Origin of the sequence: Paenibacillus sp. MMS18-CY102, assembly GCF_009789195.1 — a bacterium.
Classification (GTDB): Bacteria; Bacillota; Bacilli; order Paenibacillales; family Paenibacillaceae; genus Paenibacillus_T.
On the sequence record NZ_WSTC01000020.1, the window covers coordinates 1 to 107,609 of the forward strand.

The 107,609-nt window shown below is 50.4% G+C and carries 62 protein-coding genes; 9 read left to right on the forward strand and 53 right to left on the reverse strand.

Going from position 1 to position 107,609, the window contains the following annotated elements:
* Positions 1-373: 373 nt before the first annotated feature.
* Positions 374-1,342 (reverse strand): serine/threonine protein kinase, encoded by a 969-nt coding sequence (locus GON22_RS15845; protein WP_160397076.1) that lies wholly within the window; start codon positions 1,340-1,342, stop codon positions 374-376.
* A gap of 74 nt (positions 1,343-1,416) precedes the next feature.
* On the reverse strand, positions 1,417-2,328 hold the full coding sequence (locus GON22_RS15850; RefSeq protein ID WP_160397077.1) for a LysR family transcriptional regulator: 912 nt from the start codon (positions 2,326-2,328) through the stop codon (positions 1,417-1,419).
* 154 nt (positions 2,329-2,482) lie between these two features.
* Here GON22_RS15850 and GON22_RS15855 point away from each other — a divergent pair, with 154 nt between their 5' ends.
* Positions 2,483-3,826: a uracil/xanthine transporter gene (locus tag GON22_RS15855; protein WP_160397078.1), complete on the forward strand. Its 1,344-nt coding sequence runs from the start codon at positions 2,483-2,485 to the stop codon at positions 3,824-3,826.
* On the opposite strand, the gene GON22_RS15860 is transcribed toward GON22_RS15855, so the two are convergent.
* Positions 3,798-5,102, reverse strand: coding sequence for a helix-turn-helix domain-containing protein (locus GON22_RS15860; RefSeq protein ID WP_160397079.1), 1,305 nt, complete (start codon positions 5,100-5,102; stop codon positions 3,798-3,800). The genes GON22_RS15855 and GON22_RS15860 overlap by 29 nt on opposite strands.
* Before the next feature lie 210 nt (positions 5,103-5,312).
* Between GON22_RS15860 and GON22_RS15865 the strand changes: the two genes are divergently transcribed.
* Together GON22_RS15865 and GON22_RS15870 are read left to right on the forward strand one after the other, a co-directional pair.
* Positions 5,313-7,697: a sensor histidine kinase gene (locus tag GON22_RS15865; protein ID WP_160397080.1), complete on the forward strand. Its 2,385-nt coding sequence runs from the start codon at positions 5,313-5,315 to the stop codon at positions 7,695-7,697.
* 21 nt (positions 7,698-7,718) lie between these two features.
* Positions 7,719-8,378 carry a response regulator gene (locus GON22_RS15870; protein ID WP_160397134.1) on the forward strand — a complete coding sequence of 220 codons (660 nt, stop codon included), beginning with the start codon at positions 7,719-7,721 and terminating at the stop codon, positions 8,376-8,378.
* A 69-nt stretch (positions 8,379-8,447) separates the two neighbouring features.
* On the opposite strand, the gene GON22_RS15875 is transcribed toward GON22_RS15870, so the two are convergent.
* The 8 genes from GON22_RS15875 to GON22_RS15910 all read right to left on the reverse strand — a co-directional run bounded on the left by GON22_RS15875 (position 8,448) and on the right by GON22_RS15910 (position 22,183).
* On the reverse strand, positions 8,448-10,697 hold the full coding sequence (locus GON22_RS15875; RefSeq protein ID WP_160397081.1) for a heavy metal translocating P-type ATPase: 2,250 nt from the start codon (positions 10,695-10,697) through the stop codon (positions 8,448-8,450).
* 7 nt (positions 10,698-10,704) lie between these two features.
* Positions 10,705-12,060 (reverse strand): MFS transporter, encoded by a 1,356-nt coding sequence (locus tag GON22_RS15880; protein ID WP_160397082.1) that lies wholly within the window; start codon positions 12,058-12,060, stop codon positions 10,705-10,707.
* A 185-nt stretch (positions 12,061-12,245) separates the two neighbouring features.
* Complete coding sequence (locus GON22_RS15885) at positions 12,246-13,205, reverse strand: ETX/MTX2 family pore-forming toxin (protein WP_160397083.1); 960 nt, start codon at positions 13,203-13,205, stop codon at positions 12,246-12,248.
* Between the two features lie 129 nt (positions 13,206-13,334).
* Positions 13,335-14,777, reverse strand: coding sequence for a HAMP domain-containing sensor histidine kinase (locus tag GON22_RS15890; protein WP_160397084.1), 1,443 nt, complete (start codon positions 14,775-14,777; stop codon positions 13,335-13,337).
* Positions 14,758-15,447, reverse strand: coding sequence for a response regulator transcription factor (locus tag GON22_RS15895; protein ID WP_160397085.1), 690 nt, complete (start codon positions 15,445-15,447; stop codon positions 14,758-14,760). The genes GON22_RS15890 and GON22_RS15895 overlap by 20 nt, the downstream gene beginning before the upstream one ends.
* Before the next feature lie 443 nt (positions 15,448-15,890).
* Positions 15,891-20,210, reverse strand: a complete 4,320-nt coding sequence (locus GON22_RS15900) for a carbohydrate binding domain-containing protein (RefSeq protein ID WP_160397086.1) — start codon at positions 20,208-20,210, stop codon at positions 15,891-15,893.
* 102 nt (positions 20,211-20,312) lie between these two features.
* Positions 20,313-21,191, reverse strand: coding sequence for a carbohydrate ABC transporter permease (locus tag GON22_RS15905; protein ID WP_160397087.1), 879 nt, complete (start codon positions 21,189-21,191; stop codon positions 20,313-20,315).
* 38 nt (positions 21,192-21,229) lie between these two features.
* A complete protein-coding gene (locus tag GON22_RS15910; RefSeq protein ID WP_160397088.1) occupies positions 21,230-22,183 on the reverse strand; it encodes an ABC transporter permease in 954 nt (317 codons plus the stop codon).
* Positions 22,184-22,331: 148 nt separating this feature from the next.
* Here GON22_RS15910 and GON22_RS15915 point away from each other — a divergent pair, with 148 nt between their 5' ends.
* Both GON22_RS15915 and GON22_RS15920 read left to right on the forward strand, forming a co-directional pair.
* Positions 22,332-24,083: a cache domain-containing sensor histidine kinase gene (locus GON22_RS15915; RefSeq protein WP_160397089.1), complete on the forward strand. Its 1,752-nt coding sequence runs from the start codon at positions 22,332-22,334 to the stop codon at positions 24,081-24,083.
* Positions 24,058-25,698: a response regulator gene (locus GON22_RS15920; RefSeq protein ID WP_160397090.1), complete on the forward strand. Its 1,641-nt coding sequence runs from the start codon at positions 24,058-24,060 to the stop codon at positions 25,696-25,698. Before GON22_RS15915 ends, GON22_RS15920 begins: the two co-directional genes overlap by 26 nt.
* Before the next feature lie 660 nt (positions 25,699-26,358).
* Here GON22_RS15920 and GON22_RS15925 read toward each other — a convergent pair.
* The 10 genes from GON22_RS15925 to GON22_RS15970 all read right to left on the reverse strand — a co-directional run bounded on the left by GON22_RS15925 (position 26,359) and on the right by GON22_RS15970 (position 48,042).
* Complete coding sequence (locus GON22_RS15925; protein WP_160397091.1) at positions 26,359-28,068, reverse strand: extracellular solute-binding protein; 1,710 nt, start codon at positions 28,066-28,068, stop codon at positions 26,359-26,361.
* A gap of 298 nt (positions 28,069-28,366) precedes the next feature.
* Positions 28,367-29,080, reverse strand: coding sequence for a beta-glucanase (gene bglS / locus GON22_RS15930; protein ID WP_160397092.1), 714 nt, complete (start codon positions 29,078-29,080; stop codon positions 28,367-28,369).
* A gap of 270 nt (positions 29,081-29,350) precedes the next feature.
* The gene (locus GON22_RS15935) at positions 29,351-30,328 is read right to left on the reverse strand and encodes a glycosyltransferase family 2 protein (RefSeq protein WP_160397093.1); all 978 of its coding nucleotides are present in this window, start codon (positions 30,326-30,328) and stop codon (positions 29,351-29,353) included.
* 44 nt (positions 30,329-30,372) lie between these two features.
* Positions 30,373-31,374, reverse strand: a complete 1,002-nt coding sequence (locus tag GON22_RS15940) for a hypothetical protein (RefSeq protein WP_160397094.1) — start codon at positions 31,372-31,374, stop codon at positions 30,373-30,375.
* Positions 31,375-31,391: 17 nt separating this feature from the next.
* Complete coding sequence (locus GON22_RS15945; protein WP_160397095.1) at positions 31,392-31,766, reverse strand: hypothetical protein; 375 nt, start codon at positions 31,764-31,766, stop codon at positions 31,392-31,394.
* A 435-nt stretch (positions 31,767-32,201) separates the two neighbouring features.
* Positions 32,202-37,775 (reverse strand): non-ribosomal peptide synthetase/MFS transporter, encoded by a 5,574-nt coding sequence (locus tag GON22_RS15950; RefSeq protein ID WP_160397096.1) that lies wholly within the window; start codon positions 37,773-37,775, stop codon positions 32,202-32,204.
* 7 nt (positions 37,776-37,782) lie between these two features.
* A complete protein-coding gene (locus tag GON22_RS15955) occupies positions 37,783-39,093 on the reverse strand; it encodes a glycosyltransferase family 4 protein (protein ID WP_160397097.1) in 1,311 nt (436 codons plus the stop codon).
* A gap of 49 nt (positions 39,094-39,142) precedes the next feature.
* Entirely contained in the window at positions 39,143-40,993 is a 1,851-nt protein-coding gene (locus GON22_RS15960; RefSeq protein WP_160397098.1) for a non-ribosomal peptide synthetase, read from the reverse strand.
* A 973-nt stretch (positions 40,994-41,966) separates the two neighbouring features.
* The gene (locus GON22_RS15965) at positions 41,967-44,777 is read right to left on the reverse strand and encodes a hypothetical protein (protein WP_160397099.1); all 2,811 of its coding nucleotides are present in this window, start codon (positions 44,775-44,777) and stop codon (positions 41,967-41,969) included.
* Positions 44,778-44,787: 10 nt separating this feature from the next.
* Positions 44,788-48,042 carry a hypothetical protein gene (locus tag GON22_RS15970; RefSeq protein ID WP_160397100.1) on the reverse strand — a complete coding sequence of 1,085 codons (3,255 nt, stop codon included), beginning with the start codon at positions 48,040-48,042 and terminating at the stop codon, positions 44,788-44,790.
* A gap of 167 nt (positions 48,043-48,209) precedes the next feature.
* Between GON22_RS15970 and GON22_RS15975 the strand changes: the two genes are divergently transcribed.
* Positions 48,210-49,331 carry an NAD(P)/FAD-dependent oxidoreductase gene (locus tag GON22_RS15975; protein WP_160397101.1) on the forward strand — a complete coding sequence of 374 codons (1,122 nt, stop codon included), beginning with the start codon at positions 48,210-48,212 and terminating at the stop codon, positions 49,329-49,331.
* A 109-nt stretch (positions 49,332-49,440) separates the two neighbouring features.
* Here the strand turns inward: GON22_RS15975 and GON22_RS15980 are convergent, their stop codons facing one another.
* The 3 genes from GON22_RS15980 to GON22_RS15990 form a co-directional block, all read right to left on the reverse strand.
* Positions 49,441-49,668, reverse strand: coding sequence for an MbtH family protein (locus GON22_RS15980; protein ID WP_160397102.1), 228 nt, complete (start codon positions 49,666-49,668; stop codon positions 49,441-49,443).
* Between the two features lie 173 nt (positions 49,669-49,841).
* Entirely contained in the window at positions 49,842-50,525 is a 684-nt protein-coding gene (locus GON22_RS15985; protein ID WP_160397103.1) for a 50S ribosomal protein L25, read from the reverse strand.
* A gap of 161 nt (positions 50,526-50,686) precedes the next feature.
* Positions 50,687-51,253 (reverse strand): hypothetical protein, encoded by a 567-nt coding sequence (locus GON22_RS15990; protein ID WP_160397104.1) that lies wholly within the window; start codon positions 51,251-51,253, stop codon positions 50,687-50,689.
* Between the two features lie 338 nt (positions 51,254-51,591).
* On the opposite strand from GON22_RS15990, the gene asnA reads away from it, so the two are divergent.
* Positions 51,592-52,617, forward strand: coding sequence for an aspartate--ammonia ligase (gene asnA, locus GON22_RS15995; protein ID WP_160397105.1), 1,026 nt, complete (start codon positions 51,592-51,594; stop codon positions 52,615-52,617).
* A gap of 84 nt (positions 52,618-52,701) precedes the next feature.
* Here the strand turns inward: asnA and GON22_RS16000 are convergent, their stop codons facing one another.
* Positions 52,702-53,448 (reverse strand): serine hydrolase domain-containing protein, encoded by a 747-nt coding sequence (locus GON22_RS16000; RefSeq protein WP_442954381.1) that lies wholly within the window; start codon positions 53,446-53,448, stop codon positions 52,702-52,704.
* 685 nt (positions 53,449-54,133) lie between these two features.
* On the opposite strand from GON22_RS16000, the gene GON22_RS16005 reads away from it, so the two are divergent.
* Both GON22_RS16005 and glgP read left to right on the forward strand, forming a co-directional pair.
* Complete coding sequence (locus GON22_RS16005) at positions 54,134-56,221, forward strand: fibronectin type III domain-containing protein (protein WP_160397106.1); 2,088 nt, start codon at positions 54,134-54,136, stop codon at positions 56,219-56,221.
* A gap of 195 nt (positions 56,222-56,416) precedes the next feature.
* Positions 56,417-58,591, forward strand: coding sequence for an alpha-glucan family phosphorylase (glgP, locus tag GON22_RS16010; RefSeq protein ID WP_160397107.1), 2,175 nt, complete (start codon positions 56,417-56,419; stop codon positions 58,589-58,591).
* A gap of 411 nt (positions 58,592-59,002) precedes the next feature.
* Here glgP and GON22_RS16015 read toward each other — a convergent pair whose 3' ends face one another.
* The 28 genes from GON22_RS16015 to GON22_RS16150 all read right to left on the reverse strand — a co-directional run bounded on the left by GON22_RS16015 (position 59,003) and on the right by GON22_RS16150 (position 106,921).
* Positions 59,003-59,620, reverse strand: a complete 618-nt coding sequence (locus GON22_RS16015; RefSeq protein WP_160397108.1) for a CDP-alcohol phosphatidyltransferase family protein — start codon at positions 59,618-59,620, stop codon at positions 59,003-59,005.
* 44 nt (positions 59,621-59,664) lie between these two features.
* A complete protein-coding gene (locus GON22_RS16020) occupies positions 59,665-60,534 on the reverse strand; it encodes a phosphatidate cytidylyltransferase (protein ID WP_160397109.1) in 870 nt (289 codons plus the stop codon).
* Positions 60,535-60,549: 15 nt separating this feature from the next.
* The gene (locus GON22_RS16025) at positions 60,550-62,163 is read right to left on the reverse strand and encodes a PfaD family polyunsaturated fatty acid/polyketide biosynthesis protein (protein WP_160397110.1); all 1,614 of its coding nucleotides are present in this window, start codon (positions 62,161-62,163) and stop codon (positions 60,550-60,552) included.
* On the reverse strand, positions 62,147-71,068 hold the full coding sequence (locus GON22_RS16030) for a beta-ketoacyl synthase N-terminal-like domain-containing protein (RefSeq protein ID WP_160397111.1): 8,922 nt from the start codon (positions 71,066-71,068) through the stop codon (positions 62,147-62,149). Before GON22_RS16030 ends, GON22_RS16025 begins: the two co-directional genes overlap by 17 nt.
* A gap of 36 nt (positions 71,069-71,104) precedes the next feature.
* Entirely contained in the window at positions 71,105-73,366 is a 2,262-nt protein-coding gene (locus tag GON22_RS16035; protein ID WP_160397112.1) for an SDR family oxidoreductase, read from the reverse strand.
* A gap of 77 nt (positions 73,367-73,443) precedes the next feature.
* Complete coding sequence (locus GON22_RS16040; protein WP_160397113.1) at positions 73,444-77,511, reverse strand: type I polyketide synthase; 4,068 nt, start codon at positions 77,509-77,511, stop codon at positions 73,444-73,446.
* 1,004 nt (positions 77,512-78,515) lie between these two features.
* Complete coding sequence (locus tag GON22_RS16045; protein WP_237179188.1) at positions 78,516-82,844, reverse strand: AAA domain-containing protein; 4,329 nt, start codon at positions 82,842-82,844, stop codon at positions 78,516-78,518.
* Positions 82,845-83,638: 794 nt separating this feature from the next.
* Positions 83,639-84,184 carry a flavodoxin family protein gene (locus GON22_RS16050; protein WP_160397115.1) on the reverse strand — a complete coding sequence of 182 codons (546 nt, stop codon included), beginning with the start codon at positions 84,182-84,184 and terminating at the stop codon, positions 83,639-83,641.
* Between the two features lie 48 nt (positions 84,185-84,232).
* Positions 84,233-85,489 (reverse strand): ATP-grasp domain-containing protein, encoded by a 1,257-nt coding sequence (locus GON22_RS16055; RefSeq protein ID WP_160397116.1) that lies wholly within the window; start codon positions 85,487-85,489, stop codon positions 84,233-84,235.
* A 105-nt stretch (positions 85,490-85,594) separates the two neighbouring features.
* A complete protein-coding gene (locus tag GON22_RS16060) occupies positions 85,595-86,821 on the reverse strand; it encodes an MFS transporter (RefSeq protein WP_160397117.1) in 1,227 nt (408 codons plus the stop codon).
* Positions 86,811-87,752, reverse strand: a complete 942-nt coding sequence (locus GON22_RS16065; protein ID WP_237179189.1) for a transketolase — start codon at positions 87,750-87,752, stop codon at positions 86,811-86,813. Before GON22_RS16065 ends, GON22_RS16060 begins: the two co-directional genes overlap by 11 nt.
* Positions 87,749-88,558, reverse strand: coding sequence for a 1-deoxy-D-xylulose-5-phosphate synthase N-terminal domain-containing protein (locus tag GON22_RS16070; protein ID WP_160397118.1), 810 nt, complete (start codon positions 88,556-88,558; stop codon positions 87,749-87,751). The genes GON22_RS16065 and GON22_RS16070 overlap by 4 nt, the downstream gene beginning before the upstream one ends.
* Positions 88,497-90,404, reverse strand: coding sequence for a M20/M25/M40 family metallo-hydrolase (locus tag GON22_RS16075; RefSeq protein ID WP_160397119.1), 1,908 nt, complete (start codon positions 90,402-90,404; stop codon positions 88,497-88,499). Before GON22_RS16075 ends, GON22_RS16070 begins: the two co-directional genes overlap by 62 nt.
* Positions 90,404-91,453, reverse strand: coding sequence for an N-acetyl-gamma-glutamyl-phosphate reductase (gene argC, locus GON22_RS16080; RefSeq protein ID WP_160397120.1), 1,050 nt, complete (start codon positions 91,451-91,453; stop codon positions 90,404-90,406). Before argC ends, GON22_RS16075 begins: the two co-directional genes overlap by 1 nt.
* A complete protein-coding gene (locus tag GON22_RS16085) occupies positions 91,450-92,772 on the reverse strand; it encodes a DegT/DnrJ/EryC1/StrS aminotransferase family protein (RefSeq protein ID WP_160397121.1) in 1,323 nt (440 codons plus the stop codon). The genes argC and GON22_RS16085 overlap by 4 nt, the downstream gene beginning before the upstream one ends.
* A complete protein-coding gene (locus GON22_RS16090; RefSeq protein WP_160397122.1) occupies positions 92,769-93,434 on the reverse strand; it encodes a degT/DnrJ/EryC1/StrS aminotransferase in 666 nt (221 codons plus the stop codon). Before GON22_RS16090 ends, GON22_RS16085 begins: the two co-directional genes overlap by 4 nt.
* Positions 93,435-93,455: 21 nt before the next feature.
* Positions 93,456-94,352, reverse strand: a complete 897-nt coding sequence (locus GON22_RS16095) for a RimK family alpha-L-glutamate ligase (protein ID WP_160397123.1) — start codon at positions 94,350-94,352, stop codon at positions 93,456-93,458.
* 12 nt (positions 94,353-94,364) lie between these two features.
* Positions 94,365-94,538: a lysine biosynthesis protein LysW gene (locus GON22_RS16100; RefSeq protein WP_160397124.1), complete on the reverse strand. Its 174-nt coding sequence runs from the start codon at positions 94,536-94,538 to the stop codon at positions 94,365-94,367.
* 65 nt (positions 94,539-94,603) lie between these two features.
* Positions 94,604-96,256: an ABC transporter substrate-binding protein gene (locus GON22_RS16105; RefSeq protein WP_160397125.1), complete on the reverse strand. Its 1,653-nt coding sequence runs from the start codon at positions 96,254-96,256 to the stop codon at positions 94,604-94,606.
* 58 nt (positions 96,257-96,314) lie between these two features.
* Positions 96,315-97,196: an oligopeptide ABC transporter permease gene (gene opp4C, locus GON22_RS16110; protein WP_160397126.1), complete on the reverse strand. Its 882-nt coding sequence runs from the start codon at positions 97,194-97,196 to the stop codon at positions 96,315-96,317.
* A gap of 15 nt (positions 97,197-97,211) precedes the next feature.
* Positions 97,212-98,162, reverse strand: a complete 951-nt coding sequence (locus tag GON22_RS16115) for an ABC transporter permease (protein WP_336604323.1) — start codon at positions 98,160-98,162, stop codon at positions 97,212-97,214.
* Positions 98,163-98,188: 26 nt separating this feature from the next.
* A complete protein-coding gene (locus GON22_RS16120) occupies positions 98,189-99,175 on the reverse strand; it encodes an ABC transporter ATP-binding protein (protein WP_160397127.1) in 987 nt (328 codons plus the stop codon).
* Positions 99,172-100,191 (reverse strand): ABC transporter ATP-binding protein, encoded by a 1,020-nt coding sequence (locus tag GON22_RS16125; RefSeq protein WP_160397128.1) that lies wholly within the window; start codon positions 100,189-100,191, stop codon positions 99,172-99,174. Before GON22_RS16125 ends, GON22_RS16120 begins: the two co-directional genes overlap by 4 nt.
* Before the next feature lie 168 nt (positions 100,192-100,359).
* On the reverse strand, positions 100,360-101,070 hold the full coding sequence (locus GON22_RS16130) for an amino acid ABC transporter permease (protein WP_160397129.1): 711 nt from the start codon (positions 101,068-101,070) through the stop codon (positions 100,360-100,362).
* Entirely contained in the window at positions 101,067-101,852 is a 786-nt protein-coding gene (locus tag GON22_RS16135; protein ID WP_160397130.1) for an amino acid ABC transporter permease, read from the reverse strand. Before GON22_RS16135 ends, GON22_RS16130 begins: the two co-directional genes overlap by 4 nt.
* A 41-nt stretch (positions 101,853-101,893) precedes the next feature.
* A complete protein-coding gene (locus tag GON22_RS16140; protein ID WP_160397131.1) occupies positions 101,894-102,709 on the reverse strand; it encodes a transporter substrate-binding domain-containing protein in 816 nt (271 codons plus the stop codon).
* 1,004 nt (positions 102,710-103,713) lie between these two features.
* The gene (locus GON22_RS16145; protein ID WP_160397132.1) at positions 103,714-104,340 is read right to left on the reverse strand and encodes a hypothetical protein; all 627 of its coding nucleotides are present in this window, start codon (positions 104,338-104,340) and stop codon (positions 103,714-103,716) included.
* Positions 104,341-105,274: 934 nt separating this feature from the next.
* Positions 105,275-106,921 (reverse strand): glycoside hydrolase family 13 protein, encoded by a 1,647-nt coding sequence (locus tag GON22_RS16150; protein ID WP_160397133.1) that lies wholly within the window; start codon positions 106,919-106,921, stop codon positions 105,275-105,277.
* Between the last annotated feature and the right edge of the window lie 688 nt (positions 106,922-107,609).

Genomic DNA, 107,609 nt, shown 5'->3' on the forward strand with positions numbered 1-107,609 from the left:
TACGGAGGATGATGTGAAAAGCCTCCTGCGCCTTTGTTTGAACGATGCCCCCTAGTGGGGCAACAACAACTAACAGGCTTCGCCTTCCTGATGGATAAATCTACTACACAAACTTTTTGACGCTACCACACTAGCTCGCCATCCGGCTCTTTAGGGCAGATTTTTCTGCCCTATTCGCACACTAGCTCGCCATCCGCCTCTTTAGGGTAGATTTTTCTACCCTATTCGCACGCTAGCTCGCATTCCAGCTCTTTAGGGCAGATTTTTCTGCCCTATTCGCGCTCCAGCTCGCCTTCCAGCTCTTTAGGGCAGATTTTCCTGCCCATTTCGCGCTCCAGCGCGCCATCCGCCTCTTTACGGCTGATTCCCCCTCCTACCCTCTTCGAGGGGAAAGGAGATTTACCGCTTGTTCGACCCGGAGCGCTGCACGGAACCATCGGAGCGACCGGAATCTTTTATGGCTTTCAACGGCTAGCCCCCAACGAATGACCCGATCCAGCAAAATGCCTACACGGCGGGAATGGGCACGGACGGATTGCCGCTTGTCATCGAATAGCCGGTTCGTCACATCATATGGCGCATGGCCGCCCGACATCACATAGAATAACGTTGCTGCAAGGCTGTAGATATCAGCTTCTGGTCCTTGCTTGGAACGCTCGGAGTATAACTCCAGCGGCGAATAGCCCGGCGTGGTTACGATAGGATGCGGGCCTGGTTCATTGTAACGAATCGCCGAGCCGAGATCGAGCAAGATCGGCTGCCCTTCTTGATCAAGCCATATATTGGCCGGCTTTATATCGCGATGAACAACCTGCTTCGCATGCATATGCGACAATGCATCTAATAATGGATTGAATATTTGCACCATTTCCTTGGTCGTAAAGCTCATCTCACGCTCATCTTGCGCAGCCTTCATTTGTTGAATCTTATGGCTAAGCGTCATGCCATAATGAAACGAAGTAACCAAGTACATCGTGCCATTCGCTTCAAAATGGTCCCCATACCGCACGATGTTAGGGTGATCCAGCTCCTTGAGCAGCATCGCTTCGCGTTCGAATTGTTCCAGCAGCTTATAATACGTAGGCGACAAATCAGTTTTCAAGCAGCCAATCGAAACGTGATCTGGTTTCCGGCAAGCTATCGCTTTCGGATAAAATTCCTTGATGGCGCGCATTTCGCTGCTATCTACGTCAATAGCTGCATACACGATCGACAGCTCACTTTGGTGCAGCACTTTTCTAATTTTATACTTCCCCTGAAGAATCGTATTTCTTGCTAACGCGTCTTTATTCGAATGTGAATGTGAATTTAAATTTAAATTCAGGCTATCCTTCATCTCCATCGGTCAATCGGCCCCCGGGTCCCATTATGTCCAATTTCCTTAAATCTTCTAATAATGGAATCGGCCAACAAGGCTTAATTGTTTAGAGGTTTGATCAAATCAATCAGCTTCTGTGCTGCTTTGCTGATGTAATGCTGCTTCAGCCAGATCATCGCGGAGCTAGATGAGGCATGCGGGCCATCAATGCGATACGCTTGAAGCTGATGGCAGCGATAACGGTTAAGTGATGCCCGTGGCAAAATAGTCGCTCCGAACCCGGATGACACCAATTCGATTAGCATGCCAATATCCGAGCATTCCCCTACGATCGTTGGCGACAAGCCTTTCGCATGGAATTGATCCAACAATAAGTGGTACAGGCCAAGGCCTTCCGTGCTTGGAAGCACTAATGGATGCAACGCAATTTGCTCGTACGCAATTAATGGCTGCGCCGATTGGCCTCCCGCTTCTGCCTGTACAATACCTTCTTGCAGCTTGCCCGCTGTTACGAAAAATAAAGGCTCTGCCCCCAGATTCACATAGTCAAATTCATCAAGCGCGATAGGCAGCCGCACGATCGCAAGGTCTAGTGCCCGGTCCTTAACCAGCTTCATTAACTGATTCGTTTCATTCTGCTGAATCTTAAAGGTGACATTCGGATATAACGCCCGAAACGCACTAAGCGCCTCTGGCAGCCGCTCATCCGATAGCGTATTGATGCCGATGGACAGCTTCCCTCTCAGCCCTTGCCCCGATTCCTGAATTTCCGCTTTTGCTTCTTCCATGAGGCGCGTTATCGTCAGCGCATGCTCATATAAGGTTTTGCCCGGAGCCGTTAGCTCCAGGTTACGGCCATTGCGATTAAAAAGCGGTACGCCTAGCTCTGTCTCCATTAGCTTGAGCTGCTGGCTAAGGGGGGGCTGGGACATATGCAGCTTTTGCGCAGCGGAAGTCACCTGAAGCTCCTCGGCTAGTGCAATGAAATAACGCAGTTGTTTCAAGTCCATATATGTCGTCGCTCCTGCCAGGTATACGATTATCATATGCGAAAGCAATATTTTTGATATTATTCATATAGTTATGCCCATGATACCATAGTTGAAGCAATTCGGCGGATTTACTCCCCAAATGCAAACAACATGTGGAAAGCTGGGAAGGCTCATGGCAAGCAAGATTGAAACCAAACATTCGTTAAGCGTGCTGCTCGCCGGCGTGCAGTGGCTTTTCTTTTTGTTCACGAACACGGTCATGGTGCCGCTCTCGGTTGGGCATGCGCTCGGGCTTGATGCCGATGGCATCGCAGCCTCGATGCAACGCTCTTTTATTTTGACCGGGCTATTATGTATCGTACAGCTTATATGGGGGCATCGCTATTCGCTGATGGATGGGCCAGCTGGCGTATGGTGGGGGCTCGTTCTAAGCATTACCGCTTCCGCTCCTGCGATGGGCATGGATGTGGGCACTGTTGCAGCTAGCTTAATGAGCGGCTTTCTGTTATCGAGCGCACTCGTTATCATCTTGGCTTTATGCGGCTTTATTCAAGTCTTAAAACGAATATTCTCACCGGTCGTGATGGGCGTGTTTCTGCTGTTGCTAACGTTCCAGCTTGCAAATACGTTCTTCAAGGGGATGATCGGATATGACCAGAATGGCAAATGGGATTTGCAGACAGCGGGGTTATCCCTCTTCATCATGGCAGTTGTCGCCTTCGTCCATCTGAAAGGAAAAGGGAAAATAGGACAGTTCTCGCTGTTAATTGGGATCATGGCCGGCTGGGCCGCTTACGTATTGTTATTCGGGCAAGACAGCAGAATGGAAACGGTGAATGCGGGGAGCACGGGGATTTGGGACTGGCTGCCTTGGGGAACGCCCGGCTGGGAGCCTGGCATTCTATTAGTCGGCTTGCTCGCTGGCCTCGTGAACATGACGAATACGATTACGAGCCTAACGGCGGCCAGCAAGCTTTTCCAACGGGACGCATCGAAGAATGAGTATATACGCTCGATCTTGTTTACCAACGGCTTCTCCATTCTGGGGGCTTGCTTTGGCCTCATTCCATTCGGGACGTACGCTTCATCGATCGGTTTTCTTGAAAATACGAAAGTATTGCGGCGTGCGGCGTTATTCGTAGGCGCTGCGCTGTTCATGCTGATCGGGATATTCCCAATTCTAAGCAGTTGGCTCGTGAAGCTTCCGATGTCCGTGGGGAGCGCCGCCCTATTTATTGCTTACCTCCAGATGTTCGGCACGGCCTTCCGCACCATTCAAGGCACCACATTTAATGCCAAAACGATCTATCGCTTGGCCCTTCCCGTCCTGACGGGCATTAGCATTATGAACATCCCAAGCTCTGCGTTTACCGAGTTTCCTCCATTGCTTATGCCCATTTTGTCGAACGGGTTAGTGATCGGGGTCATCATGGTCATCGTGCTGGAGAACGTTGTGCGGTGGGAGAAGTATGAGACAACGCCCGTTATCACGCAATCGGAACGGACAATTGCGTAACTTGGGCGACTTTGCGATCGTATGCGAGGGCAACTGTACAATAATCAGCCGCCTTCTTGTACGCTCGCTTGTCATAATAGTGGGCTCCAAGCTCGCTCGCCAACGGCTTGACATGGCTGAGTTGATTATCCACGATACACATCGCCACCAGCCTCTGCATCTCCTTCTCGTACTTTGCCTCGTCTGCACGAAGCTTGTACGCCCCAGCCTTCATGGCGCATAACTCAATATAGTCATAATGCAACTGATGCTCTTCTGCGATGAGAAGCGCTTCATCGAGATAATCGTCTGCCGCACTCCATGCTTTGAGCTCCCTATAAATCTCAACCAGGCTTTTGTAAACATAAACGTTGCCAGCGGCGAACGAAATGCTCTCATTGAGCACGGCCGCCTTCTCAAAATGGCAAATCGCATCGTCATCATTCCGCATGCTTTGATGAACACAGCCAAATGCGTACTCGAGCATAGCAAGCAGCTGTGAATCGCCAATTGCATTCACAATGTCCTGCGCCTCTATTAAGTAGCCCATTGCACTGTCATGCCGATGCAGCAGATGGGATTGAAAACCTAACGTGATCAGCGCCCTCGCCAACTGGCCATGATCATCCAACGCTTTGAAGCCGTCATGCGCCTTCTGTGCATAGTGAAAACAAACACGCTTATCCTCCACAATCCGTTGCTTGACCAAGCTTATATGAAGAAAGAGCAGTGCCGCTTCACAGCTGCCAACACAAGGCAAATAAGGCTCTGCCTTCGCGTAATAGTGATTCGCTTGAAAAAAATTTTGCTTATATAAAAACAAGTTGCCTGCAGCTAAATAATAGAAAAAATAATGTTCTCCTTGCCCCTCGCCATACGCGTCTGGGATAAATGTTTTCGACATGCCATATAGCCTGCAAGCTTCCTTTACATCCCTTAGCTCGGCATAATGCGAGACTAACGTTGCATAAATCTGCAAATGAATTTGTTCGTCATGCAGCTCTAACGCATGCATGTTCAAAAACAGCACATCCTCGTCAGGCAATTCCCCCGATTTGCGATAGCACTGGACGATACCATTGATTTTGTCCCTATATTTGTTGCGGTCCAACGTGACGAGATACTCCAATTCAACCCCTAGCTTGCTGGATATTAGATGTAGAAATTGTGATGAGGGCCGAATTTGGCCATTCTCAATTCTGCTCAAATAAGCAACCGACGCAATGCCTTCGACCAGCTCGCCCTGCGTCATTTTTTTATGAACCCTCAGTTGCCTGATCCGTTCGCTGATTTTCATTCATTGCCACCCCAACACACGAAAAATAGGCATCATCCGGCTTTATGCGACTCCAGACACAACAGCCTATTAGAATCGTAATACAGTTTCTCCCAACTTTCACCGAAATCTATGCTTCGTTTCTTCGAAATTGTATTGCGGTATGTGTAAACCATGGTATCATTGTCGATATTCGATTATAAATTTACAGTTTTGCCAGAGGAGCAAATTATGGGCCTAGGATTGCTGCGCAAAAAAGAATTATACGGACTGCTTCTTATTGTCGTCCTAATGATTTATTTCGTACTTATTAGCATGAAGTATACCTATATCGGCATTGAAGCCCATCATATAAACGATCAAGATCAATGGGTGATTACCTACATTTCGCATAACTCTTGGGCGAGTGAAGAAGGGCTGGCGCTTGGCGATGCCATCGTCGAAATTGATCACCATCCTCCCTCCGACAACTTTACGTTAAGCACCTATTTGAAAGTCGAACGAATACATCAACTGGCCATACTTCATGGGGATGTAACAACTAGCTACTCGATTGCTGACTTCCAGATTTCGTACGCATGGCTCATGCAAAGCTTATTGCCGCTCATCCTGCTGCTTGTGACGCTTGCCATTGGCTTAGCCTTCTATCGAAAACAAAATGGCAAAATGGAACGCGATGTGGCCGTACTTATTATTTTTTCCTTGCTCGTCGCCCTTAGCTATGTCATCGCTGGCGCTTCGGCAAGATATGATCGCCTTGCCTTGCTGCTTATCGCGGGCACGTTCCCATCGATTCCGCTCGTGCTGCTTCACTTTATCTATCTTCATGCAAAGAAAAACGGCCAAAAGTTGCGTATGGCGAAGCTGTTTATTCTATTCGGATATGCCATCATCGGCTTGTTTACTGCCATTAATGCAATCTACATCTATTCAGGCATGCTGATGCCAATACCGTACGCGCAAGTTAGAAGCCTTACTCTCGCTTTTTTCTGCATTTCAATTGCCGCTCTGCTCATCGTTAGCTTTCGCCAATATGCAGCTAGCAGTTCAAACGAACGGCCCGTTTATACGATTCTGCTAACCGGCCAAGTGATCGCTTTCTTCCCATTCGTTGGACTCGTTGCACTGCCTAAATTAATTGCGAAAGTTCAACTAATCTCGCCCGAGCTTGCTTCTGCATGTGTCTTCTTCATGCCGATTATGTATCTCAGGCTGCTGACTGCCAAGCAACTGCTCGACATCGACCACATGTTAAAACGGTTACGATACTTCGCTTGCATGGCGGTCGTTCCGGCTATTGTTGCAGTTGGGCTGCTGCTCCTCCTCAATCAGGACGACTCTCCGTGGGAGGGAAAATGGCATGAGCTCGTTATTGTTATCTATGCGGCGATGATGCTGCTGTTGTACCTCAAAGAGCAGGTTGACATGCGGCTTCGCTCCGGCTGGCTCGACGGCTACGGTCCATTCCAATTAAGCATTGACCGTTTCACAAGCCAGATTTCCCGGATCATGAAGCCTGCCGACCTGGAGAACATGCTCATTAAGGAGATTCAAGCTGTGCTTCGGGTAAAGTCAGTCATTCTATTGGAGCTGCATATGCATTCGGAAGCTTGCAAAATCAAATCGGCATTCGGCTCCCCGCCGGATGAGGCGACGCTCGCAAAGATGAAGCAGGCAGCCATCCGCGGCGCCGCCGGCAGCTTTTTGCCTATTGAACAAGGGCTATGCTATTGGTTTGCCAGCAACAACGAAACATATCAGCTCTTATGGATCCATAACAAATCCAATCGTACAAGGTTTAATCAAGACGAGCTTGCATGGCTGAGAACGCTGTTGAATTACGGAACGCTTGTCTATGAGAACTTGCTGCTCGTAGATGACTTCATCGGCGAGCTGGAGCAGAGCATGGCCAAGGACCAGCAAACGCCGACTTGGCTGCTCCGCCTTCTATTCTCGATTTCCGAAAACGAGCGGCGGCGGCTTAGTACGGATCTTCATGATGCGGCGCTACAGGATCAAATTTTATTGTATCAACAGCTAGAAGACTTAAGCTCTCGCCACGAACTGTCCAGCGAAGCCAAACATGACGTCAGCCGGATTTGCGATGGGCTGCTAGACGTTATCGACCAAATTCGCGAGACTTGTAACGAGCTTCGCCCGCCTTTTCTCAACGAAATGGGGATCATCGAAGCTATCCGCAATCTGCTGGCCAAGGTTCGATTGCGCGCCAATTATTCCATTACATTAAACACCGATGAATGCCAAGCGCAGGTAAAGCTGGATAACCATCAGGCGCTAACGCTTTACAGAATCGTGCAGGAAATGCTGCATAACGCCGGCAAACATGCCAAAGCATCGCATATCGACCTCATTCTATCCAGCTCGGATGAACAATTCCACATTCGCTATGCCGATAACGGTGTGGGGATGAATCTAACCCAGCTCCGATCATCGTTCTCGCACATGGGGCTGTGGAGCATTCAAGAGAGGGTCGCAAGCTTGGAAGGAACCGTCGTTTTCCGCTCAGAGCCCGGACAAGGCTTCCAGGTCGATATTGCCGTTCCTGCAGTATCCTCGTCACATATTCGTGCATTCGATGCGCGTACAACCGGCTAATACTATAATGAGGTGATTCTTATCGTAACCATTCTGCTTGTCGACGATCATCCTTCGGTAGGCGAAGGAACCAAACAACGGCTGGAACGTGAAGCCGATTTTCAAGTAACCGTGGTAGAGTCTGGCACCGAAGCGCTTTCGTTGCTAGCCCAGGGCTATCTGTTCGATCTCATGCTATTCGATCTGAATATGCCGGTCATTAACGGGCTAGAGCTTACAAGGCGAATCATCGAGTCCAATCCTGATGCGCTCATTCTTATCTATACGGGTTTTGACATCGCTCCGAACTTCAATATATTAATCGAAGCTGGCGTCAGCGGGTTTGTGAACAAAGCAACCTCCTGGGCGAGGCTCATCAATATTATTCGATGTGCGCTTGAAGGCGAGACCGTACTGCCGACGGCTCTCGTTAAAGAGCTGCGCCGCACCGATATTAAAGTGCCCGTTGGGAGCAATGGCTCACTTGAGCATATTTCAATCAATCAGCGGGAGCAGGTTATTTTGCAAGAGATCGCACAAGGCAAAAGCAACAAAGAGATTGCAGCCATGATGTTTATGAGCCAGCGGATGATCGAATACAATCTGACGAAAATTTTCGAGAAGCTAAACGTCAGCTCTCGCTCTGAAGCGATTACAGAAGCGAAGAAGCACGGCCTCGTGCAGGAAGCGAAATTCGAATGAACGAAGGGAGTGTCCCAAAAGCCGTTACGCTTCTGGGAGCACTCCCTTTATTGTGATGCAGCGGTTCGATTATAAGCGGACACGCTGCAACCGTAATGCATTCAAAACGACGGATACGGAGCTTAGTGCCATTGCTGCGCCAGCAAGCCATGGGGCAAGAAAACCGCATGCAGCAATTGGAATGCCGATAATATTATAGGCTAGCGCCCAGAACAGGTTCTGCTTAATGTTCGCCATCGTTTTGCGGCTCAATTGGATCGCATCAGGGATGCTAGCCAGGTCACCGCGCATGAGCGTCACGTCTGCCGTTTCCATCGCGACATCTGTTCCGGTTCCGACCGCCATGCCGATGTCTGCCATCGCGAGTGCTGGCGCATCGTTAATGCCGTCCCCTACCATCGCAACCTTGCGCCCAGCTTCCTGCAGCTGCTTCACCGCTAATGCCTTGCCTTCTGGCAATACTTCTGCCATTACGCGTCTGATGCCCGCTTCAGCTGCGATTGCACTAGCTGTTGCTGCATTGTCCCCGGTAATCATGATGACATCGATTCCCATGCCATGCATACGGTCCACTGCCGCCTTGGACGTTGATTTGATCGTATCCGCCACGGCAATAATTCCCGCATATTGCCCGTTTACCGCAATGAGCATAGCCGTCTTCCCTTGTTTCTCCAACCCGGCCATCTGTTCAAAGGCATGCTCAGCAGCAATGTTATGCCGCTTCATCAACTTGCTCGTCCCGATCAACAGCGCATAGCCCTCTACCTTTGCGCGAACGCCGTAACCAGGAATCGCTTCGAACCGCTCAGCGGCTGGCAGCTCAATCCCCATTTCACGAATGCCACGAACGATCGCCACCGCTAGCGGATGCTCCGAATTTCGTTCCACAGCGCCAACCCAGCGCAGCAATTGCTGATCGGCGTATGTACCGCCGGCCAACACGTCTGTAAGCTCTGGTTTGCCATTGGTTACGGTGCCTGTCTTATCAAGCAATACGGTATCCACGCGATGCGCCGCTTCTAGGCATTCGCCTCCTTTGAACAGGATGCCAAGCTCTGCAGCACGCCCAGTACCTGCCATGATCGAAGTCGGCGTAGCTAGTCCGAGTGCACAAGGGCAAGCGATAACGAGCACCGCAATCGCTTTCTCTAACGCATTGGCGAATGCAGCTGTTCCATCCACGAATAGCCATATTGCGAAAGTCGCTGCAGCAATGCCGATCACGATTGGCACGAAGATGCCTGAGATTCGATCAGCCACCCGCTGGATCGGCGCTTTGGACCCTTGTGCTTCTTCCACCACCCGAATGATTTGCGCTAACGCCGTATCCGCACCGACCTTTGTTGCCCGAATCTTTAACATGCCATTTCGGTTAATTGTCGCTCCGAACAGATCGTTGCCCGCCCGCTTCTTCACGGGCATGCTCTCGCCTGTTAACATCGACTCATCGACGGCTGAGTTGCCCTCTAGCACAATGCCGTCTACTGGTATCTTCTCGCCCGGCTTAACGATGATGATGTCACCTGCGACAACTTCCTCAATCGGGATCCGATATTCAAGTTCTCCGCGTATGACGGTTGCAGTCTTCGCCCCGAGCCCCATCAGTGTCTTAATCGCCTCAGACGACTTGCCTTTTGCGAGTGCCTCGAACAGCTTCCCTAGCAAAATTAGTGTAATAAGCACACTGCTCGTCTCGTAATACAACTGCGGTGAATGCATATGGCCATGAGCCCCAAGCGTTCGGAGCGACTCGTATAGGCTATAGAAGAACGCTGCCGATGTGCCCAAAGATACGAGCACATCCATATTTGCACTCCCGTTGCGAAGCGCCTTGAACGCCCCTTTATAGAATGGCGCACCAATTATGAACTGTACGGGAGCGGCAAGCGCGAGCTGAAACCATTGGTTCATAAACAACTCTGGCAGCCAAATGGCTGAAGCGAACGAGAAGTGGCTCACCATCGTCCACAACAGCGGCAATGACAGAGCCGCAGACACGGCTGTCCGCCAACGCTGCCTGCGAATTTCCTGTTGGCGCGGGTCTGCAGTTGCCAGCGCTGCGTCCCCATTCGGCTTGGGCTTACGAATCAGCCCATAGCCGAGTGATTCCACCTTGCCCGCGAGCTTTTCTGGATCAACAAGTGCTGGATCGTAGGTGACTGACGCTCTCTCCAAAGCGAAGTTAACCGTCGCCTCCGAGACGCCAGGCATCTTCTTAAGCCCTTTCTCAATGCGGACCGCACATGTCGCGCAAGTCATGCCCGTAATATGAAGCATTGCCTGGTCTTGTTCTGCAACTAGCGGTTGCTCTGCTTCCATATAAGGCTCACCCCACTTTCCCATCAGCCAGCTTCGTTCGGCTGCTCCACATACTAATTAGAACGATGCTTAGAATAGATGCAGCAGCGCTAGTCACATACAAGTACGCGAAGCCATTATCATTAGACAGAATCAACTGTCCCGCTAGCGTCGGCCCAAGCGTTGATCCAACGGACCGCAGCAAGCTCAAATATCCGACAGCCGCCCCCATTTCCTGCATGCCGACCGCCTGCAAAATCATGACGTTTAGTGGGGCGCCAATAACAATGCCGACGCCGAAACCCATGGCTAGAATCGTTAGCTCGAACAACGGCAACGACTCCGTGCCAGTCGCGAGTGCTGCTGCACCAGCCAGCGTGATGATAAACCCGAGGAGCAGCACTCGCTTCGGTCCCATACGATCGGACAGATAGCCTGCCAAGAGCGATGCCGCCATGGAAGCGACAGCCATCGGCATAACCGTCAATCCGCTATTGCCTTTCGGAATATCAAGCAGCGTTTCAGCATAATAAGGCAGCATGTTAATGGCTGAGGCCATTACAAAGCCGGATGTAAGCGATGCGATCAGCAACAGCAGCGTACTCCCTCTTGAGAAATAAGAGAGTTTCAAGACAGGATCCGCTTGTTTGCGCTCCACCATAATCAAGATAGGCAGCAGCACAACAGCTACGACTGCAAGCCATATGCTTTTCTCTGTCGTGGCCAGCATAAGGCTGGCGATAAGCAAGCTCAGCACCGCGATGCCGAAGCCGTCAATCGCTTTCTTGGCCGTCTGCTGCTCGGAACGGTAACGTGAAATAGAAAGCAGAATGGCAAGTGCAATCGGAACATTCATTAAAAAGATCCATTGCCAGTCCGCAAACGAAATAATTAAGCCGCCAATTAACGGCCCCATAATCGTCCCAATGCCGAAGCTTACGCCGATCCAGCCCAGCGCTTTGCCTCGCTTCTCAGGCGGATAAGTGGCTGCGATCTGGGCTGCCGTAATCGGAAAAATCCCGCCGGAGCCAATCGCCTGAACAGCGCGCCCAAGCAGGAACAGCCCAAAATTAGGAGCAAACGCCGCGATTATTGACCCGATCCCAAACAAGATTATGCCGGACATAAACGTCCCTTTTCGCCCAAAACGATCGGATAACTTTCCCATAACAGGTATGCTCACTGCGAAGAGCAGCGTGTATATCGTAAAACTCCATACGCCCCATGAGGTTCCCACCTCAAAGCTAGCCAGTATGGATGATAGGGCTGGCCCGACGATGCCATGGTCCAAAGCCCCCATAAAGATGCCTAACAGAAATATCACAATGATTCTCGATTGCGATACCACTCTCGGCTTCGTCGTGTAAACGGCTTGCAGCGACAACTAGTCTCACCCCTTCTGTTTATTTACATTCAGAATAATGGAAGCAATAGGAAAACGTAATAGGTAAAATCATGCGATTTTTCGGGTTCACAAACAGCGATTTTTGGCCATGCATTTAACTGGCATGCGAAAAGACGCTTGCAGTTACTGCCTGCAAGCGTCGAAAGAATAATATATTTTCAAATCTAAAGGAGCTTAAATTCCGTAAACACCGAATACGAGTTTACGCTGGAGAATATGCCCGAAGCCGTTACTTCCTCCGTATAGCCCGGATAAGTAATTTCGAAGGTTACCGTATACGGCACATCGATTTTCCCTTGCAAAATGATAGCAGACACCTCGATCGTCTTGCCTGTCGGGACGGTTACGGGCACTTCTAGCGTAAGCTCCTCTGACTCGTCAGTTGCATCAGTTTGCGAATACGTACGCGAGCCTTCTACGCCAATTTTCACTTTGGTCTCGCCGATGAGTGGCAGCCCCGCTTTAAATTCGATTGATTCCGAAATTTTCAGGCCACGTTCATTCGTAAAGCTATAGGATGTCCCTTTCTTATAGGACATCGTTAGCACTTGCGTCTGGTCAATGCCGGACGTATTTTTGACGACTTGCTTGTCTGTAACGAGCGGCTGGTCTACCTTAGGATCAACGCCCTCCAGCTGAAAATCAATATGCTTGATTTTGATATTCTTCTTATCGGCCAAAAACAGCCAAAGCTCGTTATCAGCCGCCTTGGACCATTCCCAAGTGACGAGCTCTTGGCCATCCTTGAAGGAACTGCGCGGGACATTGATTTTCTGTTCCCAATCGGCAAAGTTCTTGATCGCATTATACGTTCCTGGCACGCTATCATCTTTCCACACCATCAGGTCGTTCGTATCCGCTTGGGAGATATTTTCCAAATAAAGCTGCGATCCGTTCGCTGTCGACCTTCTGCCGATGCATGTGCCCGTCTTCTTATTAATGATTGCATATGCGGTGCTATCATTGGTGCGAACCGCTCTTTTTTCCCACAATTGATACTCATCCCCGTACTTGTGCGGCGATAGAAACACCGAATCACTGTTGTCTTTCGCTGTAATGGCTAACGACTGGTTTCCTAATTTTCCTTTAGAAATAATGGAATGGTACACGGTTTCAGTTGGCATTTTCATTTCTCCACCTTTCATAATAGAACTGCTAGAAGCTTCGGCATCTGTTTGATGCAGCTGCGGCTTCAACAATCTTAGAATAGGGATGAAATGTGGCAGCCATATGGCAGAAATAGAGGAAGGAGATTAAGAAATTTTCGAAGCTTTGGGCAGCAACAGCTGGAACGTCGTTCCCTCAGGCGAGCTTTCCTTCAGGCTTAGCCTTCCGTTCATTGCACTAGCCAGCATGCGGCATAAGGTCAATCCTAGCCCAAGCCCGCGCTCCTCCCGCTTCTTGTTCGTTCCTCGGTAATGCCGTTCGAATATATTAATTTGCTCGTCTGCCGGTATGCCTGAGCCCGTATCTTTCACCAACAGCTCGTAGTGGGTATTCGAATAAAGTTGGACGATGATCGAAATTCGGCCTGCACGGAGCATCGATTGCCGGCTGTTATTCAGCAAATTTACAATGATTTGTTGGATGCGGTCTGCATCGCCATGCGCCATTGCCTCTTCATCCGGAAGAACGGTCTCAATAAAGAGCCCTTCATCCTGATGAGACAAGCGCCATTGGCTTACAATCTCGCCCAGATGCTTGCCTAGGTCAATATCCTCTAATTGAAGCCGAATGCTCCCGGATGCATAGGCATTAAAATGAAGCAAATCTGCTACCAACCGCTCGAGCCGCTTGGTTTCTTTTAGCGAGAGGTCAAGAAACTCTTCTGCCTCATCTGAAGCTACGACTTGGTCACGAACGGCGCGCGTAAGGCCGCGAATTGAAGTGATCGGCGTGCGCAGCTCGTGGGTTACGCCAGCCAGCAGCTCGGCACGCAGCTGCTCCAACTGTTCGAGCCGCACGGCCATCGCGTTAAAATAGACGAGAAGCTCGTAGATTTCCTGCTCCTTCGCATTATCCTCCAGCATTAGCTTATAATCGCCGGCTTCAATCTGTTTGAACGCTTGAACAACGCGATGAATCGGCTTGCTCATCTGGCGCAGCAGCCAATAGAGAATGAGCCAGCCTAATAAACCCGATAATAGCAGCAATGACCCGATCAAGCCGTATTGCTGGTTAATGATGGTCAGTTCTTTCTTGCCATAGGCAATGGCGATGGTTCCAATGACTTCATTCCCAGCAAAAATCGGTGTCGTAATCGTATAAAAGCTGCCAGCTCTCTTCACGCTAACTCGGCTCTCTAGAGGCGGCGGTGCTGGAAAAGCAGGCTCCGATTCCGGAACAGGCTCTCCGGGTCGCTTCGGAACGCCTTTGTAAAATAAGGTTCTGCCGTTCGCATCGAATACCGTCACGCCGAATTGAGCGGGCAGCCTCTTCCTGCGCTGATGGTTATCAATCCACTTATAAAAATCATCGGGGATGACAATTATGCCAGTCTCGCCTCCGACATATTCGGCCGTATCGGCCGCGAAGCTCTGAATCTGCTGCAATCGTTGGTGCAACGCCTGATAGCGCAGCCATAGTACAGAGACGGTCCCGATAATAAGCAGCCCTACGGTTAATGTGATGACATAACGTTTGGTCCAATACCTCAGTAGCGTAGTTCGCGTACGTTTAGCCGGGCTTATTGGCATAAAACTGATACCCCGTTCCCCTTAACGTTCGAATGCCTCCATCCGCTGGCGACATCTCTTGCAGAGACTGGCGCAGCCGCTTAATGGCATGGTCAACCGCTCGGTCGCTCCCGTCATAGTCGATTCCCCATACATGCTCAATCAACTGCTCACGGTGAAAAATTTGGTTCGGATGCTCCGCAAGAAACAGCAGAAGCGCAAGATCCTTCGGCGTTAAGGACAAGTCCGCTCCGTTCAATCGAACCGATTTGGACTTAAAATCGATCTGCAGGCTCCCATATTGCTTCATGCCCTCCGTAATTAACGCATGCGGCGGCCGCCGCAATACCGCTTGAATTCTAGCAATAACCTCGTCTGGCTCGAACGGCTTGCTCATATAGTCATCCGCACCGCTATTCAAGCCTTGCAAGCGATCGTCGATTCCCCCTTTTGCCGTCAGCATAATAACCGGGCATGTGCTTCTGCTGCGCACCTCGCGCAATACGTCCCAGCCGTCCATCTCAGGGAGCATCACGTCTAGCAAAATAAGTGCAGGCTGGATCACCGCTAGCTGCCCAATCGCTAATTCGCCCTGCGAGAACACTGCACACTCGAACCCCGCTTTCTTCACATAGGCTGCTAGAACGCGCGAAATGGCAGGGTCATCTTCCACAACCATGATGGTTCTCATCCTTACACTCCTTATCCTATTATGGATGAAATCGTTAAATCTATTGCGAGTTTAGCATATCGGATGGGCAAGAGACACCTGATCATTCCTAAGTGAATGAGGCAAGGCCAAGGCCAATGCGCTAACGGACCGTAATGACGTTATTCGGCGAAAAAACAGCATATTGCAAGGCTAACGGACACCAGTGCCGTTATTCTGCCCATTTGACTAGTAAACTCGCTGTTTTCGCATGAATAACGTCCGCTGAGTCCGTTAGAATGGCAAACACTGCAATTTGGGCGTTATAACGGCCGCTCGGTCCGTTAGATTGGGGAGAGGGCTTGCATATGCAAGCAAGCCTTGGCCGGAGTTGCGCTTGCCCAGCTATGCCTAAAAGGCAAAAAAGCCGCGGGGCTCCGCGGCTTTCTCGCCTATATCACTTGTAAATGGTTTGTTAATTTCCCCTAGCTCGCTGGCCCAACATTCACCAGGCTCACATCCGATATCGTAATGGCAGTCTGTCCGGCGTTGCCGCCCGGAATATTGCCCATATCGAACGAAATGCGCGAATTCGGATAGCTGTCGGTTGTAGCGTTGAAGGTGAACGTAAACGTCTGTTCGGTAGTGGTGAGATCAATCTGGTCTCCGAAATACCCATGCCATGCATAATTGGCGGGAACATCGACCCATCCAATGCCAAGCCCCAGCTTTCTTGGCGTGTCGGCTTTCGCTTTGAACGTGAGCGTATATTTAGAGCCTTGTTGAATCTTGAAGCCTTCTTGGATAAGCTGGCGGTCCCAAGGGTTGTCCCCCACCGTGCCAATCGCAGCTTGCAGCTTGCCGCCGGCCGCTGTTATCGCAAGTTGGCTCGCATCGACCGCAGCGTAGGAGAACCACCCATCGGTTCCACTCGCGAAGCTTCCATTTTGCAGCAAATTAATGTTCATCGGCTGGCCGCCGCTATCTGCTGACGGATTCACCTCATAGAGCATAACGTTATCGATCGCAACGGAATGTGCAGCTCCGCCGTTCACCGGGTCCCCTAGCCCGAACACTAATGAAGCGGCTGGATCGGTATCATGGCTCATCGTAAACGTATAAACGTAATGCGCCTTCGTTTCGGCCAAATCAGCTCGTTCTTCCAAATATTTTGCATATGTGCCGCCGCTCTCCGCCACGAACACCTGCATGCCACGAGGCGTCGACGCATACGCATCCAGCTCAAGGCGATACGTTTTGCCCTTCACGATATTCAGGTTGTACTGCTGCACCTGATCATCCCACCAATTCGTTCCTGTGCCAGACACTTGGACAGCCAATTCGCCAGCATTCGAACGGCTGATCGAGGAAGCTGTTGCTGATGATAGATTCCAGCCATTCATGTCTGTATCGATGTTGCCGTTTTGCACCATATTTTCGGACAAATCGACCCAAACCGTGTTGAAATCCGCTCCTTCAAACGTAACATAGTAGCCTTGCCCCGATTTCATCGGAACGGGATTGAAGTAAACCGTCTTATACGTTTGCCATCCGCCTGTATCGCCAAGCTCGTAATTCGACTGGGCGATCACGTTGCCCGCTTCATCCTTCACGCTCATCCGGATTTGCGAAGCAGCCTCACCGCTCGCAACTCTCGCTGAAATCCGGTAATCAGCATCATGCGCTACGCTGATCTTGTATTGCAGCATGTCCCCTTCATCCATGTAGCCGACGTTTTTGCCGCCTTCGCTCGCATTTTCCAGCTGCAACCCGTGCATCTCCCAAGCCTCAGCAGCGGCGATATGGGCGTAGCCATCGACATGGATTGGCTTGCCGCGCTTGATGATGCGAACATTATCGACATAGACTTTGTCTGCCGCTCCGCCGAACAGCAGCTTCAGCTCCGCTTCCACTTCATCAGCGCCGTCGCCAATGATAACATCCTTCGAATACGATTTAAGCTCGGAAGTTAACTGCACCGTGCGGCCGCCGACAAGCTGGATGCTATTGCCGCTTGTGCTCGATAGATCAACATCGATGCTTCTTGCCGTTTCCGCCTTCGCGTCGAAGGAAATGCCGTACGTCGTATTTTTCTCAAGTGGAAGCCCCGGCTGGCTAACCGATACGGATTCAGCTGCTACCCCGCCATTCGCCACATCTGCGACAAGTTGGCGCTCCATAATCGGGAATGCTAAGAAATTGTTCACGCTAATTTGCGCTTGCGCATCCGGTGCAACTGCACTTGACCAGAAAGCCAAACGGCCCTTGCCTTGATCAAATGTGCCATTATATACGAGATTGCCATCAGGAAGCGCCGCCCGAGCGCCCGGCACAACTGGCACCGGCGTCGCATCGCCAATTTCAACGAGCTTTACATTTGCCAAATAGACCGTTTCCGCGCTTCGTCCGAGGTTAAACTCGAATCTCGCATTATTATCGCTGCTATCTTGCATGTCGAACGTATATTCATAATGCTGCCAGCTCGTCGTGAGCGCTAGCGATTGCTCACCCGAATAGTTTTTCCAGCTCTTCTGGAACTGGTTAACCTTCGACATAATCGAACGGTTCGCATCCGCCTTTGCATCGAACGAGACTTTATACTTTTTGCCTTTTTGCACGTACATCGGCATTTGGGTCAACTGGACTGAATAAAGCTCATCGCCTGGTTGCGTAATGGACACTTTCGCCACTTTCCCTTTCGCAGGGTCGTCTGCTACAGCTACACTGCCAGCGCCATTCGCATTCAAAAGAAACTGCCAGCTTTGAGGTACGCCATTCCCATCTGCCGCTTCCGTAAACCGCTCATTATACAACTGATTGCCATCTGCTTGCGGCACACGCTTCTGAGTCGGCACAGGGGGCTGTCCCGTGATGTCCGGCCAGCTGCTTAAATTTTTATATTCGTATACGCGAACAAAATCAACTTTCAACTGGTCCGATACAAAATCAGCGTTCGGCGATCCCGGCCAGTCGCCACCGACCGCTAAATTCAGAATCATATAAAACGGACGGTCGAACGGCGCAGGGTACGTATAATCTTCCGGCTGGCCAGGCCCTCTCGTCTTCCAATCTGTCACCTCGTGATACAATTGGCCGTCTACATACATCCGAATAACGCCAGGCAGCCATTCCACTTGAAAATCATGATAATCGTCATTGAATGTCTGTCCAGCCGGGAGATCATAAGTGTTCTGGTCAGAGCCATGTGACCCATCAGGCTGTACGCTATCAAAATGCAGCGTGCCATAGACGCGATTTTTGTTCGCCCCGCCAATAAGCTCCATCATATCGATCTCGCCTGAAGCCGGCCACCCCCCATAATGGGACTCATCTGTTGGCATCATCCAAAATGCAGGCCACATGCCCTGGTCAACTGGCAGCTTGGCGCGTACGACCATTTTGCCGTATGTCCAGTCTCCCTTGTTTTGCGTAATTAGCTTTGCTGACGTATAGTTTTTGCCTTTGTAGCTTTCCTTCTTCGCCTCAATATTCAGGACGCTGCGTTCGCCATCCTTGGCAATCGCCGCATTGTTCGGGTTATAAGCTTCTAGCTCGTTATTGTAAACAACGCCCGTATCCTCAAGCGTCCACTTGGAAGCATCAATCGCTGGCTCATTAAATTCATCGTTCCATACTAACTGCCATTCATTATCTGGAATCGTCGTCGAAGGCACTGGCTTCTCGGCTGCCGGACCCGTCGGTCCTGTTGGATTCGTTGGGTTTGTAGGAATAGAAGTCGAAGGAGTTGTTACCGTTCCTTCAGGCTTTAAGGAAGTTTGCGTTCCAGCCTTCGCTTCTTCCCCATTAACCTTCACGCCGCTGGCTACAACGACTAGCTCGGATACCGTCCCTTTACTGTTAATCTGGGATGCCGTTGCCTTAGCATCAACCGTTAGCCTATTGATTACACTGTCGCTAGACACTTCAATGCGCAATGGGTGCAACACAATGGCTGCCTCCGCATGCGTCCCTTTCGTGAAAGCAACTTGCCCGCCGCCTTGCACGATAATTTTCCCGGTAACAGTTACCCCTTCAAGCGTAATGCTGCCTTCCCCGATGCCTTCCGCCAGCACGAGGTTGCCATGAATCACCGTATTTGTTAACGTGACGCCCCCCACTCGAATGACGAGATTGCCTTCCACAGCAGGTTTACTATACACAGCTGATTCCGTCACGATATCGCCCACCATGCCGGACAATAAAACAGCTAATTCTCCCCGTGTGATCGGCGCCTTCGGAAGCAGCGCTCCGTTGAAGCCTTTTAACTTTTTCTCGCCCACCAAATAAGTAAGCGCTTTCTCGGAATAGCCGGCAATATCAGCCCGGTCTTGAAACGCATTTAGCTGCGAAGCCGGCTCTTGGCCTGTCGATAGCCGAAACGCACGATCGAGCATGACCGCCGCATCTTGTCTCGTCACGCTGGCACTCGGCGCAAAATGCTCCGCATCCACGCCATCTGTAATGCCTGATCCATAGGCCCTCATGACGGAATCATAATGCCAAGCTGCAGGGGCAACATCTTGAAACCGCTTACCAGTTTGCCCGCTAAATCCGAACACACGATCCAATACAGCGATCAGCTCAGCTCTGCTAATCGGTTGGCTAGGCTTAAACGAACCGTCCTCATAGCCGTCCAACAAGCCGAGCGCTTCCAAGCGCTGTGCATCCTTCTGCGCCCAATGCCCTTCTAGATCTTGAAATAACGGCGCAGGCTGCTGCGTTGGCGATTCGCTGGCATAAGCAGCCGGACTCATCAAAGTAAGCAGCAAACAGCAACTGATGAGTAGAGACATCCATTTGTTCATCGTTGTACCCTCCTAGTTTTCATAACCTTGAACATTGGCTCTAAGGTGCCATCCCACCGAGCGCCGCATGTGCAGCTCTCGGCTCGTGGCTTTCCTGCCTGCCTATTCTTTCACTGCCCCAATAACCATCCCTTTGACGAAAAACCGTTGAAGGAACGGATAGACGAGCAAGATCGGCAATGCTCCGATAAAGATTTGCGCCGCCCTTACCGTCCGCTGCGAGATGTTTTCCAGCAGCTTCGGATCGACGTTTATTTTGGAAAAATCCTGCTGTACGATAATCGTCTGAAGCAGCGAGGCAAGCGGATAGTTTTTGACATCGGACATGTAGATCATCCCATCGAACCAAGCGTTCCATTGAAACACCATCGTGAACAGCGAAAGCGTTGCAATCGCTGGCATCGATAATGGAATGTAGACGAGCGCAAGTGTTTTAAATTGGCCCGCTCCATCGAGGAAAGCAGCTTCCTCCAGTTCCTTAGGCAGCCCGCGGAAAAAGTTTAGCATAAGGATAATGTTCCAGACCGATACGGCTCCCGGCAGGATCAACGCCCAGATCGAATTCATCAGGCCGATTTTTTGAATGAGAATATAGCTTGGAATTAAGCCGCCGCTGAACAAAATCGTGAAGACGAAAAACCACATGTATGCCGTTCTTCCCCTAAAGGCTTGGTCGTCCTTCGCCAGCGGAAAGGCGGTTAGCAGCACGAGCGCCATCCCAATGACGGTTGCCAATACGGTTCGCTCCACAGAAATCCACAACGATTGGATAAAATTCGAGTTGCCGAACGTTTTCTCATACGCATCCGTCGTAAAGCCTTTGGGCCAGAACCCAACCAAATTAGCGGAAGCCGGCGCCATGCTGCTGAACGAAACGGCAAGAATATGAATGATAGGAAGTATGCATAGCAGCGAGATGATGCCCAAGAACAAATAATTAAAGATGCTGAACAGCTTGTAGCCTAGCGTTTTGTGGTACAAGATGAGCCCTCCTTCGATGTTGTGCGGGAAGCCTGCGGCTAGAATACCCGATAATTCGCAAGCTTGTAAGCCAGCCGGTATGAGATGACGATCAGAATGGTGCCGACAATCGATTTGAACAAGCCGACTGTCGTAGCGAAGCTCATTTTGCCATTCAAAATCCCGAGGCGGTATACGAATGTATCAATGATGTCGCCTTTCTCATAGACGAGCGGGTTATATAAGTTGAACACTTGGTCAAATCCTGCATTTAAGATGTTGCCAATCGATAACGTCATTAGCACGATCGCTATCGGCATTATCGCTGGGAACGTAATATGAATCGTTTGTTTAAACCGGCTCGCCCCATCCACCTCCGCCGCCTCATATAGCGCTGGGTTGATGCCCGCAAGCGAAGCAAGAAATACAATCGTGCCGAACCCGAATTCCTTCCATACATCGCTGACGATCAATGTGACCCTAAACCAATCGCCATCGCCGAGGAAGAAGATCGGCTGTCCGCCAAGTGCAGTTACGAGCTTGTTTACCATTCCGCCCTCAGGCGATAAAATGTCGAGCAGGATGCCGCCGAGAATAACCCATGAAAGGAAGTGCGGCAGGTAGACTAGCGTCTGCGTCACCCGTTTGAACACCATCGATCGCAGCTCGTTTAGCAGGACCGCGAATAGGAAAGGCGCAATTAAGCCGGCGATGATTTTGAAGAAAGCAATAACGAGCGTGTTCCAGATGACCTGATTAACGTCCGGGTAACGAAACAGGAATCGGAAGTTATCTAAACCTACCCATTTTGAACCCGTGAATCCGAGCCATGGCTTAAAATCCTGGAACGCAATGACGATGCCGGCCATCGGAACGTATTGAAAAATAATAGTAAGCAGAACCGCTGGAATTAACATCATGTGCAACGGCCAATTCCGTTTTATATTCCATTTTTTCCTATTAAGACGTGACGAAATATGCGTATCCGGGCGTGAATAAGCAAGATCTTTCATTTAACTTCCTCCATGTTCTTACATTAATTTTTACTTTTATTAATCCTCCAAACCTTGTAATATGATTATAGCAACGCAAAAAGTTAATCTATATCCTAATATTGCAACAACAGTATTGATATTTTAACTATATGGAGGCTTCATCCCCATGCGATTACGTTTTAATGTGTTTACCAAAATCTCGCTCCTCGTTTTATTGCTCCTTATCCCGGTACTCTCGCTTTACACCTATTCCAACAAGGAAAGTGTAAGCGTTATCGAGAACGAGATTCAGACCAATACAACGAATCGGCTGTCGACGTTCGCATCGCAGGTAGAGTCTAATATTTATCAGCTATCCCTCTATGGCGTTGCGATCGGGCAGGACTCCAGCATTCGAGAGTACCAAGGGACTGATTTTACCCAAAATCCGTATGAACGCGTAAAGCAGAGCGTTGCGATATTAGAAAAAATGAACCTCTATAATGCGGCGAGCAAATGGCATTCCATCGTCACGCTCTATTTCCCCCGCACGCGTGATGTGTTATCTACCGACTACTATGCTACCTATACGTACGAAGAAAATGAGTTCTCCAAGCCGCTTCCGACAACATGGCATTATGCCGACGGCAGCTTCACTTGGTTTACGACGGAGCCGCTCTCGGCCATGTCAGCCCCTCGCACCTCTCGGCTAATTTCGAAAATCAGCTTTCCTGTCACCCATCTGACGGGGCTGCTTGACCAGAACAAAGCCAACAATAGCGGCGATCCGTTTCTATTCAATGCCAAGATGGGAACGATTCGGAATGGCAGTGCCAATGAAGCGCTCATCGCACAGCTTGGGCAGCAACTGAAGGCATCCGCACTAAGCAGCAGCGGCGGATTTCGGGCAGAGCTTAACGGTACCGAATATTTTGTCTCCTATATTCATTCGAAGAGCTTGGATTGGTATTATGTCGATTACGTGCCGATGCAGCAGATGCTAAGCCCGATTACGAATAGCCGCAACTTGTTTTATACGTCCATCGCCGTACTGCTCGTCATGAGCCTAGCTGTCGTATTCATTATTTATCGCAGCGTCCAGCTTCCGCTCCTGCAGCTCGTTCGAGGCACGAGGCGGTTATCGTCAGGCGACTTCTCCGTTCGATTGCAGCCTAGCGGGAATAACGAATTCAGCCTTGTGCTCGGGCGGTTCAACATTATGGCCCAGCGTATCCAAGAGCTGATCGAGAACGTCTACGAAGAGCAGCTTCGCCGCCGTGAAGCGACACTGAAACAGCTGCAGTCGCAGATCGATCCGCATTTTCTATACAACTGCTTGTTCTATATTAAAAATATGGCACGCATGAAAAACGAAGAGGCTGTCGTAGCGATGTCATTGAATCTAGGGGAATACTTCCGTTATATTACGAGATCAGAGAATGACCTAGCGACCGTGCGCGAGGAGCTGAACATGGTCAGCAACTATTTGAAAATCCAATCGCTTCGCCTTGAGCGAATGGCCTATACGATTGATGTTCCGGAGGAACTGCTGGACCAGTCGATCTCGCGCTTAACACTGCAGCCGATCATCGAGAATGCCATTATTCATGGCTTAGAGCCGCAAGCCGAGGACGGCGAAATTCGAATTCGAGGGTTCTATGCGGATGGGCGTTGCACCCTCACCGTCGAAGACAGCGGCATAGGGATGTCCGATGATGCTTTGGGCCAATTGCAGCAAAATCTCGCCAAGCCGCTCGACGGTAACATGGGCTGCGGCACTTGGAATGTCCATCAGCGGTTAACCTATCTGTTCGGGGAAGAAGCAGGGCTAACTTACGCCCGTTCTGAGCTGGGCGGCGTTCAAATTACGATCACATGGCATACCAACAACGAAAGCGAAGGTGGACACAACAATGTTACAACTCCTATTGGTCGATGATGAACGTTCTGTAGTGGAAACACTCGCCGAAACAATCCCTTGGCCACAATGCGGAATTGGCACCGTACATGAAGCGTTATCTGGCATGAAAGCGCTAGAAATACTTGAAAATAATCCGATCGATATCGTCATCACCGATATCCGTATGCCCGGCATGTCGGGCATTGAGCTAATCACCGCCATTCATGATCGCTGGCCCCATGTGAAGTCAATCCTGCTCTCTGGTTACGCTGATTTCGAATATGCGAAGCAAGCCATCGAGCAGCAATCGTTCGATTACTTGCTAAAGCCTGTAAGCGATGAAGACCTGATCAGCTCCGTTACGCGCGTCAGCAATCAAATCCACGAGAAGTGGGAGGAAGTCGCATCCTTTCGCAAGGCACAATATGCTTTCAATGAGCATTTGCCCCTGCTTCGCTCGAACACATTAAATGAGCTGTTACGGGGAAAAAGCTATGCGGAAGCAGATTTAGCGGACAAAATGAAGTTGCTGAACCTTCCTTTTAGCGCGGGGGATCAGTTCTGCTTGCTCCTTATTCGCATGGAAGCGCGGTTTACCGAGCTGCCGGGGCAGGATTGGGCGCTTATGGAGTATGCCATATGCAATATCGTAGGCGAGCTGATGGCTAACGATTTTGAAATTTGGCACACAAGGGACGCGCATGATTACATTGTGCTGGCCGTTAAGCCAAGGCAATTGAATAAGAGCTCATCCTCAGGAAAGGATGACCCGAAGGCATTGCTTGAGCGATATGCAGCACAAATCCAAACGAACGTACACAATTACCTGAAAGGTGAAGTTTCCATTCTGGTGGGCGGTTGGGGGAAATTTCCCGTTCAGTCCAAAGAGCTTTATGAGCACGCGGTCACATCCATGCGAAGAAGAATGGGCCATGGACAAGGCTTGTTCCTCACCTTGCCCGAACAAGTGGAAACGGGCTCGATCAACACCGTTTGGCCACTATATGAGCCCCCCACCCTGCTCAGCCTGTTGGATGCGGGAAGATTCGAGGACGTGGAGAAGAAGATTCGGCAGATTTTCCAACGGATGCTGCAGGCAGGCAATGAGCACGGCTTATCCGAGCAGCTGATCGAAGCCTACCACGTGCTCGCCGGAGCATTCGCCTATATTATTCATAAGAATGGCAAACAATTGTCCGACATCCTGTCGGCTGACGACATCAAATATTTTCGTTCACCGGCCTACTCGACTGCGGCACAGCTGCTAGATTGGTCCATCCGCATCTTGAACTTCATTCGCGATGACGCTGCCCAAGAGCAGATCGATAACCATAGCGCGATCGTTCGCATGGTGCGAAGCTTCGTTGACCTCAATCTGGCAAAGGATGTGTCATTGCCCGCCATTGCCGATCACGTCCATCTGCATCCCGTGTACCTGTCCAAAGTATACAAAGTCGAAACCGGCGAGGCGCTGACCGAGTATGTGTACCGGCTACGGATGGAAAAAGCAGCATTCTTGCTGCGCACTACCCCCGCTAAAGTGCTCGAAATCGCCGAGGCGGTCGGCTATAACAACACCGCCTACTTTATCCGGGTGTTTAAGAGGTATTACGAGGTAACGCCGCAGGAGTACCGGGACAGCTCGCAAGCGTGATTCTTATGGCGGGACTGAGATAGGACAGGCCTTCCGGCCGTTTCGGGAAGGACGTTGGAAGACACACTGTTCATCGTCTATGCTCGGATCGGCCTGACCCGTCCGATTGGCAGGACCGGTGCTCGGAGAGCAGATGGATGGCGTCCATCGGCGGATAAAACACTCATCGATTTTCTAACGGACTCCAGCGCCGTTATTTCGCTCAAAATGTGCTGATTACATTTCTAACGGACTCCACAGCCGTTATTTCGCATATTTTCGGTCTTGAAAGGGTTATTTTGTTCAAATAGCGGCTCCTGGGTCCGTTACAGCTAAATAGTGCCCGATTGGGACCAAATAACGGCTCCTGGGTCCGTTAGAGCGAGCGGTCGCACATTAACTTCAGAAGACACACTCTTCGTCTATGCTCGGACCAAGCGGGCAGTTTCGGCGCTCGGCGCGTATGGGGAGCTTCGGTACGCCAGCCAGCCGTTTTGGGCAGCCAGAACAAAGAAAAACCCTGCGTTTCAAAAAACGCAGGGTTTTTAAACACAAGGTTACTCCACATCGCAGCCTACCCAATCGGGATTTGACCTTCGGTATGGCGACCTATCCAATCGGCCAACCGCTCTTCCACTCAGCAGCTTCCTTACGCAGGAAGCTGCCTCCCAACCGCAAATGTTACTTCGCTCCGCCACTCACGGATTGGTACCACTCGTTAACTTCCTCCGTGATTTTGTCACCGCCAGCAGCTTTCCATTTCTCAACGAATTTGTCGAAGTCATCGAGCGGCACTTTGTTGTAGATGATTTGGGAAACGATATCTTTCTCCATCTTCTGCAAAATATCGTTGCTCGTCTGCATCGTCGGCGTCGGAGCGCCTGTGAACATCGCAGGCAATACCGTATCTTTCTGGCTCATGACGATCTTAGCCGCTTCGAGCATCGATTGCGGTGAGCCGGATTTGATCTTTTTCTCAAATGGTGTTACTGCTTCCCCACCGTCTGCCAGTTTGGACAAAGTTTGCATCATCAGGCTCGGAATCCGCGCGCCATCGAATGTAAGCGTGTATTTCTCTGGCGCATAACCGCCAGTATGGGCAGCATCCGTTACGGGCTTGCCATCAGCCATTACCCAGTCATAGCCTTCCGCCAGGCCGTGCTCGAACTCTCCGCCCACTGGCGGGTTTGCATACTGCTCGAATAGATAGTTCTGGTACGCGAAGAACGCTTCCGGGTGCTCCATGTCTTTGTTGATAAGAATGGCGCCGTTTACGTTCGGCGTCCCATGCCGCCCTGCTTTGCCATCTGGGCCTGTAGGGATCGGATACGCTTTGTATTGTGCATCCTTGTTGTTTTTCTTCACATCTTCAAGCGGCCATGCCGGCATCCAGTGAGGGCCGACTACGATCCCTGCTTTTCCTGCCGTGAAATCTTCTGTCGCTTTCACTTCATCATACAAGCCCGCTTGTGTTGGCAAATACCCTTTGGACATCCAGCTTTGCAGCGTTCCCAATGCTTGCTTCGCGCCAGCAGTCACGGTGCCGTATTCCAGTTTATTGTCCGCCGTTTTATTCCATTGGTTAGGCATCGTGCCGAATGCGCCGAACACCCAGCCTGCGTCTGACATCCATGTATTGATCCAGTTTTTGAAGCCAATCGCAAGACCGAATGTATCTTTCTTGCCATTGCCATCCGGATCTTGGTTCGTGAAGGCATCCATTACTTTCTCTAGATCAGCCAAAGTTTTAGGAGCGGACAAGTTCAGCTTCTTCATCCAATCCTCGCGAATCCACATGACCGGATCGCCGTTGTAAGCATAATCCAAGATCGGAATGCCGATACGCTTGCCATCCTGCATGAAGGGATACCATACGGACGGGTCTTCGTTCACGGCATCCTTCCAGGTTTGGCTCGCATACTTATCGAACAACTCTCCTGCATCGATGAATTTGCCCGAATCGATTAACTCCCGAACGAGGTTGATTTCACCGCGATACGAAATGATATCTGGCATTTCTTCATTCGTTGCCAGGGATAGACGCAGCTTCGTCTCGAAAGCATTGTTCGTAGAAGGCGAAATCCATTTGTTTTTCAAATCAATCCCAAACTTATCATGAACCCACTTTGTGTGAACATTGTTATCTTCATCTTCCCCAGACTTAAATTTCACATCCGATCCCCAAGGGCGCAAATACGAAATCGTAATCGGCGGATCATATTTTCCATCCTTCATGCCATTGCTAGCGCCAGTGCCTTCCGCAACGGTTTGGTCAGGCTCCTTGTTCCCTTTTCCCTCTGTATCATTCCCGCATCCGCTCAAAATCGCTGTTAATGCCATTACGCCTGCTAATAGAACAGATGGCAGCATCCTTCTATTTCTTTGGTTCATCTGCATTTCCCCCTAAGTGGTCATAGTGCTTACAGTGTTCATATTAAGGAATTAGCAGTTGGCAGCCTATACTAAGATTGCAACATTGATTGCACTTCTTTAGGATGTTAAAAATTGAATATGTATGTTTGCTTTTTTACAATTAATCTAATGATACTTGTTTGAACGAAAGCCTTACAACGGTAATGTTTCACTCAAAATAATCCATATACAAAACAAAAGACAGCCTCCGCGGCAGGCTGCCTTTGGCTTGCTTCCCTTATTGGATCAGCACAATGAATCCATTACACCACTACGCTTAGTTGCTCGTATACTTCGTCCAATCATATTCCGCATATAGTGGATTTGCTCCGTTATAGGCCCCTAACCAGCTGTCTACACCCGTTCCGTTCCAAATATTCATCATAATCTTCCCAGGATTGGACGGAATATTGGAAGTAGCCGTATGCTTCAGCACCCCGTCGACATACCATTTGATCGATCCCGCCTGCCAATTAAACGCATACGTGTGGAAGCCGACCGATGCGTCAAAGCCGAGATCGACTACCTTCTCATGGCCGCCTACGCCATTCGTAAAGTAATTAAACTGCACCTTCGTCGTATCCTTGCCGAGGAATTCGATGTCAATCTCGTCCCATTGCGTGCCTTCTGAAGGTCCCGTATACGTAAAGAACGAGGACACTATGCCAATATTCTTCGCCGGCTTCATGCTCACCTCGTATAAGCCGTAACCGTACTTATTCGTCGAACGATATTCACCGCAATCAAATTTATTGTAGGAAGAGCTCGTTAAGCCTAGCTTTAATTTCCCGTCACTCGTAAAATTCACATTATTAGCCCGCCACGTACAATTGAACATGCCGCCATTTGAGTACCCGTCCGCTTTTTGCCAAGTTGCGGTATTATGATAGGTAAGCGGCTCCCAAAATTCATAAGCACCATAAGCAGTCGTCATAAGCGTTAAAGAAAGAACAGAAGCAATCGCAATCGTCCACCAAGATTTCTTCTTCATACTGCACCTCCACCGAATTGTCCAGAAACGAAGCATACATCATGACGTCATTCTTCCGTCCTAACCTCCCTCCTTTCACTCCATTTATTTAAGCGCTTTCATTTCTGGCATGCTTATTGTACGTTGCTATACGAGCGCCGCACTATACTAAACATCCAACATGAATAGCACTTATTAAACAAGCCGCCACTCACTGCCACAAGGCCTCTTCTCCCCCAATCGCAAAAAAAAATGCCCAACCACTAGATTGGCTGGGCATTGATCTCGTATTTATTTCACCTTGCTTCTCTGGATAAAATCCTCGATGAGTGGGAGCAAGGCCTCGCCATGTTTGGATAGGATATTCAACATTGCACTTGCTTCGGTATGCCCTATTTCACCTATGATGTCCAAGAAGTTCAAATACGGCTCCAAGTGATTATATTTGTTATAAAAGTAATGCATGTTTTTGAAGTGATCCGAATTTTCGGAGCGTTTTCTCTTATGCATCTGATGGTAGTTTTCAGCTTGCCGGCAGTAGGCGAATTCAAATCCTTGCAAATACAATTGGTAAGATAAATCGATGTCCTCGGACCCATACCCCTTAAAGTTCGTATCATAATATAGCTCGCGTGCCTTCGCACGGTTGATGCCCAAGTTGCCGCCATAGGCGATTAAATAAGGCAAATGGAACCCTTCCAGGCGCTCGCCATAGCGCTCTACGATTTTTAACACATTGTCATACAAATCCGCTGTCCGAAAACGTTTAACAATGGTCGCGAAATCATGAATGACATCATTAGCATCAAAAAGCGTGCACTCGCTCACATCGATAAGATGCTCATTTTCGCTAAACAATTTAAACCACTCCGGATATTCGAGGTGAAACTCGTCCGAATAAAAGGAAAGAATGCTATGCTGATGCCCAATGCTCGCCATCTTCGAGCCGCGCTCCAATACTTCACGATGGCCCGCAATAAAGCCAGGCCCTGGAATTCGGTCATCATCCGAAATGATAATATAGTCACCTTGCGCCAGATCCAATGCTTTGTTCCTCGCCCCGGCGATTCCGGTATTCTCCTGGCGATGATACGATATATTTAGTTTGCCGCTATATTTATCAATGATCGCTTCCGTATCGTCAGAACCCCCGTCATTGACGATAACAACTTCAAAGCCTTGATCCTGTTGCATCTGAAACCCTGCTAACGTGAGATCAAGATAGTTTGCCTTATTGTAGGTGCTCGTGACAACCGAGATTTGCGTCATATTGGACTCCTCTTCTAGCTCGTAGTTTCATCCTCGCCAAGCAATTAAAGCAGCTCACATAACATGGGGATCACTTCTTGTTCAATCGATCGCATTTCTTCTAATCGTTTAATGCCTTGCAGCAATTTCGATTGGTCATTTAGAAGGGCATACTTATATATGGAATTTCTTAAAATTAAAGCCCGTTGTACAAGATGGGAAAGCTCATTTCTAATATGATCACTTGTTTCATTTTGTTGTAGAATTCCTTCTTGTATCAAATAATCAAACCTCGCCAATAAACAGTCCTTATGCTCCCACATAAAATAAAATGGCATAAAATTCAGCTCAAACGAATTTTCTTTGCACGACTTTTCGATATACTCGATCAAAATATCGTACACTTCCAAACCAAAAACTTCGTCAACGAGGTTTAAATTTCCACGCGCCTGAGCAATGTTAACCGAATTGCAATAATCAGAAAATGCTTGTTTAATGGTAGGCTTATGAATGCGATACTGTTCGTTCTCATTGACGCGAAGCAGCTTGATGCCATGGAACCAATCATTACTTAAATTTGCGTGGGCAAAGGCTAGCTCCATTTCGTCGAACGTACAGGTGCTCTCAACATATTTGCCGTTTATTAAGTTTCCGGCTATGTTAAACGTTTTTTCTTGAAGATCATAACCAAATACCATCACGTCATGGGTAAATGATTCTACCATCTGGGAAACTGACGTGTTTTTCAATTTAGCTTCATCCAAGTAGAAGTATGCATAAGACTCATGATTAATTGCATCAATTAAAAATGCATTAATATCATTTTTCCACTTCTCCTCAATGATCCAACGATCGACTGTATTATGAATGAGTAAAGGGCAATTCCTCACGTAATTCCAGCAGTCGTAGAATGTAAGTGAATACAGCTTAGGGGAAGAGCTCACATGTATAAAATTGGAGAAAATCCAGTTTTGAGCATCCTTATGCTTCGTAATAATTGACAACACATTAGCGAAGATCGGAAATGCCGATACTACTGGTTTACTCGTATATAGCTTTTTGTTCAACTCGGACAACCCCTCTATTAGTAGTTCAACTCTTGCTCATCGCTATTAACGAGCACTTTTTCGATTCCTACCTCAATGATTTTCGTGGATTCAAGTAAATCGATTTTTATTTTTGCTCTTTTTTTTCGTCTATCCACTTTTATGATTTTATCTTCGAACTTCTTTAGCGGACCGGATTCTACCTTAACCGCTCTCCCCTGTATGCTTAAGTTGGAAAAATGTAAAACACCTTCCGCATCTAACAAGCTCAAAATAATATCAATTTCCTCTTTTCGTTCAAATAACACTCTTCTTGAAAATATGCATACACACTCAAAGTTTAATAGTTGGTTGATCAACTCCTTAATCTTATGTTCTTTACCTGTTTCTACACAAAGTGCATACCAATTCATCTGATCTCTCCTCCACTATTAAATGAACTTGAAATCTTGTATATTTAACTTAGATTTGAATTCGATTTCATGTCGATGCCACATCGTCCGCTTCTGCCCTCACAACAAAGAAAAGAAGCCGATCCTGTATGCAGGATGACTTCTTTATCGCGGAGAGATTGCGAGCCCCATGAGGACATAGCTCCGCCCTTTCATGTATAAAAAAATACACTACAGCAATGAATAAATGTCCTCATCGGTCCAGTAACGTGCCGTAACAACGATTACACAACCTAAGATTGTTTTATTTTTCAATAGATAACAGATATATATGATTATTAACTTAATATTACACGGCCGCCACCCAAAGCGCAACGCCAGCAATAAGCGTTACACAATAAATAAGGCAGGCGAGATGAAACGCTCGCCTGCCTATTAATGGCCAACCTAGTGCTGTTAAGCCGAAACGTTATTTTCCTTAAAAGCTACTGCCTTGCCTGCAATCCGATGGTCGAGTTTGCTTTGCAACGTATCTTTATCCGCAATCTCTGCACCCGGAATCGCATCCTCTAGGCTGTCCTCCATGTAGCGCAAAGGCTTAAAGTTAAAGCCGATTGTCGACCAAACCATGACGAGAACGCCTACGCAAATAATTAACAGGCCGATGCCTCTTCCGGCACCTGTCCCAATGATCGGGCCGAATAGATCAGCCAGGAAGCCGGATTCAGACATCGCTTTGCCGAATACCGAATCCGCAAGTACACCAGCTAGCAAATATCCTACGGGCATGCTGGACATCGCGATCATTTGATTCGTTGCGAACACGCGCCCTTGCAGCTCCAGCCCGACTTTGGACTGAATCAGTGCTTGCCAATGGGCATTTACAAGCGTAACTGAGAACCATAATCCGAAAATGCCTACAGCCGTAGAAATCAAGCTTGGCTGAAGCCCCGCGATGATCATGAAGAAGCCTTCTAGGATAACAAAACCGACCATGCCTGTCGCCCGTCGCGCGGTGCCGCCCCATAGGCTCATCACGAGCCCACCCGCCATCGTTCCGATTGCGCCTAACATCGACACCGTTGCGAGATCATTCGGCGAGCCAAAGGATAACACCAATGGCTGAATCAGTACGGTAGCTAATCCGAACAAAATATTGCCGATTAGGAAGAAAGCAATCATGTACAACAAGGCAGGTCTTCTGGCAATAAATTTCCAGCCCATTAGCATTTCCTTAAAGAACGGCTCTTCTTGCCTATGGAACAAGGTGTTCGGGAATCTGATCATTGCCAGGGAAATAATCGCAAAAGCAAAGCTAACCAAATCCAGCAAAAAGATATTCGTCATCCCAATCCATGCATACAGCGCTACACCGATCAGCGGTGCGATGAGCTCGCTAGTAGCGCCAGCCAATTGCACAATGCCGTTAGCATGGCCAAGATACTGCTTCGGAATAATCTGGGTCATCGAAGCGACAAACGCAGGGCGATGGAACGAGCGGGTCACCGAGCTGATTGCCGACGTAATGTAAATATGCCACACTTCCAGCGAGTTCGTAGCCATTAGAATGGCAAGCGCAATTAGCGGCAATGCCATCATGATGTCACTATAGAGCATAACGAGCCTTCGATCATAGCGGTCTACGATCGCACCGGCGAAGGGCAGCGCTAGAATGCCTGGAATAAGCGATGCCGCCGATATGGCCGCGAAATCCGAAACAGCCCCCGTTTGGGAGAAGATCCATACACCGACTGCAATCCCAGTAAGCCCCGAGCCGAATACGGATAGCAGCTGTCCGATGACAACGATCATGAACATGCGTAAGTTCGGAACAGCGCTTTTTTTTTGCTTTCGGTTGCTGGAAAGGGCCGCCGAATCGGCATGCCGCGCCGCAGCTGCCTGTTCGGCACCGGAGGCAATCGCCTGTTCAGCCAGCATCCATTCAGCGTTAGCTTCTCGTGTAGGAGAGGAAGCTTGTATGGCCACCCCCATCATTTCACTCAGCAGCTTCGCCTGATGTTTTAAGAAATAATGGCCCGCTTGGGGTACAATAGCCAGGTCCACGCGTTCACTGAAATATTCCCATTCCTTGAACCGTTCCTCATAAAACTCTGTCGCCCTGTCCCGTTCGCCTACGATGCATGTAATCGGCGCTTTCAGCTTGTTCCAGCGTGATTCCGAATACGCCATCGTATAATAGTTTTCGCTTTCTCGGGCATCATGGCGCAAGCAGCGGATCATGAAGTCGCGCTCTGCCATATCATCGACTTCCGTGAAGCCGCCTAATGCTTTCAAAAACTCGTGGTAGGATTTGTTGGACATGCTGCGGTCCGACGGAAACAGCTTTGAGAATAAGTTAAACAGCCTGCCCGGCATACGGGCAATCGGGAAAGTCCCCCCTAAGAAGACACGCTGCAGCGGCAGTTCCCTCGCTTCCAGCTCCCTGGCGATTTCAACCGTTAATGCACCGCCTACGCAGTGCCCATACAAGACGATTTGCCCCTGAATGGATGCAGCCATTTCATCCACACACATCCGCGCTACTTCTTGAATGGATAACAGCTCTTCCGACTTGCGCGTGTATTCATGGCCAGGAATATCCACTGCATACAACGCAATGCCTTCGGGCATCTGTGCCGCAAGCGGCTGGTACGTAATCGCACTGCCACCTGCATAAGGGACACACACGAATGAAACATGGACTGTTTCCTGATTACTTTGGCTCGTCAACCTGTGGATCAGGCCATGCTCAGCTTGTTGGCCGCTATCCATATACTCCGCCATCGACCGGATCGTAGGATGTTTGAAAAAGTCCATAATGCCGATCCAATCCCCAAGGCGGCGAACCGCCTTTAATGCTTTGAAGGAGTCTCCTCCAAGTTCGAAGAAGCTATCCTCCATCCCAATCACGTCAAGCTCAAGCACGTCTTTCCAGATCGCAAGGATGCTCTTTTCTGTTTCGGTCTCGGGCTCTAGGGCACTTGAAGGCGAAGGTGCCAGGGATAATTCCATCGAAGACAGGAGCGCTTGGTCCACTTTCCCGTTAGGGGTTAATGGCAGCCCTTCCATCTCCATCATGTAGGTCGGGATCATATACTCAGGCAGCTTCTGCTTGAGTATCTTCTTAAGTTCCGTTAGAGGCGCTTCACAAGAATGCGCTGGCTCGAACACAAGATAAGCTGCTATTCGTTTGTCGCCTTTACGGTCTTCCTTCACCAGTACGGCTGCATCTTTAACGAATGGGCATGCGGTTATGGCGGATTCAATTTCGCCTAACTCAATGCGGAAGCCGCGTATTTTGATTTGCCGATCCATACGGCCCAATATCTCGATGTTGCCATCAGGCAGCCATTTGACGCGATCGCCTGTCCTGTACAGCTGTTCTCCACTGCCCTTGCGAAACGGATTCAGAAGGAAGCGGGATTCATTCAGCTCCGGATTGTGAATATACCCCCGCGATACGCCGCTGCCGCCAATGTATAACTCGCCCGGCACCCCAATCGGGGCCGGATGATGGTGTGCATCCAGCACGTAAGCTTGCACATTGCCAATCGGTTTACCGATCGGAACCATGCTATTGCCCGCATGCTCCTTCAGTTCGCTCGGCAGTGGATACGCCATGGCCGATACCGTCGTTTCGGTAGGGCCATAATGGTTCTGTATATCGCAGCTCGGCCGAAGCTTTCTAATTTTCGCAACCGTTTCCCAGCTTAGCCCTTCTCCAGCAAGGATAAGCGTTCGGTGAGGAATGACATGCTCCGGCTGCTCGGCGCTCATGAGCACTTCAAAATGGCTCGGCACCACTTTCATAATATCTATGCGATGCTTCTGGAAATAATCCGCAACCCCATCGGGATCACAGGAGCGTTCATATGTTAAGACATGAAGCGTACCGCCTGTGCATAATGCGCCATAAATGTTGGTCGTGCCCAGATCGGCAGCAAACGTGGACGCCAGCGCATAGCTGAGCGGCTCCTGAATGTTTAGATGCTTCGTTATGCCAAGGATGTAGTTATGGAACTGGCGAAGCTCGACGCCAACCCCCTTGGGCATGCCTGTCGTCCCCGAGGTGAAAATCATGTACATCAGGTCGTCAGGCGTTGTGCGAATAGCTGGATTCTCGCCGCTCATGCTTTCGTAACTGCGCCGGTCCCTGTCATAATCGAGCAACGCTGCCCCTTGCGGATCAATATCTGCCGAGAGCTTGGCCTGTGTAATCAGCACGCGCATGCCCGATGCTTGAATCATATACTGGACTCGGTCTTTCGGATACGAAGGGTCGATTGGCACATAAGCGCCACCCGCCTTAAGCACCGCCAGCATGGCGATGGCCACATCCGCCGTCCGCTCCATGAAGATGCCCACGGCCTGGCCAGGACCGACCTGCTGTGCAATCAAATAATGGGCCAGTTGATTGGCGCGCCTATTCATTTCGGCATAGGTGAACGATCGCCCCTCGCATGCCAAGGCGGCCCGTTGGGGATGGCGATCCGCCTGCGCCTCAATGGCAGCTACAAGATGGTAGCCGGGATCATGGGGCAACTTCGTTTCATTCCATAACACAGCAATCTGTTCCTTCTCCGCCTCTGGCATCAACGGAATGTTCACGATAGCCTGTTCGGGGTCCATGCAAGCCTGCTCCAGCAGATGAGTGTAATGCCCCAGCATGCGCGCAATCGTTGCCTCTTCGAAAATATCAGTGCTGTATTCTGCATGAACAATGCCAGGCGATATCGAGAACGTCAAATCGAATTTCGAGGAATCCGTGTTCCGGGATCCGAAAAACTGCATTGGCAGCTCCTCGGTTTCTTCTCCCCACATATGCATATTTTGCAATACGAGCATGACCTGAAATAAAGGGCTATGGCTCATATTCCGTTCCAGATGGAGCGGCTCCATGATTTTATCCAACGGCAGGTCTTGATGCTCGGAAGCTTCGACCGTCAACCGTTTGACCTGCTTTGCTGTTTCCCTGAAACTTGCCTGCTCATCGAGCTGGATGCGAATCGGCAATGTGTTTACGAAGAAGCCAACGTTTCGCTCAATCTCTTCTCGATTGCGGCTGGCAATAGGCGACCCGATGATGATATCGGACTGCCCCGAGTAGCGGGAGAGCAGAATGGCGTAAGCCGCCATCATCGCCATGTAGAGGGTAACATCCTCCTCTTGGCAAAACCGCTTAATGGCGGCTTCTGCCCCTTTGCCGATTGGGCGCTGGATATCCGCACCCCGCATGCTCTTCACAGGAGGCCGCGGTTTATCCGTGGGAAGCTCCAGTACGGGAATGTCCCCTTGGAACTTCTCACACCAGTAATCCTGATGATAACGAAGCACATCGCCAATCAGGTAGTTTCGCTGCCAAGAGGCAAAATCAGCGTATTGAACAGGGAGTTCCGGCAGCTCCAGTGGCTTATTGCGGGTATACGCCGTATAAGCCTGCATAATTTCATCCTGAATGATGCCGATCGACCAGCCATCGCATGCGATATGGTGAACGTTTAGAAGTAAAGTGTGCTCGTCCGGGTTCAGCGTGAAGAGATAAGCTTTGATCGGAAATTGCTGCTCCAGCCGAAAAGGCTCAAGCGCCTTCTCTTTGATTAGGGCGTCCCGCTTCCGTCTCTTCTCCTCTTGGGGAAGCTGCTGCAGATCAATGACCTGCAAGCCAATCGGCGAGAACGGATGCACGGTTTGAACAGGCTCTTCCTCCACCGTATGATACGTAGTGCGCAACACTTCATGGCGCTCGATGATCGTATGGACCGCCTTTTCGAGCAATGCCGCCTCTACTTCCCGCTGAAATTCAAATACGCATGGGATATTATATGAGGGGCTGTCCGGCTCCCATTGATGCACAAACCATAAGCGTTGCTGCGAATAAGACAGCGGAAACCGATTCTCGCCAGCTTCACGCGGTTGCGGCAAGATCTTCTGATGCGGCTGCTTGCTGGCCATCTTGGATTTGATCTGATCCAGCAGTTGCTGCCGCTTGTCGGGGGGCAGTTGATTGATCCGCTCCAATAAAACGTTCAAGCGCTCCTCACCTGCCTTCCTTCAAGGATGCCAGCAGCAATTCCCTTTTCTCCGGCGGGAGCGAGCGGATGCGATCCCACATCTTGTGCTTAACTGCATCCGTTTCGGATACAAATTCAGATGCATGAACGATCTTCTTTTTCACAGTGTCGATCAATTGTTGAAAATATTGCTCGAAAGGCTCGATGCCCAGCTTAGCATGGAATGCTGCTGCTTCCTCATAGGAGATCTGCGACAGCTGCTCATAGTGAGATCGATCCGTCGTGAGCTTTCGCAATGCTTCGGCCCACGGCTCAATGTCTTGCTTGGGTACGATTGGCCTTGGAATGACGGTTGAGAGCAGATAGGACGTGTTATATTTTTCAATTGGCTTAACAGGGAGCAGGTAGTCAAGGCCCATCTTCGCTTCTGGAATGCCGCCGATCCGGCTCGCAATGACAGGAATGCCGCGCAGCATCGCTTCTGTCACCACCTGCCCGAACGATTCCCCCCACAAGGATGGCATCAGGAACACTTTTGTTTGTTTATAAATGTCGTTAATATCCTCTGAAGGCTTAAGAATCGTAATATTCGGCAAAGCTTTCATCTCATCTATTTCCTCTGCCGAGGTCGCCCATGTCGGAACAGCTGCAAACGATAGCTCCGGCATTGCCTTCGCCAGCCCGATGAAGATCGAAAAGCCTTTAATTGCCGAAGGATTAATAACCGTAATGTACTTATTATCGAAACCAGCCAGATTAGGGAACGGTCCTTTGCCGTAAGATGGGAAGTAGATCACTTTCGAATCGAGACCGCCATGTTCCAGTGTGTAATCCTGCAAATACTTACTGACGGATACGATGCCATCGAGCTTTTTCAACATCGGAATATCCGCAGGCTTCACTTGGTAGCTCTCCGGGCCGAACGGCAGCAAGGTCTGGCTATGCGACAAGAGGACAGTTCTAACCCCCGTCTCCAACACCGCTTCGAGCATTAATTGGTTATGGGTTAGCTCAGACACAATCGTGATGTCAGGCTGAAGCTCTTTGATTTTGGCGCGAATGAAGGAATAGATTTGGAAAAAGCTATTGATCGTGTACGCCACGACCTTATTTTTTTGGATGCATATCAGGTCCTTGTTCTCCTCTAGCACCTCAAACTCATTCGCCTCGCGCTTTTTCTGAAAATACTCTTTGAAGCCTTGCACATCCGCAGATGGCGTTATAACGAAACATTCATGGCCGCGCTCCGCTAATCCCTCCATCAAAATACGATTCGCCTTGTGGGCGCCCCCCCACGGATATAAGTAGTCCATGTTCTGGATGAGCAAAATTTTCATGCCATATAGCCTCACTTTCTAAAATATGTTTCTCTGCTATCGGCAGAAATTAGTTGCGCTCAAGCTGCTCTAGTTCCAGCAACATCTTCTCCAGCTCAGACGAATCGATTTGCTCTAATTGATATTGCTCAATTGCCGAAGCGGTTTGTTCAATGGTCGGCTTTGCACCGAATATGACGTAGAGCGGGATTTCCATGCCGAGATAGCTGCGGATGCGGGAAACGATTTGGGTCGCCATTAGCGACTGGCCTCCCAGCTCGAAGAAGTTATCGTATATGCCCACTTTATCGAGATGCAGAATTTCACTCCAAATGTTAGACAATGCCTGCTCCAGCTCATTGCGCGGCGCTGTATAGCTAGACTCAAGTTCAGGGCGCATATCATCGATAGGCGGAAGCAAATTTCGGTCGATCTTGCCGTTGGCCGTGATGGCGAAGCTATCCACGTACATGAATCTTGCTGGAATCATATAGGACGGAAGCAACGACTCCAAATAACTGCGAATCTGGCTAATGTTTGGCTTCGTTGCAGCGCTTGGTTGCACATAAGCATGGATCGCATTTTTCTCGTAATGATAGAGGACAACAGCTTCTTGCAGCTGCGGATGGTCCCGTAAGGAATGCTCCACTTCCCCAAGCTCGATGCGAACGCCAGCTACTTTAATCTGATTGTCTTCTCTCCCCATCCATTCGAGGCTCCCATTCGCATTCAACCGGCAAATATCGCCCGTTCGATACAGCCGGCCGCTAAAGCCGTCCTTGAACGGATTAGGGATAAAATGCTTGTCCGTTAAGGAAGGCTCGTTTAAGTAGCCTCTAGCCAACCCTACACTGGAAAGATAAAGCTCACCGGTTTTGCCTTGGGCCACCGGGTTCAATTGCGCGTCGAGCAAATAAACGGCCACGCCGTTCATCGGGCTGCCTAATGGCACCGTATCGGTGGCTTGGCTGCAAGTATGCATCGTAGCGCATACCGTTGCTTCGGAAGGGCCATAGGCATTAACCAAATTCACTTTGGAGCTCCAATAGTGAACCAGCTTTTTCGTGCAGGCTTCCCCTGCGCTTACAATCGTTTTGAGCGCTGGCAAATCGTTCTGCGACAGCGTTGCAAGAACGGATGGCGTTAACGTAACGACGCTAATCTCTTGCTCGATCATGTACTGATAAAGCTCTTCACCAACAAACGTTCCCTCTTGCGGCAGCAGGACGAGCGCTGCTCCGGCAACTAGCGTCGTCAATATTTCAGACACAGATGCATCGAATGTGAAAGCTGCATATTGCAGCACTCTGTCCTGCTCGTTTAATTGGAATGCAGCGATCTGCTCTTGCACTAGATTAGGGAGGCCGCGATGCTCAATCATGACGCCTTTTGGCTTGCCGGTCGAACCGGATGTATAGATCACATAGGCCAGGTCAGAAGCAGCAGGGCGGACGGAAGGACGGGTGGAAGATTCCTGCTGTACCTGGTGCCATTCCGAATCTAAAGAAATGCATTGAAGTGAAGCCTCATGCTTGCATTCAGCAACGGTCTCTTCCAATTTGGAGCTAGTTAGCAGGATGCTGAGCTTCGTTTCTTTTATAATATGGGCGATCCGTTCGGCCGGATAAGCGGATGTTAGCGGAACGTAGGCTGCACCAGCTTTCAATACTGCAAGCATGGAGACGACCATATCTGGCGAACGGTCCTGATAAATACCGATAATCGAATCGCGCGCAACCCCTTTTTGAATCAAGTAATGGGCCAGTTGGTTGGACTTCCCGTCGATTTGCCGATAGGTATAAAGGTCCTCCCCTTGCGTGATGCAGACGGCATCCGGGTTCCGCTCGACAGTTTGTTGGAAAAGCTCGCAAATGCTCGCTAATTGACGGGCAGTGGCATTTAGCCCTTCTTCTAGTTTCATTATTTTCCCTCTTCTCCATATAATTTCTGAAAATTCTGAACAATTTACTCATAAACGTTTACGAATTGCGCACAAATACTCATCCCCTTCTCCTCCTTACGATCTACTAGGAAGAGTTTTCTATAATTAACAATGGTAATGTGAAATGTAAATGTCGACAAGTCGGATCTTACTGAGAATATGTGTATTATTACGATCCACTGAATTAAAACGTTTTCAATTGAGCAGCCGGTCCTATTGCGGTTTTGTTAGCCTGGTAGTTACACGATTTTGAATGGACTATTGCGGTGTTACGCACGGCTGACGGAGGCGGAGCTTTGAGACAAATTAGCGCCCTCGGCAGTTGGTATTTCTAACGGACTCCAGCGCCGCTATTTGGCGGAAATTCCGCCTTTTGAAAATCTAACGGACCGTAGCGCCGTTATTTGAGCAATTTAGCGTGATTTGGCGCGGTTTTCAACGAAATAACGCCCCTGGAGTCCGTTAGCCTGACAAATCAGCGATTTTGCACCAAAAAAGGGCCATACGGTCCGTTAGCGTGCTCGCATGGGATGACAATGGGCGTGCAAAGGTGCGAGCGGGGCTCGTTTGACAAGTACAAATCTAAACCAAAAAAGCCATGGTTCCCCATGGCTTATGGTCTATAATTACTTACGGTTCTCCGCAGCTATCTGCGTCCCCTTCCCGCGGCCTTCAACGCTCCCTTTTCACACATGCGAACTGCCGCACTAAATTTTAACGGACTCCAGCGCCGTTATTCGGCGGAAATTCCGCTTTTTAAAATTCTAACGGACCGCAGCGCCGTTATTTGAGCAATTTGGCGTGATTGAGCGCGGTTTTCAACGAAATAACGCCCCTGGAGTCCGTTAGCCAGACAAACCAGCGATTTTGCATCAAATAAGGGCCGTACGGTCCGTTAGCGGCCCGTTTAGCCTGCTCGCATGAGAAGGCTAAACACGTGCAGCGGCGTATGCTAGGTGACCTTGTTAAGCTCTGCAATAATAGCCTCGAGCTCCTTCTGCCGTTCCCCAACATTCATATTTTTGATTGGCACAAAACTAGCCTGCATCCCCATCTCGCGGATCCGTTCCATCCATTCGAGAATGTCATTTCTCGCATACTTCTTCTCTAACAACGAGTAAAAAATATAAGCATATTCATTGCTTATGTTCGTATTGAAGATCAGCGGGTCATCCGAGTTAATCGTGACCATCAGGCCGCTTTCTGCCTCTATGCTCTCGGTAAACCCTCTCTTGTTCAACGTGTTTATATAGTGTTGGAACAGGTCATCGATCTCGCCAATGGAAGTGTTCGAGGTTGGATTCGTTTCCACAATGATGCCTTCCCGGCTTATATATGATCGCACTAGCATTTGGACCTGCGTGAAAAATGGTGCATCCTCCGGCTTCACGGCAATTTGGATCGGTTCCAGCATATAATGCAAATAACATTTGCAATGCTGCGCGTAAATGAGCTTATCGACATTCCACGTATTATTCGTTTCCACATAAGGGCAGAACAATTTGTTACGCTTCTCGTCTGCGGTCGTAGTCACCGTAAAGTCAATTACTTTCTCAAATTTGCTAAATTTGCTTTGGTATGCCTTCCAAAGGCTATAGACCGTGATGCCATCAATATGATGATAGATTTGTTCGGCAATTTTCAAAATTTGCTGTTCCAAGTAAGTCGCATCAAACGATAACGAGGCGCCGATTCCGTTCTTGTGCAGGCCCCATATCCACAGCAGATTCTCCATATATTCGATCCTTGGCATTATAATGACGGCATTGCGCTGGATCCACCGCTCTGGATCGACGCCCAATGCAATGCCATGCCCAATGCGGTCTCCTGCATGAAACTGGAAATGCTCTACCACTTCATGCACTCTGCGCAATCCCGACAGCAGGTGGCGGAAGTCTTCCCCAACATGATATGTGAAGCCTAGATTACGGATCGATTTGCTCTTCTGCTTCTCGTACAGTAGCTTGTGCGTGCGGCTATCACGTGCTTCTTTAAAGACGGTAGAAAATACCCACGGCTCTGTCTCCAGCTCTGGTCCAGCTGCATCAATGCCTACGATGTAGTCTGCTAACCCGGGAATGTCCTCTCTTAACAAGTGCAAATTGTCCATTTGACGCTTATACTCTTTCTGCCTTTCTTCGAAGTATAGGGATGTGGGTTCCGCAGTTTGAAGCATTCGTGAATCATAAATGCCTGTTTCTCTTGATTTGAGATCAGGACGATAACCGAGCCAGCATTTCTCAATATCGTCTTCCCGCTTCAAGAAGTGGATAACGATTCCAAGCTCCGGCAGGTTTTGTTCAGCGCTCCCTTCATAGTCAGACAATAGCTCCTTATAGAGCTCTAATATTTTCTTAAAATCTTGCGCCATAACTTTAAGCGGGCTCTTGTTTTTATCTTTATCCTTAGGCTTTATGCGAATTTCCAATTTTTTTAAATGCTCATTCGAAAACTGTTGATGAAGCACCAGTCCCCAATCTTGCGGTCCTGCTGATAGTTTTCTTCGTGAGTATCCCATAAAATTCTCGAGGCCTCTCACATAATTCGATTGGACATACAATTGGTAGGTTTCATTTTTTATCCGGATATATTGCCAGAATACGTTACAGAAAAAGCTATCCACCGTGCCCTGTTCGCTGTTCATATATTTTAAGCATTGGAACAATAACAAAACTTCTACCGTGTTATACTCCCCTGCATCTGGAATCAATGAATGAATAATATCACTATACGCTAGTTGTTTCCGCCAGCCTTCAGCCTTGGAATTCGCAGCAGTTCTAATCGATAAACTAAATTGTGACTTTAGCTGCTCGAACAAATTATTCAGTTCCACGCTTTTTTCCATTGGGAACTGTGTGCCTTCCACAATTTGCTGTAAATATTCCGTTATAATCGTACTCGTTTGGTGAATTGTTTTATGATGCTTGGCGTAATAATCAAACAGCTTATCCTGGTTATCATCGGGCCGGCCATTGAGAAACTTGGCTAATAAAATTCGGACAACCCGCATGGCCTGGATATAAGGCAATAAACTATCATAGCCCTTTACAATTAACTGGTCATGCAAAGGCTCTGATCCACCTGAATTGGACATTAGCTTGCGCCAAGTGAGATAGAAAGTCCCGCCTGCATTCAGATGCATATGGTTCTCCGCTACGCCGCGTTGCAGAATTTGATCGAGCTGTGTGTCTGAGAGGTTAACGCCCCCGTGATAACCCCTCAAATAGAAATCTTGCTCCATCTTATTCTCGATCAAATACAGCAGCACCAATAGGTCCGTTGTAAACAACCGTTCCATCGAGTTCCACATGACAACCTTATTAACGCCGCTGTATGGCCCTAGAAAAGCGTTCTCCTTTTCGCTTTCCCAGTATTTCAAAGAGATTTTGCCATTACGATGGGTAAGAAAAAACTTGCTTAGCTGTTTCAAATGGTCCAAATAAAATCGGCTCATCTGCTGGCCCTGTTTACTCAGGCTCTTTACTTTCTCAAATCCAAAATACTTCTGGACTAACAGCTTTATTTCATCCAAGTTATGAATCGCATTGGTTGCATTTAACGATTGATAGAACGTGGAATAGAGCTTATGCTCGATTTCTTTATGCTCTCTGCCTATGGGATCGCCGCTTTTTGCATATCCCTCAAGCGGGTCCATCCATAAATGTTCAGGGCCAATGGACATTTTGTGCTTCTTATAAAAATTAAACTCAGTAAACGGGAGAACCATTAATCTGACGCGAAGATCCATCTTGTCCCGAAGCATTACGATCCTCCTAATTCAATTGCTTCTCTACAAACCGAATAAAGCTCGGCTTAACATCAAACATGCCGTATTTGGCTAACTCTCGATCGATTGCTGTACGCACTCGATTGTAGAAACTCTCTTCACCAAACGACTGAAGCTCATAAGCTGTCTTCAGCATAATGTACAATTCCGCATGTTTGCTGATGCATAGCTTAAATCCCTTTCTTCTAATCATTTCTTGCGTATAGTCATCTTCCGGCTCCTCATACTCTGTACTAGCTCGTCTCAGAATATCCAATTGTAACCCAATATCTTCTTTAGCACGCGAGGACAAGAACGGCATATTCCGATTGTGGTCGATAACGAGTTTTTCTAAGGTATCAAGGTAGTCCTCGAAAGCAGACTCCTCAATTAGATTGTCCTCATTCAAATCATCCACCAATTCCTCGATAAGGGAATCGATCGACTTGCTAATATCCTTCTTTCTAATTGCCTTTAAAGCCTCAGCTTCCGCTACGCTGACCTCTCGATATTTAACCAAGTATTCTTTGGTCTGTTCAATCAACGCTTCAAATATTTTCAATAGTTCGGGGTAACTTGCATCATCCACCTGTTTCCCTTTGCCTGGCATAACCCCTCTAACTTGTTCACTAAGAGAAGCCGTCACCAGATTAGCGAACTCTTCTACTAATTCCTTCTCCGAGCCTCTTGCAACTTTCAGGTCTTCCTCATTCATCTTCAAATTGCTAGACATGATTTCCTTCGTACGAAGCAAATGTTCTTTTCTGTTATGGACGGCATTCAATTGCTCCTCGATTTGATCAATCTCATCTTGGCGTGACTTAAAATCTAGCGGCATATATTTCCGTAAAAGGCGTATCGACTGCTGTGCATTAAAGTATGATGCGATAATCGCCCTTACAGAATTATTCAAATCCACACTTTTATTTATTAAAACGAATGGTTTAGGCTCAGCCTCAAAATCAAGCTTTTGTTGCCCTTGAAGCTCAAGAATCTCCTTTAATTGGTCTGGATCATAGGTGTATGTTGTATGGGAATTTTCAAATCTCTCACGATCTTTTTCAAATGAAGCAGTCATCAATTGGCCAGTTAAATTGTTCCAATCTGGTTCATTTCGATCCAGATCGCTTTGATATTGCTTAATTCGCTCTTCGATAGCTCTACGCCTAGAAATAAGTGCATTTATCTCCCCCGAATTGAGACCTCCCAACTCGTCATTTATGCGCGCAAGGCTCTGTTGCAATCCATCGATTTGAGCTTCAACTTCCTTCAAGCTATTCGTAACGTCCTGCATTCGATTCGATATTTGATACCGGCTAATCTTAAGATTGATTTCTTTCTCTTTCGAAGATGTTGCTTTGTTCGTACGCAACTGGGCGACCTGCTTTTTAATTAAAGCATGCAGTTCAGCAGGAGCAGGAGCAGAAATTCGGCGCAGATTTTCAAGTGAAAATGTATTGATTAAATTGTATCTGGATATATAAAATATCTCTGAATATTTCATACTATTTCCAGTAATATTCTCCAAATGTTCCTTCACCCACTTCGGATCCGTGTCATAGCTATCTTGAAGGATCTGCCATAACGTAGCCACATCATCACAGCTGATCGCTTGATAAAACGTTTCCTCTTTAGCCGAATGGGTTTCATCCTCAAACAACTGCTTAATATCTTCCAAACTTAACTTTGAAGTGACTCGCGAAAACAAAACTGTAGCTTCTGCATTGCTTACTTCAGGGAACAGGTCACAATTATCATTTAAAAGATTAAAGGCATCTGCCAGCTTACTCTCCGTGCCTCTTCTGATATATTCAATCTCTAACCCCGCAAGCATGCGAACCACAAAATCAACAAAGAGCTGCAACGTAATGAGCGTTTCCGCGCGGCCAGTATACGACCGACCCTCCATCAACCGATTCAGCTCGGTATAATCGACAATCGTTACGCCTGCTTCGTACATGATCGTTTTATCCAGCACGGATTTATAATCACTTAGTTGCCATGAAGAATGGATTAATACCGACATAAACTGTTGGATATCGCTTATCGTCCACTCTTTGTCCCGCTTCTGATACAAGAAATAATACGGATTAATAAGGCCCCGCGGATTATCATCGAAGAACCGGTAGTAAACACTGAGCAGTTCGGAGTTGGAGTCATCAAAAAGCTTCGTCGAATTCGGACCCAAGACGATCGACTGCATCACATCCTGAAGCGTCACATCGTGTTCCTCTTGGCCCTCCTCAAGTACAACCGGATAAAAGAACTTCCCCTTGTTCGCCACTTTGCTCATCTCGAATCGGAAGGAAGGCGGCAACACCTTTTTTAAAAATTCCTGGCTGCGGGATTTTCGCATCATAATCGCTGAATCTTCTCTTGCATCTTCATCCGCATCTGGAATCATGCCAGTAATAAAGGAGGTTTTATAGTGCCTGCTGTCTATGTTCTCCTTCTCTAGAAAATGAATCGTCATCATTTCAGAGAATACGCGGTACTCACCAGTAACGAGCACTACGATATTGGCATGAGATAGGAAGCCCAATATTAAGTTCAACACTTCTGGGCATCGCTCTGCGCTAATATCAACATCATCAAAGAATATGAACAGCAGCGCTTCTTCGGCAGAGTCGCCTGTTTTACGTTTAAATTTTACAATCTCATCAATGAACTTCTTAAACTCTTCTTGAAACGTCCGGTCCGAATGGGCAAATTCCCGATTATCAACGATATATTCCGCCATGCCGTCGTCTTTGTTCTGGATTCGCTTGTAATATTGTTCCTTGCGGAACAGATAGGAGGTTTGCAGCCGAAAATACTGTTGCTCCAGCTCGGTCCGCTCTTTGCGAATGCACATCTTAAACACTTCATCCTCGAATTGCTGGGTTTGTCGGCAATGGTTCTCATATTGTTTTTTCAAAATTTGAATTTGATTTTCCAAACAATCCAATAACCATCCCATCGCATCACTAGCCGAGCTCATGCGCTCAGGAACAATCAATGGAAGTACAATATCATGCTGATTGGATTCTAGCCGTTTCCTAACTGTATGCATAATGGAGGTTTTGCCGGAGCCTCGACCGCCAAGGATCGAAATGACATTGTTAGCGCTTCGCTCTTCCCCGTCTGACGCTTTCGCTTCCCGACGAAACGACTGTATAAGTTCATGAATATTATCATAGGTGGGCAGCAACACTTTGGCTTGCTCATCCGTCAAAATGCGATCCCCTATTTTTACTGTTTTGTTTTTTTTATCATCTGGCAACGAAATCAAACCCCCTTGGTTTACTTTTCAATCATTTATCATAATATACCATTAATGTGTGACGTAATGGAGCATAATTCGACAGCATTTGCATCCGAGCAGAACGTAACATCCTTGTCTTTTCGATGCCTTCATCATAAAATAATGCGATGGAAAGGATGACACTCATGAAAATTATTGTCATTGGCGCGGGAATTGCAGGAGCCTCGACCGCTTACCACTTGGCCAAGCAAGGGGCTGATGTCCTGATCGTCGATCGGCAAGACGAAGGACAAGCTACCGATGCAGCAGCCGGCATTATTTGCCCATGGCTGTCGCAGCGTCGCAATCAGGCTTGGTATCGGATTGCGAGAGCCGGCGCACATTATTATCCAGCACTCATTGAACAGCTTGAACGCGAAGGGGAAACCGAAACGGGCTATGCCAAGGTCGGAGCGCTGAGCATCCACATGGACCCAGACAAAATTGGCCAGATGGAAGAACGGGCTTACAAGCGTAAAATAGATGCGCCGGAAATTGGCGAGATTACCCGCACTGATTGTAGCAGGACTCGCGAGCTCTTCCCGCTTCTTGCAGAAGAGTATGCCTCCCTGCATATTAGCGGGGCAGCCCGCGTTGATGGCCGGGCACTACGGGATGCTTTGCTTCGATCGGCGCAAAGGAATGGGGCTGAGCTCTTTTATGGGGATGCTGCACTCGAATTTGTTGCCAATCGAGTAACGGGCGTTACGATTGAAGGAACAAGCTATCCTGCTGACGCCGTGATCGTATGTGCGGGCGCTTGGGCGGGGGAGCTATTGCAGCCATTGGGCATTGATTTTAAGGTGAGGTACCAGAAAGCGCAAATCATGCATTTGCAGGTTCCAAATTCCGCACAACATACAGGCGAATGGCCGGTCGTCATGCCGCCTTCCGATCAATATTTGCTCGCCTTCGAGCAGCAGAAGATCGTAATTGGCGCGACACACGAAAATGATATTGAAGGCTATGATACGCGGATTACGCCAGGCGGCATGTACGAGATTTTGAACAAATGCCTGGCCTTCGCGCCTGCTCTTGCCGATAGCACTTTTCAAGAAGTACGGGTAGGATTCCGCCCCTTTACAGCCGATTTCCTTCCGGTCATTGGCGCCATGCCCAATTGGGAAGGGCTTCTTGCCGTCAACGGCCTTGGTGCGTCCGGCCTAACGATGGGCCCATATATCGGAAGCCAATTGGCAAAGTTAGCGTTAAGAATGGAAGTCGATATCGATTTAGCTGACTATGGCATTCATAAGGCGTTAGGTTAACCCACTTAATAAAAACAGCAAAGGGTGTCCCACTAGCCATTACGGCTGGGGACACCCCTATTTTTACGCTGCAGCGGTTGGTGAATGAGGAAATAAGGATGCATCATTGCTATGAGTTATTAAACTCCTCCATCTTCTTTCTTAAGCTAAGTGGGCGCATGTCGATCCAGACCTCTTCAATATAAGCTAGGCATTCGGCTTTGGTCCCCACTTTCCCAGCATCATTCCAACCTAACGCATTCTCGCGTGAAGCCGGCCAAATCGAGTACTGCTCTTCGTGATTCACAATTACCTTGTAGATGCTGCGATCTTCCTCGTCGAAATAATCGTTTGCCATATCCTGAACCACCTCACCTAAAATTTGTCGTCCGGCGCTCATCATCTGTCAATAATTGGATCGTTCATTTTCATGGTAAGCCTATGTATGGATGCCGTCAATCCATCATTCGGTTTATCAATAACAAAAAAAGGCTGCCGAAGCAGCCCCGCCATAACGCATTTCCGCTCTGATTAGCTTCCGCCAACCTGAGCCGGCTGCCCACCGGCACCCGTCTTCACTTCCTGCATCTTCGCTTCCTTCGATCGAGCTTCCGCTTCATGCGTTTCAACCGCTTGGGCTTCCGCTTCCTCAGCAGACAGTTCCTTCTGCGGCGCAAGAATGGTCACAACGACAAGCTCTGCGTCAGAACGGGCCGTAACGCCTGCCGGAAGCTTCAAGTCGCTGACGAGCAAATTTTCGCCGATGCCAAGTGAAGTGACATTAACGTCAATCACTTCTGGCAGCACGTTAGGCAAACATTCAATCTCAAGCTCATGCAGCATCAACGTTAGAATGCCGCCTTCCCGAGTGCCTGTGCTGTCACCAACTACTTCTAAACGGACATGCGTCTTCAGCTTTTCATTCATATTAATCTGATGCAGATCGATATGAACTACTTGATGGGACAGCGGATCACGCTGTACCTCAGATATAACGACAGCCTCTGTCAAACCGCCTGGAATCGCCACGTTCAGCACAGCGTTCGGATGTGAACGAAGCAGCGGCAGCAGCTCACGCTCAGCTAATGCAATTGGCGTTGGCGCTGATAAGCTTGAGCCATATACGACGCCAGGCACCTTGCCCTGCTTGCGCAATTCACGAAGCTCATGCTTCGTACGGGTTGTTCTAGCTTCAACTGCCAATGATATGCCCACTTCGGAATCCTCCTTAACAAGACCGCGCCCTAAAGGCTTGCAGCCGATTCCCCGTTAGGCTTGCCTAATGTTTTGAAAAATAATCAAGCTTGGCATGATTCGATAAATCAACAATTTAGGTGCAGAATGGGGATGTGACGATCAAAATCCCGCATCCTTTTTTAGTTTAATCGTATCGCCTTCTTGCCTTCTACTGTGTCGAATTCAATCGTTGACTCGTTGAGCCAATGAGGCTGATTCAGTTCTCCACTTTCACCTGATAGTGGATTCACGTTTAAATTGAAATCTTGCTTTTCGAGATGTTTTATTAATAGCCCTGCACCATTTACTTTCTTATAAAACTGATAAATATATAAGCTTTTGCCCGAAGCCACCCGTTTTTTTATAACTAACGCTTCCGTTTGTCGCGGGGATTCAATCACTTCATAGGTCCAATCCGAGGTGATCGATAGGCCTACATACAACAACCAAGTCCCACTAAAAAATACACACGCAATTATCATGGATACCATGAAATAGAGTGGCTTGGGCATTTTCGAAAAAAGCCCCAGACCAAATAACAATACGCCATGCATTACGATTAACGCGATGTAAATGGAAGGCTTCATGCAGATGAATGCATAGTCGAAACTATGTATTAAAACTAGCGCTATATCGATACTAAGTAACAATAATAAAAGGCGGATAATCATTTTTTTTGCGATGTTAGTCGAGCGTGAAGCGTCCATAAGGTTAACATGCCTCCTCCAAATCTTTCCTAATTATAGACGAATTGTATAGTGGAATAGTTTGAGTAGTTCTACATTTTATTAATATTGGATGAATTACACTTTTATTAATTGTATCGCAACATTTGTTAGGCGGGATACGTTCATTCTATGTAACATTTGAAGAAAAATAAAGTGAACACAACAAAATACACGGTACGGATGAAAACCAACTTCAGCCTGCCGTGTATTTTCTTTATGTGAACAAACAATATATCCACGTCACAATAGTTTACATCTCTATAAGCCTCTGATACAATCAGAGTGAAAAAATACTATATAATGGAAAGAGGTAGATTATGAATCATTCGGTTTCCTTCTCTGAAATCGATTACAGTAGTTCCGTTAATAAACTTAATGTTAAAGAGACTTACTCCGCCATGCATCACCTTAAACAAACCTTTGAACAACAATTATCCTCCGCTTTAAACTTAACGCATGTCGAAGCCCCTCTGATTGTATTTTCTGGAACCGGCGTAAACGATAATCTCAATGGCTCCGAATCGCCTGTCCGCTTTACAGCTAGCGATATTGGCGAGCAATCGATTGAAATTGTCCATTCTTTAGCCAAATGGAAACGTATGGCGCTGCAGCGCAGCGGATTTTCGAATGGCGAAGGCCTTTTCACCCGCATGAACGCCATTCGGCGTGATGAAATTCTTGATGACCACCACTCCATTTATGTAGACCAATGGGACTGGGAACGCGTTATCTCCCATGAGGAACGTACATTTGACACGCTTCGCCAAACCGTCGAATCGATCTATAACGCGATCAAAAATACCGAGCAATCCATCAACGAACGATACGCTTGCTTCAATAAGAAGCTTCCAGACCAAATTACGTTCATCACGTCGCAGCAATTAGAAGACGAATACCCGAATTTAACTCCCAAAGAACGCGAGCATGAGGCTGCCCTCCAATATGGCGCAGTATTCGTGATGCAAATCGGTGGATTGCTGCGGTCGGGCATTCGTCACGACGGGCGTTCGCCTGACTATGACGATTGGAATTTGAACGGCGACATTATCGTCTGGAACCCCGTTCTGCAGTCCGCCTTCGAATTGTCCTCGATGGGCATCCGCGTTGATGAAGCGTCATTGGAATTGCAATTAAGCTTATCCGGTTGCGAAGACCGTAAGGAATTGGCGTTCCATCAAGCATTATTGGCAGGCCAATTGCCATACACAATAGGCGGCGGCATCGGCCAGTCGCGCCTATGCATGTTCTTGCTTGAAAAGTCCCACATTGGACAAGTGCAAGCTTCTGTATGGCCTGAACGGATTTTGGCTGAATACAATGCGTCAGGCGCAACGCTTCTGTAGCCTGTCTGGCATTATAACGTCATCTACATAAAATGCCTTGGTTCTGTATGCAACAGAACCAAGGCATTTTTTAAATTAGCGGCCTTATAGGATATAACGCTCGTAATATTGAATGGGGCTCAAAATATCGCCATCCATATTACTAGTCATTACCGTGGCTAAACGCTTCTCCTCATTCACAAAAATATACTGCCCCCGCAGCCCTTGTGCATAATAGGTCTTACTTGGCTCGCCATTACCAGGCAAGATCCACCAATGATAGCCATAGGACATGTTGTCACTCGATACAATCTTCAAGCCTGTCGACTCATTAATCCACGCAGCAGGTACGATCTGCTTGCCCGCCCATTCCCCTTGGTTCATATATAAAATCCCCAGCTTCAACATATCTTCAGCCCGCATTGTCAAACTAAAGCCGCCGATGGCAATTCCTTGGGAATCATAATGCCAAGTGAAATCTTGAATCCCTAATGGTGCAAACAAATACTTTTGGGCAAAAGCCACCGTATCCATTTTGGCCACACGTTGCAAGATTGCGCTTAATAAATGGGAATTTCCACAACTATATCTCATTTCCATCCCAGCGCTCGTTTCTATTGGCTGGCCTAGGATGAATCTCACCCAATTTTTCGTTGGAATCATCGCTTCATTGCCTTGCCACCCTAGTCCTGAGGACATCATTAATAAATGTTTAATGGTTATTTCTTTTTTAGAATTGTCGTCGATCTCTTCGAAAAAGTGGCCAATTGGCATATTTACGCCTTCAATTAATTTTTGTTCAATCGCAATCCCGATCAATGCCGAAATCACGCTTTTCGTGATGGAATACACTTTGTTTTGTTTGGATTTGATCTTCCCGTTTTTATAGTATTCAAAAACTGTCGCATCGTTTTGATAGACAATGCAACTCTCAATTTTATCTTTTCTGATGGCACGAGCTAGTTCGTCTAATTTGATATCGATTACTTCCTTTCGGTTTCACGGCCAGGGGGCCATCCATTGAAGCTTTAGCTAGCATGCCATTAATCTCATGAATTGGCAATCCGTTACTCCCTCCTTCATTAGCAAACCGCAGATTGTTGCAGGATTGGACCGTAGAACTTCTTTTTTTATTGGATAAAATTAAAAAAACTCTTTACGAAACTTATTTTCGTAATTATAGTATCAATTGTAAACGGTTTCTCGAAACTTTAGATGATGTCTTCATCAGAGAATTGAAATAATCAATGATTTATGATAGATATCACAGGAAATCGTGCTCCCCCAGCCTCATTTTTTAAGAATAACGAAAACACTCTTCGATAATTAAATGACTTTTCATTTAAAGTTTCGTTAATTTTAGAACTTTCCTTTACCGCATTCTTGCCTCTTATGCACCAAATCCACACCAGCAATCCCTTTTCCTAACGAAAAATGCCTTTCCCACCCTTGTGGTATCACACCGGAAGCCTTTATTTAAACGATTCAAGGCTTCGGGCTTGATATAAATAAAAATTAGACGAGGAGAAATTGACAAGTGAACAAAGTAAAACGGAAAATTGTGGCCGTATGGTTATGTATCATGCTGCTCGTGCAAGTCATCCCGGTGGCTAGCGTCAGCGCAGCGGACAATGCAACGGCATCTAACAATGCCTACACTTGGTTGAAGGCACAGCAGGATTTGACGGCAGGGTTTGCAATGGATGGTTTGGTCGACAGCTTCGATGATTGGTGGAATGCAACAGAACGCCGCCAGATCGTGTATACGTATGACCAAGCGGTAGCTGCAATTGCATTCATTGTGAAAGGCGACCGTACGCGGGCGGAGAAAGTATTGAACAAAATGGCAGCAATCCAAGATCCAGACGGCTCGTGGATTAACTCCTACTGGTGGAACGGCTACGGCGAAGAAATCCGTAAACACGTTGGCCCTGTTGCATGGATGGTTATGGCATACATGGCATACGAGAAAACGTATGGCAGCACAACCTATCAAGCTTCCGCGAAGAAAGCGCTCGATTGGGCGATTTCTTTCCAAAAATCAAATGGCGGCATTTCCGGCGGCCGTACGACTTGGGATCTCAACGGCGCTTGGAGCGACGAAGTATGGTCCTCCACCGAGCAGAACGAAGATATGTACCAAATCTTGAAGTACTACGCAGGCAAATTCCCTGACCGTACAACGGCTTACAATAATGCAGCAACAAACGTGAAAAGCTTCTTGGACAATGTCGTCTGGGACAGTGCGAATAACCGCTGGAGAGGCGGCTGGAAAAACAACACCAACCTCATCGATCCTTCGGTACCAATGGACGTAAACCCATGGGGCGTACTCGCTCTTGGCTTATCCGGCACAAGAAACTACCAGGCTTCCCTTTCCTACATTGAGAATGCGAACGGTGCAGGGACGACGGAGAGCCCTAAATATGTCCAATCGTTAACGTACGACGGATCTGGCGCATTGTTGACGGCTTATGATTTTGACTGGCAATATGATTGTGCAGTAGCTAATGACCAGAACGGCAATCCGATCGGCAACCGATGCGCAGATGTGTGGTTCGAAGGCTCGGCCTTCATGTCACTCGCTTACTACATGCAAGGCAACCAAACGAAAGCAGATTCCATCATCAATGAAATTGTGAAGAAGCAAGGCACGAGCGGCTCCTTGCTGGGCGGCGTCCCTTATTCCTTGAAAGGCTCCAACAACAACTACTGGAGAATGGCAATGGAAAACTGCGTATCCAGTACGGGCTGGCTCATTATTGCTGCTCACCGTTTCAATCCATTTACCGGCTCTTACCTGACAACTGGAGGCGGCGGTGACACAACAGCCCCTTCCGTACCAGCCAATTTAAATTCGCCAGCAAAAACATCGAATTCCATCTCCTTGAGCTGGACGGCTTCAACAGATAACGTAGGCGTAACCGGATATGAGGTACTTAAAGGCGGAGCGGTTATCGCAACTGTTACCGGCACTTCGTTTACGGATACAGGGCTTAATGCCAACACAGCATACACCTATGCCGTTCGCGCAAAGGATGCAGCTGGCAACGTATCCGCAAACAGCAGCTCGCTTACCATAACGACAAGCACAGGGTCAAATCCGCCAACACCAACGCCTAGCACATTGTTTGTACGTGATGGCGCATCTTCTACGGTAACAGGCACATTGTCATCGACAGCAGGCTCCAATGCCAGCTCGGACGCAATTGTTTCCGGAGGCGGTGCGAACTGGGACGGCAATGCCCATACGCCAACTACCTATGTAGCATCTGGACTTACGGGAACTTATAACAATGGAGCTACGGCGTTCAACATGTACGTAGACTCGTTATCTTCCGTAGGCAATGGCGTTCAAGTCCGCATCTCCTATGACTTTACAGGCGATGGCACGTATGACCGCTTGGAAACGTACAACTATTTTGCAACGAACGACGTGACCGGCTCTGAAGATTACAATCAATCCAGAGGCTTGAAATCTTCAACGGGATCGTTCGCTAACCTCAGCAACGGTAAAGTACGAGTAGAGATTTGGAGCGCAATTGGCAACGGATCATCTGAAGTGCGTACCGATGCAACATCCTCGCAAGGCAGCCAGTCCAAAATCGTTATTCCTTTCAGCTAAAAATCAAGAGCCAAGACGCCCGTCTTGGCTCTTTTTTTGCGCTCTGTTTGGATCGCTGCCGTTGCCATCCAGTCCTGCGCACACTATGGCTCCCGCCTGCCGTAGGCACGTGCACCGCAGCCCGGCATATAGTAAAGGGTATCAAGTCAGGCGCTTGCATAACAAAGTGCAATTCTTGCGAAATGAGGTGGGAGAATGCCAAATCGTGGCGTGGCGTATTTCTCAGCAGAGTTCGGGCTTGACGAATCGTTACCGATTTACTCAGGCGGCCTTGGCATACTAGCAGGCGACCATATCAAGGCAGCCGCAGACCTGAATATTCCGCTTACGGGCGTAGGCATATTTTATAAGAGAGGGTATTTCCAACAGCACATCAGCGAAAGCGGCTGGCAGCAGCAGCTGTATCCCGAAGTGGATTTGGCGGCTAGCATTTACCCTGTTCAGCTTGTGAAGGATACTGAGGAACGGCCTATCATCATTGCGGTGGAAATCGCCGGGCGGCAAGTCTACGCGTCAGCGTGGCGCGTTGAATTAGGCTCGGTTACGCTGTACTTGCTTAGTACGGATGTTGAAGCCAATAGCGATGCAGACCGCCATTTGACCGACACCCTCTATCCGAGCAATCAAGATGTTCGCATTAGCCAGGAAATGATTCTTGGCATCGGCGGCGTAAAACTGCTTGCTGCTCTTGGCATTCAGCCGGATGTCTGGCACATGAACGAAGGGCACTCCGCATTCTTAGCGTTCGAGCGTATCCGCATGCTGTCTGCTGAAGGCGTGCCGTTCGAGACGGCGCTTGAAGCTGCCAAAGCGAATGCCGTTTTCACTACGCATACACCGGTTCCGGCAGGGCATGACGTCTTCTCCATCGAGATGATCGACCGATATATTGGCCATTATTATTGGCAGATGGGTGCAAGCAGGGAACGCGTGCTGTCGCTCGGCGAATTAGAAGGCGCATTCAATATGACACGGCTTGCTGTCCGTACATCATCGAAGGTAAACGGGGTAAGCAAGCTTCATGGCGAAGTGACTAGGGAATTGTTTCATCGGTGGATGCCGCACATTCCGATTCAGGACATTCCCGTTGATTCCGTCACGAACGGTGTCCATGCTGGAACATGGCTCGCGGAAGGCATAAAGCAGCTGTACGATACGCATCTTGCCAGCGGTTGGGCTGTCCGTACGCAAGAAACGCAAGTGTGGGATGCTGTGCGTGACATCCCAGCCGATGAGCTATGGGAGATGCATCAGCGGGCAAAGTCGGAAATGGTTCGAGCGTTAGGGCTGAACCTCCCTTCGCTAGGCGAAGCGCCGCTCGTCATCGGCTTCGCGAGACGGTTTGCAACTTACAAGCGGGCGCTGCTCATCTTTAGTGACTTGGAGAGGCTTGCCCGCATTCTCGGTGACCCACAACGTCCGGTCTGCCTTGTTTTCGCAGGAAAGGCGCATCCTGCAGACGAACCGGGCAAGGATATGATTCGCCGAATCGTGGAGCTATCACGCGAGGAGCGATTCAAGGGCCGCGTCCACATCGTAGAAAACTATACGATGAATAAAGCGAAGAAGCTCGTCCAAGGTGTCGATGTGTGGCTCAACACCCCTGTGAAGCCAATGGAAGCGAGCGGCACTAGCGGACAAAAAGCTGCCATGAACGGCGTGCTCAATTGCAGCGTCCTCGATGGCTGGTGGGTAGAAGGCTACAACAGGCGCAATGGCTGGGCCATTGACGGCGTGACTAACGGCGATCCCGGCTGCCAAGCGCAGCAGGACAGCGAAACGCTTTATCGGCTGCTAGAAGAAGAAATCATTCCGTTGTACTACCAGCGGGACGAACGAGAAATCCCCGCCGAGTGGGTAGACATGATGAAGGAATCGATCTGCTCTCTTACGCCTGTCTATAACACCCATAGAATGGTAAGCGATTACTGGCATCAAGTGTACGCGCCTGCTGCCGCAAGAGGAAGCCGATTCGCCGCAGACAACTTCGAGATTGCGTCTAGAGTCAGCGCCTACAAGCAATTCATTCGGGCAAACTGGCCATCCGTTCAAGTGAGGAGCGTTGAGATATTAGGCGAGCATAGCGGACGAATTGGCCTGAACAAATCAACCTTCCGTGCCGAAATTGCGCTCGGCACCATTTGGCATAAGGATGTTCACGTGGAGGCAGTCGGCTCAGACGGGCGCCTGGGCATCTGGAAAGCGAAGCTGGAGCCGGTACAGCAGCTAGCCGCGGGAACGTATGTGTATGAAGGCGTCATGGCCGACGTCCCAATCGACATTCGGGAGGCTAACGTCAACGTACGTGTTACGCCAATCAGCCCCGATTTTGCTAACGAATTTGAGATGGAGCTGGCTGTATGGGGATAAGTGCATCCACTCTTGCCCACCAGCATCGTGCCCGAACTGCCCCCGCTCGCCTAACGGACCTAACATCAAACCCGTACTGCTTCCGTTCGCCTAACGGACTCAGCAGCCCTTATTTGACGAAAATCAGGGGCTTTGAGATTCTAACGGACTCACGAGCCCTTATTTGCACCAATTCAAGCTCATGCTTGCCATTTGGACTAAAATAGCGGCGCTGGAGTCCGTTACACGCACAACTTCGCTAATTTCATCAAAATAACGGCCATACAGTCCGTTAGCCGTAGCTCCCCCCGGCCAATATTCGATTTGCCCTATTCCATCGCCTTTGTTTCTTTCGAAAAAGCACAAAAAGCCGCGGTTCATCCCGCGGCTTTCAGCTTCCCACCATTCAAGTGCAGATGCGGCGAATGCCCATCATCCCACGACAATCCAGTTCAGTACAACAGCAGCAGGCAGCAGCACGTAAAGCGCCTTAGTTGCTGGACCGTTTTTGCGAAACGGCACGGCAGACAGCATAAGCATGCCGCAAATGGCAAAGGCCACTGCTAATGCTGCTTCACGTCCCGGAAAGTCGCCAGCTAACATGAGCGGGCTTAGGACGAGCAGCCAACTGGCCGCAATCGTCGTAGGCACACCTGTGTAATAGGAATGCCGGCCGCCTTCCTCCAAGCCGCTGACATTGAAGAAGGCCAGCCGCCACAGCCCCGCAATAAGGTACAGCACCAACGCCGCGATCCCCAGCGGAGATGTCACGCCGAGCGTATAGCCAGCGATTGCTGGAAGCACGCAGAAGCTGATCGCATCAGCCAAACTATCGATCTCTTTGCCAAAGTTCGAGGTTTGCTTTAGTTTGCGCGCAATGATGCCATCCACATAATCGCCTAGTATGGCTGCTCCATATAACGTGAACGCCAAGCCAAAATGCCCCTTAACGAAGAACACCATTGCTAGCATCCCGCATACGGCGCCACCGGTCGTTATCGCATTTGCAAGGTTCCAGTATCGTAGCGCTGGAAACCATTTTCCGATCATTGTTGCCCCTCCTTTCACTATACAAGTTGTATCCCTATAAGATCTCACTGCATCGCCGTCCAGAGTATCGCGAAGAGCGGAGCGCCGAACACAATATTGTCGTAACGGTCGAGAATGCCGCCATGTCCAGGAAGAATGCTGCCGAAATCCTTAATGCCAAGCTTGCGCTTAAGCGCAGAAAACAGCAAATCCCCCATATTGCCGAATAGCAAAATAAAAAGGATGATGGCTGATTGCTTGCTGATAGAAGCGTCAGCCAGCGCCGGAATCCATCCGTTGAGCATCAGGATGCCAGCTGCAACGCCGGCTGCGCCTCCGATGTAGCCTTCGAGCGATTTGCCCGGGCTAATGCGAGGAAACAGCTTCGTTCGGCCGAACTTCTTGCCAGCAAGCAGCCCGAAAGCATCGTTCATTTGCAGCAGCAGAAGGAAGGCCACGACAGGAGCCACGCCGTCTTGCGCCAGCATAGCTAAGCTTCCTGCTCCTAACGCAATGATGCCAACGGCAAAAAGCGCACCGAACAGCGGATTCCGCACCCGGCTGGCAGGTGCCCAAAACGCGAAGCCAGCAAGCACAAGCCCTGCCGGCAGCACGTAAATGCTTGCTCGCTCCGCCTCAAGAAACAGCGCAGCAGAAGCCGCCACTACAAGGGCAAGGATCGGTATTGCCAAGCGCAGCCTCACTTTGCTAGCAACTTGATAATGCCGAGCAAGCTCCAGCAGCCCGATTAACAGGACCAAAACCGCGTAGAAACGAAAGGCCGGATAGCCCGCCCATAAGGCGAGGCAGGTCAGATTTTGCAGCACGATCAGCGTCAATCCGCGCACTGCAACCTCCCGCTTGCGCCCGAGCAATGCAGTTAAGGTAAAAAAACCAATCATGGCAAGCGTAACAATATAGAAAGCTAACAACAATTCACTCGCCTCCGATCATAATTGAAACAACCGGGGCCTGTAATCGAACGCTTGAGCAGGAACCGGCAGCCCATAACTCCGGAGCTGCTGTGCTCTTGTGACGGCTGCCGCACCCTCTAGCAGATTGCAAGCAATCTGGACAACCGTACGGTTATGCGGTTGTTCGAGGAATGATCCCTCAACCCAAGCATTGAAAGAGCCCATTGCAGGCCCGCACCAGATTTGGTAATCAAGCTTGCGTTCCTGCGCGCCGTCAATGGCCCATCGGCTTGCTTTGCCCAGATACCAGCGGAAGATGAGCGCCATCTTGTGCTTCGGGTCGCGTGCCGCCCGTTCGAGCTGTCCTGGCTCCCGCTTTTCGAAGAATCGGGCAGTGTCCGCCCAAATCTGATCGAGCGGCGCTTGGAACACTTCCTTCTCCAGCTTGAGGCGCACGTTGTCCGGCAAATCCTCAATTCGGTTATAGCTGCGGTACAGCTCTAGCAGCTGGAAGCCGCGAGAGCTGAATAAGGTGCCGCGTTTGAGCACTTGCACCTTAACGCCTTGCTCGAACATGTCGGCGGCTGGCGCCATAACAACATCCGCCAGCCCAGCTGTCGCAAGCATAGCGCGCCCCTCTTCAGAGAGGCCCGACTCAACTGCAGATTGGTTAACGGAGCCAGTCATGACATACGCAGCGCCGAGCGCAAAAGCAGCCGCCACGGCAGCCGGCGTGCCTAGCCCGCCCGAAGCGCCGATACGAATCGGGGATGCATACCGATATTTCTGCTGGAGATCGTCACGCAAGCGCATGATCGCGGGAAACAGTGCCGTCAATGGCCGGTTGTCAGTATGCCCGCCGGAATCCGCTTCGACCGTAATATCCTCCGCAAGCGGCACATAAGCAGCAAGCCTCGCTTCCTCAGCGGTCAGCAGCCCTCGGCGCACGAGATCCACGAGCATTTTCTCCGGTGCTGGCGACATGAACGGGCCGGCTACCTCCGGCCGTGAAATTTTCGCAAAAAGATGGTTTCTGCGGCGAATCACGCCAGAAGCATCGAGCGTAAGCCCGCTGCATGCATAACGAACGATACTCGGTGTAAGCCCCATGAACGCAGAAGCAGACACTCTTCGTACGCCTCGGCGGATATACAAATCGACGATATGCTCTTCCATTGCTGGCTCGTTAGGCGTGTGGATCAGATTAATGCCCCAAGGCAACCCAACGGGATCGAGCTCAGCCTGAATCACATCGAGATTTTCTTGCACGCGTGCAAGCGGAAGGCCTGCTGCCCCGAAGAAGCCCATCATGCCCGCCTTCGCCATTGCAATGACCATTCGCGCCGTCGCAATGCCGTTCGCCATCTCGCCAGCGATATAAGCAAAACGCACGCCATGCGCTTGGGTGAAGGAGCCGCCTCCCAGCCACTCGGGATACAGCGCTGGCAGCATAGCCGCAAGCGGATAGCCCGCTCCATTCGCGTTTTCCGCGGCAACGGCATCCCCTCCCAGCGCGAGGCCTAATGCGCCATTCTCGACACTGCGGACAATATATGCAGGCTCGCGCACGTTCGCGGCTAGTACGGTTAGGTCCTCCTGTACAAATGCAGGCGCCGAACCGCCGGGTATCCATCTAAGCATTGTTTGCATGCGTGTTGCTCCTCCGTTTCGTCACTTGCACCTTCGGTCCCGCTTGGCCGTATAGCCAGCTCGCAAACTTCGCAAGCCACTGTCCCGCAGGACCGCTCCCGACGCGAAGCTTCCCTGTAGACAAGCCTTGCAACAGTGCTGCGCCTTCGTCGCTGCATCCTTCCAAGCGCGCTAGCGAGGCCAGCAGCACAGCTTGCTCATAAGGCAGCCCACTTTGGACCACCAAGATATCGATCGCTTCGGCCAATTGTGGATTGCCTGTGCCTCCGGCATTTTGATGATGCATATCCTTCACAGGCTTTCGCCCCGTACCGTTCAGCGCATCAAGAATGAGCTGCTTGCGGGCTGCCAGAGGCAGTGACCGAAGCTCGTCTGGCGTAATCGGCTTGCCAATCTGATAATGCTGCTTGCCGTATCCGGCAGGAAACTCCAACCGCGAATCGGCCTCCTCCTCCGGCAACCCGCCCGTGAACCGGACAGGCACAATCGGAATGCCGCCCTGTATGGCAAGGTCTGGCCAAATGCCGCTTACGACCGCGACCTCATTACGCTCACTCCGTGCGCGAGTTCCTTCAACATGCACGAGAATCGATTCTTTCGTCTCTCGCATTCGGCTAGCAAGCTCCTTCAAGGTTTGAAGCATCGCCCCTTGGTCTTCCCGATCAACATGGACAATCGGAATCGTAAATTGCACATTCGGGTTCGAGGCCAAATGCGCAAGCATCTGGCCAATCCACGAATCGCGATGCTCCTTCTTGGCAATCGCAGCTACCGGGCTTCGTGTCAGCCCTTCTGCCAAGCAGGCAAACAACAGTGATTCTACCGCAGTCTGATGGTTCGCGAGATAGAGCACCGGGCCTTGGCTGGCCGCTTGCGCAAACCGAACGGGATCTTCGACAACGAACCGGCCGACGAAGCTGCCGATCAGCGCCCGGTATAAATCTTCACCGAGCCAGTTATTGCTGCCCAGCTTGTGCCTCCAATACCCCATAGCCCCTTCAATATCGCGGACTGGCGCTTGCGAGCTAACTCGGATTTCCTTGTCCACTTCCTCGACGGTTATCGGGAATCGCTCATACGGATGGGCCGAGCTGAACGCAATCAACCGACTCTCGTCCACACGCACCGCGGAAGGATGAACGCATGCAATATGCGCCACATGATCCTTTATCGCCGCCATTCGCGTTAATTCCTTATAGCTTGCCTCAGCAGCAATGCCATACACGGCAGCCACGGTACCTGCGAGCCAATCCGATCCCCGAACTTCGGCTTCCGTAAGCTTCGTGAACTCCCCTTCATGGCGGGACAGCCCTATACCTTCTACATAAGCGCCGTCGTGCAAGAAAGCTTTTCGCTCACGTCCATCGCCACGGCCCAGCCGCCCCTTAGGCATCAGCACCTCGACTAACCTCAGCGTTGCCCATAGCCGCTCACCCTCATAGAGCCTGATACGAAATGCCGGATAACGGCTGCTGCCCTCGAAGCCGTCGAATCGAATTTCGCAGCGAACTGCCCCGGTTACTGGCGTTTCCCCATTGAAGCGGCAAGCCGTCATGCGATGCGGATAGCCTACCGTGTCCGCCTCGATTTCAGGCGTCCATATAGCCAGCCCATCATGCGGAATCGCATGGGTAGCTCCATCCAGTAGGAGCGGGTTCAGGATTCCTGCCGGAATGGAAAAGCCCCCGGCTGCATTTCCTGCCGCCGACAGCATGGCCGTAGCGCCATTCGTTCCAAGCACGATCCCGCTCGCGATCCGAAAGGCAGGCCCATGGAAAAGCAGTCCAGCATCATAAGGGTCTGCAGCTTGGCTCTCCCCCTTAAGTGGCTCGAATGGTTGGCTTGCCCTTTCATCCATAGCCGGATAGCGGTGCGACAGCTCGAATCTGCCTGATGCGATTTCTTCGAACCGGGACAGCCGAGGATCCGATGCGTCCCGCCAAGCATAGAGCTTCGCTTCATGCCAGATGCCCTCGCCGCTTCCACCCTGCTCCGCTGCCTTGCGCACTTCGGTCCTCAAACGGCGGGGACGGTCACAGATCAGCCATCGCTTAAACTGTACATCCTCCGCTCCAATGATGGATAAATGCGGTTCGCGGTTGCGCACGGCCACCGCCATTGTTTCCATAATAAAAGTCGAAGGCAGCGCCGGTGCGTTATATGTTGGGCAATGATCCCATACCCACGCTTGCTCCTTAGGGTCGAATAACGTTTCTTCAATAGCCGCTTCTGGTTCGGCGTTCCGTTCCCGCAGCTGCGCCCCGTTGCCGCCATCGTCCACAATCCGCATCCCCATGCGCGGCACGTAATAGATTTGCAAATCATCCGCCCAAAGCGATGCTTCAGCGATAACGTATACACCGAGCTCGTCGCGGCCTGTCTCCAGCACATCGAGATCGACGACGATTTTATCCTTCTGCGGCGTAACTTGCCCCCTGTACTTCCACACAATTTCCATGCCCGTCCCGAGCGGCTCAAAACGCGGCTGGCTCCTGCCTAGATCCATGCCCTCATGCAGCATATGGAACTGCAGTAGCTGAAGCATCGCTTCGACGCCCAGCGAACCCGGCTGTACGGGGTCTTGGTAGAAATGCGCCTTAAAGAACCAATCGCTTGCATCGACCCGTTTCTCCGCTCTTGACCGTCCAAGGCCATGCTTGCCGCCTTGCTGCCAATAGCCAGTAACACGATCGAGCATCAACAGCTTGCCGCTGGCAAGCTGCGGCCGAACTGCCGGTCCCCCGCCTAGGAAGTGACAATCATTGCCGCGCAAATCAACCTCGAAATCGGATGGCTCCTGCATTCGTTCCCGTTCTTCTACACTAGCTCCAAGGCCAACCTGATTGGACAAGTCTGCCAGCGTAAAGTGGCCAAACACAGTCGACATCGTAAATGCCGGCGCGTCAGGAGCATCCTCTAAGAAACAATCCACTTGGAACGATTCGATATAGGTATGGCCCATCCGCGACAAGCTAGTCATGCTTACCCGGGTCCGCAATGTGCCTGCGCCAGGCAGTATTTCCCGATGCAGCGTCGCCTTTCCATCCAAATTGCGGAAATATGCATCTTGCTCCGGCGATTCGGGAATGCCCAGATAAGAAGTGAGCCAGCCGCAAGGCTGCAGTGCAGCTTCCAGCAGCACACAGAAAGGCATTGTAGCGTTGCTGTTCTCAGCGAAGTACCATGCGTCTGGCGGAATATCGTATTCAGCCGTAATGACCGTTCCGCTCTTCGGTACGCCAAGCTGTCCGCTAACTTCAGTGACCCGCGTCATAAAATGATAAGGCGGGCCGGGCAGGCGCGGCACATGCTTGCCCTCGTCGTATGGCGCATAGCGGCTGCCAAACGCATGGGACGGCTTGCCGAATGCGCAAGCTAGCAGCGAATAATAGTCAAAGGTTACGCCATCCGCCGAAGCCGCCCGCTGGTCGCCGGATGCGCCTTCCGCTAGATGCCGAAGATCAGTATGCAGCGGAAAGTCTGGCACAAGCTGCACGGCAAGCCGGCTGCAATGGAATGCTTTGCGCCCGTCGACTGTAAGCAACACGTCTGCGATGACTGTAGGCTTTGGCCCTTCAATGACTTCTTGGACGAATACCTCATAAATCAGATTACGGGATTCCGGCGTCACCTGGCCGCGGCAAATCATCTTGTACGGCAGATCCGGGACTGGCTCGAAACGCCAGCCGTCCTTCCGCAGCGTATAGCCAAGCCCTGCCAAGTAGAAGGACATCGCTTGTACGCAGCCTTCCAGCATAAGCGTGCCCGGCATGGCTGGGTCATTTTTGAAGTGCCCGGCAAAAAACCACTCTTCCCCGCTTAAGCTAGTCTCAGCGCGAAGATAGCCTCGGCCAAGCGGTCCTCCGTTGGGCTCGAATGCCGTTACTTCGTCCAGCAGCAGCATGCGGCCGCCCTGAATCGATGGCGAGCACGTATGGGTCTGGGCGAAATCAAAACCTTCGCCAAAGCAGCCGAACGTGTCGCCAGCAGCAAACGCTTGAACCTCATCCCGAGAATACCGCGATTTAACATGGTGGACATGCGGCGAATCCAATGGTGCATCCGGGCGAATTTCTACGCTTGCCGGATCCCAGATGACGCCTGCCGACTCCCGCAATTCCTCGGCCGTGAAAAACCCAGCTTGCCCATGCCGCATCGTCATTCTTCGGCGGCCTTGGTTGTCCGTGCAATCGTAACGGAAGAAGAAAAGGCGAATTTCACCATGCTTCGCATGCGAATCGACGCGAATGTCGTAGCTTAACGTTTCGCCCGGCTCAGGCAATGAGCCGTGGAACGTCAACTCGCAGCCGAGCAGCCGGTAGGCGCGTTCCCCCCGGTTCAGCCGGTCAATGCCAAGCCATGAAATGAGCAGCAAATCCGCCTGCCCCGATTCGATCATAATTCCCAGCGGCATGCGTCCCTTGTGCAAGTACCAGGAGTCGGAACACACATCCGTTTCGGTGACGATGGAGCCTAGTCCCATGGAGAGCGGTTCCCCTTCAAGCTGGACGACTCGGTCAGCTAGCAGAAGCGGCGGTTCCGGCATGCGTACCTGCAGCGCATAGCCATCCTGTCCTTTGAATGCAGGGCCGAACACATCGGAAATTCGGCCGGATGCCAATATTTCAAGCTGCTCACGCGTGAAGCTGATCTTCTCCGCTGTTGCAGTCCGCGCCTCGATAAGGTGCGCTACAGGCGCAGTTACGTTTGATTCGGCGTGAATTGTGCCGGCAGAGGCGACTGAAGATGCCGCCGAAGCAGCTGTCTCCTGCGCAATTGGAACGGTCGGCATCGTTGCCGCAGGCGGTCCAGCCGGTGCAATTGGCGGTGCCTGCGCAGGCAATGAAGCCAGCACAGCTGCAGGAATGCCAGGCAGCGGCTGCGGGCGATTGTTAGCCAGCAATTGCATCAACTGCAGCTGCGTGCTGCTTTGCAGTTGGATGTATCGGCTGTGGGCCGCCGCCATTCGGGCATATTCCCCGGCTAACGAAGCCGTGTAAACCAGCTCTCCTCCATATGCGGGAGGCGGCGCTAAGGACGGCATCGTTGCCATCACATATTTGTTGTTCAATTGCTTAACCTCTTCCTGTCCAATTGGATATTCGGCGTCCGGCTTTCTTGTTCGGACATTCGGCAGGATGACCGGCGGCAAATGTGCTGGAAACGCCATGTTGGCCGTTGTTCCATTCGTGGACTGGCCCAATTTCAGGCCGGCAAGCCGAACCTGCAGCCGATTGATGTCCAGATCAATGCCTGCTGCGAATAATCGGGCGGTTGCCGTAACAGCCTGCTCAAGCGATTCGACGCTGGCCTGGTCCAGTGCAATGCACAAATGCTCGCGGCCTTCTAAAATTTGGCTAATCCAGCCCGAACAGAGACTGCGGGGACCATGCTCAACAAATACACGTACGCCATCTTCCCATGCTTGGCGGATCGTTCGTGGGAAGTCGACCATGCCTGTTGCCATTTCCAGAAGCGCATCGGCCGCTTTATCCGTATCCGGCACGTAGTGCGATGCACGTACGCCCGAGTAGAAACGTATGCCTGGCACTGGGCGTGTCGGGCGCCGATGAATGTCTCGCCAATGTGTTGCAATCGCAGCTAGCTCCGGGCAATGTACGACCATATCGTAGCCTAGCGGATAGGCAGGCGCTGGCCTGAGCCTATCCAACACTCGCCTGCAAGCAGCGGGATCTCCACCAATGATACAGTCACCTGGCGCGTTGGCCATCGTAAGCCGTACGCGTTCTTCTGTTGCAATCGCTTCGCGGATCGCCTCCGGCGAAGCCTTCACACGCCAATTTTCCCACTTCGGTTGCGGCTCCCCCCATGCTTCCTGCAAGACGCGGCAATCTCCAGCAAGCTCGCGGCTATAAATGCCATGATGCTGCAAATCGCGGAATAACCCATCAAGGCCGCTCCATGCACCTGTTGCGGCTAGTGCATTCGTCTCGCCCGAGGACAGCCCAATTACAGCCTGCGGCCTAAGACCCAGCCACTGCTGCGTAAACGCCGCATGAATCTGCGTTAATAAGGACGCTCCGCCAAGCATCGAGAGCGGATCTGGCGCGCGCTCCGCTTGCTCTGCATATAGCCACCCGGCCGCTTCCGCCGCCGTGCTGAACCGTTCATGGATCGCACTCCCCAGTTCAGGGATTGCCGCCAGCAATCCGCTGCCCATGCCTGCATAAGCGGATGCTGCGCCCGCATATACGAATCCAAGCTCACCACCTATAGGCGCTTCACTATAAAAGATGCCCGGTCCCTCTTGGAATGGACCAGATTCGGGCGCTATAATAAGACGCTCCAATTCCGCAGCAGCAGCCTGTTTTGCTGCCGACAGTTCCTCGGCTCCGCATGCAACAATAGCTAACCGAACGATGCCTTGCTGCGATTCCATTCCATTGCGAAGCGATTGCAGCAGCCCGCACCGATCATCTGCAGCATAGGCATGCAGGCTCGGCACGCGGGAGCTGTCCGCCACGAACGGCATCCCGAAACGGTCCCCTTCCGTTAGCATGACAGAGCCTGACGCTCCGCCGAGTGCACGAATATCAACCTGAACCGCCCGTCCCTGCTCTCCTCGCAGCCACGGGCGAGGATTTCGGCCGCGGTCCACAGGCTGTAATCCATAGTGCAAAGCAAGTGCACCTGCTGCCACATGCATAAGGCCCGAAGCCGCATGTGCATGGCCGAAGCGGCCTGCAAGATGGAGAGCATCCTTGCCGTTATTGCCCAGCATGAGCGCCGCCTTTGCAGTCCCTTCCCCGGATGTGGGCAGCACGGCATAGACAGTGTTCCCGTCCCGCCGGGCATCTTCGAGCCGCTTGACCGCGAGCACGATAGAAGCATCGCCTGCCCGTTGCTTGCCGCTTTCCAGCAAAGCCTCCGCAGCTGCTTGATGTACGGTTTCGTCGCTGAGATCAACTGCCCCGACCAATGCGGCATCCAGCTCACCGCTTCTGAGGGCACGGGATGCCAGCTCTAATGCGGTGATGCCGGACAGTTCCTCACTAGAGACGGTAAAGCCCGGACCGGAAATTTTCATATGCTTGTTAAGCCGATTGGCCGGCACGTTCGGCAGCAGACCGACGACCGTCGACGATTCCAGCGTTCCGTAGAAAGCGTTTTGAAGCGAATCGATAGCCGCACTTGTATTTCCAAAATCAAACCGCTCCCGATGCTTCAGCGCCCAATCGCCGATTCGGACCCGAGCGATATGCCGGGCAATCTCCGCATCACATTGCATGCCGACATACACGCCGACGCGGTCTCCCGTCAGGCCACCCGCTGCTGCCGCAGCTTCAGCTGCCGTCCGCAGCAGCATCACCTGTTGGGGCAGCGCCTGCTTCAAATCGACGGGGGGCACCGTAATTTCCTGTAAGGCAAGCGTGATTTCACTTGAACGGAACGCTTCCGTTCCTAGTTGCCCGCTAATGCCTGTTCCGAATAATGCCGCGGCCCACTCTCCAGCTGTCTTGTTGCTCCCAACGGTCGCTCCGATGCCGACAATAGCCAGAACTGCATTGTTACGGCCTGCCGCTTCGCTTTGATGGCTGGGCATAGCTGCCGTTGCGGTTCTTCCGGGCTCATAGCGTTCCACGATCAAGTGCGCATTGTTGCCGCCGAAGCCGAAGCTGCTCAGCGCCGCCCGGCGCGGCGCTTCCGCTTTCCAAGCCTCCCCCGGATCAGGAAGCCGGAAAGGCGTTCCTTCCAGCAATTTAACCGGTCCCTCAACATGCAGGGTGGACGGGTAAACGCCCTCCTCCATCGCTCGAAGCACCTTCATCAGGCCTGCCATTCCTGCAGCCGTTACAGGGTGTCCAATATTGCCTTTTATCGAGCCGATTGGGATGCCTGTTGACCCTGCGAAAACGTCGCTCATGCTTTGAATCTCCACCGCATCGCCTAGTGAGGTGCCCGTTGCATGGCATTCAATTAGCGATATGTCTTGCGGCGTCAAGCCCGACATCTCGTAAGCTTGCCGCATCGCTCGAATCTGGCCATCACGGGCGGGAGCCAGTATGCCGCCTTGCCCCCCGTCGTTCGATAGGCCGACGCCTCGAATGACGCCGAGAATGCGGTCGCCCGCCTGCTCAGCATCAGCCAATCGTTTCAATGCAACGAAGCCGCTTCCCTCAGAAGGAACAAGGCCATCCGCTTCTGGATGAAACGGGCGGCTCTGTCCCGACCGGCTGATCGCTTGAAGCGCTCGAAAGCCGGTATGCAGGAATAACGCATCTGTTCCATTGACGGCACCAGCGAGCATCAGGTCGGCACTTCCGTCATGCAGCCGGTCACAGGCCAGCTTGATCGCATAGAGCGATGACGCACAAGCTGCATCCAAACAGAATGCGCCAGCCCCCAGCCCAAACGCCTTCGCGAGAAAATGGGCGGGATAGCCCGACATAAATCGATTAACCGCACCCGGTGCTTCGCCAGCCTCCTGTGCAAGAAGCTCCCTTGGCAGATCCCCTTCCTGATCCCGCAGCCATACATGCTCTGCATAACGCGACAACGAAACGGTTGGCAACGACAAATTGCCGATCACCACACCGGTACGCTTATGCATGCCGGGGCCAGCGTCAGGATTCGGCAACGCTTCCGCCGCTGCATGCAGCAGCCAATGGACCATCCGGTCCATCGCACGTACCTGCTCCGAATCCACCTGAAGGCTAGCTCCATCCAAAGCCGATTTGAATCCTCTAATATATCCGCCGCGAATCGGCCAATCCGCCCCATCCGAGCCCCGGCGGGATGCTTCACGCGACAGGCGCCATTCGCCTTCTTCTGGCTCTGTCAGCGTCTCCCGCCGTTCAGCGACGATCCGCCATAATTCCTCCGGATTCGCCGCACCAGGAAACACACAACCCTGCCCGACGATCGCAATCGGCTCGAATCTCATCCTGTAACCTTCCTCTCACTTATGTGCTTGCTTCTGCTATTGGCCTGCAACAATATGCATCTCGACGTCCAGCAGCTCTGCAACCACTTCGCCTTGTCCATCCAGCCATGCCAATTGCGAAACCGTCTTGTATCTCCCGTGGCGCTTGCTCCGAATCCGGCAAATAATGCTCTCATTCTCGGGCATGCTTCGGTAAGCCGAATGCGATCCGATCACGGTTGGAAGGGTCGTTTCGCCGAACATTCGGATACCCCATAGCCGTGCGAGCTGCAAGCCGCCATCGATCATCGCCGGATCGATTCGCCCTTCCCGAAACGACCATGCCGTCGCTTCATCATGCTTAAAAATCGCCTCAGCGCCTTCATTGCCTGCTAGCGTCAGTTCCCGAATGACCCGGAAGGCTGGACCATGAAAAAGCTTGCTGCCGTCATAGGCGTCAGCTATCTCCCAGTTCCATGCCTCACCGCTAACAGCATCAAGTGTAGGTACGCCGAACCGCACGGCATCACGCGCTACGCCCATCTCAACGTCGGCCGTATAGTGAACGAGGCCTTCTTCTCCCCGAAGCTCGAAGCGTAGCCGAGCATGCTCGATGCCGTCCGTTTGATCCAAACATGCCAAAACCAACCGTTTGCGCTTGGCATCATTTGCTGCGGCCATAATGCCCTTTTTAACGGCTAAGTTCGAACACTGCTTCACACTAAGATGTGGATACGCTGCCGAAGCCGCGCGCACGAACCAATCCATTGCCATCACAGCCGGAACGACAGGCTTGCCGCCGATTCGATGATCATTCAGCCAAGGCGCATGCGACGGTTCAGGCAGAAACAATTCCGCATACCAGCTCTTCTCTGACGCACCTTCGATCAGGGTTGGCCTGTCTTCCGAACAGCCGCCGATCACAACCTCGACAGGCCCGTTCATGTCCGTCGCCTCCGCTACGAAAGCAGCGGTCCCCTCATCCAGCGGAATAAGATTAACGCCACGCTGTTCAAAATGCTTCTTCAACAACGGGCTAACCATCCCGCCGTCCCAAGGGCCCCAGTTGATCGATTTTACAATGCAGCTTGAACCGCGCCGAATCGCTTCAAATTGAGCGCACTTATTCAGCACTTCGTTCGCCATGGCATAATCCGCCTGCCCAACGTTACCGCTGCGGGCGGATACCGAAGAGAACAAGCAAATGAGCGTAAGCGGATCGTTTTCGGTGACGGACAGCAAGACCCGAAGGCCGCCCACTTTCGTATCAAATACATAGTCGAATTGATCCAGCGTTTTGTCCGCAATCGCTTTATCCGCCAACACGCCTGCGCCATGCACGATGCCGGTGATCGGTCCCCATTGGGCGCGGATTGGAAGCAGGGCCTCCCGCAGCGCGCCTGCATTTTGCACATCAACAGGCACGTAGATGGCTTCGGAACCAAGGTCCCTTAGCGCCTGAAGATTGCCGGTGATTTCGCGGTTCATCACAATACGCTGTACTTTTCTGCCGAGCTCCGCCAATGGCAAAGCGATGCCTTCCGCCTTCGACTGTTCGAGCAGCGCACGCTTCATCCCCGCATCATCTGAGATCCCTCTGCAGGCAGCAGGCTCTTCTTCGAGCGGTGTTCTGCCAAGCAAAATCAGACGCAGCCGTTCAGTCCGTGCCAACGCCGCAATTGCTGCAGCCGTAACGCCTCTTGCCCCACCAGATACGAGCAGTACGGCTGGCTCATCAGTGGCTGCCCGGCCCTTCCTGTTATCGTTGGGCGAAATAGAAGTAGCCGCATCCAAATCTAATATTGGCGTCATTCGCCTTCCGCCAGCCTGCAGGCCAACCTCGCATTCAGGCCCTCCGGCGAACAATTCCTCGAATATGCGCTCCGCTGCATCCTCTGCCGTGAGCCCCTCGCGGTCAAGATCAATCGCCTTGACGGCGGCTTTCGGCCATTCACGTGCCGCTGTTTTGACAAGCCCCGTTAAGCCAGCCGTCCAAATGCTGCGGGAGGCCGCCGGTTCAGCCAAGCCAAATGAGCCCCCGGTATCCTGCACCGTGACGAAAATACCCCCTTGCTGGGCAAACTTCGCGGCTACCGTCTTCGCTGCCTCGAAAGCACGGCGGTTAGCCGACAGCGCTTCTTCATCGGTTTCCATCGCCTTTAGCGCATCCAGCCAAATAACAGCATCCGCTTCCGCAGTAACGGTGGCTACTATTCGCACTTGCGCTCCTGCTTCCCGCATGCGCTCTGCAAGCGCTAATGCAATGCCGTTCCCGTCATCCATGATTTCAATGGCCGCACCGTCCCATAAGCCGGGCATCGCCAAACCTGCCGCTGGCGCGGGAGCAGCCTTCACTCCATAACGCACAACAGTGGACCGTTTGCTACCATGGGCAACTACTTTTTTCCTGCCAACTCCTTGCCTTTGCCGAGCGCTTGGTTCATATAATCAACAATTTCGCCCAACGTATTGAGCGCTGCCAGCTCACCTGGCTGCACGTCAGGCAGCTCCGGCAACTGATCCTGTACGGCGGATAAAATCTCGACACGTTTGATCGAATCGATCCCTAACCCCGACTCCAGCTCGATATCAAAATCAAGCATTTCGACCGGATAGCCCGTCTTCTCTGCTACCACTTCGAGCATGACTGACCTTACGTCGTTGGACGGTGGAAGCGATGCTGCTTCGTCAACGGCAGGTGCCGCTGGAGCAACTGGCGCTGGCACCATGTATGCTGGTGCCGCTGGTGCTACTGGCGCGGGCGCCATGTATGTCGGTGCCGCTGCTGCTACTGGCGCGGGCGGCACATATGCTGGCGCTGCTGGGGCCACTGGCGCAGGCGCCATGTATGCTGGCGCTGCTGGGGCCACTGGCGCAGGCGCCATGTACGCTGGCGCTGCTGGGGCCACTGGTGCAGGCGCCATGTACGCTGGCGCTGCTGGGGCCACTGGTGCAGGCGCTATGTACGCTGGCGCTGCTGGGGCCACTGGTGCAGGCGCCATGTACGCCGGCGCCGCTGGGGCCACTGGTGCAGGCGCCATGTACGCCGGCGCCGCTGGGGCCACTGGTGCAGGCGCTATGTACGCTGGCGCTGCTGGGGCCACTGGTGCAGGCGCTATGTACGCCGATGCAGCAGTCGAAGCTGCAATTTCAGGCATTGCGGCGAAAGCGCCGAGCCCTCCGGCTGCCAATGCGCTTAGTCCAGCAAGCGAAACTTCAGCCGTGCGCAAGAAAGCAATGTGGCTATCTGCCATAGCACGTTGGTAGGCGGCATGCGCCTCCATCGTCTGGCGCTGCAGCTCTGTTATTGCGCCAAGAAGGACGGATTGGGTCGTAGTCGGATAATTGGACATAATAGTTTCCTCCTGAATTTCGTAGATTTGAGACATTGCTATATTCGAAACAGCATGCTGTTGATCTTCATTCGTACTAGTTAACAAACTCACGCCAGTAGTTCCAACGTAAACTTGCTGGGCGGTTGCAATTTCAAGTGCCGGACTTTGGGCTGTTAGTTCCTGCTGTTCACTCGGCAGAGCGGCCACAGATGCCCCAAGCTCAGCTCCCGAGATCGGAGAAACGTTAGCTACTATTGCCTCATTTGGCTTCGGCAACGCCGCCGTCCCTCCCACAGGCGGATAAGGCCTTCCGCTATTGACGCCACTGATCGGAATCGTAAATGCAGGCTTTTGGCGGCTGCGTGGATCTTCCTCTTCCTTGTAATCCTCCCAGAACGGGCTTAGATCGATCGGAACGCCAGCAGTTGCAAGCCGACCCAGTGCATGCCACAACGAATGGACACTGTGCTGCCCTTTTCGGTCAGTTCCAACAGCCACAATATCTTTGCCTGCAAGGCATTGCTCGACAAGGCCCGTCAGCACGGCGCTCGGCCCGACCTCGATGAACGTGCGGACGCCGCTCGCATAGAGTTCCTGTACCGTCTCAGCGAACAGGACCGGCCGCGCAATCTGATCAGCCAATTGATCCCACAACCCGTCCGGAGATGAAGGAAACGGCTGGCCGTCTGCGTTCGACAAGACTACAGCCTTCCCTTCCCCAACTGAACAGCCTGACAAATACGCACGGAACTCCGGTACAGAAGAAGCAACGAGAGGCGAATGAAATGCGGTAGACACAGGCAGCCGTTGGCATCTAATGCTTTTAGCGGACAACGCTGCCTCTAAGCGGCTGATTTCCCCAGCCTCTCCAGAGACAATCACTTGGCTAGGGCAGTTATGGTTCGCGCAAACGAGGCCTAAACCGCTCTCCTCGATTAACGTACGAACCCGGTCGATTGAATCGAACACGGCGCACATCGCGCCGCTGCCGGCCGATGCTGCTGAGGCAGCAGCCATTAGTTCGCCGCGCTTTCTAGCCGCTTGCAGCATGTCCCCCTCATCGATAACTCCCGCTGCACACAATGCAGCCAGCTCACCAAAGCTGTGACCAGCACAATACTCCGCTTGTACGCCAGCTTTGCGCAGGACATGCAACATCGACATGCTCATTGCGCCAATTGCCGGTTGCGCCCACTCGGTTGCCTGCAACTGGCTACGCTGCGCTTCCAGCTCTTCTTTGGCAAACACAGGCCGAGGGTAGACAACCTCGTGCAGGCTGCTGCTTTCATCCATTCCCAGATCAGCAGCCCTATCCCACACTGCCCGGGCATCGTCAAACGCCAATAGCAGCTCCGCTCCCATGTTCAAATACTGGCTTCCTTGGCCAGGGAACAGCATCGCTATTTTGCCAGGATTCGCGCCATATGCATAATAAATCCCGCTATTATCATCGATTCGTTGCTCTGGATGATGACGAAGCTCTACGATTGCCTTCTCTAATCTAATCCTCAGGCCGTTCAAATCCGCTGCAACGAGCGCCAGCCTTGCTGGCAGCTTCGGATCATAATGCGATTGCGTATGCCGAGCAAGATAGGCATGCAGCCCTTCGTCAGCTGTTAGACCGGCAAGCTGTTCTTCGCACTGCGCGAGCAAAGCCGCCGGATTATTCGCACTAAACAAAAGCAACTCGGACGGCATCGTCCGCAGCTTCCAAGCCCGGTTCCCCGGTCCGTTATACTCCTCCAGCGTGACGTGAAAGTTGCTGCCGCCGAAGCCGAACGCACTGACGGATGCCCGTCTCGGATGCGCTGCCCCCCTGATCCAAGGCCGTGCCGCCGTATTCAAATAAAATGGGCTGTTCGCAATATCCAGATTCGGATTGGGCCGATCGATCTTAATCGTAGGCGGCAGCGCCTTATGCCGAAGCGCCATGACAGCCTTAAACATGCCTGCAGCGCCCGCCGTTCCCTTGGTATGGCCGATCTGCGATTTGACAGAGCCGAGCGCGCACCATTGCCGATCCTCTCTCATCCCATCATCAAATACCGAAGCTAGCCCTGCGAATTCCGCCGCATCGCCCGCCTTCGTCCCCGTTCCGTGCGCTTCCATAAGCTCTACGGTAGCAGGTGAATAGCCGGCCATCTCATAAGCGCGCCGAAGCGCTTTCGCCTGCCCTTTGGAAACAGGCGCATATACGCTTTTGGACTTCCCATCGGAAGAGGTCCCGAAGCCCTTCATTACGGCATAGATCCGATCACCGTCTCGCTCAGCATCTTCCAGTCGCCTTAGGGCAAACATGCACAACCCTTCGCCAAGCATCGTGCCGTCTGCCTGATCCGAGAACGGGCGGCAATCGCCTGTCGGGGAGAGCGCTGGCGTCTGGCTGAAGCACATAAACATGAAAATATCGTTCAACGTATCTACGCCGCCTGTAATGACAAGATCGGACTTTCCAGCCAGCAGCTCCATTGCCCCCATCGAAATTGAGGTAAGGGAGCTGGCGCAAGCCGCATCCACAATACAATTCGTGCCGCCGAGGTTAAAATGGTTGGCAATTCTTCCTGCAATAACGTTCCCGAGCAAGCCGGGGAAGGAGCTTTCCTTCCATGGCACGTACTCAGATGCAATACGGTCACAAATTTCCTGTACCTCATCCTCTGGCAGCCCGCTTTCCCGCAGCGCCTTCACCCAGACCGGCCGTTGAATGCGGCTGCCCAGCTCCACTGTGAGTTCCGAAGCGGACGCTGTGCCGAGAATGACACTGATCCGGTCCTTGTCGATCGAGCTGAACTGGCCTTGTGCCGCATCCTCCAGCACGCTTTTTGCCACCATCAACCCGAGCAATTGGCTCGTATCCGTCGCAGGAATGTTGCTTGGCGGCATCGAAAACTCCTTTGGATCAAACTGTACTTGCGGGATAAAAGCGCCTCGCTTGGCATACGTTTTATCCGGCGTCATCGGCGTAGGGTCGTAATAATCCTCGATAAGCCAATGCGTGCTCGGAATATCGGCCATCAGGTCCTTTCCCGCCATGATATCGTTCCAAAATCCCCTGTTTTCAGTTGATCCGGGCAATAACGCGCTGACACCAACGATGGCGATCGCTCCCGTTCCTATTGCGTCGTTCACTTGCCTTCCTCCTTTTTTACGTATTTTCTTGCAGCCTAAAATCACCCGTTCATCACTGGTTAGCAGAGTGGTTGATAGGGAAATCGCAACGAACGCTGCTCGCCTCGCACATTATGTTGCTTTGCATCATGTACTCCGTTCAATCCAGCTGCATTAGTAGCTATTGCTCCACACATGCGGCCAATCCGTTATTATTCAAGCCGAATGCCCGCAGCAAACCATTAATTACAGTAATCCAAGGTTAATACACGGTTAAAAATCAATTACGGACTGCTTGCCGCATGCAACCCAACGTTGCTCTGCTCCCGCTCAACGTTCCATCACCTTGCCCGATGTACTTCCTTCCTATCTTGGTTCCTATTACCTATTATAAGGGAACATTCCGCTCCCGTGAATTCACATTTTGTCGAATTTCGACGAATTTTTTCCTCGCATTTCTAGTAAATGCATCAAATAAGGACAAAGGACTTAGAGATCGACCACAACTTCACAGCTCTCGATCAACTTCCATTCCTAACAAAATAACAAAAGGCGTCCCCTGTACAGGCACGTCTGCTTCAATCCACCACTCATTGGGAAACTCTAATAGCTAGCCAGCCACCATCCACTACTGTAGCCTCCAATGCTCGCCCACTACTGTCCCCACTATACTAATGTCTCTACTATTGCTTCTACTGCTGCTTCTACTGCTGCCCCACCACTTCCCACTACACCGCTAACGGACCTGAGAGCCCTTATTTCGCGAAATAGACACGGTTTGAAATTCTAACGGACTCAGGAGACCTTATTTGCACCAAAATTGCCTCATACTCGCTGATTTGGCCAAAATAACGGCCCTGGGGTCCGTTACAGATCGAAAATAGCTGATTTCGTCGAAATAACGGCTGTACGGTCCGTTAGACATAAAGCTTATAAAACACAAAAAAACCGCTCACTGTTACAACAGTGAACGGCTATTAGATAACATTGTTTTATTGCTCAACTGATGCTCGACACGATCATTATCAAGCCATTTGGTCCTTGGTACCGACCGGAGTAATTCCAAGCTCATCCAGCTTAACCCACAACGACTCCATGGCTTGTACGGGATCTCTATAAAACGCGCTACCGCGTACACGCCAGAATTTCCAACCGACTCGTTCTAAGATTCGTTGTCTTTCCATATCCTCGTGCCATTTATCTAACCCATGCCATTTATCGCCATCACACTCAACAGCTAACCGGCCACGCATGCCTTCAATAACAAGATCAATTCGTTTGCCGACCGTCCCCACCTTTACTTGAGGAATGACGCGATAACCACGAGCAGAAATAAGTGTAAATACATCCTTCTCAAACTGTGAATCAAATTCTTGCTCGTATTGTGATACATCCTTTACTGTACGACTTGGCTCTTTACAGTAGGAGAGCAATTGATAACGTGCACAGGATGGATTTAGATCCCTTAACTCTACAGAATGGAACAAGATCATTTGATCCCTTGCGCGACTTGCTGCTACGTTAAATCTCTGCATATCAGACCGTTTCGATAAAGCGCCAATTCTTAGATTATTAGCCGCAACCATCGATAAGAAAATAACGTCTCGCTCATCACCTTGGAATGAATAGGAGTCACCGGAAACCAATCGTCGTGCCAGCATCTCTTCTTCTCCTATTCTCTCCCTCAACAACTCTTCGATTATTTTCGCTTGATCATGCCCTTGGAGGGAGATCACGCCAAATGTCTTCCCATCGTAAGCCTCATCATTACAGCAATTCACAACGTACTCAACCAACGCTTCAGCTTCAGGTCTATTTAGCGCTTTTGATGTATGTTCATCCCGATAGCCTCCATCCACGAATACAGTATGAACAGGAGGTTCTATCCTTTCATATGGCAAAGGAAGCCGTAATGGATCCATATGTCCACCGTACATGAGATCATTACTAAACTGAATAATCTCAGGAACACATCTAAAATGTTCCTTCAGAACGATCCGATGATCGAATACCTGTGATGCGATATCATATAAACTTGTTTTAAGTTCAAATCGATTTTTATGGGGAATGCCTTGTAAGTAGCGATCGATTAATCCCATGACTTCGCCCATATCATGGCCTACATTCTCTGGGCTAATCTGGTTATCATCTCCTACTACGACAACTTTCTTGGCTCTCATTAATACTGAGAGGGCAAACAAATCGCTTTGGCTGCTTTCATCGACAATAACGACATCGAACAAATCCCCATTTAACTGAATGTTCTCAATTACTTTCCGAATCGGCATGATCCACACGGGTATCGCACCGCGACAAGTCTTCATTTCCTCGCTCGCTTCCTTTCGGAAGGCAGATGCATATTTTCCAGTTCCTTTACCGATACGTTTCATTGCATTCAACCAAGCAATTAAACTGGACTTTTGTGATTTTGTGATTCTTTGAAGTTGAGATAACCACGTCGAGTTTGCAACAAGTTGTGTAATAATCCGTGCTTCTGATTTTAATTCGATTGATAATTCTGCTTCCTTTTCTTCAACTTGAACGTGTTCACGATGCACTTTCAGCCAATTATTTAGTTTGCTCCATTTCCATGCCTGCTGTAAATCCGAGGGCAGTTTTGACTCTATTCCCGCTGTATTTCTGTCTAGTAGCTTTTGAGTCCAGTTCGGTACAACCTGTCGGAGTTTTTGAATTAAATGAGTAAACGTTTGGTAGTCAGCCTCAAGATTTTGAAGTCGGTGTATCTTTAAATAATTTTCAGACCAACACTCAATATCTAAGTTCTGACAAGCATTCATCAGGTTTGTCCACGAAAAATGCGTATTTTCGATGTTACGCCCATTGCTTAAATATTGCTCTATATCATTGAAAAACAGATGCGCTTCATCCCATTTTCTTTTATCCTCCAGCGCACTAATTCCCAACAGAATTTGCTGAAACCATTCTTTATCTGACCATTTAAATGGCTCCGGTACCCCCAGCGACATAATTCCAGTTGTGATCGGCACTATCACATTATTTTTCCAAGTAATAATGATCTTGATAAATGTTAACTGGTCTTCCAAAACACTTCTAAACCGTGCTTTGGCAGGTTCCATAGTTGGTGCATCAAATTCTGACATCGTACGATTCCAAGCTAAACAAATTTTATTTTTAGTGTCCACGACTTCTAAGTGCTTTAATAAAACCTCGGTGTCACCTTTTTTCCGAATAGGCAAACCATTTATTCTTAATTCCTCAAATAGGTAGTTATACTTGCGCGCAAATACATTTTTTAATAACCAACTAGCCTCTTTATCAGCCTTCAGCTTCGTCGATAATTGAATTAAATCTTCTTTTGCTTTCGTAATATTAATGCCTTCTGGAAACACAACTTCTACGTCTAGCAACTCTTTTTCAAGTTGGCTTACCAGTTGGATCTTAGCCGACATATCTTCATAAAATTCAAGCCATTCAGCCACTCGGCTTTCATTGTTCATGACATCATTCAGAATGGTCTGGCACCAGTCTGCTTCAAGCTTTTCAAGATTTTTCACAGCGTCATTTATCTGTTCTGTTATTGCCATAAGGTTAATAGCCTCATCCGACAAACCCCAACCACGGATATAGTCTTCGCTACCCCTCAATTTTTCTTTTAACCGTTTAATTTGAATAACTTTTTGTTCAAATTCAGTAGGTACCGGCAAGTGATTCACTTCTGGACGGGCCAATTCCAGTTGTTTGATGTCTTTACTCGAAAGCGAGTTAAGCAGATCGAACAGTTGCTGTAATTCATTTTGAGATAATGGCATTGTTGCATCTAGATGCAGCGCATCTGGTAACCAATCTAACTCGCAATGCTGGCTTAACCACTTACCGATCTCAATAGGAAGCAACTGCTCACCTTCAACATTTACTATTTCATTTTCGAGTTCGGCAGCTTTGTTTATCTCATGCTTAATCTTTTGGATCTTTTGTCTAATTTCATGAAGTTCATGCTGATCACGTTTTATATTTTTACTTAGCACATCTGGCTGTAGCCGATCCATATTTTCCGCAATATATCTTATAGAATCTTCAAGTTCTTTTACGGATTTCGTATCTCCACCCAAAACACTTACACATAAATCCCGTATTTCTTGAGGAATTTTATCCCGCAACACTTGCAGCGCTCTTTCTTTTTCACTCGTTACGAGCACTCGCTTACCATGAGCTAATAAATGCGAAACTAGATTTACTATAGTGTGGCTTTTGCCTGTCCCTGGCGGACCTTGTACTATAAGGCCTGAACTAGAAGCAAGCTTCTGGGCAATCAGTTTCTGTTCAAAATTGGCCGGTAACGGGAACAATAAGTCTTCTCCCACCGGTCCCCATGCAGGATCTTTTGAAGCCGATTCAGCAATCGCGTTAGTTATCGAGTCATCTTCAGTCGTTAGTAATTTTATAGGATCGGGAATAGGCAACCCATTCTTCAATAATTCGATAATAGTAGCCAATTCCTCTTGCCACAGTCGCCCTCCCTTCTCCCGTAACATAATGACTGGTGTATAACTAATCGAGGGCCTGCCCTCTTTATTCGCAATTCTTTCGATAGCAAATTGGCCTTCTGAACTAATCGTTTGAACCATTTCGAGCAACAGCGGCGAGATATTGTTCTCATCTCTTACATCCAAATCGGTAGCAGCAAGCTGACGGCCCATTTCTTGAATTCGCTGAATATTGGGGACTTCAACATTATTAAACATGTCAAATTCCATAACTGTGCCCATGCTAGTTGGGAGCAACATAAACACTCCGTTCTTAGCATCGAACTGGAGCTCAAGACGAGTTATCAATAAGGGACGCTCTATATTTATCCCATTGATCCGCCAATCTAATAATCCATGTCCCCATACGAGTTCCAGTTCGTCACCTTCACGTTGGAATCGTTGATGTAATACAAAAAGCTCCATATACAGAGCTTGTACTTTTGTTTTAGGTAAAGCTTTATTTGCCCAAGTACGCCATTCTTCTTCAATCCATCGACGATAGATGCCAACCCGAAGCTCATCGTCTTCGAACCACTCTTCTTCGTTGTTTATTATTCGTGATTTTTGGAAATTCGGTTCTTCTTCCGGATCACTCCATTTGAGAACCCATTCATGCAATACTTGTGGTAACGCCGGTGTTGTTGGGATGTCCTGTTTATGTATCTCAAGCCAAGCTTCTTCCTTTTCACCATTGCCGTTTATATAGCAACCTTCAACATTAGGGAGATCCGCCTGCCACAAAAACTTCTCATAACTACGTAAAGAATAAATGGTCCGCTCACTCAAACTTTTAACAGCATATAAATACTCAAAGATTTGACTCACTTTAGGTAAAACTGTGTCCAAACTAACTCCCCCGATAGTAATAAAATAGTACATTTATCTTAACACAGTGTTCCCAGTCTAGGGAGTAGCAGGAAATTAGCAACAACAACTCTACTAGCTAGCCACCCACTATCCACTACTGTAGCCTCAGATGCTTGGCCACAACTTCCCCCAATACCGCTAACGGACCTGAGAGCCGTTATTTCGCAAAAAAGTCACGGTTTGAAATTCTAACGGACTCAGGAGCCCTTATTTGCACCAAAATGGCCTCATACGCGCTGATTTGGCCAAAATAACGGCGCTGGGGTCCGTTACAGATCGAACATCGCTGATTTCATCGAAATAACGGCTTTACGGTCCGTTAGCGCAAACAGACGCGACGTGCGTCATCCCCAGATGTGCTTAACGATGAATCTTATCTAAGGTTTGATGCTTACTTTCTGCCCCTACACCGCTAACGGACCTGGGAGCCGCTATTTCGCAAAAAAGTCACGGTTTGAAATTCTAACGGACTCAGGAGCCCTTATTTGCGCCAAAATGCGCTCGTACTCGCTGATTTGGCCAAAATAACGCCCCTGGAGTCCGTTACAGATTAAACATTGCTGATTTCATCGAAATAACGGCTGTACGGTCCGTTAGCGCAAACGGTCGCGGTGACGCAAACGGTCGCGGTGCCCGCCCCTCGCATCAGGCACGTACAGAATCCGCGTCCCATAATCGAACACGGCACGCATTCCCTAGGATTCGCCTCTTTCGAAAAAACCAAAAAAGCCGCGGATAACATCCGCAGCTTTCACATGCTCCCCGCAACTAACCTACCCCGGCACCCCACGCCACTTGTTCCGTATTTCCTCCACCGTAGCCACGGCAACTTTGTCTTCCAAAATGTCACCAGGCCGATTACCTTTCCCGAGAATATATCCTTCAAACTTCGTGCCCGTATATTCGAAAATATACTGAAATTGCTGGATGAGCGGGATGCCTTTCAGATGGGGTTCATCATCGCCGATGCCGATAACCCAAGCCGATTTGCCTGACAGCTTCGTGAGAAACCCTTCTTTGTCTTCCCGCAGCGACTGGGACCATCGGTCGATGAACGTTTTGGTAAGGCCGGATGCCCCGTACCAATAGATTGGCGTTGCGAACACGATTTCATCTTGCGCCAACACCTGTTCAATGACAGTATGGTAATCATCCTCGGGGTATGGTTCCTTCTCCGAATGCCGGTAATCTTTGATTGGCTCGATTCGGTAATCGGATAAGTAGACATGGACGGCGTCAAACCCTTCGGTTAACCGCTTGGCTAACTGGTCCGAGTTTCCGTTTCTTCTCGAGCTTCCGTAAATAACTGCAATGCCCATGCGCAGGCATCCCCTCTCATTCAAAATAGCGTTGCCGTCTCTCCTATCCTACGCGATAACGGCCTCTTGATTCCGATACACGACCTTAACCCGTTCGAGCAGCGAAAGCGCCAGTTGCTTCGCTACTTGCGGCGTATCGCTCGCGACGATGAAGTACGCGAGCCGGTCATCCGAGCTTTTGGCTTGCGTGACGTTATCGCCTGGCGCCACCGAAATATGCCCCCGAATGACATTCGGATGCTGCAGCAACTGCTCGAACCCTTCGATCCGTTCAAGCACGCCATCACGTTCGGCGGTCACGTAAGCAATCGATGCTGCACGGACATGCTTCTTCTCGATCCCAACAGGTTGATTTAAATAGAAATGAACCGTCGCTTCGAAAATATCTACGCCGAATGCCAACACGAGCAGATCCGACGATATGTTATCTCCGCCCGGCCTTCCGTTCACTTCAATAATCCGGGGGCCAGATGGCGATAGCTTCACCTCTACATGGCTTGGCCCGTCCGTTAAGCCAATCGCGCGAAGCGCGTCAATTGCTACCCGAATAATATCGTCCTGGCGCCCGATATGGGAAGGCGTCGGCAGTGTGTGGAGCGTTTCTACGAAATATGGCAACGGCGTCGTCAGCTTCTCCGTTACTGCGGCGAAAACTGCATCGCCATTTTGCAAAAACAGCTCCACACTGAACTCCGGCCCTTGCAAATATTGTTCGATCAAATAATCTTCACGGACTTTGAAATCCATATACGTCACTTTGAAATCGACAATGGCATTAAACGACTTCCACAGCTCCGCTTCATCGTTAATGAAAAATACATGTTGGCTGCTCGCGCAATTGGTTGGCTTTAACACAACAGGATAGCCGATTTCATTGGCAGCCGCTGCGGCCTCTTCAAAGCTCTTTACTTTGCGAAATTTCGCACTTGGCACGCCGTGCTCGGCATAAGCCTCCCTTGCCAAATCCTTATTCCGCGATTTTAACGCCGCTTCATAAGTCACGCCTCGCAGGCCGAGCCGCTCCGCGACTTTCGCCGTCAAGTGGGAAGCATAATCGGTTGCTGGAATGAGGGCATCCAGCTTTCCTGCGTATGCAGACTCGGTTATTGCCTGATAAAGCGATTGTTCGTCGCGAATATCAGCTACGATTAGATCATGATAGATGCCTTCATATCCGTATTTCTTCGGGTTTTCCTCGGACGATACAATCGCAATGACGCGATGCCCTTGTTCAAAAGCGACCCTAGCAAAACTAACGCCGTAAAAGCTAGGTTCGACAAACGCAATCGTTTTGGCTGTTGTCATTTTCCACACCCCTCAATAATTTTCGAAGAAAACTGGCATGCAAAGCGCTGCAACCGACCGCAGCATGATTTCAAAATTCGTTCATTCATTCATTCATTCATTCGTTCACGCTTCCGCCTCTATCGCTTGTTTCTGAGGCAACTTCGATTTGCTATTCAAGACGTAATAAGCGATTAACCCGACAAACATCAAGCCGCCCATAAGAATAAATCCGAGGCCGGGCGAGAATCGGTCGATCACAACGCCAAGCCCCGTGGCGGAGACGGTCTGCAGCAGCAAGGAAATGCCCATCCAGACCGAAGTCGCACGCCCCATATATGATTTGGAGACCGACTCCATCAGCGTTGTCGTAATCAGGATACGAAGGGAAGAGTTCGTTAAGCCGATGATTACGCTGCCGAGGTAGAGCAAGAGCACGGTCGAATTGAAAGCGATCGCCACAAGGTTGACCACAGAGACGAGGAAGATGAGAAGAATCGTCCCGTGCTGCGACATCCTTCTAGCAAGAGGGGCAGCCAAGAACCCAGATAAGAGCCCGCCGATTCCATAGCACATATCCGATAAGCCGAACACGACCGAATCACCGCCGACCGCTGTGCTAACATAACCCGGCAGCACGACATTAAATACCATCGTCGTCACGAGCGGGATAATAGACACGATGCCCAGAACGAATAACGAGGGCCTTTCCGCCAAATAATGAATGCCCGCCTTGAATGAATCGTAGAACGATGCCCCCTCCTGCGCGGCCGGCAACGCCGAATACGAGATTCGGCTAAGAAAGAGGCTGCTGATGAGAAAAGCAGCGGCGTTCAGGAGCAAGATCGCTTCAAAACCGATATATTTGTACAAGAAACCAGATAAGCCTCCCGCCATGAACATGCCGACCTGCAAGCTGATCTCGATCAAGGAATTGCCGTGGATCAACTCCTTCTCCGTTAACAGCTCTTGCACGAGACTGCGCGAGGCGCTCATATAGAGCGCCCAACCCATGCCATTAATCGCGGCGAATGCATACAAATATTCGACGTGGAAGCCGGTCCCAAGGAAGGCTCCTGCAATGAGCAGCAATGCAACGGCCCTTACAACATTCGCCCAGAGCAGAATCGATTTTCGATTCCATTTGTCAACGAATGTCCCGGCGAACGCAGATACGAGAAATCCCGCGATTACGTTAAGCGAGAGCATTAGCCCAACGGAAGTAATCGATCCCGTGCGGTCCATCAGATACCAGTTGGCGCCAATCGTGCTCATTCCCACGCCGAAGCCGGATACGATATCCGCGATGAAATAATTCCGAAACCTGCTCGCCTTCAATACGCTAAGTATCATCGAGACCTCCTATAAGCGACTCGATTTGCCGGCGCAGCGGCTCCAAGCCGAAGCCTAAATCAGCAAGCACCTCCGCATGCGTGCCCCCGTAAGTTGGCCACTGCTCCCCGCAGTTATGCGAATGAACAGGGTGCTCCGGCAGCAATAAAGCCAGATATGATGCCGTGCCGCCGGTTGCCCGATGCTCCTCGACGACGAGGAACCGGTCGGCCAATGCCTTAAGCGGCTCCACGTAAGCTTTCAAGCTTTGGCTATCGACATAGCAAGCATGTGCGTGTACAACCGATTCATATTGCTCGGTTAACGCCTTGCACAGCTCTGTCGCTTGTTCCCCGACGGAAATGAGGCAAAGCTTTGCTCGGCTATTGACTGCAGCCCCTTCGACCAGCAGCTCTGTGCACGGCGTTGATGATGGCCGGGGCAAGCTTTCGAACGCGTCATTACGGGATAAGCGAATATAGTACGGCTCTTCAGATACCGCCGCTTCACGGATTACCTTACGCGTCTCCTCGTCCCCATGCGGGCATGCGATGCGAATATTTTGGAAAGACTGAATCACCGCGATGTCCTCCAGCGCATGATGCGTCGTACCGAACCAACCGCCTGACACACCGCCGTAAGGGGCAACGAGCTTCACGTTTTTCCCCATATAGCCAAGCGATAATTTCACGCTTTCCGCTGCCCGCAATGCCGCGAACGCAGCGAACGTTGAGATGAATGGCACATAGCCCGCCTCGGCGAGACCAGCAGCGATATCGACGCCAGCAAGTTCCGCGATGCCGAGGTTCAGAAACCGTTCTGGATGGCGGAGCTGGAACGGATGGTTTTTGCCGCCCAAATCCGCCTCGAGACAAAGGATTCGCTCCTCGGTTTCCGCGAGCTTGGCGAGCTCGTCCTTATAGGCCTCCCTTCCGGATAGCGTCACTGTCATACTAAATTCACCTTCCATCTTTTCGCCAGATTGGCTGGAATTTTGGCGTAGTGGGCATCCGGATTGCCCTCCAATGCAGCAACGCCCTTTCCTTTGGCCGTTCGGGCGAGAATCGCCAGCGGCTTCTCACGATCCGGGGTTATTGCAGCGAATATGGCGTCGTGGTCGTGACCGTCGATTTCCCGAACGGCGAATCCGAACGCCTCGAACCGCTCTTTCAAATGACGAATCGGCGAAATGTCGTCGACATAACCGTCATTCTGCCCGCCATTGCAGTCGACGATATAGACGAAGTTCGACAGCGACTGCGCTTGTGCGATCTGGGCTGTCTCCCAGACCAGCCCTTCCTGCAGCTCCCCGTCTCCCCCGATCGCGATGCCAAGGCCTCCCGTGCCTTTCAGCTTCTGCGCCAAAGCCCAGCCCGCTGCGTATGCAACGCCATGACCCAAGCTGCCAGTTGCAAAAGGGATGCCAGGGAGCTTATGATTCGGATGCCCCGTGTAGAGCGATCCTTGCTTCCCGTAACTTTCCGCTGGATTATTGGGCAAGACGCCGTAAACGTATAACGCCGCATACAACCCCGCTGCTGCATGCCCTTTGCTCAGAATGACAGCATTATTCTTGTCATGGCCATATTTCCCATAAGCGGCGACCAACAGATCGATAACCGATAGGCTGCCTCCGAGATGGCAGCCAGTTGGGGTTGCCGCCATGTCGATGATCAGTTTTCTGGCCTCTTTTGCCCTATCGGCTAACGACAGGGTCGGGCGTTCCTGCTCCTTGTATCGAGTTATCGATTGCTCCATTTAATCCTCCGTTTAACCGGAACCATTCGTTAACCGCCTCTCGTAGAATGGCTCGCGAAGATTTGGCTTCTTCATAGTGCAAATACTCGTCGTTCGTGTGGTCCAAGCTTGAATCGCCCGGTCCGTACGCAACCATCGGGACGGAAGCCCACTTCGTCGCCAGTGTGTTCATGTCGCTTGTTCCCCGCTTCTTCAAATAGCGGATCGTCTTCCCATGTTTGGCGAAGCTGCGGACGAACGATTTCACCAGCGTGTCCGAACGCGGATTGGCAAAGCCCGGAGTCGCACGAAGCACCTCGACCGTCACGCCTTCCCCAAAGGTTAGATCAACCTTGTCCCTATAGCTGTTGCCCGCTTCTGGCGAAATTCTGAAATTCAGTATCGCAGTAGCCGTAATCAATCCGCGTTCATTGCGATGCTCGATATCGATCAAAGCGGACAAGCTGTTCGGGTCGATTTCGCTCACATTACTGCGAATAGCAGCCGCAACTTGATACAGCTCATCGATAGCGCTCACGCTATCCTTCGCTGCCGTATGCTCCTGCGCTCTTTGAATGGAAATCTGCAGCTTGAACAGCCCGTAATACCCTAACGTCAAGCTGTCTTCGCCGCTCGGTTCGCCGATGATGACCGCGTCCGCCCGATAATGGTCCCGGATGTAAAATGCGCCTTTCGAAGACGAGATTTCCTCCTCCACGGCACCAATCACAAGCAGTGAGCCGTTCTCAGGCACATCGGCTTCATCCAGCATATGGACAAAGTTGACGAAACAGCCTTTGGCATCCACGACGCCTCTTCCGGTTAACCCGCCTGCGTCGGATCGAACGGGCCACACATGCGGCACCGTATCGATATGGCCCAGAAGCAGAAGCGTGTGCGGACCATGGCCTTTGCGGAATACGATATTGCCCGCTTCATCAATATGTCCCGTTATCGACGGGTCTTGAATCTCTTCGAGCAAAAAACGGGCAAGCTCATGCTCGTCCTCGGAAACCGACGGAATGCGTGCCACTTTATTCAACAGCTCGAAGTCCGCTGGTCCGCGCTCCTCATGCCAAAACCATGTCCGGCCGCCATTCTCCACCGAGTGGGGACCGGAAATATTGACATCGCAAACCCCTCGGCTTACCGCCAGGCGGGCTGCTCTTACCTTCTGCTTCATGCGCCCTTGGACGGATGCGAGCTCTTCGTCCCCATACACATCCGTAATCGTCGAATCTGCGTCCCCGACATCCTGCAGCAGCCCCGCCGTGCCCGTCACGAAGCGGAGATGATGCGCTTCAAGCTCAACCGCAAGCTCAGCGGCAAGCACGTCTGCATCGATATTGATGTAGGATTCGAGCTCAGGATCCCAGATCGGCGGCGTCAAGGTTACGACGTCGAATGCAGCCAACGCGGATTGCAGGAAGTTAGCATGGCTGCTCGTATATTGGCCAAATAACGAGTCCCGCACGATGACGGTTTTCCGGCCTTGAATGGCTTTGATTGGCTTCGCCTTGCTCCCGCGCACTAGGCCGTGATCGCCGCCTAACTGCGCGAATGTGCTAAGCCCTTGTGCTTTCAACTGCTCCCGGATCGGAGCCAGAATGAATTCATGGTAAGCGTCCCGGATGTACGGCATCTCTTCCGGTGAACAGTAGCGAACTTCATCGCCGGACGGCAGCGTCAAGAACGGCATTGGCCGCGATAACGCTTCATACTTCTGGCGTATCGCTTCCGCTCCGCCAGCGACGAGCAACACGCGATTCCCTCTGCGCGAGATGCGCCCAATTTCCTCGAATATTTGGGGATGATTCACAATTGTGCTGCTGCCAAGCTTAATTACGTATATGCTGCCGCTGCTCATTAAGGCCACGCTCCTTCCCCTTCTTGAGGCAATCCTTCTTCCTCCGGGAAACCAAAATACAAATTAGCCGCCTGGACGGCTTGGCCCGCTGCCCCTTTGAGCAAATTATCGATGGCCGCCAAGGAAACGCAATTTCGCCCTTCCACATACGCACCGGTTTCCGCGAAGTTCGTTCCGTTTACTGTTTTGATCATAGGAGCGCCATTGCCAGATGGGATATAGTGGACAAAAGGTTTGTCCGCATAGGCGCTATAAAACGCTTTTCGCACATCGACGGCGGTAACCCCTTCCTTGAGCAAAGAATAGGAGGTTGCCATGATGCCCCGAGGCAAATCAAGGCTGAATACCGAGAATTGAAGACTAACCGTGCGTCCTAGCTGATCGGATAACGCCTGTTCGATTTCCGGCTTATGCCGATGGCCATGCAATTTGAATGCCCTAAAGTTATTCGTTCGTTCGGCATGATGTTCTTTCGTCGACTTGCCCCCACCGCTTGAACCTGTCTTGGCATCGGTAATGACGCGATCCTCGATTAGCCCATGCGCCACTAGCGGATACAGCGTATAGAGCGTCGCCACCGCCATGCATCCCGGCAGATTTATGACTTTCTTCGTCCGGTCAATCTCACTGAATTCGGGCACAAAATAATGCCATCCGCCTTCAAACGCATGCTTCAATGTCTCTGGATAATGCCGCTGCAGGAGCTCGGTGTCTGTGATGCGATAATCGCCGCTCACATTAAACACATAGTCCGCATGTTCGGCCACGCGTGCAATAATCTTCGGCAATTCGCCGGTAGGCAAGCATGAGAATACCGCATCGTAATGCCCCTCCAGCTCGGAAGCGCGGCTGAACTTAAGCGAACTGATTTTCTTCTTATGGACCGATGCGGCATAGTACTTGTCAACCGGAAGCCCGGCATTCGACTCAGACGAAATAAACGCTACGTCAAAACCGGGATGTTTGCGAAGCAGCCTGTACAATTCTGCGCCAGTGAACCCGCTGCCGCCGAGAATCGCAACCCGCTTCAATCGCGCTTCACCACTCATCCTAGCCGCGCATCCCTTTCGTATACGACTTTCAAATCGCCGCTTTGCTCGACAAGCTCACGTATCTTCTGCGGGTTCGCATCGACCTTCTTAAATGCTAAGGCGTAAGCCTGAATTCGCTCGTATTCGATCGGCGTCCGAAGCTCCCGGCAGATCGTGAGCGTGCTGCGCAACATTTTCAGCGTTTCGGGGAACCGGTCCAGATCGTAGCCGAAATCTTCGCGATCCGATAATGAGAACGGATAGCCGTTGCCGAACCCCTTCCTGTTCTTGAACGGAAGGTGGCCTGGAATCGGCACGTTCTGCCATTCCCGTGCAAATACGCCTTCGGCATGGATCAACTGCTCTACCGCATGCTTGACCCGATAATCATCCAGATCCCCAAGCCCTAGACGTTCCGGGTGCAATTTAACGCGGTACATATTGTAGCTATGCTTGTACCCTTCGGGAACGAATGGACCGCTGAACAGCTTTGTCTCCTTTAGCGCATTGGTCAAATAAGCAGCGTTTCTCGCACGGATCGCATCGTAATAGGGCAGCCGATCGAGCTGGCTAAGGCCGAAAGCCGCGGCGATCCATGACATGCGGTAATCGATGCCTGAGGCATCCAGGAACGCGAGCGCACGCTCGTAGTCTTCTTTTGCCCGGAAAAACGCGATGCCGCCTTCGCCGCCAACAGGGAAATTTTTGTCGGCCATCAGGCTCTGTCCCGCACCATCGCCAATCGATCCTGCCACTTGCCCGTCAATCGATGCGGAATGGGCATGGGAAGCATCCTCGACTAGCCGCAAGCCATGCTTATCTGCCAATTTGCGCAAGGCATATAAGTCGACAGGCAAGCCATGTACGTGAACCGGCATGATCGCTTTTGTTTTGCGCGTAATCGCCTGCTCTACCTTCGTAGCGTCCAAGCAATACGTAATCGGATCGATATCCACGAATATCGGAATCGCTTTGGCGGCAACGACCGCTTGCGCGGTTGCGATGAACGTGAACGCGGGCACAATGACCTCGTCGCCCGGCTGTACGCCTACGCCAACGAGCGCAAGATGCAGGCTCGATGTCCCGCTTGACGTTGCAATCGCGTAATTGGCGCCCACATAATTGCGATAAGCTTCCTTGAACTCCTCGACGACGCTTTCGCCGTCTTGTTGAATGGAGACGAACATTTGGATGACGTCTTCTTTCGTAATAATGGGGAAATTGGTTCTGCGAACGTCTTCTGGTATGATGGCTGGCCCACCGTCAACAGCGAGTGGAGACTGAATCCACTCCTCCTCGGGCAGCTCCAGCGGTTTGCGAATGAAGTCGGTTTTCATGAGGATGGCTTCCTCCTTAATAACGAAATCTTGATGCAGGCCGCCACGAGCGGGCTAAGCCTGTAGTTGAATTGCGCTGCCGGCTGAAGCTCCGGTGAGCTCTCCTCCTGCGTCCACATCGTCTGCAGGTCGAAGGCGCCGAATATTTTGAGCCGCTCCGCTTTCTTCCAGACTAGCTCATCATTCGACGCGATCGCGGCGACTGGGCCGAAGCCCAGTCCCGTGAAGTCGAGTACGAATACGGGAGCCAGTCCGGCGAAATCCCGCACCGCTTGATCCAATTGATGAAGGTTATGGGCGTCAACCGCAATCAAGGAGTATGCGGCTTCCACATGGGGATCGGAAGTGAGCTGAATGCCCAACCAATTCGTGAATTTACGCTCTTGCTCGCTGGCATAATTAAGGCGCGCCGTCGAGCCATAGCCGATGTCCTGTCCCCACAATGCCCCATGGACCGCACCTGTGAAGCTATTAAACAAAGAGACGTATCGGGTTTTCGTCAGTTTGGCAATCGCCTTCTCCAGCCCTTTTAATTCATGGTCGTTTTTCTCGATACTCATAATAACGCCTGAATTCAGCACTCTCGACAAAACGAACGATAAGGAAAAATAGTGTTCCTTCTCAATCGCTGGCGCTGCCGGTTTCGTTAATGTATCGCTCATCCTTTAATTACTCCTCCCTGTTTACTGAGAATTAACCGTGACGTTTACCTTGTTTTTCTGGCCGATCTTCTCCTTCACGTATTCAGCAATATGATAGGCCACATCTACACCATGCACTTTCCATGATTTAGCGAATTCCGGATTTTGGTTCACTTCGCAAACGACGTACCGCAGCTGCTTATAGTCGAAAAATAAATCCGCGCCGTAAATGCCTTCCCCTAATACGCCGACCAAATCCTCGCAAATTGCCGCGATCTCGCCATTGATCTCAATCGGTTCGATTTCCGCACCAAGATGCGTATTCGTCTTCCAGTTTTCGGCGGACACGCGGCGGAAAGCGACGATCGGCTTGCGGCCGACAATGACGACGCGAATGTCATAATCGCCCTTCTCCACGTACTCCTGCACGAGGACGGGAAACGATTGGTGGCTCGGGTCGACCGATTCCCTGGCAGCAATCCAGCCTTCCAAGCATTCCTTTCCCGTCATTCTGGCGATTCCTCGCCCCCATGAGGACGTTGCGGGTTTAATGACACAGATGTCCCCGAAGTCCCGTAGGGCGTCGAACAGCTTCGCAGGGGTGAAAGCGACTTGATACCGAGGCTGCGGGATGCCGTGTTTGATGAATACAATCGCCTGATGAATTTTATTCGTGCAAATGGTAATGGCTTTGGCCGAGTTCAACGTTTCAATGCCGGCAAGCTCTAGAAGCTGGGTCCGGCTCAACGCGTTTTTCTGTGAAAGGCACCGAATGAGGGCTAGCCCGAATGGCGGAGCATCGGAGGCTCCAACGGGCAGTTCCATGGAGTCCAAATTCACTGTGACGCGGATGCCAAGCTGGCCGAGATGATCAACGATTCGCTGCTCTTCTTCCCTCATCTTCGTGACGCACAATAAGATGGCGTTGTTGTTCTCCATGGACTGCTGCACCTACTCTCCCCAAGTTTCTTCAATTTCTGGAGCCAATGCAATCGTGACCAGGCTCGCCTCAACCTGTATTTCATGTTCTTGGCCGCATGATTCGCATTCCACGATCTCTCCTGTTGTCACGCGTTCCTCTACTTCAATATCTGACTTGCATACGAGACAGCTTAATTCTGCCATTCTCCTTGCACCTCCAATTAGTATTAAAAAAATGATTTATTATAACGGAATGAATCCCTTATAACTTACTTTGCGGCAATGTCCCATTCTCTCACGTTATTAAACGTGCCGAGGTTCAGCGGTTTGCCAACCGAAACATCCTTGGATACGACTTGAAGCCGTTTCTCGGAATAGACGGCGAGCGTCGGCACGTCTTCGTGCAGCACCTCTTGCAGCTGGTTGTAAATCGCATGGCGCTTCGCCTCGTCAATCTCTTGCTCGCCTTTGGCGATCAAATCGTCGACAATCGGATTTTTGTACCGAATGACGCTTTCGGGATCATCGCTCTTATAGGTCGTGAAGTAGAGGCTAGGCTCGATGTAATAATCCCTTGTAAAAATCGTGATGTCATGCTCGCCCTTCTCGACTTTATCGATAAGCGTAGGGAAATCGAACTTCTGAACATCGATTTTGAACCCTGCGGATTCCAAATTTTGCACCAAAATATCGGCTGCTTGCTCGCGGATCTTGTTGCCAACCGGAATAAGGAACGTAAGCTTGCGGCTGGCATCCCACCCGGCTTCTTGCAGCAGCTGCTTCGCTTTCTCCGGATCATACGGATAAGGCTTGATATCCTTGTTGAAATACGGATGCGAGCTTGGGACGCCGCCGTCGATAATTTCCGCTTGGCCCTTGAGCAATTGCTCCACGATAAGCGGCCGATTGATGGCGTAAGCAATCGCTTGGCGGACTCGCTTATCCGGCAGCTTCTCCACGTTGAAGAATAGCTCCGCAGGCTCCGAAGCCGTGGCGGAAGTAACGTTGACGTTGTCCAAGCCCTTCACCTTGTCATAATCCGTAATCGGAACTAGCCCAACAGGCAGCGAATTCATTTGGATTTCTCCGGTCTGCAGCTGCGCGACCAGATTGGCCGCCGGCAAAACTTTAATGAAGATCTTATCGATCTTGGGAGCGCCTAAGTAGTACTGCTCGTTTTTGGTTACCTCGACAAACTGCCCCTGCTCATATGCAGCGAATTTGTACGGGCCAACCGTCACTTCTGGCTTCTGGAAGTAGGCGTTCGTCGACAGCTCTTCCGGATTAACCCCCTTCAAGATATGCTCTGGAAGGAAATTCACCTTCGCGCCGAATCTTTCTTTGAATACGAGCGGATCGATCGGCGTTTTGGTCTTGATCTCGAACGTATGCGGGTCGATCACGTGGAGCCCCGAAATTTCCGTGACGCCTTCCTCTAGCTTGCCAGAGTCGTTCAGCCCTTCAATGAAGCTTAGCTGGAACGAGGTTTCGACTTTGGCATGAAGCGCAAGCTTGAGCGTGAACGCAACGTCAGCTGTCGTAAACGGCGTTCCATCGTTCCACTTCGCATCCGGACGAAGCTTGACAGTGAACGTCTGCTTATTCTTAGTCTCTACGGATTCCGCCAGTTTGGGAACAAAATCGGCAGAATCCGTCACGTCTAGCAAAGCATCGTTAAGCAATGCAATGGGGGCAAGCGATGCTGAATTGTCTTGCGTGTTAATCTGGTTTAGCGTGACCGGCGCGTTGACGATGCCGATTGTCAACTTCTTCTCGGCTGGCGCCTGTTGTTCAGTTGCCGTTTGCGGCTTCGGTTCAGCAGGAGCTTCCTCTTTCGTACCGCTTGATTGGCTGCACGCCGCAACCAAAAGGACTGCGATAGCCGCGGTTATCAATAGGCTAATTCGTTTGTATCGTTTCATGCTTATGGCCACTCCTTCGCATTCAATAGGTATGTAACAAGTCTTAGCTGGCGGTGAATTACGTTTTCGCGTCAAGTGCGTCTCGCAGGCCGTCTCCAACAAAGTTCACGGCCAACACCGCAATGAGAATCATGCAGCCTGCCGGCAGCCAGAGCCATTGCTGCTCGGTTAATACGGTCAATGACTGTGCGTCGTGCAGCATATTGCCGAGGCTTGCCTGAGGGGACTTCACCCCCATGCCGAGAAAGCTGAGCCCAGCTTCGCTTAGGATCGTACCGGCTACACCGAATGTCGCGCTCACGATAATAGGCCCAATAATCGCCGGCAGCAGATGGCGGAGCAGAATCCGAGATGTACGCAATCCCAACGCGACGCCGGCTTTCATAAAGTCCAGCTCCTTCGCGGACAATACGCTTCCCCGGACGAGCATAGCAATCGTTGGCCATTTGAACAAAGCGAGCACAATCATGATCGTTGTCATATTGGCTCCAAGCACGCTGACGATTACGAGTACGACCAGCATGTAAGGAAAGCTTAGGAAAATATCGGTTAATCGCATGATGGCCATATCCAGCCAACGGCCATAATAACCGGCGGTCATGCCCACGAACGTGCCGAACGCCACATAGATCGCAACCGTCGCGAAACCGATGAACAACGACACCCGTGTTCCGTAAAGCAGCCGGCTTAAAACATCACGGCCCACTTGATCGGTGCCCAGCCAGTGCGCTGCCGAAGGCTTTGCACCGAACGAAGGCAACACTTCATTCGGGGGATAAGGCGCCAGCCACGGGGCAAACAAGGCGGCCAGAATCAGCAAAATCGTGACAGCCAGCCCCCAGACAGCGAGCTTGTGCCGAAAAAACTTCCGTCTCGCCTGCCGAGCGAAGCTTTCGATCCTGGCATTCGTTTGTTCCAAGGGCCATGCAGTCGCGGTCATCCAGGCTTCCTCCCGTTATCCGTATGAAATGCGCGGATCAACTGCCGCATACAGCATGTCCGTAATCAAATTGGTCAGCAGCACGACGCATGCCGCTACGAGGTTTACTCCCATGAGGGTCGGATAATCGCGCGACAGAATCGCTTCCATCGTCAATTGCCCGATTCCTGGCCATTGGAACACTTGTTCAATGACGATGCTGCCGCCGAGCAGCAGAGGAATCTCTGCTCCAACTACGGCGATTACAGGGATTAACGCGTTGCGAAGCGCATGCCTGCTGGTTACCGCGAATTCGCGCAGCCCCTTCATTCGGGCGGTGCGCAAGTAATCCTGTCCCAAAACTTCCAGCATGCTTGCCCGTACGTACCGCACCTTTTTGCCTGCGATCGCAGCGCCTAGCACGGTCACCGGCATGATCATGTGCAGAATGACGTCACCTGCTCCCCCAGCTCCGCCAAGCGTTGTCATACCGCCGGTCGGTAGCCATCTCCACTGAATGCCCACCACATAGATGAGGCCAAGCCCTAAGAAAAATGGCGGGATAGATATGCCTAGGAAGGTCATGCCGGTTAAAAAATAATCCAGCTTAGAGTTCTGCTTCACCGCGCTTATTACGCCGACCGGTATCGCAATCAACAATCCGAATAACAAAGATGCGGATGCAAGCAGCAGCGTCGGGACGATCCGTTCTCCGATGAGCCGGGAGACGGGAGCATAACTGCTGAACGAATAACCGAGATCTCCTCTGACGACGCCGCCTAGCCAATTCGCATATTGCATATAGAGCGGATCATTCAGCCCGAACTTTTCCCGCTTCAGCTCCAGCAGCTCTTTCGGAATATTAGGATTGATCAACATATCAACGGGATTGCCCGGTGCCATATTCATGATGAGAAAGCTCAGCACCGTAATGCCGAAGAAGACAGGAATGGCGATGAAGATTCTACGGACGAAATAAGTGCCCACTGGCCCTGCTCCTCCTTTCCTCCCCTTTAGGCAAGCGGATAATGACAGGCAACTCCATGTGTTTCACTCGCCAGGACCGGCTCCTCCTTGGCGCAGCGCTCTTGCGCATACGGACATCGGGTATGAAATCGGCAGCCAAGCGGAGGATTTGACGGGTCCGGCAGTTCACCGCGGATAACTGGCCGCTCTACACTGCGATACAATGGATCCGGCGGGTGATAAGCACCGAGCAGCATTTTTGTGTACGGGTGCCTCGGTTTTTGGAATAAAGCGTCCGATGGGGCCAGCTCCACGATCCTTCCTAAGTACATGACAGCAATTCTCGTGCTCACCTGCTTCACAGCGCCGATCCCGTGGGCAATAAACAAGTAAGTAAGCTTCAGCTCATCTTGCAAATCCTGAAGCAGCCCGAGAATTTGCGCCTGAATGGAAACATCGAGTGCGGACACCGGTTCATCGCATACGATCAGCTTCGGCCTTAGCGACAATGCCCTTGCAATGCCGATCCGCTGCTTCTGGCCGCCCGAAAACTCGTGGGGATACCGATGCGCCGCTGAGCGCGGCAAGCCCACCAAGTGAAGCAGCCTTTCAACCTCACGCTGAACACCGCTGCGTGTAGCCAATTTGTGGACAAGGATCGGCTCGGCTAACGTATCGAATATTCGCATTCTCGGATTAAGCGAGGCATAGGGATCTTGGAAAATCATCTGCAATCGCGTTCGGATGGACCTTAGCTCTCCTTGCGAATAACGCGTGATGTCCTCGCCTTCGAAGAGAATGCGTCCTGCTTGCGGTTGTTCCAGCCGAACGACGGACCTCCCGATCGTGGACTTGCCACAACCCGACTCGCCAACGAGTCCCAGCGTCTCCCCTTCATAGAGCGTCAAGCTGACATCGTCCACCGCCTTAATGAATGCAGTAGGGCGGCCGAATAGCGCTTGGCGAACCGGATAATACGTTTTGAGCTGCTCGACTTGCAGCAACGGCTTCTTCTCCACTCCCTGCGCCGTCATGCGAAACTATCCTGCAGTTCTCTCGGCTCTTCAGCGACATGGCTAGTTGACGAGGCGTTTATCCAGCATCTGACACTATGGTTGCCTCCAATGTTTAGCAGGCCTGGCTTCGCTACCCGGCATTGTTCCGTGGCTTCCCGGCAACGTGGGTGAAATCGGCATCCCTCAGGCATCTCCTGCGGAGCTGGAACCGCTCCAGGGATAGCCTGCGCACGCTGCCCTGCAAGGCCGTCGATTCTCGGTATCGCTTGGAGGAGCCCCCGCGTGTACGGATGGCGCGGATCCCGGAATAAGGTATATACATCCGCTGCCTCCACAACTTGCCCCGCATACATGACGATCACTTGATCAGCCATTTCCGCCACGACGCCTAGATCATGCGTGACAAGAAGAATGGCCATCCCGCTGTCCTCCTGCATGCGCTTCATCAGTTCAAGGATTTGGGCTTGTATCGTCACATCAAGCGCTGTAGTCGGTTCATCCGCGATCAGCAGCTTCGGCTGCCCCGCCATCGCCATCGCGATCATTACCCGTTGGCGCATGCCTCCCGACAAGGCGTGAGGATAGTCCATTGCAACGGCTTCAGCCCTTGCAATGCCGACCTTCTTAAGCAGCTCAACCGTGATCGCTTTAGCTTCTTTACGGCTGCATTGGCGGTGTAGACGGACGCTTTCCCCGATCTGCTCGCCGATCTTCATCACAGGATTGAGCGACGTCATCGGTTCTTGGAAGATCATTGCGACCTCCTTGCCCCGAAGCCTTCGCATCTGGGCCTCGCCGTAACGGGTTATGGCATGCCCATCGTAACGCGTTTCACCATGAATGACGGAACCGCCTTGGCCTAGCAAGCCCATAATGGACAGCGAAGTTACGCTTTTCCCGCAGCCCGATTCCCCCACAAGTGCAACGGTTTCGCCATGCCCAATCGCAAAGCTTACTTCGTCGACAGCGACAGCGGCGCCTTGAGCGGTGCGAAAGGCAATCCGCAACCGATCAACTTCGAGTAGCTGAGCCATGCCCTCCCACCTGCTTTCCTTCCCTGTAGTGAGCCAACTAAGTAGGCAATTAACAAACTCTTATAATTCCTACCAAATTAGTAAACTTTATCTATGAAGAGCATACCTGAACTTTAGCTGTTTGAATAATAGAAGAAATCTATTTGCAAATAGAAGAAATCAACATTTTCACGACACGCCTCCCCGGTTATACGTTTGGATTCGCCGCTCCGCCATTGCGGTTATGCGTTCGATGAATAACGTTAACCCCCAATAGATAACCGCAGCTGCTATGTACGATTCGAAAAACTTCCAATTGGAAGACGCGATAATTTGTGACTTGGCGTTAATGTCAACAACCGAAACGGTGAATACCAATGCAGAGCCGTGCAGCATGCTGATCGTGCTGTTTGATAGATTGGGCAGCAAGATGGCGAATGCCTGCGGGAATACGATCCGGCGTAACGCTTGTGAAGTCGTCATGCCGACCGCGTAAGCTGCCTCGATCTGCCCCTTATCAACCGCGAGCAGGCCCGATCGCACGACTTCGGACAAATACGCGCCTGCTGTAATGGAGAAAGCGATATAGGCAAAAGCAATCATCGGAATCGACACCGAACGAAATGCCCAGCCGAAATTTTCGCAAATGCCATCAATGGCAAAAGGAAGCCCGAAATAAACAAGCAGCAAATGCGTCAGCATCGGCGTGCCCCGAATGAAGGTAACATAAGCGGCGGCGGCGGTATCTAGAACGGGTACTTTGTTAATTCGAATCAAGGCGACAGCCGTTCCGATGACAAGCCCGCACAAGACGGAAACCACCGTAACGGCAAGCGTGACCGGAATAGCCGTCAGCAATTGGAGCAGTGCTTGCCAGATGAAGGAAAGATCCAGTTTCATAACCTCGCCTCCTCACTGCGCCATTTTGCTGCGGCCTTATTTTTGCGGAATACCGATCGTTTGGCACGTGTCTCTTTCGTTAATCCCGCCGCTGCCGGTTCATGGCGAAGCAGCCTCTTCTCGATCCAGTCGAACAGCTTTTGCAGTGCAAAGCTAATGATGAAATATAGCACTGCGAGTGAGAGGTAAATTTCGATAAATCGATGGGAGAGCGCGCCTATTGTCTTCGCTTTCCCCGAAATGTCCAATATGCCGAGCGTGAAGGCAAGCGATGTGTCCTTCAAATTGCCGATGACAACATTGCCAAATACCGGAATGGAGATCGACATCGCTTGTGGCAAAACAATCCGGCTGAACGCCTGGAAACCATTCATCCCAACCGCGTATGCGGCCTCTACTTGCCCACGGTCCACTGCCGTCACCGCTCCGCGAATGACTTCGCTAATATAGGCTCCGCTATGCAGCGAATAAGTGAGTATGACGAAAAATAACGCAGGTGTTCTTGTCACATCAAGCTGAACCGCCTTTAGAACTTCTGGAACGCCATAATAGAATAGGAATAGCTGGATAAGAATTGGCGTGCCTCGAAAAAAGGATACATATACCTGCGAGAATCTCCTCAGGACCGGGATGCGGTATAGCTGGGGGAGCGCGACAAGAAGCCCGATTGCTGTTCCGATGCTTATAGAGCATCCTACGATCAGAAGCGTAATGCCCAACGATGGAAGCAATCTGTACAAATATTCAAATACGTAAACAATCTCAAATTGATGTTGGCCCATCTTCCGTTTTCACTCCTCCAGCTGAACGCGCATGCCGCTTGCTATTTAGAAAAATCTTGGCCGAGCCATTGTTCGCTAATTTTTTTCAACGTGCCGTCAGCCTTCAGTTCTTTGATCGTGGCATCGACCGCGTCGGACAGTTTCTTGGACTCCGGATCATTCTTGCGGAACACGTATAGGATATTGCCTTCATTGAGCGGATCGCCTACTGTCTTCAGCTTTCCTTGCGGATCTTTGATCGGGAGCAAGAAATCGGCGCCAAGCGTGGCGTATACCCGTCCCGACGAAATCTGCTGCACCTCGTCATTCGCGTCGTTCTGCTGGTAAACGATATCGATCTTCGCATCCTCATGTTCCTTGTTATAGTTTTCTAACAGCTGAGCTTGCGCACTCGTTGGCCCGATGAGCACCTTCTTGCCTTGCAGGTCGTCCAGCGATTTGATCGGTTCCGCATTATCTGACGACACGATGATTTTGTTGCGCCAATAGGCGTATGGCTCTTGGTTAAAATCGAACTTCTCGGAACGCTCCGGATTTTTCTCGAAGAGATGCGCGGCGATATCAACCTTCTTGGTCTCTAGACTGAGCAAGATATTCGAAAACTCCATCGATTGAAACTCGAATTCGTAGCCCGCTAGCCTCTTGTCGATTTCACGAATCAGCTCCACGTCAAAACCGGTCAGCTTGCCTTTATCGTCAAGAAAAGCAACTTGTTCGAAGTCGTTCCCCGTACCCACGATAACTTTTTTTACGGCTTCGCCATCCGCAGATCCGCTAGTTTCTTTGCTTTTGCTTCCGCAAGCGGAAACAGCAAGTGCAAGGGCGAGTGTTAATGCAACTACAGTAAACTTTTTCATTGTGAAGACCTCCGTTTGTCGTTTTAAACTCATAATTCCTACTGGTTAAGTGTGAATTTATGGTTGAACTAACTGTAGCATCCAGTTTCTCAGATGTATAATAGATAAGTTCTATGTATATATCCAAAATTTCAATATCGCAAAAAGTTCAATAACGCATCGAGCGTTCCCGCTATCGGCAATGGGGAGGATTGGTTACAAAATGAAAAAAGGAGACCTCCGCAATAATAAATAGGGAAGTCTCCGGTGATCCGGTAGACGCGAATTTCGATAACGATCGCATCTCAATATTCGTTTGCCAACCAATACCACACTAATCCGACTTATTTACTTTAATTTGTATCAGGTTACCATCCTTATACAAATACTGTCAACAGTTATGTTCATCGAACCTACTGTCCCTAGTCCCACTGTTGCTCGTTCCCTCGTTCCCCCTAATGCCTCCGCCTGCCCTTGCTCGCTCAACCGTGCTCCCGCATATGCTCCTGCCCCTTCTTCCACACGTGCTTCTGCTCCCGTTCCCGTTCCCGCCCCCGCCCCCGCCCCCGAGCTCCCGATCCGCCCGGCTAACGGACTCAGCAGCCCTTATTTGGCGAAAAAGACACGGTCTGAAATTCTAACGGACTCAGGAGCCCTTATTTGCACCAAAATGATGTCATACGTGCTGATTCGTCTGAAATAACGGCTCTGGAGTCCGTTACAGCAAAAAAACAGCCATTTTCATCGAAATAACGGCTGTACGGTCCGTTAGCGGCAGCGGTTGGGGGCAGCTGCATCTGCTCAAAAGAACAAAAAGCCGCGGTTAGTTTCCGCAGCTCCTCCACAGTTGCTTTACAGCTCATTGGCGATCCCTGTAACCGCACGTATATTTACGTCATGGTATCTTTGGAGAATGTGCATTCTAGCATCCGCGAGATTGGCAGCACTTACATATTCAAAATATAAAACACCATTCGCATGAGCCAATCGGCCATACCAACGGGGAATGATGGTTTCTTCATCGCCTATTCGATATATTTATTTAATGCCTCTGCTTTCAGCTTATTGAAATGCTCCACGTTATCGCCAATATAATCATACTGTTCAAGCTCCTCTTCCGTTATAGCATTAACATTAGCAGGGAAAGCTTGCTCAAAAGACTTCTTATCTATGTTATATTTTCCTTGGTAAGAGCCATTAATTGCAAAAGCATGATCTCCCGCCTTACGTAAAAATAGAAGAATCTGTGCTTGGCTTTTCATTTTGACATAACCTTCAAGCGTAACGTACTTTTCATTGTTCAAATAGCCGTCCTCGTACACCGTAATCGTCGCATTGTTAGGCAAGTCACCTTTAATCACACGATCAATCTGAAAAGATGCCTGCCCTAACTGGTCAACAACGACGCCTTCATCCGTTTTAACTTCGTGCATTTCCTGTTCACCTGTGGCTTGGCCAATGACGATGTAGTCCGAATACGCTTCCAGCTTGGTGAGGTTATCGAAATTCAATATTTTCGCCTGAGCAGCAGCAACCGAATATTTCTTGCTGGATTGGCTCGAGGCTTCCAATGGATTGTTAACTAACAGGGCACTCGCTGCCAAAACAATAAGAGAAGTAATCATCCCATATTGAAGCTTTTTTCCATTCATATTTCGTAGCCTCCAATAAATTGCTAAGTAATCATTCACACTCTTTAACGTTTATACTGATGGGAATGTTACCTTCCTTATATTGGAATTTAAATGCAAAAGTTAAGAATTCCCCCATAAGTGTCGAGTAATGCTTATAATATTTGTATTAATGAAAGATTTAACAAGGGGGCAATTACATTGACGCAAGTGGAAGAACAGGCACTGAGAATTGCGATTGAAGTTTTCGAGAAGAATTGCCAAAAACTTGTTCGCCATAGAAGGCCTTATATTTAATTAAAATCTAATGATGAACTTTTTAGTGATTGGTTTGAAGATGGATTAGGCGGATATGACATACAAAAGCTTGGCGCAAATGCTCACCCCGACCTTATCATCAATGGTGTGGGCTTTGAACTGAAGTCACTACGAACCAATGGACAAATTCAGTTCAACTCAACTATACCTTGCGGCGGATTCCGCAATAGGGAGATTGCTGGAGAATGTTATTATGCAGTTGCACGATATACAGAGGATCGTAACTATGGCTATCTTGAAGACTTCACCATTTGTGACGGTGATTATTTCAATCATGACCGTGAGAGGGCATTCGCTCACTTAAACAAACAAGAAACAGGCTTCGGGGATTATGGGGATGGCGTTGTTCGTTATCGCAAAATGTATTCCTTCCCTAGCCCTTTACGAACAATCACAGGCATATCACTAATTTCTAAATTTAATAATGCTACAGACTTTAACAACAGCCTTATATTAGACAGAGAAATTGAACGTGCTGATACACTAGATGAATCGCATAAATTTTATGTTTACCGACACAATATGCTTCCTTAAACAAAAAGCCGCTCACTGCATCAACAACAATGAACGGCTCTTTATAACGATTAGGATCCTGGCATTAGAACCGCTGGCCAGGTGCCGACAGGCAATGCCCTATTCAAAATTCCTCCTGTTGTTGACCGCTATTCAACCGATACATTCTCGATTCATATGGACGCAGCATATGTTGCTGCAGGTCATCGCCGTAGTTTGCAATGAGCAACTCTTTCTCTCCGGAGAGCGAATCTGGAAGCGCATACGGTACGTGATTGCCATAGAAGTTACACAGGACAAGGATCTGCTCCCCTTCAAACGAGCGAGTGTAAGCAAAAATGTTGTTGTCTTCTGGGAACAGCAGCTCGTAATCGCCGTAGACAATCGCTTTGTGATCCTTCCGCAGCTGAATTAGCTTCTGGTAGTGATAAAATATCGAGTTGGCATCGTGCAGCTCCGCCTCGGCATTGATGCTGGTATAATTCGAATTTACGCGAATCCACGGCGTGCCTGTCGTGAATCCAGCTTCATCTGTCGCGTCCCACTGCATCGGCGTGCGTGCGTTGTCGCGGCCTTTGGCATAAATAGAAGCCATAATTTCCGCTTGCGGATACCCTTGACCCGTCCGGTCCTTATAGAAATTGAGCAATTCAATATCCCGATAATCACCAATCGAATATTGAACGTTAGTCATCCCCAGCTCCTCACCCTGATAGATGTATGGCGTACCCTGCATGCCATGCAACAAAGTAGCCAACATTTTAGCCGACTGTACCCGGTATTCACCATCATTGCCCCAACGAGATACGATTCTCGGCAAATCGTGGTTGTTCCAGAATAGGCTGTTCCAAGCCTCGCCATTCAGCTCCGTTTGCCACTTGGATAACACTTGCTTCAGTTTCATGAAGTCCAGCGGCGCCAAATCCCACTTGCTCTTGCCCGGCTGCTCATCCAGCCCGATATGCTCGAATTGAAATACCATGGAGAACTCGGATCCGTCCGGATTGCTGAAAATTTTGGCAATCTCCGGCGTTGCCCCCCAGGTTTCGCCGACGGTGAGCAGGTCCGCCCGATGGAAGGTAGCCTTGCACAGCTCTTGTATGTATTCGTGCAATTTCGGTCCATTCCCGATTATGAACCGGTCTGGTTCCTTGGCGATCATATCGATGACATCTAGACGAAATCCACCAACACCGCGGTCGATCCACCAATTGATCATGCGATAGATTTCCTCCCGAACCTTAGGGTTGTCCCAGTTGAGATCCGGCTGCTTCACCGCGAAGAAGTGCAAGTAATATTGGCCAAGCTCCGGCACATACTCCCACGCTGATCCACCGAAAATGCTGCCTAATTCATTCGGCGGTTCACCTGGATTGCCATCGCGCCATACATAGTAATCATGGTACGGATTGTCCTTCCCTTTCTTAGCTTCTATGAACCATGGATGCTCGTCAGAGGTATGATTCACGACCAGATCAATAATCATTTTGATGTTTCGTTTCGCGGCTTCTTGAATGAGTGCATCCATTTCGTCCAGTGTGCCGAACATCGGATCGATCGCCTGAAAATCCGATATATCATAACCGTTGTCATCCTGCGGCGACTTGCAAACCGGCGACAGCCAAATCGCGCCTATTCCGAGTTTTTCCAAGTAATCCAGCCTTGCAATAATGCCGTTCAAGTCGCCGATGCCGTCGCCGTTACTGTCTTGAAAGCTGCGCGGATAAACTTGATACACGGCAATTTCTTTCCACCATTGCTTATTTTCCATCTTCAACTCTCCCTTTTAACTCTTAAATATGAATCTGCCGAGATTAGCGATTTACGCTGCATCAAAATTTTGACAACCTAAATATCGACCTCAAAATATTGCGAATCCAAACAGCAAATCCCGTCATTGGCGTCCTTGAGCTGCGCTTATTCTGGATGTATTGATCGTTGATAATCCCGCTGCTCCGAAGGGCTCATCGGCTTCTCGCCTTTTAAAATTCCGAGCCGTTCCTCGTATAGCAATTGCCTCTGCTCCTCTACCCTATCCGAAACAGCTCGATTTGGAGGTCCCGTACGATGTAATCGATGTCTTTTTCCAATAACGATTCCACATGCAGCGCGCAATTCAATATCGTTAACCAATCGCTGGAACGGGCGATGCACGGTATCAGCGATCCCTCCCTCAATAGAGATGCGCGATTCTATAGTGGATAAAGTATAATCAAACTCTATAAAGATAGCAAGATTTGGAATAATAAAGAACTCACGACGCTCTCTATGGCTTGCCCCAGCTCGGCTAACGGACCTGAGAGCCGTTATTTAGCGAAAAAGACACGGTTCGAGATGACGTACAATAGTCTGTGTACCATGATCTGGAGTATTCCCAGAACATAAAAAAGTAGGGTATCCTCGGGGTTGCTGAGACCACCAAGAAAGGACCCTACTCGATGACTACTATACCCGAAAAT

Coding starts and splice junctions, on each gene's coding strand:
- GON22_RS15845 (WP_160397076.1), bottom strand. CDS start 1,342: ATGGAGATGAAGGATAGCCTGAATTTAAATTTAAATTCACATTCACAT.
- GON22_RS15850 (WP_160397077.1), bottom strand. CDS start 2,328: ATGGACTTGAAACAACTGCGTTATTTCATTGCACTAGCCGAGGAGCTT.
- GON22_RS15855 (WP_160397078.1), top strand. CDS start 2,483: ATGGCAAGCAAGATTGAAACCAAACATTCGTTAAGCGTGCTGCTCGCC.
- GON22_RS15860 (WP_160397079.1), bottom strand. CDS start 5,102: ATGAAAATCAGCGAACGGATCAGGCAACTGAGGGTTCATAAAAAAATG.
- GON22_RS15865 (WP_160397080.1), top strand. CDS start 5,313: ATGGGCCTAGGATTGCTGCGCAAAAAAGAATTATACGGACTGCTTCTT.
- GON22_RS15875 (WP_160397081.1), bottom strand. CDS start 10,697: ATGGAAGCAGAGCAACCGCTAGTTGCAGAACAAGACCAGGCAATGCTT.
- GON22_RS15885 (WP_160397083.1), bottom strand. CDS start 13,205: ATGCCAACTGAAACCGTGTACCATTCCATTATTTCTAAAGGAAAATTA.
- GON22_RS15890 (WP_160397084.1), bottom strand. CDS start 14,777: ATGCCAATAAGCCCGGCTAAACGTACGCGAACTACGCTACTGAGGTAT.
- GON22_RS15895 (WP_160397085.1), bottom strand. CDS start 15,447: ATGAGAACCATCATGGTTGTGGAAGATGACCCTGCCATTTCGCGCGTT.
- GON22_RS15900 (WP_160397086.1), bottom strand. CDS start 20,210: ATGAACAAATGGATGTCTCTACTCATCAGTTGCTGTTTGCTGCTTACT.
- GON22_RS15910 (WP_160397088.1), bottom strand. CDS start 22,183: ATGAAAGATCTTGCTTATTCACGCCCGGATACGCATATTTCGTCACGT.
- GON22_RS15915 (WP_160397089.1), top strand. CDS start 22,332: ATGCGATTACGTTTTAATGTGTTTACCAAAATCTCGCTCCTCGTTTTA.
- GON22_RS15920 (WP_160397090.1), top strand. CDS start 24,058: ATGTTACAACTCCTATTGGTCGATGATGAACGTTCTGTAGTGGAAACA.
- GON22_RS15925 (WP_160397091.1), bottom strand. CDS start 28,068: ATGAACCAAAGAAATAGAAGGATGCTGCCATCTGTTCTATTAGCAGGC.
- bglS (WP_160397092.1), bottom strand. CDS start 29,080: ATGAAGAAGAAATCTTGGTGGACGATTGCGATTGCTTCTGTTCTTTCT.
- GON22_RS15935 (WP_160397093.1), bottom strand. CDS start 30,328: ATGACGCAAATCTCGGTTGTCACGAGCACCTACAATAAGGCAAACTAT.
- GON22_RS15945 (WP_160397095.1), bottom strand. CDS start 31,766: ATGAATTGGTATGCACTTTGTGTAGAAACAGGTAAAGAACATAAGATT.
- GON22_RS15955 (WP_160397097.1), bottom strand. CDS start 39,093: ATGAAAATTTTGCTCATCCAGAACATGGACTACTTATATCCGTGGGGG.
- GON22_RS15960 (WP_160397098.1), bottom strand. CDS start 40,993: ATGAAACTAGAAGAAGGGCTAAATGCCACTGCCCGTCAATTAGCGAGC.
- GON22_RS15965 (WP_160397099.1), bottom strand. CDS start 44,777: ATGCTTCGGGACAAGATGGATCTTCGCGTCAGATTAATGGTTCTCCCG.
- GON22_RS15975 (WP_160397101.1), top strand. CDS start 48,210: ATGAAAATTATTGTCATTGGCGCGGGAATTGCAGGAGCCTCGACCGCT.
- GON22_RS15980 (WP_160397102.1), bottom strand. CDS start 49,668: ATGGCAAACGATTATTTCGACGAGGAAGATCGCAGCATCTACAAGGTA.
- GON22_RS15990 (WP_160397104.1), bottom strand. CDS start 51,253: ATGGACGCTTCACGCTCGACTAACATCGCAAAAAAAATGATTATCCGC.
- asnA (WP_160397105.1), top strand. CDS start 51,592: ATGAATCATTCGGTTTCCTTCTCTGAAATCGATTACAGTAGTTCCGTT.
- glgP (WP_160397107.1), top strand. CDS start 56,417: ATGCCAAATCGTGGCGTGGCGTATTTCTCAGCAGAGTTCGGGCTTGAC.
- GON22_RS16015 (WP_160397108.1), bottom strand. CDS start 59,620: ATGATCGGAAAATGGTTTCCAGCGCTACGATACTGGAACCTTGCAAAT.
- GON22_RS16025 (WP_160397110.1), bottom strand. CDS start 62,163: ATGCAAACAATGCTTAGATGGATACCCGGCGGTTCGGCGCCTGCATTT.
- GON22_RS16030 (WP_160397111.1), bottom strand. CDS start 71,068: ATGAGATTCGAGCCGATTGCGATCGTCGGGCAGGGTTGTGTGTTTCCT.
- GON22_RS16035 (WP_160397112.1), bottom strand. CDS start 73,366: ATGCCCGGCTTATGGGACGGTGCGGCCATTGAAATCATGGATGACGGG.
- GON22_RS16050 (WP_160397115.1), bottom strand. CDS start 84,184: ATGGGCATTGCAGTTATTTACGGAAGCTCGAGAAGAAACGGAAACTCG.
- GON22_RS16055 (WP_160397116.1), bottom strand. CDS start 85,489: ATGACAACAGCCAAAACGATTGCGTTTGTCGAACCTAGCTTTTACGGC.
- GON22_RS16060 (WP_160397117.1), bottom strand. CDS start 86,821: ATGATACTTAGCGTATTGAAGGCGAGCAGGTTTCGGAATTATTTCATC.
- GON22_RS16065 (WP_237179189.1), bottom strand. CDS start 87,752: ATGACAGTGACGCTATCCGGAAGGGAGGCCTATAAGGACGAGCTCGCC.
- GON22_RS16070 (WP_160397118.1), bottom strand. CDS start 88,558: ATGGAGCAATCGATAACTCGATACAAGGAGCAGGAACGCCCGACCCTG.
- GON22_RS16075 (WP_160397119.1), bottom strand. CDS start 90,404: ATGAGCAGCGGCAGCATATACGTAATTAAGCTTGGCAGCAGCACAATT.
- argC (WP_160397120.1), bottom strand. CDS start 91,453: ATGAGTGGTGAAGCGCGATTGAAGCGGGTTGCGATTCTCGGCGGCAGC.
- GON22_RS16085 (WP_160397121.1), bottom strand. CDS start 92,772: ATGAAAACCGACTTCATTCGCAAACCGCTGGAGCTGCCCGAGGAGGAG.
- GON22_RS16090 (WP_160397122.1), bottom strand. CDS start 93,434: ATGAGCGATACATTAACGAAACCGGCAGCGCCAGCGATTGAGAAGGAA.
- GON22_RS16095 (WP_160397123.1), bottom strand. CDS start 94,352: ATGGAGAACAACAACGCCATCTTATTGTGCGTCACGAAGATGAGGGAA.
- GON22_RS16100 (WP_160397124.1), bottom strand. CDS start 94,538: ATGGCAGAATTAAGCTGTCTCGTATGCAAGTCAGATATTGAAGTAGAG.
- GON22_RS16105 (WP_160397125.1), bottom strand. CDS start 96,256: ATGAAACGATACAAACGAATTAGCCTATTGATAACCGCGGCTATCGCA.
- opp4C (WP_160397126.1), bottom strand. CDS start 97,196: ATGACCGCGACTGCATGGCCCTTGGAACAAACGAATGCCAGGATCGAA.
- GON22_RS16120 (WP_160397127.1), bottom strand. CDS start 99,175: ATGACGGCGCAGGGAGTGGAGAAGAAGCCGTTGCTGCAAGTCGAGCAG.
- GON22_RS16125 (WP_160397128.1), bottom strand. CDS start 100,191: ATGGCTCAGCTACTCGAAGTTGATCGGTTGCGGATTGCCTTTCGCACC.
- GON22_RS16130 (WP_160397129.1), bottom strand. CDS start 101,070: ATGAAACTGGATCTTTCCTTCATCTGGCAAGCACTGCTCCAATTGCTG.
- GON22_RS16135 (WP_160397130.1), bottom strand. CDS start 101,852: ATGGGCCAACATCAATTTGAGATTGTTTACGTATTTGAATATTTGTAC.
- GON22_RS16140 (WP_160397131.1), bottom strand. CDS start 102,709: ATGAAAAAGTTTACTGTAGTTGCATTAACACTCGCCCTTGCACTTGCT.
- GON22_RS16145 (WP_160397132.1), bottom strand. CDS start 104,340: ATGAATGGAAAAAAGCTTCAATATGGGATGATTACTTCTCTTATTGTT.
- GON22_RS16150 (WP_160397133.1), bottom strand. CDS start 106,921: ATGGAAAATAAGCAATGGTGGAAAGAAATTGCCGTGTATCAAGTTTAT.